This window comes from Streptomyces sp. NPDC007205 (assembly GCF_040634095.1).
In the GTDB taxonomy this organism is placed as follows: domain Bacteria; phylum Actinomycetota; class Actinomycetes; order Streptomycetales; family Streptomycetaceae; genus Streptomyces.
In genome coordinates this window covers 225162-338048 of the sequence record NZ_JBEYEW010000001.1, presented here as the reverse complement: position 1 = coordinate 338048, position 112887 = coordinate 225162, and the positions used below count along the sequence as shown (strand labels likewise).

Here is a 112887-nt window from a genome sequence, read left to right as displayed (position 1 = left end):
AACTTCGTGGCGCTGCCCCGGGTGCGCTCGGAGTCGCCCGCCTTCGACCTGCACCATCCGGAGGTCGAGCAGCCGGCCGGGGAGGAGGAGGTCCGGTGAAGGCGGAGGCGATGCTGTTCGGCGGGGTCGCGCTGTTCTTCGGCGGGTCCGCCGCGCTGTACGGGGTGTGGTCGGGAGAGGAAGCGGGGACGGTCGCGCTGGTCGTCGCCTGCGGGATGGCCGGACTGGTCGCGTTCTTCTGCCTGATCCAGTACCGGCGCCGGGGGACGCGGGCGCAGGACCGCACCGAGGCGGAGGTGGCGGACGCGGCCGGGCCGGTGGCGTTCTTCCCCGACGAGAGCCCGTGGCCGATCGTCACCGCGCTCGGTTTCGCGCTGACGGCGACCGGCGTGGTCTTCGGGCTGTGGCTGTTCCTCATCGGTCTGGGCGTTCTGGCGCGCGGCGTACTCGGGATGGTGTTCCAGTACGCGCACCGGTGAGCGGCCTGCGCGGGGCTCCCGGCTGGAAGGTCTCCACGGGCTCGTGGTCGGTGTCGTAACCGCCGGTGACGCTCTGCCGGATCTCGCCCGTGGGGACGCCCTCGGCCAGCCGCTCGTTCTCGGCCGCCGTCAGGGCCCGGCACAGCCACCGGGTCACCAGGAAGGCGAGGACCGGTGCCACGATCAGGGCGACGCGCAGCACCCAGGTGATGGCGTTGACGGAGATCCGGAACGTCTGGGCGATGACGTCGTTGCCGCCGGCCAGCAGCAGCACGCCGTAGAACACCGTGCCCGCCACGCCGAGCCCGGTGCGGACGGGCCGTTCGCGGGGCCGGTCGCACAGGTGCCGTTCGGCCCACCACTCGCCGGTCAGCCGCTGTTCCACGAACGGATAGGCGTACAGCACGGCGAACAGCAGGCCCGGCAGGACCACCGCGGGGAGCAGGACGTTCCACATGAGGGTGTGTCCCGCGACGTTCGTCTCCCAGGGCGGGACCAGCCGCAGCGCGCCCTCCAGGAAGCCGACGTACCAGTCGGGCTGGGAGGCTGTGGAGACCTGGTCGGGGCGGTAGGGGCCGTAGTTCCAGACCGGGTTGACCTGCGCGATGCCCGCAAGCAGCACCAGCACGCCGGCGACGATGACGGCCAGGCCGCCGGAAGTGCCGGTGAACTGCGGGACGAACGGCTTGCCGACGGCGTTGCGCTGGGTGTGCCGCGGGCCGCGCCACTGCGTGTGCTTGAGATGGACCACCAGCATCAGGTGTACGCCGACCAGGGCGAGGAGGGCACCCGGGAGCAGCAGGACGTGCAACGGATACAGGCGGGTGATGATGTCGTGGGACGGGTACTGGCCGCCGAAGGCGAAGAAGGCCACGTACGTGCCGACGACCGGGAGCGAGAGCATGATGCCCTGGGCGATGCGCAGTCCGGTGCCGGAGAGCAGGTCGTCGGGGAGCGAGTAGCCGGCGAAGCCCTCGGCGAGCGAGACCACGAACAGGGTCAGCCCGATCACCCAGTTCAGCTCGCGGGGCCGGCGGAAGGCGCCGGTGAAGAAGATCCGCAGCATGTGGACGCCGATCGCGGCCACGAAGACCAGCGCGGCCCAGTGGTGGGTCTGTCGCATCAGCAGTCCGCCGCGTACGTCGAAGCTGATGTGCAGGGTGGAGTCGAAGGCGGCCGACATGCGCACCCCGCGCAGCGGCACATAGCGGCCCGCGTAGACGACCTCGCGCATCTCCGGCTGGAAGAACAGGGTCAGCCAGACCCCGGTCACGATCAGCACCAGCAGGCTGTACAGCGCGAGTTCGCCGAGCAGGAACGACCAGTGCTCCGGGAACGCCTTGCGCAGCAGCGAGCCGCCCTCGTAGACGGGCAGCCTGGCGTCCGCGGCGTCCACGAGCCGCTCGGCGCGGCGCCCCGCACGGCTCATGCGGTCTCCGGCTCCGCCGCCGCCCGGGCCACCTCGGCCTCGATCTCGGGGCGCGGCCGGCCGGTCTCCTTCGCGTACTCCCTCACCGCGGTCTGCGCGTCGCGGGCCAGGTCCCGCCAGGCACGCAGCGCGGTCTCGTAGGTGCCGGACTGGGCGCCGGTCATCCCCCGTTCGGCCGGCGGACCGTAGGCCTCCCGCAGCTCCTCGACCGTGGCGTGGGCCGCGTCGGCCGCGCGCTGCTTCTGCACGAGTTCCTCGAAGGTGTGTGCCACACCAATCGACCCTAGGCACCGCATCCGGGATACGCCTCTCCACACTGCCCAAACCCACCCGTGTGGCGGTCAGCCACCGACCACGGGGCCGACCGCGGCAGCCGGCCCCGGATGCAGGAGGCCGACTGCGGCAGCCGACCGCGGGCGCGCAGGAGGCTGACCGCGGCGGCCGGCCGCCGGCGCACGAGCCCCACAGTGACGGTCAACCGCCGGGGCACAAGGTCCGCCCCCGGAGCACAAGGCCCGCAGTGACGGTCAACCGCCGGGGCGCGAGCTCCGCTGTGACGGTCAACCGCCGGAGAACGAGTCCCGCTGTGACGGTCAGCCACGGGCAATCGACTGCGGCAGTCAGCGTCCGCGGGCTACGAGGCCCACCGCAGCAGTCAGCCCCCAGGCTTACGAGACCCACCGCGGCAGGCAGCCTCCAGCTTGGGAGACCCTCCGCAGCAGTCGGCCCCCGGGGCCACGAGACCCACTGGAGGCACCCGCTGAGCACGGGGCCACCGCCGCAGACACCCCGCCGAGCCACGAGAGCCACCGCAGGCACCCCGCCGAGCCACGAGAGCCGCCTCAGGCACCCCGCCGAGCCACGAGAGCCGCCGTGGGAGTCCCCGGCCCCGGGCCACCGCGTCGGACGAGGCCGTCAGCCGCCCGATACCAGGTCGGCCCAGACCTGTTTGCCGCCGCTGACCGGGACGGTGCCCCAGGCTTCCGATACCGCCTCGACCAGCATGATGCCCCGGCCGCCGGTGGCCTCCCAGCCGATGCTGGCGGGCTTGACGGGGCTGCGCGGGGAGGAGTCGGCGACGGCGAGCCGCAGCCGGTGGTTGACCAGGCTCAGGTCGAGGCGGACCTGCCCGCCGGTGTGCACGAGGGCGTTGGTGACGAGTTCGGAGACCACCAGCAGGGCCGCGTCGAGGGTGTCCTGCGGGACGTCCCAGGCACGCAGCGTGCGCCGGGTGAAGCGGCGGGCGTGCCGCACCGCCTCCGGCACCCGCCACACCGTCCAGCTCTCGCGCAGCGGACGCACGGCCATGCCGTCGTAGCGCATCAGCAGCAGGGCGACGTCGTCGTCGCGGTGCGCGCCGGTGAGCAGCGCGTCGGCGACCAGGCCGAGGTGGGCCGGGTCGGCGGCGGACAGCTCGCGGGCGAGCCGGTCCATGCCGACGTCGATGTCCTCGTCCGGTGACTCCACCAGGCCGTCCGTGGTGAGCGCGATCACCGTGCCGGGCTGCAGCCGCAGCGGTGTCATCGGGAACTCGGCCTGGGCGAGCACACCGAGCGGCGGGCCGCCCTCGGCCCGGACGATCTCAGCGGTGCCGTCCGGGTGGCGCAGCACCGGATGGACGTGGCCGGCCCGCACGCACCAGGCGGTGCCCTGCTCCACGTCGACGTCGACGTACGCGCAGGTGGCGAACAGGTCGGTCTCCATGTCCAGGAGGAGCCGGTTGGCGTGGGCCACGACCACGTCCGGGGAGTGCCCCTCGGCGGCGTAGGCGCGCAGCGCGGTGCGCATCTGGCCCATCAGGGTGGCGGCGCCCGCGTTGTGCCCCTGGACGTCACCGATGACGAGGGCCACGTGGTTGTCGGCGAGCGGGATCACGTCGTACCAGTCGCCGCCGACCTCCAGCCCGGCCGTGGTGGGCAGGTACCGGGCGACGGCGACCGCGCCGGGCAGCCGGGGCAGGCGGCGCGGCAGCAGGGTGCGCTGGAGCATGCCGACGAGTTCGTGCTCGGCGTCGAAGGCGTGGGCGCGCAGCAGCGCCTGCCCGGTGAGGCCGGCGCAGGCGGTGAGCAGGGCGCGTTCGTCGGGGCCGAAGTCGCGCGGGCGGTCCCAGCCGATCAGGCAGGCGCCGGCCATACGGCCGCCGGCGGGCAGCGGCAGCACCGCGAGGCCCCCGGGGCCGACCTCGGCGAGGGCGGGTTCCAGCTCGGTGCCGGCCGGCCAGATCCGGGCGCGGCCCTCGCGCAGCGCGGCGGCCAGGGTGGGCATGGCGCGCACCGGCGCGTCGGGCCACTCGGTGCGCCACTCACTGCGCCACACCTCGGGCCAGGCCTCGGGCTGGGGCGGGTCCAGGACGGTGACGACGAGCCGGTCGTTCTCCAGTTCCGCGAGCGCGATCCGGTCGGCCTGCAGCGGCCCGCGCAGGGCGGCGACGACGGCGTTGCCGACGTCCTTGACGGTGCCGGTGGTGGCGAGCGCGGCTGCCAGGCGCTGCACCCGCGCCACGTCGGTGACGTCGGAGCGCAGGGTGGAGGCGTCGGCGACGGTGCCGACGAGCCGGGCCGAGCGGCCCTCGCCGGCCGGCTCCAGCCGGCCGCGCAGCCGCAGCCACCTCGGCGCGCCGGACGGCTGGAGGATGCGGAACTCCAGCTCGCGCTCGCCGATGGACATGTGGTCCGCCTCGACCACCGACATCAGCGCGGGCAGATCCTCGGGCACGGTGCGCCCGAGCAGGGTCTCCACCCGGCCGTCGAAGGCGTCCCGGGCAAGCCCGAACAGGCGCAGGATCTCGTCGCCGACCTGGACCCGGCCGCTCTCCATGACCAGGCTGAACGCGTCCGGCGGCAGCTCGCCCCGGTCACCGGCGGGCGGGGCCGGGACGGGCACGGCGACGGCGCGGGCGATCAGCTCCAGGCAGGCGCGGTCGTCGGTGCCGAAGCCGCCGGGGTGCTCGCTGACGGCCAGCAGACAGCCGCCGCCCGCCGGGCCGAGCGGCAGGGCGGCCAGGGAGAAGTCCGGGGACGGGGTGCGCCGTGCCTCGGGGCAGCCGGCCAGTTGCTCGGGGCTGAGCCAGAGCGGGCGTCCGGTGCGGTGGGCGTCGGCGACCGGGGAACCGCCGTCGGCCGGGTAGGCGTCGCGCAGGCCGTACAGGGTGCGGGGCAGGCCCGCCGACTCGGCGAGGAGCACCTCGGACGGGTCGTCGCCGGCTACGTACACGCCGGCGAAGGACGCCCCGGCGAACACCAGCGCCTGTTCCAGGACCCGGCGGAGCCGGTCGGGCGTGTCGGGGGCCGTGGTGAGCGCCTCCAGGGCGGCTTCGGCACGCTCCGGCGCCGTTCGCGTTCCGCTGATCGCAGCGCCCTCACTCACCACGTTCGCCATTACAGCGCGTACGGGCCTTCCGCGCAGCCCCTGTGGACACTCCGGGTGCTCCGGCGCGTCCCCGTTCCGTTCGAAAGCCACCGAACGCATCTTGACCCATGAGTTCCGCACGGTGTCCTTGTGACAGACGTGACTGTCCGCGCCCGTCCGGCTCCTGCGAGTGTCTTTTCCGGTCACACGACGAGGGGCGGGAGGCGCATGGACAAGCGGTACGAGGTGTACGCGCTCGCCGACGGGCACTTCTACGACACGCCCGACCGGCTCCCGGGGGCCGACGGGGCGCCGGCGGCGCTGTACGCGACGGCGCGTCGCACCGTCCCGGAGGGCTGGCACGCGGCCCGCTCGGGCGACTGGCTGACGCTGACCCCGCTCGACACCGACGGCGCGCCGCTTCCGTCGCCGGCACAGGGCTGGAAGATCCACTCCTCGGCGACCGCCGCGAACGCGGAACGCATTGCGGACATCGTGTGGGACTACTGCGTGCCGCGCCGCATCCCGTTCAAGTTCGTGCCCGGACCGCATCTGCTGCACCTGCGCAACGCCAAGTACGCGGGCCGCGACACCAGCGGCAAGTTCGTCACCGTCTACCCGGCGGACGAGGACCAGTTGCAGCGGGTGCTGCGCGACCTCGGCACGCTGCTGGACGGCTTCGAGGGGCCGTACATCCTCACCGACCTGCGCTGGCACGACGGCCCGCTCTACGTCCGCTACGGCGCCTTCGCCCGCCGGTACGTCGTCGACGAGCGCGGCTCGCTGGTCCCGGCGGTGACCGACGGCACGGGGACGCTGGTACCGGACCGGCGGGCGCCGTCCTTCCAGGTGCCCGAGTGGGTGAGCCTCCCGGAGTTCCTGCGGCCGCACCTGGAGGCGCGCAACACCACGACGGTCGGCGATCTGCCGTACCGCATCGAGAAGGCGCTGCACTTCTCCAACGGCGGCGGTGTGTACGCCGGCACCGACACCCGGAACGGGCGCCGGGTGGTGCTGAAGGAGGCCCGGCCGCACGCGGGCCTGGCCGCGGACGGCGCGGACGCGGTGGCCCGGCTGGAGCGGGAAAAGGCGGCTCTGGAACGGGTCGCCGGCACCGGTGTGGTGCCCGAGGTCCGGGACTGGTTCACGCTGGGCGAGCATCGGTTCCTGGTCATGGACCACCTGGCGGGCCGCCCGCTGAACTCCTTCTTCGCCGAACGGCATCCGCTGCTCACCGCGGATCCCGCCCCGGCGAAGGTCGCCGCGTACACGGCGTGGGCGCTGCGGATCAACGCGGCGGTGGAGCGGGCGGTGGCGGCGGTGCACGCGCGCGGGCTGGTCTTCAACGACCTGCACGTGTTCAACATCATGGTGTCCGAGGACGAACAGGCCGAGGGCGAACAGGCCGAGGACGAACACTCCGTGCGTCTCATCGACTTCGAGGCCGCCGCCCCCGCGGAGGCGAACGCCCGGCAGACCGTCGCCCACCCCGGTTTCTTCGCCCCGCCGGACCGCCGCGGCACCGACGTCGACCGCTATGCGCTGGCCTGTCTGCGGCTCGCCCTGTTCCTTCCGGTGACCACGTTGTTCGTGGTGGACCGGGGCAAGGCCGCGCATCTCGCCGAGGTGATCGCCGAGCAGTTCCCGGACGTGCCGCGCGCCTTCCTGGACGAGGCGGTCGCCGAGATCACCCGGGACACGGCGGGCGGGCACCGCAGCCGGCCGGCCCCGCCGGTGGTGCCCGGCGACTGGCCCTACAGCCGGGACTCGATGGTGAAGGCGATCCTCGCCTCCGCCACCCCGGAACGCGACGACCGGCTCTTCCCTGGTGACATCGCCCAGTTCTCGGACGGCGGCGGCCTGGGCCTCGCGCACGGCGCGGCCGGGGTGCTGCACGCCCTCCAGGCGTCCGGGGCCGGCCGCTACGACGAGGGCGAGCGCTGGCTGCTGGCCCACACCGCCCCGCCGCCGCCCGGCACCCCGCTCGGCCTGTACGACGGCCTCGCGGGCGTCGCCCTGGTACTCGACCAACTCGGCCACCGAGAACGGGCGTTGGAGCTGGTCGACGGCATCCTGCGGGAGAACTGGCGCAGTCTCGCCTCCGACCTGCACGGCGGACTCGCCGGGCTCGGCCTGGTCCTCGGCCGGCTCGCGGAGACGACCGGCGAGCCGGGGCTGCGGCAACACGCCGCCGAGGCCGCCGACATCCTCGTACACCGGCTCGCCGAACCGCTCCCGGACACCCCGCGCCGACGCGCCGGGCTGCTGCGCGGCGCGACCGGGCCCGCGCTGTTCCTTCTGCGCCGGTACGAGCAGACCGGCGAGGACCGCTTCCTGACCGCGGCGGCCGAGGCGCTCCGCCGCGACCTGGACTGCTGTGTGACCCAGGAGGCGGGCGGCGGCCTGGAGGTGGACGAGGGCTGGCGGACGCTGCCCTACCTCGGCGACGGCAGCGCGGGGATCGGACTGGTCCTCGACGACTACCTGGCGCACGCGGACAGCGTGGAGTTCGAGCGCGCCCGCACCGGCATCCTGACCGCCGCGACCTCCCGTTTCTACGCCCAGCCCGGTCTCTTCCAGGGCCGCGCCGGAATGATCCTGCACCTCGCCCGCAGCACCGCGCCGGGCGCCGGCCGAGACCGGCTGGAGCAGCAGATCGCCGGGCTCGGCTGGTTCGCGATGGAGTACCAGGGCCAACTGGCCTTCCCCGGGCACCAGATGATGCGGCTGTCCATGGACCTCGCCACCGGCACGGCAGGCTGCCTGCTCGCGCTCGCCGCGGCCCGCGACGACGCCCGCACCGCGCGCCTGCCCTTCCTCCCGCCGCCACCGGCGGCCCCCACACGCGGCCCCGCACCGACGGAGCCGTGACGCACAACCCCCGTCCCCAACAAGGAAAGGACAACCACCATGGCACTGCTCGACCTGCAGACCCTCGAGTCCGACGAGTTCACCCACGGCGGCGCGAGCACCGCGAGCCTGCTCTCCTGCGTCTCCGCGGCGAGCGTTCTGCTCTGTCTCTGACCGGACCGGTGAGTCCACGGCTCCGGACGGCGCCGTCCCCTGTGGGCGGGGCTGTCCGGAGTCGTCCCGTTCCCGTCCGACCCCAGTGAGGCCGCCAGCCGATGAACTCCAGCCCCGACAGCGCCACTTCGGTGGCCGGCCGGACCTTGTCGCGCGCGGTGCTGCGGCAGGGCGGTGCCCGCTGTGCCGCGCTGTGCGCGGTGAGTACGGCGGCCACGGCGGCCGGCCTGCTGCTGCCCGCCCTGCTGGGCCACACCCTGGACCTGCTGCTGGCCCGCGCTCCGGCCGCCCCCTGGGTCGTCGGCTGCACCGGGCTCGTTCTGCTGCTCGCCCTGCTGGACGGCTGCGCGGGCGTGCTCGCCGGCACCGTCGACGCGCAGGCCACCGCATGGCTGCGCCGGCATCTCACCGGGCACGTGCTGGCGCTGGGCCCGCGTGCGGCGGCCCGGTTCGGCGCCGGGGATCTGGTGGCGCGGCTGGTCGGCAACGCGGCGCAGGCCGGGACGGCGCCGGGTGCGCTGGCCGCCCTGCTCGCCGCGCTCGCCGGACCCGTCGGGGGCGTGGTGGCGCTCGCTCTCATCGACCCCTGCCTGGCGGCCGTGTGCCTCGTCGGGGCGCCGGTCCTGGCCCTGCTGCTGCGCGCCTTCACCCGGGACACCTCGGCGTGCGTGGCCGACTACCAGCGGGTGCAGGGCCGGATCGCCGGCGCGCTCGCGGAGGCGGTCGGCGGTTTCCGTACGATCCGGGCCGCGGGCGTCGAGGACCGCGAGACCGCCCGGATCCTCGCCCCACTGCCCGAACTGTCGCGTGCCGGGCACCGCATGTGGCGGGTGCAGGGGCGGGCCGCCGCGCGGGCCGTCACCGTGGCACCGCTGCTGAACCTGGGCGTGCTGGCCGTGGCGGGGCTGCTGCTGGCCCGGCACCGCCTGTCGGTGGGCGAGGTGCTGGCCGCCTCCCGGTACGCGGTGCTCGTCACGGGCGTCGGCGCGCTGGTCGGGCAGCTGGCCGCACTCGCGCGGGCCCGCGCGGCGACCGGCCGGCTCGCCGAGGTACGCGCCGAGCCCGCGCCCGGACACGGCACACGCCGCCTGCCGCCGGGCAACGGCCGGCTGGAGCTGCGGGCGGTCACCGCGCTGCGGGGCGGCCGGACCGTCCTGGACGGCATCGACCTGACCGTCCCGGGCGGCACGACCCTGGCGGTCGTCGGCCGTTCCGGCGCCGGCAAGTCCCTGCTGGCACAGGTCGCCGGCCGGCTCACCGACCCCGACGCGGGTGAGGTCCTCCTCGACGGCGTGCCGCTGCGCGACCTCGCCCACGCCGAGCTGCGCCGCGCCGTCGCCTACGCCTTCGAGCGCCCCGCCCTGCCGGGTACGACCATCGAGGACACCATCGCCTTCGGGCTCACGCCCGCGACACCCGCCGCCGTCCGCGCCGCCGCCCGGCGTGCCCACGCCGACGACTTCGTACGGCGCCTCCCCGCCGGCTACGCCACCCGCACCGCCGACGCGCCCCGCTCCGGCGGCGAGTCCCAACGTCTCGGGCTGGCCCGCGCCTTCGCCCACGGCGGCCGGCTGCTGATTCTCGACGACGCCCTGTCCAGCCTGGACACGGTCACGGAACACCACATCAGCCGGACCCTGCTGGCCCCCGACCCGTCCCGCACCCGCCTGCTGATCGCCCACCGCGCGACGACCGCGGACCGCGCGGACCGGGTCGCCTGGCTCGCCGCCGGTCGCGTCAGGGCGGTCGGAACCCACCGGGAGCTGTGGCGGGAGGCGGAGTACCGGGCGGTGTTCAGCGGGGACGGGGAGGGGGAGGGCGCGCCGGGGGCGGAGCCCCCCGCGGGGTCCGGGAGCGGGAGCGACGCCGAGAGCCGGACCGGGACGGAGGGGCACTGACGGCGGCGGGGACGCACCGGGATCCGGCAGATCCGCCGGACGGGGACCGGAAGTTGACGAGCATGCCGGACCAGGACCGGTGACCGGCACACACCACACCGGGAGCGGAAGTTGGGGAGCAAGGGCGGGGAACGGGAGCCGGCGGGGATGCCGGGCGGGAAACGCCGGTCCCGCACGGCCGGCCGGTCCGGCACCGTGGCCTCGGGACGGGTTCCCGGGCACCCGGCGCCCGCCCGTGCCCGAGCGGGCCGGTTTGTGCGGGAGCGGTGGCGGGTGCTGGTCCGGCTCGGCGCGTGGTCCGTGCTGGAGGCGGGACAGACCTTCCTCGTCGGATACGCGCTCGCGCGGGCCCTGGACACCGGGTTCCTCGCCGGGAACGCCCGGACCGGGTTGCTGTGGCTGGGCGCCGCGGGACTCGCGGTGTGCGCCGGGGCGTACGGGACCGGACGGGTCTACGGCGTGGTCGCCGAGCTGGTGGAGCCGGCCCGGGACCGGCTGGTGACGGCGGTGGTCGCGCGCGGCGTGCGGGAGGCGGACACGGGTGCGCTGTCCGGGCTCACCCAGCAGGTGGAGATCGCCCGGGACACGCTCGCCGGTGTGGTGATGGTGACCCGTTCCTTCCTGTTCACCGCCGCCGGCGCCCTGATCGGTCTGTTCTCCCTGGCCCCGCTGCTCCTCACGGTCGTCCTGCCGCCGCTGCTCGCCGGGGTGGCCCTGTTCGCCGCGACACTCGGACCACTGGCCCGCCGCCAGGAGGCGTTCCTCGCCGCCGACGAGGCACTGGCCCAGGATCTGGGCGCGCTGTTCCCGGCACTGCGGGACGTCACCGCGGCCGGTGCCGAGAAGCGCGTCGCCGACGCCGTCGGGGAACGCACCGACGCGGAACTGCGGGCCGCCCGCTCCCTGGCCCGCTGGAGCGTGGCCCGCGTGGCCGCCCTGGCGGTCGGCGGCGAACTGCCGGCGGTCCTGCTCCTGGTCACCGCGCCCTGGCTGCTCGGCCACGGCGTCACCCCGGGCGCCCTGGTCGGCGCGCTCGCCTACGTCACCCAGTCCCTCCTGCCCGCCCTCAACAACCTCGTCCACGGCCTCGGCACCGGCGGCTCCCGCCTGACGGTCGTACTGCGCAGACTGACCCGGGACTCTCAACTGCGGGAGGCACCACCAGCCCGGGAGCGCGAGGAACCGAGCGACCGGCCACAGCAGGCCGGCACCCGCCACACGACCGCATCCCCCCTCGCCACACGCGCACACAACACCGAAGGGAAAGCGGCGGGACGACCCCAGCCCCCGCCCGCCCTCTCCCTCACCTCCGTCACCTTTGCCTACGGGCCGGCCGGCCAACCCGTCCTGAACGACTTCGACCTCACGCTCCCGGAAGGCAGCCACCTGGCCGTCGTAGGCCCGAGCGGTATCGGCAAGTCGACGCTCACCGCTCTCGTCGCCGGCCTGCTCACCCCACAGCACGGCACCATCCGGGTATACGACCACCCCGTTCCCGCGCGGCAGGCAACCGTGCTCATCCCCCAGGAGGCTTACGTCCACACCGGCACCCTGGCCGAAAACCTCAGCCTCTTGCGCAACGGCCCCGTGCCGGAGGCCGAACTTCTGGCCGCGGCCGACGCGGTGGGACTCACTCCGCTGCTGAGCACACTGGGCGGCCCCGGTGCCACGGTCGTCCCCGCGGAGCTGTCCGCAGGGGAGCGGCAGCTGATCGCGCTGACCCGCGCCTACCTCTGCCCCGCCCCGCTGGCCCTGCTGGACGAGGCGACCTGCCATCTCGACCCGGAGGCGGAAGCGCGGGCCGAACGGGCCTTCGCGGCGCGTCCGGGCGGCACGCTGATCGTCGTCGCCCACCGGATCAGTTCCGCCCGCCGCGCGGAGCGGATCCTCGTCATGGACGGCGCGCGCACCGACTGCGGCACCCACGGCGAACTCCTGCGCAGCTCGGACCTGTACCGGGACCTGGCCGGCGGCTGGACGACGCAGCCGGCGCCGCTGCCCGGCTAGTCACACCCGCCCGCACGCTCACCCCGCGCCCTCACACCCACCCCTCCCCCTGCGATATGCGAATCGCGTCGATCCGGTTGCGGGCGCCGGTCTTACGCGTGATCGACGCCATGTAGTTGCGGACCGTGCCGAGGGACAGATGCAGGCTGCCGGCGATCTCCGCGATGGAGGCGCCCGCAGCCGCGAGGGAGAGCACGCTCAGCTCGCGTCTGGTCAGCGGCATCTGCGCCGCCTTGAGGAAGCCGAAGCCCAGCGAGGCATCGACGAAACGTTCCCTCTTGGCGACGGACCGGATGGCACCCACCAGCCGGTCCGGTGAACCCGCCTTGTCGACGAAGCCGAGCGCACCCGCCTCGGCGGCCCGCTTCAGCAGCCCCGGCCGGCTGGCCTGGGCCAGCACCACGAGCGCCGGCGGTCTGCCGCCGATGCCGGGCGGGCACAGCTCGCCCAGCGGCGGCATCCCCTGGCCGTCCGCGCCGTCGAGGTCCGCCGCGCACACGTCCGGGCATAAGGACCGCACTCGGGCGGCGGCACCCTGCCACGGCGTGTCGTCCACGACCAGCCCCGGCTCCCGGCGCAGCCACTCCGCCAGGACCGATCGCACCAGACACACGTCGTGCACCAGAAGCACCCGGATCACTGCCCGCCCCCTCGACTGTTCGTCGTACGTGTGTTCTCGTCGCCGCCGTGCCGTGGCCACGGCACGGGACAGCGCGTGCCCATTCTTGGGTGCCGTTACCGTTTGCGGTCGCGTAGATCCGGCCATCGGGGTGCGCGGGGGCGCACGCGAGGCGCCCGTACGCCGCCCGCGCTTCCGTCGCAGGGGCATGGAGACGGGCGGAGCGGGTATCCGGAGGCATCCACCGCTACGGGGCCACGGCCCGCGGCCGGGGTGTTCGCCGTGCGCGGGGCGCCCCGGCGGGGGAATCTTGACCCCAGGATGCGCGGCGCGGCCGTACGAGGAGGTGGTCGGCGTGTCCGACGGGCCGGGCCCGCGACCGGCAGCGGCGGCCGACGGGACGCCGGCCGCCCAGCCGGTGCTGTCGCTGGCGCTTGTGTCGATGATGCACGAGGTGCGCGCGCACTCCGGCGCGGTCTACCTGCTCAGGCCCGACGAGCCGGTCCTCGGGATGGCGGTGATGGCGGGCATGCCCCGCGCCTTCGCGGCACCCTGGCAGCGGGTCGGGCTGAGCGCGCCGATCCCGGTCGCCGACGCCGCGCGCGAGCGGCGGCTGGTGTGGGTGGGCGGCGAGGAGGAGATGGCCCGCCGCTATCCGCGGATCGCGGTGGTGCTGCCGTACCCGTTCGCGCTGGCCGCGCTGCCCGTGGCGACGGAGCACCGGTTGTACGGCGCGGTGTTCTTGACCTGGCCGGGTGCGCACACGCCGGAGCTGTCCGACCGGGAGCGGGACCAGCTGCGGGCGGCCTGCGACCGGCTGGCGCTGCGGCTGGAGCAGGCCGCGCAGGACGACCGGCCGCTCCAGCGCGAGGTCGATGTGATGGCGGAGCCGGTCGCGGGCGTGGCCGACACGCTGGGCTCCGTGGAGGCGGCGCGGATGGTCTCCCGGCTGCCGTACGGGCTGGTGTCGCTGGACCTGCACGGCCGGATCGGGTTCGTCAACCCGGCCGCCGCCGAGCTGCTCGGCAGACCGGCCGGGGAACTGCTCGGCACGCTGCCCTGGGTGTCGGTGCCCTGGCTCAACGACCCGATGTACGAGGACCGTTACCGAGGGGCGCTGCTCAGCCAGCAGGTGACGTCGTTCGTGGCGCTGCGTCCGCCGGGCGAGTGGCTGTCGTTCCGGATGTACCCGAGCACGAGCGGGCTGAGCGTGCGGATCAGCCGGGCCCGGGCGGTGGCGGACATGGCTCGGGGTGCGCCGCGGGCGGGCGCGTCCCCGTCCCGGCTGGTGACGATCTCCCAGGTGCTGAGCCTCGCGGGCGCGCTGACCGAGGCGGTCGGGGTGGAGGACGTGGTGCAGCTGGTGTGGGACGAGGTGGCGCCGGCGGTCGGCAGCCAGGCGCTGGTGATCCTGGGCTCGCAGGGCGGGCGGCTGCACGTGCTCGGGCATCGCGGGTACGGCGACCCGCACACCGTGGAGCGGTTCCACGGGCTGCCGCTGGCCGAGCGGACCCCGGGCACCCAGGCGCTGAGCAGCGGGGTGCCCGCGTTCTTCGACTCCCGGGAGCAGCTGGAGCGGCTGTATCCGCGCCGGCACGAGACCCAGGACGGCTTCGCGGCCTGGGCGTATCTGCCGCTGATCGCTTCCGGTCGGCCGGTGGGCACGTGTGTGCTGGCGTACGCCGAGCCGCATGTCTTCCCGGCCGACGAGCGGGCCGTACTGACGTCGCTGGGCGGGCTGATCGCGCAGGCGCTGGAGCGGGCCCTGCTCTACGACGTCAAGCACCGGCTCGCGCACGGGCTCCAGCAGGCCCTGCTGCCGCACTCGCTGGCACCGCCGCCCGGCATCGAGGCGGCCGCCCGCTATGTGCCGGCCACCCACGGCATGGAGATCGGCGGCGACTTCTACGACCTGGTGCCGACGCTGCCGCTGGCGGCGGCGGTGATCGGGGACGTGCAGGGGCACAACGTGACCGCGGCGGGCCTGATGGGGCAGATCCGCACCGGGGTCCGGGCGTACACCACGGTCGGACAGGCGCCGCACGAGGTGATGAGCAGCACCAACCGGCTGCTGATCGACCTGGGCAGCGAGCTGTTCGCCAGTTGTCTGTATCTGCGGCTGGACCCGGCGCGCGGGCGGGCGGTGATGGCCCGGGCGGGGCATCCGCCGCCGCTGCTGAGACGTCCGGACGGGCGGGTGCGGGTGCTGGACCTGGCCGGCGGCCCGCTGCTCGGGATCGACGCGGCCGCGGTGTATCCGACGACCGAGGTGTCCCTCGCGCCCGGCTCCGTGCTCGTGCTGTACACCGACGGTCTGGTGGAGGCGCCCGGCCTCGACATCGAGGACGCGCTGGTCGACCTGGGCGGGCTGCTGTCGGAGATCGGCGACCAGCCGCTGGAGCAGCTGGCGGACGAGGTCGTCCGGCACAGTGCGGCGGCGCGGGAGCGGGCCGACGACGTGGCGGTGCTCCTGCTGCGGGCCCGCGAGGACGCCTGACCGATCGGACGGGAAAGGTCCGGCCCTCCCGCCGGAGGGCCGGACCACCCCCGCCGACCGGAACCGCGGGTGAGGCCGGCCGGGGGCTGAGTGCCGTTCGGCTCAGCGGCTGCTGGTCAGCGACGACCCGTCGTTCGCCGTGCCGGCGCCGGACTGGTCGTTCCCGCTGCCGGACTGGTCACCGGCGCCTGCGCCGTTCCCGGACTGGTTCCCGGTGCCTGCGCCGTTCCCGGACTGGTCACCGGAGCCGTTCCCGGACTGGTCACCGGCCGAGGCGGACGGATCAGCGGAGCCACCGGACTGGTCACCGGCACCGGACTGGTCACCCGCCGAGGCCGACGGGGCGGCGGAACCGGACTGGTCGCCCGCGCCATTACCGTTGTTGTCGGCGCCGCCGTTGCCCGCGTTGCCGCCGTTGCCCGCGTTGCCGCCGTTCCCGCCGTTCCCGAGGGTCGCGCCGGTCGCCTGCAGGGCTGCGGTGACCGGCTGGAAGAAGGTCTCGCCGCCGTTGGTGCAGTCGCCGCTGCCGCCGGAGGTGAGGCCGACGGCGCTGCCGTCCTGGGTGAACAGGGAGCCGCCGCTGTCGCCGGCCTCGGCGCAGACGTTGGTCTGGATGAGGCCGTTGACGGTGTCGGTGCCGCCCGGGTTCGTCTCGCTCTGGAAGTTCACGGTGGCGTCGAGCCCGGTGACCTGGCCGTTGTGCAGTCCGGTGGTGGAGCCCATCCGGAACACGGTCTCGCCGACGGTGGCGTCGGCGGCCTGGGTGATCTGCACGGTCTGCCCGTTGCCGGCGTTGACCTCGCTGGGCGCCTGGGTGTTGGGGTCGTTGTACTTGACGAGCGAGAAGTCGTTGCCGGGGAACTTGGCCTGGTCGACGGTAGCGATCGGCTGGCCGTTCTGGGAGTCGGACCAGTCCTTGGCGGCGACTCCGCAGTGACCGGCCGTCAGAAAGGCGGGGCTGCCGTCGGAGGCGGTGACATTGAAGCCGAGGGAGCAGCGCACGCCGCCCTGCTGGGTCTGGGAGAAGATGGCGTCGCCGCCCGAGACGAAGGTCTTGAAGGTGCCGGCGGACTTCTTCAGGGTGGCCATGCCGGAGCCGAGGCTCTGGACGGTGGACTGCAGTCTGTTCCAGCGGGCGCCGGTGACGGTGGAGTCGGCGGTGACCAGGATCTTGTCGGTGCGCGGGTCCACGGCCCAGGAAGTGCCGGGGATCGTCGCCTTGGTCTTCAGCGTCCCGGCGGCCGCCTTGAGGGCGCGGGTGCTGTTCTTCACCTGGCGGACGACCGCGCCGGCCTTCTTCGCCTGCGCCATCGTGTTGTTGTCGCCGCCGACCACGTTGACGACGAGTTGCTGCTTGCCGCTGTCGAAGTACGACCCGGCGAAGGCGTCACCCAGGGACTTCTGGAGCTGGGCGGCGAGGTTCGAGGCCTGTGTGGCCTTCAGCGTCTTCACGGTGCCGGTGGTGCCCGACGCCTGGTTCTTGTCCTGCGACGCGTTGGCGTTCGGCAGCAGGAGGGCCGCTGCTCCGAGCGCCGCGACACCGCCCACCGCTATCGCGGCCTTGCGCTTGGGCATTCGCTTGTGACTCAAACTTCTCGACCTCCGGGGACGGGGGGCTGCCGCTGACGGGCAGTTCGTTTCGTGGCGCCTGGATGGCCGTAGGTACGCACCGGCTGCGCGGTGTGTTCAATTCCGTTTCCCAACGGCCGTACGGGGCGGGCGAATCGGCCATGCTGCGCGTGTCGCGGGAGGCCGCCGGGAACAATCCCCCATATGACGATGACCCCCGCCGAAGCCGACAGGATCCTCTCCGCCCACTTCGCCCCCTGGGTGCTCGATCTCGGGCTGACCGTCGAGACGGTGGGCGAGGACCGGGCCGTGCTGCTACTGCCCTGGTCGGAGCGGCTGGCCCGGGAGGGCGGCGGGCTGTCGGGGCAGGCGCTGATGGCCGCTGCGGACACGGCGACGGTGATCGCGGTGTCCGCCGCGCGGGGCGGCTTCGTGCCGATGACGACGGTTCAGCAGTCGACGTCGTTCCAGCGCGCCGTGACCGGTTCCGATGTCCGGATCGAAGCGGTCCTGACGAAGCTGGGCCGCCGGATGGCATTCGCGGACATCACGCTGAGCGACGCGGGTTCGGGCACGCTCGCGGCACGAGCGAGCACGGTGTACGCGATTCTGGGCTGACACGTTGCGCTACTGATCAGTAACGGTCCGTTCCGAGCACGAAGTGGAATCCCTCCTTCAGGGAATCTACACATTGAATACTCAACCAAGTCACCGACGGCCGGAGATCTGCACATCCCCGCGCGCCTGGACACTCCTTTGGCGAGGAGTGCCGGATTCGCCGCCCGGCGGGCAAGGGGGCGGACGCACCGATGCGGTGCCGCATGTGAAGGAGTCGCCGACATGACGTGCGCACGCCTGCACGGATGAACCCCTTCGGACATCAAGTGCGCAGGTGAGAGCCCTGGTTGATTGGAAGCGCGCCCGGCGTGCGTGCTTTGATCCATCGCACCGCGGGGTCGCGGCGGGCTTCCGGAGACGGGGGCCCGGCGCCCGCGGCCGCGGCCGTCCGTCTGTCCCCAGAGGGGGCCGCTCTCCCCCTTGTGAAATATCCATCAGGAAGGGAAGTTCCACCATGAACTCCACCCCCCAGGTTGAGACCGTCGAGATCTCGGACGCCGAGCTGGACAACGTCTCCGGCGGTCTGTCCGTGAACGCCCTCAACACCGTGACCGGTGCCGTGAACGGCGTCGCCCCGGTTTCCGGCGTTGTCGACACCGCCATCGGCACCGTCGAGGGCGTCACCGGCCTGAACGTGCAGCCGGTCACCAACCTGGTCGCCGGTCTCTGATCGCGCCCTGTCGCAACGGAAGTCCCGGAGTCGTTCCTCGGCTCCGGGGCTCTCGGATGCCCTGAAACACCAGCGTCTCTCCCACAGGTGAGGGAAGTTCCGTGCAGTTCCGCCAACAGGCCCTCGCCAAGCTCCAGTCGCCCGAAGAGCTGGACCTTCCGGTACGGCTGGCCCGCCCGCAGGGCTGGCTCGCCCTCGGTGTCACCGTCGTCGTCATGGCAGTGGCCTCCGTCTGGGCCGTGACCGGTTCGGTCGCCTCCACCGTCGGCGCACCGGCCATCCTCACGCACGGGCAGGGCAGTTATCTGCTGCAGAGCCCGGTGTCCGGCCAGGTGACGGCCGTCCTCGCCCAGCAGGGCGAGCGGCTGCCCGCGAACGCGCCCGTCCTCAAGGTCCGTACGCCCCGGGGCGATTCCGTGGTCCGCACGGTCGCCGCGGGCCGCGTCACCGCGCTCGCCGCCACCATCGGCCAGATCATCCAGACCGGCACCAATGTCGCCGCGGTGGAGAAGGTCGCCCACGCCTCCGACCCTCTGTACGCGACCGTGTACGTCCCCGCCGAGAGCGCCGCCGCCATCCCGGCGCACGCCGCCGTCGACCTCACCGTCTCCTCGGTGCCGGCCCAGACGTACGGCGTGCTGCGCGGCCATGTGAAGTCCGTGGACCGCGCCGCGCAGTCCGCCCAGTCGATCTCCGCGTTCCTCGGCGACAGCCAGCTCGGCGAGCAGTTCACCCGCAAGGGCCGCCCGGTGGCCGTCCTGGTCGCGCTCGACAAGTCGACGGCCACCAGAAGCGGTTACCGCTGGTCGACGACCGACGGGCCGCCGTTCCGGCTCGACTCCATGACGCTCGCCTCCGGTTCGATCAAGCTGGCCGACCAGCATCCCGTCGATTGGCTCCTCCCGTGACCGCCCCACCGGAAACCCGCAGTCGCAGACGCGCCGCCCCGGCCAAGCGGCGGCCGGTCCCCAAGCCCAGCGGCGGCACGGTCCGTACCCCCACCGTGCTCCAGATGGAGGCCGTCGAGTGCGGCGCCGCCTCCCTCGCGATGGTCCTCGGCCACTACGGCCGGCACATCCCGCTGGAGGAACTGCGCATCGCCTGCGGTGTCTCCCGTGACGGCTCGCGCGCCTCCAACCTGCTGAAGGCCGCCCGCGGTTACGGCCTGACGGCCAAGGGCATGCAGATGGACCTGGCCGCCCTCGCCGAGGTACGGGCACCGGCCATCCTTTTCTGGGAGTTCAACCACTACGTCGTCTTCGACGGCATGGGCCGCCGCTTCGGCCGGCGCGGCGTGTACATCAACGACCCCGCCAAGGGCCGCCGGTTCGTGCCCATGGAGGAGTTCGACGGCAGCTTCACCGGTGTCGTACTGGTGATGGAGCCGGGCGAGGGCTTCACCAGGGGCGGCCGCAAGCCCGGGGTGCTCGGCGCGATGCCGGCCCGGCTGCGCGGCACCGCCGGCACCCTGCCCGCCGCCGTCCTGGCCAGCCTGCTGCTGGTCGCGGTCGGCGCCGCCGTACCCGCGCTCGGCCGCACCTACATCGACACGTTCCTCATCGGCGGCCGGACCTCCCTGCTGGGCGTGCTGTTCGCGTCGATGGCGACCTGTGTCCTGCTCACCCTGGTGCTGACCTGGCTCCAGCAGGCCAATCTGCTGCACGGCCGGATCATCTCCTCGACCCTCTCCAGCGCCCGCTTCCTGCGCCATCTGCTGCGGCTGCCGGTGACGTTCTTCGCCCAGCGCTCCCCCGCCGACCTAGTGCAGCGGCTGCAGTCCAACGACCAGGTCGCCGAGACCCTGGCCCGTGACCTCGCGGCGGCCGGCGTCGACGCGATCGTGGTCGTGCTGTACGCGGTGCTGCTCTACACCTACGACCCGCAGCTGACCTTCGTCGGCATCGGCGTGGCCCTGCTGAACGTGGTCGCCATGCGGTTGGTCGTACGGCTGCGCGCGACCCGTACGGCGAAGCTGCGCGCGGACACGGCACGGCTGACCAACACCTCGTACACCGGCCTTCAGCTGATCGAGACGATGAAGGCGACCGGCGGTGAGGACGGCTACTTCCGCAAGTGGGCCGGGCAGCACGCCGCCACGCTGGAGGAACAGCAGCGGCTCGGTGTGCCGAGCGCCTGGCTCGGCGTGGTCGCGCCGACGCTCGCCACGTTCAACAGCGCGCTGATCCTGTGGATCGGCGGCCTGCGCGCCGTCGAGGGGCACATCTCGGTGGGTCTGCTGGTCGCCTTCCAGGCGCTGGTGACCCGCTTCACCGCGCCGCTGACCCGGCTCAACGGTGTGGCGGGCCGCATCCAGGACTTCGCGGCCGACGTGGCCCGGCTGAAGGACGTGGAGAACTTCCAGGCCGACCCGCTCTACGCCCGCCCCGGCGGCGCCGACTCCACGCGCCGGCTGCACGGGCACGTCGAGCTGGAGAACGTCACCTTCGGCTACAGCCCGCTGGACAAGCCGCTGTTGAGCGGATTCGACCTGACCGTGGGCCCGGGGCAGCAGGTGGCGCTGGTCGGCGGCTCCGGCAGCGGCAAGTCGACGGTGTCCCGGCTGATCTCGGGCCTGTACACCCCGTGGGACGGCGTGATCCGTGTCGACGGCCGCCGGCTGGAGGACATCCCGCGCGGCGCGCTGGCCGCCTCCGTCTCGTTCGTCGACCAGGACGTGTTCCTCTTCGAGGGCTCGGTCCGCGACAACGTCGCCCTGTGGGACCCGTCAATCCCGGACGAGGCCGTGGTGGAGGCACTGAGGGACGCGGCCCTGTACGACGTGGTGATGCGCCGGCCCGGCGGCATCCACAGCAAGGTCGAGCAGGACGGCCACAACTTCTCCGGCGGCCAGCGCCAGCGGCTCGAGATCGCACGGGCCCTGGTCCGCCGGCCGAGCATCCTCGTCCTGGACGAGGTGACCAGCGCGCTGGACGCGGAGACCGAGTTGGTCGTGATGGACAACCTGCGCCGGCGCGGCTGTGCCTGTGTGGTGATCGCGCACCGGCTGAGCACCGTCCGCGACAGCGACGAGATCGTCGTGCTCCAGCACGGCACGGTCGTCGAGCGCGGGCGGCACGAGGAGCTGGTGGCGCGCGGTGGCGCGTACGCCGCGCTGGTCAGGGAGCGATGAGATGACGACCGTTCAGGAGGGACACGAAGGCGACCTCGTGCTCGGTGCGCTGGGGTCCCTGGGCACCCGCATCGACTCCGCCGGTCTCAACCGCCTGGACCTCGAAGGCCCGCAGGTGCTGTGGCTGGTCGCGGCCGGCGCCCTGGATTTGTTCGCGGTGGACGCCGTCCAGCAGGGCCACTGGCACCACCTGGGCCGGCTGGAGGCGGGCACGCTGCTGCTCGGCCCGGTGGCCGGGCCCCAGCACACCCTGGTGGCCCGCCCGGTCCGGGACTGCGTGCTGCACCGGATCAACCTGCGCGAGCTGTACCAGCCGGCGAACACCCAGACCTGGTCGTACGACGAGTACGGCAACCCGCAGTACGTGCCGCCCGCCACCAGCCCGCTGGAGTACGCGGTCGCGCTCGGCGTCGGCCGCGGCCTGTCCGTACTCTTCCAGGCGCCGATGGCGGAGGACCGGGCCCAGGCGCCCACCGACGACGACGTGTTCTGGATGCAGGTGCCGCCGGGCAGCGTCCAGTACGGCTCGCTGTACGGCGCGGAGGCCGCCGCCGACCTGCTGATGGACCCGGCGCTGTGGCAGTCCATGGTGGACCAGCAGTACCGGCTGCTGACCGCGCTGGACAGGTGGATCGAGCAGCTTGAGCGCACCCATGAGACCCGTACGGCCGCCGGGATCAAGGCCGGTGAGGCGGTGCGCGCCGAGGCCGACCAGACGCTGCTGGCGTCCATCGGCAAGCGCTCGGCCCGCCGGACCACGGCCGCCGACGCCGACGCCGGGTACGCCGCCTGCAAGCTGGTCGCCGAGGCGGCCGGGATCAGGCTCGCGGAGCCCGCGCAGAGCGGCACCGAGAGCGAACGCCTCGACCCGGTCGAACGGGTGGCGCTCGCCTCCCGGGTGCGCACCCGGGCCGTACGGCTGCACGGGCGCTGGTGGCGGGAGAACGTGGGCCCGCTGGTCGGGCACCGGGCGCTGTCCGGGGCGCCGGTCGCGCTGCTGTGGCGGCGCGGCGGCTATGTGGCCGTCCATCCGGGCACCGGCCGCGAGACGCCGATCGAGAAGGCGAACGCCGATGAGTTCGAGCCGCGCGCGGTGATGTTCTACCGGCCGCTGCCCGACAAGGCGCCCTCCCCGTTCGGTCTGCTGCGGTTCAGCCTGCGCGGCACCCGGGGTGATCTGCTCGGCCTGCTGCTGGCGGGCCTGGTGACGGTGGCGATCGGCGCGCTGGTGCCGATCGCGACCGGCAAGGTGCTCGGCGAGTACGTGCCGCGCGCCCAGGAGGGCCTGATCGTCCAGGTGTGCCTGGCCGTGATGGTGAGCGGTGTGGTGGCGGCGGCGTTCACGCTGCTGGAGAACCTGTCCATCCTGCGCCTGGAGGGCCGGATCGAGGCCGCGCTGCAGCCGGCCGTCTGGGACCGGCTGCTGCGGCTGCCCACCCGGTTCTTCACCCAGCGCTCCACCGGTGAACTCGCCAGTGCCGCCATGGGCATCAGCGCGATGCGCCGGCTGCTGGCGGGTGTCGGTCCGGTGGTCGCGCAGTCGGTGACCGTCGGCGCGATGAATCTTGGCCTGTTGTTCTGGTACAGCCCGTCGATGGCCCTGGCGGCGATCGGCATGCTCGTCGTCATCGCGGCCGTGTTCCTGGGGCTCGGTCTGTGGCAGGTGCGCTGGCAGCGGAAGCTGGTGGTGCTCGGCAACAAGCTGAACAACCAGGCCTTCCAGACCCTGCGGGGGCTGCCCAAGCTGCGGGTGGCGGCGGCCGAGAACTATGCGTACGCGGCCTGGGCGCGGGAGTTCGCGCGCAGCCGGGAGCTGCAGCAGAAGGTCGGCCGGATCAAGAACCTCACCACGGTGCTCGGCGGGATCTATCTGCCGGTGTGCACGCTGCTGATGTTCATGCTGCTGGCGGGCCCGGCCAAGGGCGCGATGTCGGCGGCCGACTTCCTCACCTTCAACACCTCGGTGACGATGGTGCTGACCTCGGTCACCCAGCTGACCGGCTCGTTCGTGTCGGCGGTGGCCGCGCTGCCGCTCTTCGAGGAGATCAGGCCGGTCTTCGAGGCGACTCCCGAGGTGCGCACGTCCAGCACCCGGCCGGGCCCGCTGTCCGGCGCGATCGAGGCCCGCCGGCTCTCCTTCCGGTACGCCGACGACGGCCCGCTCGTCCTGGACGACGTGTCCTTCGCCGTCCGGCCGGGCGAGTTCGTGGCGGTCGTCGGACCGAGTGGCTGCGGCAAGTCCACCCTGCTCCGGCTGCTGATCGGCTTCGACAAGCCGGTCTCCGGCAGTGTCCTGTACGACGGCCAGGACCTCGCGGCGCTCGACCAGTCGGCGGTCCGCCGCCAGTGCGGGGTGGTGCTCCAGCACGCGCAGCCGTTCACCGGCTCCATCCTGGACGTCATCTGCGGCACCGAGCCGTACACGCCGGAGGAGGCGATGGCGGCGGCGCAGCTGGCGGGTCTCGCGGAGGACATCGAGCGGATGCCGATGGGCCTGCACACCATCGTGGCCGGCAACGGGGCGATCTCCGGCGGTCAGCGGCAGCGTCTGATGATCGCCCAGGCCCTGATCCGGCGCCCGCGCATCCTGTTCTTCGACGAGGCCACCAGTGCCCTGGACAACGACACCCAGCGCATCGTCATCGACAGCACCCGCAAGCTGAACGCCACCCGGGTCGTCATCGCGCACCGGCTGTCGACGGTCCTGGACGCCGACCGGGTGATCGTGATGGAGGACGGCAAGGTGGTCCAGCAGGGGACCCCGGCCGAGCTGCTCGCCGACACCACGGGCCGGCTGCACGAGCTGGTGCGCCGCCAGATGGCCTAACCGGGCTCCTTCTCGTCCTCCGGTCGGTCGTGGTGGTGCGGCATCCAGTGGTGCTCGCAGAACCAGCGGCCGAACAGGGCACCGCCGTAGATGACGAAGCCGACGCCGATGAGCCAGGACTCCACCACGAGCACGGTGCCGACGGGGCCGTAGCTGAGCGCGTTGGTGACGATGAGCGGGGTGAAGACGAGGTAGGAGAAGGCCCGCAGGCCGGCCAGGCCGACGACGGTGGCGAGCGCGCCCGGCAGCAGCGAGCGCCAGTGGATCTGGCCGCCCAGCAGGAAGCGCTGCCCCCACCAGAAGAACAGCACGCCGCTCGCGGCGGACAGGGCGATCCGCTGGCCCCCGTGCAGCGAGCTCTTCGTCGCCACCTCCTGGTAGAGGTAGGCGGTGAGCACCACCAGCCAGGTCGCCTGCCGCCAGACCCGGTGCCAGGGGCCGGAGGCCAGGCCCCAGATCCGTTCGTAGGCGTTCTGCACGCTGCCGCCGAAGGACACCCCGAAGACGGCCAGCAGGACACCGCCCAAGACGCTGGTCGTGCCGATGACCTTGCGCGGCGGGCTGATGACGTCGGTGATCACATGGGCGGACCGGCCGGACAGGCCCATTCCGTCGGTGAGCCACGAGGCGAAACCGCCCCGCACCAGGGGATCGGCGGCGGCGACCACGATGAGCAGCGGTGCCAGCGTCACCAGCGCCAGGGTGGCGAAGCCCATGGCCCGGTGCATCAGTTCCAGCTCGCGGCCGTGTTCGAGCAGGGCTCCGGCCCTGAGCCACTCCCAAGCGCGGTGCAGGCCGCGCCGCAACCGCCTCACGGCTCCTCCCGTGCTCGCCGCCCACACGCCCTCCTGTGCCGATTCATCCACCCCGGCGCGCTCCGGGCAACTCACGACACGGCCCGGGAGAGGGCTGTTTACGCGCCGTGTTCACCGGAGAATCGGAACCCGTGCGTACTCCTGCCGAGGTGCCCTCCCCGGAACCGGCCATGCCAGGCGTCCGGCGGCGCCCGCTGATCCTGAGCGCGAGCATGGGGGCCGGTCACGACACCGTGGCCACCGAACTGGCGCGCCGGGCCGCGGCGTGCGGGCACGAGCCGCAGGTGGCGGACGTCCTGGGGCTGCTGCCGTACGGCCTGGGCGGCGGGCTGCGCCGCTCGTACCAGGCGTCGGTGCGCCACTTCCCCTGGGTGTACGCCGGTGTCTACGGCGCGTTCCTGCGGGGCGGCACGGGGCCGCGTCCGAGCGGGGTACCCCTCGCCCGGCTCGCCGGTGACCGGCTGACGGAGCTCGTACGGCGGCTGGACGCCGACGTGGTGGTGTCGGTCTTCCACCTGGCCGCGCAGCTCACCGGTCATCTCCGGGCCCGGGGCCGGCTGCGGGTGCCGAGCGCCGTCTTCCTGGTCGACTTCGCCGTGCACCGGCAGTGGCTGCATCCCGGCAACGACCAGTACCTGTGCCTCACGGACGGGGCGGCGGCCGAGGTGCGCCGGGCCCTGGGCAGGCCCGTCGTGACCACCGGTCCGGCGGTCGCACCGCAGTTCCGTGCGCCGGCGCCCGGTGCTGCCGGGTGGCGGGAGCGCTTCGCCGGGCAGGCGCCAGGCCGGCCACCGGTCCTGCTGTCCGCCGGCGCCTGGGGCGCGGCGTCCCGGGCGGACGCCACCGCCCGGCTGCTGGCGGGGGCCGGGTATCTGCCGGTGGTGCTGTGCGGGCGCAACGCAGGGCTGCGGGAGCGGGTCGCCCGGGTACCCGGGGTGCTGGTCCTGGACTGGGTCGACGACATGCCCGGGCTGCTGTCCGCCGCGTACGCCCTGCTGGACAACGCGGCGGGCCAGACCGCCGTACAGGGCCTGGCCGCCGGGCTGCCGGTGATCGGGTACCGGCCGCTGCCCGGCCACGGTGTGGACGGGGTCCGCCGGATGGCCGACCTCGGCGTGTCGGAACTGGCCCCGGACGGTCCGGCGCTGCTGACGGCCCTGCGCAGGCTTACGGACGGCAGCCCGGAGCGGGCGGAACGGGTGGCGCGGGGACGGGCGCTGTTCCGGGGTGATCCGATGGCGTACGTGACCGGCCTGTGACACCGTGACGCGAGGTCCCGACCACCCCGCGGACGCCACAGACCGACGGCGCCCACCGCCTCGCCCTCACGGTCGCAGTACCGCACTGCCGGCGAACCGAGCACGCCCCGACCGCGAACGTACCGACCGTACGGCGCGCGCCGCAGGCCGACGGTGTCGGCGTCCGGCGCTCCGGCCGCGCGGTGTCGGTTCACGTCCGCGCCGGGGCGTCCACCGGCGGCCTGCTCTGCCGGTCGTGTGCGCGACGTCGGCGTGACGGGCGCCCGGCCGTCATCGGCAGGCCGGCGGCAGGGCCGCGACGGTGGCGGCAGTGACCGGGCGGTGGTCGCGGAGCGGGCCGACCGTCAGTCCTGCCTCTCGGCAGCCCTCCACGAGGGCGGGCAGGGCGCCGAGGGCCGAGCGCCAGCAGCCGGGGGCCGCGAGCCGGTCGGAGTCGTGCAGCAGGACCGTTCCGCCGCCGCGCAGATCCGCCGCGACCTGGGCCCGCACGGACGCCGGGGTGGCGTCGGCCGTCCAGTCCCTGCCCCACGCCGACCACAGCACCGGCCGCAGCCCGGCCCTGCGGGCGGCCAGCCAGCGTCCGGAGGTGAGGATCCCGTAGGGCGGCCGGTACCACTGCGGCCGGTGGCCGTACACGTCGTGCACCGCGCGGACGGTCCGGGCGACCTGCGCGGCGTCCCGGGCGGGGGCGGGCCGCCAGGGACGGTCGTGCGTCCAGCCGTGCACCGCCAGTTCGTGTCCGCGCCGGGCGGTCTCCCGGGCCAGTGCGGGATGGCGCACCACGTTCTCGCCGAGCACGAAGAACGTCGCCCGCACACCGAGGTCGTCCAGGGTGTCGAGAAAGTGCGGTGTGGACTCCGGGTCCGGGCCGTCGTCGAAGGTCAGCGCGACATGCCCGCGGCGGCCGGTGCCGGACAGCCCGGGGAACAGCAGCAGCCGCACGCCCGGAAGCCAGGTGGCCGCCGGTCCGATGTGCGCGGCCGCGACCCCGACCGGGAGCAGGAGCGCCGCCTTCCGCCATGACCGGCCGGACATCAGTGACATCGCCGAACTGCCTTCCTGGTTGTGGTGCCCCGCCGTCTCACGGCGGTGTCCTAACGGTGTGCTCGATTCGTGCGACGTGTCCTGCGGTCCCGGTGGTCCCGCTCGTGCGTGTCCCACTCCTCTCCCTCGGCCGCGGTGCCGGCGAGCCCGAGGCTGCCCGCCCCGATCAGCCCTATGCCGATCACTTCCGGAATCACCCGCAGCCCGAGATGGATGACCTCGTCGAACAGCACCCAGCCGAGGACGACGCTGGTGATCGCGTCGCCGAGGGTGAGGGCGGGCTGGGACGCCGTCAGGGAACCGGCGCCCAGCGCGCTCTGCAGCAGCAGGAAGGCGACGAGCCCGACGGCTCCGGTGGCGTACAGCGCCCAGTGCCCGAACATCGCGCCCGGCCCGTGTCCCAGCCGCCCGACGGCCTCCTTCAGCAGCGCCGCGGTGGTCGCGAAGGACACGGCCGAGGCCAGGCCGAGCAGCGCCGCCCGGGCGGCACCGCTCGTCGGACGGGCGGCCGCCACCAGCACCACCACGGCACCGAGCGCCCCGCCACCGCCCACCAGCCAGGACGCGGGCGATGCCGTGGGCCGGCCGGCGGACGGCGACGCGGCCACGAGGAAGAGGGCCAGCCCGACGGCGAGGGCCGCGAACGCCAGCCAGGTCCGGTGGTCCGGCGCGCGCCGGAAGACGACACTGCCCACGACCAGGGTGAACAGCAGCTCGGCGGCGAGCAGGGGCTGGACGAGGGACAGGCTGCCCGTGGCCAGCGCCCCGCCCTGCAGCACGCTGGACAGCGCCAGCAGCCCGGTGCCCGCCAGCCAGTTGGGGCGCCGCAGCAGATGGGTGAGCCGGCGCAGGGCGGCCCGCGCCCCGGTGCCCTCGTCGGATTCCTGCACGGCGGCCCGACGCTGCAGCACCGAGGCGGACGCGTTGGAGAGCGCCGCGAGCAGGGCGAGCAGCACGGTGACGGCAATCATGGCCGCTCATCCGAAGCGGCCGGCGAGCCGCCGGTAGAGCCCGGGTGCGACGCCGCGCACCCGGGCGGGGAAACCCAGCCAGCCGGGGACGTACACCTCGTCCTTGCCGTGCAGGACGGCACTCCAGACGGCGTCCGCCACCCGTTCGGGTGGCACCGGACGCGGCCATGTCCTGGTGTACGGGGCACCCCGCCGCTCGAAGAAGGGGGTGTCGACCACGCCGGGGATCACATGGGTGACGCCCACCCCGGTACGGCGCAGCTCGTGGCGCAGGGCGTCGGCGAAGGCGGCCAGGGCGGCCTTCGCGGCGGAGTACACGGCCTCGCCCCGCACGCCGAAGCTGCCCGCGACCGATCCGATGAGCACGATGCGCCCCGTGCCGGCCGCGACCATGTGGGGCAGCAGGGCACGCACGAGGTGCAGCGTGGCCAGCAGGTCGACGCCGACGACCTCGTCGATGCGGGCGTGGGGCATCTCGGTGAAGTCGCCGGCCCATCCCACACCGGCGCCGGCCACCAGCAGGTCGAGCCGGCCCGTGTGCTCCAGGACGAGATCGGTGAGCAGGCGGTCGGCGCCCGGCCGGGTGAGGTCCGCCGGCAGGGCCAGGGCGTCGACCTGGGCGGCCACCTGCTCCAGACGTGTGGCGTCGCGTCCGTTCAGCACCAGCCGCCAGCCGCCCTCGGCGGCGAGCCGGCGGGCGACGACGGCGCCGATGCCCGAGGAGGCGCCCGTCACCAGGGCGGTGCGGTGCCGGCCGGCCTGATCCCCGGATCCGAGGACGGCACCCGCCTCGGAGACGGAGGTCGTGACCGGCCCGGTGCGGTTCGACGGTCCTGCGGGGGGCGGGGCATGGGACATGGTGACGACCTCACTGCGACGTGTGTACACGGGCTCGCGAGCTCCGGGGCCGAACCCTCGCGGTGTATCCAGGGCGCCACACACTGAAACACCGCGCACGGCGGAACCCCGCCGAACGCCTGCGGCAGGCGGAACGGAGACGGCCGAAATCGCCAGGTGGTGCCGTTCCGACGACGGCCGGCACCATCGTCGCTCCGGACTCCCTGGCGGGACGCTTGAGACGGCACGGGCGGGTAACCCGTGGTGGATCAAGACGTCGGCGACGACGGGAGGAGAGGCCATGCCCACGGGGAACGGTGGAAACGGCGGGAACGGGGAGAGCGAGCACGAGGACCGGCCCGAGACGGCGCTCGAGGAGGTCCTCCGGGAGGTCGAGGAGGCCGAGAAGCGCGACGAGGCCAAGGCCTCGGGCGGTGCGGCCGGGGACGCCATCACCCCGAACACCGGAGCGCAGGAGCAGGCGCAAGGGGAGTGAACCGGCGGGCGGGCCGGCGGCTGACCGGTGCATTCCGGAAGGACCCGATGCGTTCCGGAGGGACCCCGATGCCTTCCCGGGGCGGGGGTACCCGAGCCCCATGACCAGCCACCCGCGAGGACCCCAGTTGCCCCCGCCCCGAGGCCCTCTGTCCGCCGCGATCGCCGCGTACCTGCGCGGTGCGGGCCCCCTCCCCCACCCCGAGGAGGCCGAGGCGGCGGCTCCCTACGGTGACGACCCGCAGCTCGCCCTGTACCTCTGCTACGAGCTGCACTACCGGGGCTTCGCCGGGGTCGGCCCGGAGCTCGAGTGGGACCCGGACCTGTTGCGCGTGCGCGCCGCGCTGGAGCGGCGCTTCCTGTCCGCGCTGCGCGCCGACACACCGGGCCACGACAGCCTCGACGACGCGCTCGGCGCGCTCCTGGTCGAACCGGCCGAAGGGACCGGGGTCACCCATTTCCTGTGCGCGGAGGGCGAGTTGTGGCACCTGCGCGAGTACGCCGCCCAGCGCTCCCTGTACCACCTGAAGGAGGCCGACCCGCACGCCTGGGTGCTGCCCCGGCTGTGGGGCCGGGCCAAGGCGGCGATGGCGGCGGTGGAGTTCGACGAGTTCGGCGGCGGCCGGGCCGACCGGGTGCACGCGCGCCTGTTCGCCGCGCTGATGACGGACCTGGGTCTGGACACCGGTTACGGCCGCTATCTGGACGCGGCCCGCGCGGAGATGCTCGCCGTCGTCAACCTGATGTCCCTGTTCGGTCTGCACCGGGGGCTGCGCGCCGCGCTGGTGGGCCACTTCGCCGAGGTGGAGATCACCTCCTCACCGGGTTCCCGCCGGCTCGCCGAGGCCATGCGCCGCACCGGCGCCGGAGCCGCCGCGGAGTTCTTCTACGACGAGCACGTCGAGGCGGACGCGGTGCACGAACAGGTCGTACGCCATGACGTGATCGGCGGACTGCTCGCCGAAGAGCCGGAACTCGCGGCGGACGTCGCCTTCGGGATCGACGCCACCGAGTACCTGGAGGACCGCCTGGCCCGGCGGCTGCTCGCCGACTGGCGCGCCGGGCGCTCCTCACTGCGGACGCCCCTGACGCCACAACTGGCCCATACATCCTGAATGCCGGGGTACCCGCGTGGTGTGATCACTTTGGTGCTCCCGGGCGTGTACGCCCCACAGGACGACACCGAGTTGCTGGCCGAGGCCCTCCGCGACGAGGCTCCGCCGCCCGGTGCGCACGTGCTCGACGTCGGCACCGGCAGCGGGGCGCTGGCCCTGGAGGCGGCCCGGCAGGGCGCCGAGGTGACCGCGGTGGACGTGTCCCGGCTGGCGGTGTGGACGGCGCGGGTGAACGCGCGGCTGGCCGGGCTGCCGGTACGGATCCGGCACGGCAACCTCTTCGCACCGGTCCGGGGCCGCACGTACGACCTGATTCTCGCGAACCCTCCCTACGTTCCGGCACCCGACTCCGGTCACGGCCGGCGCGGCAGGTCCCGGGCCTGGGACGGGGGCCAGGACGGGCGACTGCTGCTGGACCGCATCTGCCGGGACGCACCCGCGCTGCTGCGCCCCGGAGGCGTGCTGCTGACCGTGCACTCCTCGCTGAGCGATCCCTACCGCACGCTGGAACTGCTGCGCGCCGCGGGCCTGAAGGCCACGGTGATCCGGCGCCGCTGGATCGCCTTCGGGCCGGTGCTGCGCTCCCGGGAGGACTGGCTGCGCGGGCGCGGCCTCATTCCCCCGGACGAGGACAGGGAGGAGCTGGTGGTCGTCCGTGCCGAACGAACGCGCTGACCGGGCCCGTCGGATCACCGTGCAGCGGCGGGGGCCGCTGTTGGTGGAGGGACCGGTCGAGATCGAGCTGGAGGACGGCACGACGGTCTCCTCGGACCGTTTCCGTGTCGCTCTGTGTACCTGTCGGCGCAGTCGCCGCTACCCGTGGTGCGACACGAGTCACCGGCGCAGGGCCAAGGACACCGACTGAAACCGCTCGTTTTTCGCCGCTCCCCGGGAAAGGCCCCCCACGGGCCCGCCCGGGGAGCGGCTGTGTGCCCGGAGACCGGCGGGCGGCCCCACTCCGCCCGTCGGTTCCGGTGCGAGATCGCAGGTACCCCGCTCCAGGGGCCGCACTCCCCAGTTGCGGACCTGATCCGGTGTGTGCGGGGACACGTGCGATCCCGGTCCTTAGAAGGCGAAGACGCCGTCGCCGATGGCGTCACGCTCACAGGAGTTGCCGAAGGTGCGCTCGTACGAGACGCGTTTGCCCTGCCAGACACCCTGGACGGTGACGACGACCGGGTTGTACAGCTTGTTGCACCACACTTCGCCGGCCTTCAGGGCGTTGAAGTCGCCGCCGGTGCCGCGCAGTTCTGCGCAGGCCTGGGCGGCGGCCGGGTGGGTGCCGGAGGCCGCGGGGGCGCACGTCAGGGTGACGGCGCGCTCCGGGGTGGCCGTGGCCACGTCGCTGCCGTGGCCGGTGGTGAGGACCAGCGCCGAGGGGGCGTAGAGCGACGACGGGGCGGCGCCTGGTGCAGCGACGGCGGCCCCGGTCAGGGGTCCGCAAACGGCGGCGGCCGTAAGGCCGAGGGCCGCTGCCCAGCGCGCGGTGTTCCGCATTGTGTGCATCCTTCCGCTCGAAATGACGAGGTGCCGGCCCGGACCCGGTCGGGCACCGGGGCGGCGTGCGCCACTCTGCCGAGTCCGCCGTCGAAACTCACATCGAACGCATGGGTTTCGGTAACCTTTCGTGTTGAAGTAGTGGCGTGAAGTCACGGAATCCGCACAGCGTGACCCTGGAACTGGGCGGGTCCGGCCCTTCAGGGCCCCTCGGATGGCCGAAAATCAGCGCTTCGTTAATCGTCCTGAAACATTCCGGCTCCGCCCGCGCCGAACCCCTTCGTGACGCCTTGTGTTCATGAAATGATCACCGTGATCGGTGGCGGCGCGAGCAGCCACACACCGACCCGCGGTCGGCAGCCGGTCCCTACGGCGAGGGCCACACGGGCAACGCACCCGGCGAGCCCTGGGCGTGCCGCGACAGCGTCGCCGGCCGCGCCGGCGGGCCCCCTGTACCCGCGACCGACACGGAGCCGGGGCTCGCCGAGGTCATGTCCGCCGCCCAGCGCTGGCCGGCGGAGCGGTCGCGGACCTTGACGACGAGGTCGGCGCCGGCGTTCGGGGCGGAGGTCGCGAGCGCGAGGGTCCGGTCCCAGCGGGGCAGCAACTCGCCCTGCGCGGTGAGGTCGTAGCGCACGTCGTCGCTCCGCGGGGAGCCGGCGTCGGCGCAGGTGCCGAGGATCACCACGCCGGCGTCGGCGTGCGAGTCCAGGCACAGTCCCGAGTCGGCCGCGCTGCGCAGCAACCCGTCGGCGTCGTACGTCCACTGCTGGGTGAGGGCCGAGGAGCAGACGGCGAGGCCCGTGCTCGCCCCGGCCTTCGCTGCGCCCTCGATGCCCAGGCACAGCCCGGCGGCGGCGTTGCGCAGCCGGGTGGGGCGGCCGGCTGCGGGCAGCCCCGCGGGGGCGGAGGACGGCGGGGACTGGCCCGTGGCGGTGCCGGGGGCGGCGCTGGGTCTGTCCTTTTTCTTTGGGTGGTGGTGGTTGCGCGGGGGGGTGTGGGGGCGGTGGTCGTGGGTGTGGGGGCCGGCGGGCCGCCGGGCGCCCCTCCCTCATGTCTTCTACTGGTTGCCGGGGTCGAGCGGGTCCTCGGGCGTGGTGGGGTCCGTCGGCGGCTGGGTCGTCGGCGGCTCGGTCGTGGGCTGCGTGGGCGGCGGGGTCGTCGGCGGCTCGGTCGGCTTGTGCGAGTGCTTCGGCTTCGGCGAGTGCGACGGTTTGGGCGCCTTGCTGGTCGGCGGCTGCGACGGCGTGCTGGACGGCGACTGGGAGGGCGTCGGCGGCACGGTCGGCTGGATCGCCGCGCCCTGCGTGGTGTTCAGGTCGAACTTGGTGACGCCGTCCATCGCCTCGAAGGTGTAGGCGGCCCAGATCTTCGCCGGGAAGCCGCCGCCGTTGATACGGGCGGGGCGGCCCAGTTTGTCGAGCGCGCCGGTCGCGCCGGTCAGCGGCACCTGCGCGTGGGTCTTGGAGTCCTCGCCGAACAGGCCGACCGAGGTGACCAGGCCGGGCGTGTAGCCGGTGAACCAGGCCGACTTGTTCTTGTCGGACGTGCCCGTCTTGCCGGCGACCTGCTGGCCGTCACGCGCCGAGTTGCCTGCCACCGAGTCACTGGCCGTACCGTCGTCGACCACGCCGGTGAGTACGGAGGTGACCGTGTCGGCGGCCTCTTCGGGGATCACCTGGTCGCCGATCGGGTCCGGGAGGTCGACGGTGCGGTCCTTGTGGTCGGCCGACTTGATGATCGCCGGGGTGACCTTCTTGCCGTGGTTGTCGAGGGTCGCGTAGATGCCGGCCATCTCCAGCGGGCTCGCGCCCATGGAGCCCAGGGTCTGCGCGGGCACCGCCTCCATGCCCTGGGTGTCCATACCGAGCTTGCCGGCGACGTCCATCACCTTGCCCATGCCCACGTCGACGCCCATCTGCGCGAAGACGGAGTTGACGGACTGGTTCATGGCCTTCTGGACGGTGATGGGGCCGTAGTCGGCGTGGTCCTCGTTCGGCGGGCCGAAGCCGACCCTGCTGCCGTGGTCCACGACCTGGCGGCCGCTGGTGCCGTCGTAGATCGTGCTCGCCGTGATGGGCTGGCCGTCCTGCGTCCGGGCGCCCTCGGCCAGCGCGGCGGCCAGGATCACCGGCTTGAAGGTGGAGGCGGGCTGGTAGTCGGTGCGGGTCGCGTTGTTGCGGTAGTGCTTGAAGTAGTCCGCGCCGCCGTACATGGCGAGGACCTTGCCCGTCTTCGGGTCGACGGACACGGCACCGGGCTGGACGTCGGCGTCGACGGAGCGCTTCTCCGGGTTCAGCCGGCCGGTCAGCTGGTCCTTGACGGCCTGCTCCAGCTGGTGCTGCTTCTTCTTGTCGATGTTGAGCGTGATGGTCCAGCCGCCCTTTTTCACCAGCGCCTCGGCGTCACCGATGGTGGCGGCCTGGCCCTGGGCGACCAGCCGCTTCTCCAGCGCCGCGTTGGCCGCGTCCACCAGGTAGCCGGTCTGTCCCTTCATGCCGGGCGCCGCCTTGGGCGCCTTCGGTTCCGGGAAGTGCATGGCCTGGCGCTTGCCCGCGTCCAGCCAGTGCTGCTTGACCATGTTGTCCAGGACGTAGTTCCAGCGGGCCTTCGCCAGCCGCTTGCCGGTGTCGCTCGCGAGGGCCCAGTCGTACTGGTTCGGCGCCTGGAGCAGCGCGGCGAGGTAGGCGCCCTCCTGCACCGAGAGCTCCTTGGCGTCCTTGTGGTAGTACGCCTGTGCCGCGGCCTGGATGCCGTAGGCGCCGCGGCCGTAGTAGCTGGTGTTGATGTAGCCCGCGAGAATGTAGTCCTTGGACTTCTGGCGGTCCAGCTTCAGCGAGATGACCAGTTCCTTCAGCTTGCGCGAGACGGTCTGGTTCTGGTCCAGGTAGTAGTTCTTGACGTACTGCTGGGTGATCGTCGAACCGCCCTGCGTGCCGCGCCCCATGACGGTGTTGAGCACACCGCGGGCGGTGCCCCTCAGATCGACGCCGGAGTCGTGGTAGAAGCTCTTGTTCTCGGCCGCGACGAAGGTGCGCTGGACGTCCTTGGGGACTTCGGCGAGGTCGACGCTCTCACGGTTGAGCTGGCCGGTGCGGGCGAGCATCGTGCCGTCGCTGTACTTGTAGATGTTGCTCTGCAACTGGGCGGCGGCGTTGCCCTTCGGTATGTCCACGTACATGTACAGCCCGATGAAGGCCGCGATCACCAGCAGACAGAGCCCGAAGAACGTGCCGAGCACCTTCTTCCAGGTGAAGAGCCGGCGTATGCGGCCCTTGGGTGGCTTGCCGCCGGCCGGGGCGGCCGCCATGGGCGCGGAGGGGCGGCGCTTGGGCGCCGCGCGGCGGCTGCCACGCTGTCGCGCTCGTCTCTCTTCCGCTCGTCCCATGGGTCCCTACGCTCGCTTCCGTCTCGGGGTCAGCTCCGAAAGCTAACACTCGTCTATATGACAAAGGGCGTCTGATCCGTTCTTTTACGGACGTGAGAATGAGCACCTGCCCCGTGGGAACCGACGGTTCTGCAGTCCCCAGGGTTGCTTCCCAGGCTAAAAGTGATATCACTTAGCTAGAAGAAAGCTAGGCCTGCCGGCGCAGGCCTCCTGAGAAACGGGGACCACCATGTCCGCAGCCGACCCGGCCGTCACCGCCGAGGTACCCGAGATGCCCGCGCCGCGGGTACGGGAGTTCACCGCCCACAGCATCGGCGGCGGGCTCGCCCTGCTGCTCGGCCTGCTCGGGCTCGGCGCCGCCGCCGCGCTGATAGCCACCGCCTCGGCCGTCTCCGCCTCCGGCGCCAAGGCCGGGCTCATCGTCGTGGGGATCGCCGTCTTCCTCGCCGCGGTCATCTCGCTGCGCGGGCTGAACACCGTCGCGCCCGGCGAGGCCCGGGTCGTCCAGCTCTTCGGGCGGTACCGGGGCACGATCCGGCAGGACGGCCTGCGCTGGGTGAACCCCTTCACCTCGCGGACCCGGATCTCCACCCGGGTGCGCAACCACGAGACGGCCGTAATGAAGGTCAACGACGCCTACGGCAACCCGATCGAGCTGGCCGCGGTCGTCGTCTGGAAGGTCCAGGACACCGCCCAGGCCACCTTCGAGGTGGACGACTTCGCCGAGTTCGTGGCCACGCAGACCGAGACGGCCGTACGGCACATCGCGATCGAGTACCCCTACGACGCCCATGACGAGGACGGCCTGTCGCTGCGCGGCAACGCCGAGGAGATCACCGAGAAGCTGGCCGTGGAGCTGCAAGTGCGCGTGGAGGCGGCCGGAGTCGAGATCATCGAGTCCCGCTTCACGCATCTCGCGTACGCTCCCGAGATCGCCTCGGCGATGCTCCAGCGGCAGCAGGCGGGCGCGGTCGTGGCCGCACGGCGCCAGATCGTCGACGGGGCGGTCGGCATGGTCGAGGCGGCACTCGGCCGGATCGCCGAGGCGGGCATCGTGGAACTGGACGAGGAGCGGAAGGCGGCGATGGTGTCCAACCTGATGGTGGTGCTGTGCGGGGACCGGGCCCCGCAACCGGTCCTCAACACCGGGACCCTCTACCAGTGACGGACCCTTCGCAGGCTCCGAAGCGACAGCCGCAGCAGCGCAAGCAGGTGCTGCTGCGGCTGGACCCGTCGGTCTACGAGGCGCTGGCCCGCTGGGCCGGTGACGAGCTGCGGTCGGCCAACGCGCAGATCGAGTTCCTCCTCAGGAAGGCGCTGGCGGAGGCGGGACGGCTGCCGAAGGACACCGGCCCGCTGCCGCGCAGGGGCAGGCCGCCTGTGTCGTAACCGTGACAATGGGCCGCCACCTGCACTGCCGTACCGCACGCCATGATCCCTGCACTCGGTGTATACATGCGGGGTATACACCGTGTGTAGAGTGCTCTGCATGTCCATCGGTCACACCCTTCTAGGACTCCTGGAGTCCGGCCCGCGGCACGGTTACGACCTCAAGCGGGCCTTCGACGAGAAGTTCGGTCACGACCGGCCGCTGCACTACGGCCAGGTCTACTCCACGATGTCCCGGCTGCTGAAGCACGGCCTCGTGGAAGTCGACGGGATCGAGGCGGGTGACGGCCCCGAGCGGAAGCGGTACGCCATCACCGACGCGGGCATCACCGACGTCGACCGGTGGCTCGGCACGCCCGAGAAGCCCGAGGAGTACCTGCAGTCGACCCTGTACACCAAGGTCGTCCTCGCCCTCCTCACCCACCGCGACGCCTCCCTCATCCTCGACACCCAGCGCTCCGAGCACCTGCGCAGCATGCGGATCCTGACCGACCGCAAGCGCAAGGGCGACCTCGCGGACCAGCTGATCTGCGACCACGCGCTGTTCCATCTGGAGGCCGACCTGCGCTGGCTGGAACTGACCGCGGCCCGCCTGGACAAGCTCCGTGAGGCGGTGGCCCGATGACTCCTCCCCCCGGCTCCCTGCTCGCCGCCGAGAACCTGCGCAAGGCCTACGGCCCGACGGTCGCGCTCGACGGCGCCGAGTTCTCCATCCACGCCGGCGAGGTCGTCGCCGTGATGGGCCCCTCCGGCTCCGGCAAGTCGACGCTGCTGCACTGCCTCGCCGGCATCGTGCCGCCCGACTCCGGGTCCATCACCTACGACGGCCGGGAACTGACCGGCATGAGCGACACCGAACGCAGTGCCCTGCGGCGCGGCGAGTTCGGGTTCGTCTTCCAGTTCGGCCAGCTCGTCCCGGAGTTGACCTGCGTGGAGAACGTGGCACTGCCGCTGCGCCTGAACGGCACCTCCCGCAAGGAGGCCGAGCGGGCCGCGCTCACCTGGATGGAACGGCTGGAGGTGGACGACCTCAAGGGCAAGCGGCCCGGCGAGGTCTCCGGCGGCCAGGGGCAGCGCGTCGCGGTGGCGCGGGCGCTGGTGACCGGACCCCGGATGATCTTCGCCGACGAGCCGACCGGCGCCCTCGACTCCCTCAACGGCGAGCGCGTGATGGAGCTGCTGACCGACGCGGCCCGCTCCACCAACGCGGCCGTCGTCCTGGTCACGCACGAGGCCCGGGTGGCCGCCTACTCCGACCGCGAGATCGTCGTACGCGACGGCAAGTCCCGGGACATGGAGCGGGCGATATGAACGCCGGGCAATGGTCGCGGGATCTCGGCATGGGGGTGCGGTTCGCGTTCACCGGCGGGCGCGAGGGCTGGGTCCGGGTACTGCTGACGGCGGTCGGCGTCGGCCTCGGCGTGGCGCTGCTGCTGCTGACGACCGCGATCCCGAACGCGCTGGCCGTACGGGACCAGCGCAACGACGCCCGCATGGACTACACCTACGGCCCGAACCGGCCAAAGGCCGCGAACACCCTGTTGATCTCCGACACCGACACGACCTACCGCGGCAGCGACGTCCGTGGCCGGCTGGTGGAGCCCGAGGGGCCGCGGGCACCGCTCGCACCAGGTCTGTCGACGTACCCGGCGCCGGGCGGGATGGTCGTCTCCCCCGCGCTGAAGGACCTCCTCGGCTCAGACGCCGGGAAGCTGCTGCGCGAGCGGCTGCCGTACCGGATCGTCGGCACGATCGGCGAGTCCGGGCTCATCGGCTCGCACGATCTCGTCTACTACGCCGGGGCGAAGGACCTGGCCCCGCGCATCGACGGCTGGCGGACGGCCCGCATCACCCGCTTCGGTCCGCCGCAGGAGGTCACGCCCGACAAGACGGACCCGGTCCTGCTGCTGCTGATGCTGGTCGTCTTCGTGGTGCTGCTGACGCCGGTCGCCGTGTTCATCGCCACGGCCGTACGGTTCGGCGGCGAGCGGCGCGACCGCAGGCTGGCCGCGCTGCGGCTGGTGGGCGCCGACAGCCGGATGACCCGGCGGATCGCGGCGGGTGAGGCACTCGCCGGCTCCCTGGTCGGACTGGTCTTCGGCACCGTCTTCTTCCTGCTCGGCCGTCAGCTCGCGGGCTCCGTCGAGATCGTGGGCATCAGCGTGTTCCCCAGCTACCTCGACCCCTCCCCGGCGCTGGCCGCCCTGGTCGCGGTCGCCGTCCCGGCGGCGGCGGTGCTGGTCACGCTGTTCGCGCTGCGCGGGGTGGTCATCGAGCCGCTGGGCGTGGTCCGCGCGGCCAGGCCCCGGCGCCGCCGGCTGTGGTGGCGGCTGCTGCTGCCGCTGGGCGGACTGGCGTGCCTCGCGCCGATGATCGGCCAGGTCCGCCACGGCGAGTTCAACCGGTACCTGGTGATCGGCGGCGTCCTGCTGCTGCTCATCGGCCTGACCGCGCTGCTGCCGTGGGCCGTCGAGGCGGCGGTGGCCCGGCTCGGGCGCGGCGGAGTGGCCTGGCAACTGGCGGTGCGACGGCTGCAGTTGAGCAGCGGTTCGGCAGCCCGCATGGTGAACGGCATCGCGGTCGCGGTGGCCGGGGCGATCGCGCTGCAGATGCTGTTCGCGGGCGTCCAGGGCGACTTCACCAAGTCCACCGGGCAGGACACCGACCGGGTGCAGATGCAGGTCAACCTGGAGCAGGGGCTGCCCTTCCTGCCGGTCACCGAGAAGTTCGCCACGACCAAGGGCGTGCGCAAGGCCACCGCGCTGGGCAGCACCGAGCTCAGCGACCGGCGCTTCCGCTCCAGCGAGGGCCCGAAGAACTCCGTCGGCCTCACCGTCGGCACCTGCGCCGCGCTGCGCGAGGTGGCCGACCTGCCGGACTGCCACGACGGGGACGTCTTCACGGCGACCGGCGGGGAACGGGACGCCGACGTGACGAAGCTCGTCCGTCCGGGCCGTACCCTCCATGCCAACACGAGCGACGGCCTGCGCGACGGCCACGACGTCGTGTGGACCGTGCCGAGCGGGCTGAAGCGGGCCCGAGCGATCACCAGCCCGAACGGGATCAAGGAGAGCGGCGTGCTGATGACACCGGCCGCCGTGTCCGGCCGGCTGAGCAGCGCGCTGACCGGGGCGATGTACCTCTCGCTCGACGAGTCGGTGCCGGACGTGCACGACTACGTCCGCAACACGGCGGCGCGGATCGACCCGTTGGCGGACACGATGGTGTACTCGGCCACCGACCGGTCGGCCCAGTTCACCTCGATCCGCACCGGAACGTTCGCCGGCGCCGTCTGTGTGCTCGCGCTGATCGGTGTCAGCCTGCTGGTCTCCCAGCTGGAGCAGTTGCGCGAGCGCAGGAAGCTGCTGTCGGCGCTGGTCGCCTTCGGCACCCGGCGGCGCACCCTGGGCATGTCGGTGCTCTGGCAGACGGCGATCCCGATCGCCCTGGGCCTGCTGCTCGCCCTGGCCATGGGGCTGACGCTGGGCGCGGTGCTGCTGAAGATGGTGGGCACGACGGTGGGCGTGGACTGGCCGAGCGTGCTGTCGATGACCGGCGCGGGTGCGGCGGTGGTCCTCACGGTCACTCTGCTGAGCCTGCCGCCGCTGGTGCGGTTGATGCGGCCGGAGGGGTTGCGGACGGAGTAGCGCGGAGAAGAGGGGTGCAGAGCTGAAACCGCCTCCCCGGAACACCTAGTCCAGCACCCGTACCGGCAACGCACCAAGCGCCTCGCGCAACGCCGCGGCCAGCTCCTCGTACTCCGCGGAGCGCGCCGCTCCCGCTCGCATCGCCAGGGCGACCCGGCGGCTGGGGGCGGGCTCGGCGAAGTACCCGGTGAGGAGCTGGCTGCTCCGGGTGGTCTCCAGCCTCAGCGCCGTACGCGGCAGCAGTGTGCAGCCGAGGCCGCCGGCCACCAGCTGGACCAGCGTGGACAGCCCGGCGGCCGTCGTGGTCACCGGCGCGTCCTCGCGGCCCGCCTCCCGGCAGATGTCGAGGGCCTGGTCGCGCAGGCAGTGGCCCTCGTCCAGGAGCAGCAGGTTCAGCTCCTTCAGCGCCTCGCGCGGGATGCCCTCACGGCCGCCGAGCCAGTGGTCGAGCGGGGTGACGAGCACGAAGTCCTCGTCGAACAGAGGGAGTTCGACGACTCCTGGCACACCGAGCGGGACCGCCAGCAACAGCAGGTCCAGACGGCCGGAGCCCAGGCCGTCGATCAGGCTGGCCGTCTGCTCCTCGTGGACCTGGAGATCGAGGTGCGGGTAGCGGTCGTGGACGAGCCGCAGCACCGTCGGCAGCAGATACGGCGCGACCGTGGGGATCACCCCGAGGCGCAGCACTCCGGTGAAGGGCGCCCGGACCGCCTCGGCCTCCTCCAGCAGCACCCCGACCGCGTCCAGCACCGCCTTCGCCCGTCCGGCAAGACGCTCACCGGCGGGCGAGAGCAGCACCTTGCGCGTCGTACGCTCGAGGAGGGTCACACCCAGTGTCTCCTCCAGCGCCGAGACCGCCCCGGACAGGGCGGGCTGGCTCATCCCGATGGCGGCCGCCGCGTCCCTGAAGTGCAGATGCTCGGCGACGGCGGCGAAGGCACGCAGCTGTGCGAGGCTCGGCTGTCTCCGCTTTCCATTACTCATGGTCACTGATAACCACCTCCGATCAACCTGACCGAGTGTAGCTATTTCCCTAATCAATGCACCCTGTGCCAACATCGAAAAAGTCCAACCCCATGGGAAAGATCCTCAAAAGGGGTCTTTCTTCGCTGCAAGGAGAGCGTGTGCTCACTGTCGGTGACAAGTTCCCCGAGTTCGAACTGACCGCCTGCGTCTCGCTGGAGAAGGGCAAGGAGTTCGAGCAGATCCACCACAAGTCCTACGAGGGCAAGTGGCTGGTCGTGTTCGCCTGGCCGAAGGACTTCACCTTCGTCTGCCCGACCGAGATCGCCGCGTTCGGGAAGCTGAACGACGAGTTCGCCGACCGCGACGCCCAGATCCTCGGCTTCTCCGGTGACTCCGAGTTCGTCCACCACGCCTGGCGCAAGGACCACCCGGACCTGACCGACCTGCCGTTCCCGATGATGGCCGACTCCAAGCACGAGCTGATGCGCGAGCTGGGCATCGAGGGCGAGGACGGCTTCGCGCAGCGCGCCGTCTTCGTCGTCGACCCGAACCGCGAGATCCAGTTCACCATGGTCACCGCCGGTTCCGTGGGCCGTAACCCCAAGGAGGTCCTGCGGGTCCTGGACGCCCTGCAGACCGACGAGCTGTGCCCGTGCAACTGGAGCAAGGGCGAGGACACCCTGGACCCGGTCGCGCTGCTGGCTGGTGAGTGACCCATGTCGCTCGACTCGCTGAAGTCCCGCGTCCCGGACTACGCCAAGGACCTGAAGCTCAACCTGGGCTCGGTCATCGGCAACTCCGACCTGCCCACGCAGCAGCTGTGGGGCACGGTGCTGGCGACCGCCATCGCCTCCCGGTCCCCGATCGTGCTGCGTGAGCTGGAGCCGGAGGCGAAGGCGAACCTCACGCCGGAGGCGTACACGGCCGCCAAGTCGGCCGCCGCCATCATGGCGATGAACAACGTCTTCTACCGGACGCGTCACCTGCTGTCGGACCACGAGTACGGCACCCTGCGCGCGGGTCTGCGGATGAACGTCATCGGCAACCCGGGCGTGGAGAAGGCCGACTTCGAGCTGTGGTCGTTCGCGGTCTCCGCGATCAACGGCTGCGGCCTGTGCCTTGACTCGCACGAGCAGGTGCTGCGCAAGGCGGGCGTCGAGCGCGAGGTCGTCCAGGAGGCGTTCAAGATCGCCTCGGTGATCCAGGCGGTCGGCGTCACCCTCGACGCCGAGGCCGTGCTGGCCGAGTAAGCGGTTCTGTGAAGACCCCGCTCACCCTTGGTGGGCGGGGTCTTCGGCGTTCTCCGCCATGAGCTCGTCCTCGGCCGGGGCGGCGGCCTTCCGCTGCTGCAGGTCCTCCGAGTACTGCCGCAGATACCCCACGACCGTGTTCGTCACCGCCACCAGCGGTACGGCCACCACCGCGCCGCCGATGCCGGCCACCATGCCGCCGGCCGCGACCGTGAGGACGACCGCCAGCGGGTGGACGCGGACCGCGCGGCCGAGGATGAACGGCTGCAGGACGTGGCCCTCGATCTGCTGTACCGCGAGGACGACCACGAGCGTCATGACAGCCGCGAAGACACCCTGGGTGACCAGCGCCACGATCACCGCGAGCGCGCCGGAGGCGACCGCGCCGACCAGCGGGATGAAGGAGAACAGGAAGATGAAGACGGCCAGCGGGACGGCCATCGGCACGTTCAGGAAGTAGATGCCGATGCCGATGAAGATGGCGTCGATCAGGGCGACCAGGACCGTGCCGCGAACGTAGGCGGTCAGGGTGCTCCAGGCGCGCGGGCCGGCACCGGCCACGCCCGGGCGGGCCGCGGCGGGCACCAGCCTCAGGAACCACTCCCAGATGCGCTTGCCGTCGTAGAGCAGGAACAGCGTCGAGAAGAACACCAGGAGAATGCTGGTGAGGGTCTCGATGATGACCTGAACGCCCTCCAGGCCCGCCGACGTTATCTGGTCGGCGTTGGCGCCGATCGCCTCGCGGAGGTTCTTCGCGATCTGGTTGATCTGCTTGTCGGTGACGTGGAAGGGGCTCTTCAGCAGCCAGTCGCGCAGGTCGTCGATGCCGGACTGGATCTGGGTGGAGAGCGTGTCGATGTTCTCCATGACCTGCCAGGTCACGAACCAGCCCATCAGCCCGATGACGACGAACCCGCTGATCGCGGTGAGCGCGGTGGCCGGGCCGCGCGGCACTCCGCGACGGGTGAGCCGGGCGACCGTCGGCTGCAGCAGCGCGGTGACGAGCAGCGCGATGACGAAGGCGAACACCACCAGCTGGACGGCGCTGATGACACGCATCAGGACCCAGACGGTGCCGGCGAGGACCAGGAGCCGCCAGCCGGCCTCGGCCGCCACCCGTACGCCCCAGGGCACGGCCTCGGCGGGGTCTGGGCGGGGGCCGCCGGCCGGCGGTGCGGGCCGGCGGACGGGGAGCGGGGTCTCGGCGGCGGCCGCGGCGGGAGGTTCGGACGCGGCGAGCGGCTCGCCGTCCTGCTCCACTTCCGCACGGCGCTCGTCCAGGCGCTCGCTCATCTCGGTGAGACCGGCGCCCAGCCGGCCGAGCCACCCTGGCACTCGCGACATGTTCCGTCCTCTTCCCCCGCGTCCCCGCGTGCTCGCCACCTCTCCTCCCCCTGGAGGCATGCCGATACGACCGTACAGGGCGAAAGCCCCTCACCTGAGGACGGGGAGGGGCTGCGCGAGGTCGAGCGGGGCCGGCCGGGTCAGTACCAGTGGTTGGCCGACCAGAACGACCAGGCCTGGCAGGGGCTGCCGTACCGGCTGTTCATGTAGTTGAGGCCCCACTTGATCTGGGTGGCCGGGTTGGTCTGCCAGTCGGCACCGGCGGAGGAGTACTTACCGGCGGGCAGGGCCTGGAAGAGGCCGTAGGCACCGGAGGAGGCGTTGACCGCCTGGTAGTTCCAGCTGGACTCGTGGTCCACGATGTTGCTGAAGCACTGGAACTGGTCGCCCGCCACCATCTGACGCGCCATCGCCTGGATCTGCGCGACGGAGTAGCTGCTCTGGACGGGGAAGCTGGAGGAGTCCCGGGCGCTGTCGCGGCTGGCCGCCTTCTTGGCCTCGGCACGCTCCTTGGCCTGCTTGGCCGCCTGCTCGGCCGCGGCCTTCTTGGCGATCGCGGTCTCGGCGGCTGCCTTGCGGGCCGCCTCCTCGGCGTCCTTCTTGGCGCTCGTGTCCGCGGCGATGGCCTGGGCGTCGGCCTGCTGCGTCAGGGACGCGGACTGCACCTGGGCCTGCTGGCCCGCGGGTATGTCCGCGAGGAGCGTGGTGTCGGCTGCCGTCGCCTCGGCGTCGTTGTTGTTCTGCTGCGCGACGCTGCCCGAGGCAACTCCGACGACGCTTCCGACGGCGGTGACCGCGGTGGCCGAGGCCACTGCGAATCCCCGGACCGAAATCCGGCTCACACGGTTTCCTTCCAGCATCGCCCGCTTCGGTGACCCTGGCGGACGCAATCGTGCCCCTGACACTGGCCTCCCAACTGCGGGGTCACGGGAGGCACGGGCCCGGTGGGCAACTCCCTGTCGGGGAGCGCCGCGTGGTGCGCGGGCGGCATACGGCGAACTCTATGGAGTTGGTGGTGCTTCTGTGGTGCTGCACCGCTGGGGGTGCAGGTGTGCCGTATGCGGGGCCTGACAGGACTGAGACTCTGCCGTAACCGGACGCCGGGTGGCAATTCTGCGTTGAGTGTGAAAGCTCACATCCCGTTTACCCCTGGGGATTTTCGGAAAGCTCTACACGCCAAGGCGCCGCCCGGCTAGGCTCTGATGCCTTTGGCCGGACGACGCCAATTACCGTGCGGTCTGGGTCAGATGTGGCCGTCCTCCAGCATTTCGGTCACAAGCGCAGCAATCTGGGACCTCTCAGACCGCGTCAGCGTGACGTGCGCGAAGAGCGGGTGTCCCTTCAGCTTCTCCACGACGGCGACCACACCGTCGTAGCGACCGACGCGCAGATTGTCCCGCTGTGCCACGTCATGGGTGAGAACCACCCGTGAGTTCGCGCCGATTCGGGACAGGACGGTGAGAAGGACGTTCCGTTCGAGCGACTGCGCCTCGTCGACGATCACGAACGCGTCGTGCAGCGAGCGGCCGCGGATGTGGGTGAGCGGGAGCACCTCCAGCATCCCGCGCGCGGTGACCTCCTCGATGACCTCCCGGCTGGTGACCGCGGACAGCGTGTCGAAGACGGCCTGCGCCCACGGGCTCATCTTCTCCGCCTCGGAGCCCGGCAGATAGCCCAGTTCCTGGCCGCCGACCGCGTACAGCGGCCGGAAGACCATCACCTTCTGGTGCTGACGGCGCTCCAGGACCGCCTCCAGACCCGCGCACAGCGCCAGCGCCGACTTGCCGGTGCCGGCCCGGCCGCCCATCGAGACGATCCCGACGTCCGGGTCGAGCAGCAGATCGAGCGCGATGCGCTGCTCGGCGCTGCGGCCCTTGATGCCGAACGCCTCCCGGTCGCCGCGCACCAGGCGGACGTTGCCCTCGGCGGTGACGCGGCCGAGCGCCTTGCCGCGCTCGGACTGGATGGTCAGGCCGGTGTGCACGGGGAAGCCGGAGACCTCCGGGACATACACATGTCCCTCCTCGAAGAGGATGTCCACCTGTTCGCCGGGCAGCGTCAGTTCGGACATGCCGGTCCAGCCGGAGTTCTCCGTGATGGCGAGTTCGGCCCGGTACTCCTCGGCGAGCAGCCCGACGGAGGATGCCTTGATCCTCAGGGGCAGGTCCTTCGACACGACCGTGACGTCGTACCCCTCGGCCTGCAGATTGCGGGCCACCGCCAGGATGCGGGAGTCGTTGTCCCCCAGGCGGTAGCCGGTGGGCAGCACGCTGGGGTCCGAGTGGTTGAGCTCGACACGGACGGTCCCGCCCAGCTCCCCGATCGGGATGGGGGCGTCGAGGCGACCGTTCTTCACCCGGTAGTCGTCCAGCAGGCGCAGGGCCTGGCGGGCGAAGTAGCCGAGTTCCGGATGGTGCCGCTTGGCCTCCAGTTCCGTGACCACCACGATGGGGAGCACGACCTCGTGCTCGTCGAAGCGGGTCAGGGCGTTCGGGTCGGCCAGCAGGACGCTGGTGTCGAGAACATAGGTGCGCCGGTCTGGCTTGTGGCGCTTTGTGCTGGTCACCACGGAAGGACGTACCCCCTCGGATGAGGTCGGGGAGCGACGAGGCTGAGCTGGACCGGTGTCTGGCCCCCGCGAACGGCGGGCCGTGAACCGGCCCTCCGCGGCTGCTTCCGTGCAGTGACCGCACGATCGGGCTGGTGCAAAGGGCCTCCCGGGCGGACGGCCCCGAGCCGCCCGCTGAGATCCGACACCCGTGGTTCGGGTGTCGACCTGTCTGCCTTATGCCCTCGAACATGCGCCGCCATGCAAAAGCGGCCATCGGCGTGCTGGTGAACTCCTTGTTAAGTCGACCGGAACCGGGGTATACGAATGCCCCGCTGCCGTGGCGGTCAGCGGGGCGTCCGGTCTGCCTCAGCCGCCGTAACGGCGGTGACGTGCGGCGTAGTCGCGCAGGGCGCGCAGGAAGTCGACCTTGCGGAAGGCGGGCCAGAAGACATCGCAGAAGTAGTACTCGGAGTGCGCGGTCTGCCACAGCATGAATCCGGACAGCCGCTGTTCGCCGCTGGTGCGGATGACGAGGTCCGGGTCGGGCTGGGCACCGGTGTAGAGGTGACGGCCGATCATGTCGATGTCGACGGACTCGGCGAGGTCCTCCATCGTCACGCCCTTGTCCCGGGCGTCGAGGAGCATGGAGCGCACGGCGTCGGCGATCTCCTGCCGCCCGCCGTACCCGATCGCGACATTGACGAGTATGCCGTCGATGGGGGCGGTGGCCTCCTCGGCCTCCTTCAGGGTGCGCTGCATCCCGGCCGGCAGCAGGTCCATCGTGCCGACGTGGTGCACGCGCCAGCGGCCGTCGGCGGCGAGGGTACGGACGACGTCCTCGATGATGCCGAGCAGGGGGCCGAGTTCGTCCTGGGGCCGGTCGAAGTTGTCCGTGGACAGCAGCCACAGGGTGACGACCTTGACATCGGTCTCGGTGCACCAGCCGAGGAACTCCTCGATCTTCTCGGCACCGGCCCGGTGGCCGTGGACGGTGGTGGAGCCGGACGCCTTCGCCCAGCGGCGATTGCCGTCCATGATGACGCCGATGTGCTTGGGCACCTGATCGTGGTCCAGGTGGCCCTCCACCCGGCGTGCGTAGAGCCTGACGAGCAGGCTGCGCAGGTTGTCGCGCAGGTTCACGTGGCCCTCCGGGGGTTTGGCGTGGGGGTTCGGTGCGTACGGTTGCCCGAGCCGTTGAGCCTACCCCCGCCGGGGGCTTGGTTCTGGCCCGGGTTTGGGGACGGGGGCTGGTGCGGGTGCGACCTCGTCGTCACCTGCGGGCCCGCCGCGGCCGGTCGCGCCCACGCGGCGGAGCCCTCGTGTCGAGCACGGTCCCGCGCCTCTGAGGTAGGGACGCTCCTCGCATGCCGAGGGGTTCCCGGAGTTCCCGACGAAAGACCCACCGTCTGCCGGGCACGAAAAACGGGCCGGTCCGTGGGGGGGAGACGGACCGGCCCGAGGGGGGGTTTCCACCATAACCCTTCGTGAGGGATCGCGGGTGCATCGGCGAGCCACAACTACTCTCCGAAGTCACCCGGCGACGCCCAGCTGGGCACGGAACGATGGATTCAGGGGGGTCCCATGGCCGGTTCACGGCGGAATCCCAGGAAAAACCGACCGCACGCGAAATGATTCGGAGGGATTCCGTAAGGTTTGCGCCATCTTGGGGTGGGTGGGCAGGTTGCGCCCGGGGTCCCTCCGACGGGCTACCCGGTCAGCGAATCCTGACTTGACGGTTCCGCTACGGGGCGCGGGGAAGGTCACTCGGTTTCACGGCACCGCGCAGCCCCCTCCACTGCGCGGCTCCGCCCGCGCAGCTTTGCTTGCGCGAATAACCTTGGTCTGAACTTACGTGACCGGTGGGGCAGATGTGAACCGGAGCCGATAACAATGTGGAAACTGCCTCAGCGGGTCGGCTTGCGGACGTCGAAGAGGTGCCGGGAGCTGTGCGCCACGAAGGGGCCCTCCTGCCGGATCCGCGCATGCAGTGCGCGCAGTTGAGGCTCGTAGGCCTCCACCGTGAAGCCCGGGACCATCCACACCACCTTGCGCAGGAAATGGACAACGGCGGCGACGTCGTGGAACTCCATCCGCAGCCGTTCCGCCCGCAGCCCCGCCACCTCCAGCCCGGCCGCCCCGGCGTCGGCCCGCTCACGCTCGGGGTCCCGGCCGGCCCGCACCTCCTCCGGCTGCGGCCCGAGGAAGTACTCGACCAGCTCGAAGACGCTGGCCGGACCGACATGCTGGGCGAAGTACGTGCCGCCGGGCCGCAGCACCCGGGCGATCTCGTCCCAGTGCGGGCGCACCGGATGCCGGCTGAGCACCAGGTCGAACGCCTCGTCGGCGAACGGCAGCGGTGCCTCGTCCGGGGCGGCGACGACCACCACACCCCGCGGCCGCAGCAGGGCGGTGGCCTTGGCCACGTTCGGCGGCCAGCCCTCCGTCGCGGCGGCCAGCAGCGGCCGGGCCGGGGCTGCGGTGGCGAGGGCGAAGTCCAGCACCTCACCGCCGCCGGTCTGGATGGCCAGCACGGCCTCGGCCCCGGCCAGCCGCTCCCCCGCCGACACGGCATACCCCCACGAGGGCCGCTCCTCGCTCGCCCGCCCCTCGAACCAGGAGAAGTCCCACCCCTCGGTCGGCACGGTGACGCCCTCGGCCACGAGGTCTTCGAAGGAAGGGTTCACTGACATGGCCGCCATGATCGCAGGGTGTTGTCGGCGCGGCCTGCTGATTTCCGCCAGGAGGCCGCGCGGCACGCCGGCCACATGGACCAAGCCGGGAGGCGGGGCGGACAGGGGTGGGGGGCGGTTGGGTGGGGTGGGGTGGACAGGGCGTACGCCGCTTGGGCGGTCGGTGTCGCGAGTACGCCGGCGTCCCGCAGGCGCCGGGCCTCGTGTGCGGCCGGGCCGTCCGGTGCCCGCTCCGGTGTGTACCGCACCGCCCACAGCCACATGAGCAGCCCGCCGAACCGGGCGACCGGTCGCAACGTCCTCTCCCAGCACCGCGCCGACGGGCCTGCTGCCAGCCCGCAGCTCTTCCCGGGCCGGCTCGAAGGGCAGCTGCCAGGGCGCGGGGATCGACGTCATGGGGTCGCCTCCGGGCGCGCGGCGGGGTGCAGGACCAACAGAATGTGCTCGTCCTCCCCGTGCCGGACGGTGCCCGCGCGCTCGAAGCCGTGTCTCTCCAGCAGCCGGACGGAGGCGGTGTTGCCGCCGAACGGATCGGCGTACAACGGCCGGACACGCTCCAGTCGCAGGAACAGGCCGAGTGCGCGGCTGCCGACGCCCCTCGCCCAGTACGGCCGCCCCAGCCAGTACCCGACGTACCGCCGCCCGTCCTCCTGCGTCCAGGAGACGACGCTCCCGGCGACCTCCCCGCCCACGGTGACCGTCCGCACGAGACAGTCGGGATCACGCAGCACGCGCTCCCGCCAGTGCCGCAGAAAGGCGTCCCGGGGCCGGGGTGTGAACCTCGACCGCCGGACCGCTTCCGGGTCGTGCTCATAGGCGAGGAAGACGAACAGGTCGTCGTCCGTGACACCCCGCAGGCTCACTTCGCCGTGCTGCTCGTCGCGCTCGTCGGTCATGCAGGGCAGTGTGGCAGCCGCCACTGACAACGCCCCGCCACCTGCGGTTACGGCACCAGCGGCCGGACCTCCTCGGCGGCGAACCGCACGAACCCCTCCGGGTCGGGTTCGTCCCCGGTCGGCTGCAGCACGACGGTGTCGGCACCGGCCTCGGCGAGCCGTCGTACGGCCGCGGCGACGGCACCCGCGTCCCCCGCGACACCCACGCCCGGCTCCGACTCCAGCCCCTCGGCGGCGAGTTCGGCCCGCAGCCGGGCGTCGGCGCCGGGCCCTGTGGCGGCCAGCAGATAGACGACGACCTTGTGCGGCCCGCCGCGCCCCGCGTCCCGCTGCCCCTCCTCGATGAGCCGCCGGGCCTGGCGTACGCCGTCCGGGGAGGTGGAGGCGGTGAGGAGCGTACCGTCGGCCTTGGCGCCGGAGAGACGGAGCGTGCGTGGCCCGGTGGCGCCGGCGAAGACCGGCACGGCGCGCTCCGGCGGCCAGTCGAGGCCGACGCCGTCGAGGGAGACGTACCGCCCCCGCACAGTGAGCCGCTTCCCCGTCAACAGCTCGCGCAAGGCGTCGAGATGCTCGCCGAGGAGGGTGAGCGGCGAGGCGGCCCGTGCCCCGACCTGCCCCATCCAGTCCTGCACACCGTGCCCGACGACGACGGTCGCGCGGCCGGGGAACATCCGGTGCAGCGACGCGGTCTCCATCGCGGTCACGGCGACGTTCCTGAGGGGCACGGGCAGCAGTCCCACACCCACACGCACGCGCTCCGTCCACGCGAGCGCCGCCGCGGCCGTCGAGATCCCGCCCTCCAGGAAACAGTCCTCCCACAACCACAGTTCTTCGAGCCCCACGCCGTCCGCGACACGGGCGACGGCCCGCAGCCGCTCGGGCGGAAGCTGGGGGCGGAACACGACACCGAGTCCTGTCATGGGCCTCTTCCTAGTGGGAGGCGGTCGCCCGGGCAACTCCTTTAATTTCTGGGCGCCTTCCGCCTGCAGGCGTTGCCGGCAGCGCTGTGGGTACCGTCACTGCGGAGGTGGCCTTCGGATGGCACGGTGGCGGGACGGACGGGGTCGGCTGGTCGTGCAGGGGAGCGGTGACGACGCCGCGGTCTCCGTTCCCCTGGAAATCGCGACCTCCTACCGGGCCCGTACCAGGGGGTTGTTGGGCCGCGACTCGGTAAAGGGGGCCATGCTGCTCTCCCCCGCCGGCGGAGTGCACACCTTCCGCATGCGGATCCCCATCGACGTCGCCTACCTCGACCGCACCCTCACCGTCATCGCCGTCCGGACAATGAAGCCGGGCCGCCTGGGCCTGCCTCGGCTGCGGTCGCGGCATGTACTGGAGGCGGAGGCGGGGGCAATGGCGGGGTGGGGAATGAAGACAGGAGTTCGGGTCGCCGTCGAGGCCGAGTAGCCCTACCCGGAGCTTCGCGTACAGCAATGTGATCGCGGCAACGACCGTCGGAACCATCGGCCCCTTCTGCCTGTCCGCACGCCTACCCGACGATCTCCCAGTCGATAGCGCCGTCGAGGACCCTCGGCACGTATGCCACCGTCCCCACCGTGATCGGGCGGCCCGTCTCCAGTGCTTCGACCACGGAGGTGCACATGGCCCGCACGCTCGGTCACACCACAGCGCAGGGGTCGACCAGGTCCGGTTCGATCCTGCGGACAGCCCCGTGCGTCGGTCCTTGCCGGTGGTCGACGATCAAGTCGTGTCCGGAGTCCGTCGTGGATGCGAAAGGGACTCACCGAATGTGGCAGGTGGTTGAGCCGGTACGAGTCCCAGGTCCTCTGTTGAGCAGACAGTTGTTCCGTCACCGATGATGTCGAGTTCGCGCCCATCCTCGACGGTGAACCAGTAGGTTTCGTTCTCCTCCTCCTCGTCGAAGCTCCACGCAACCTTTCGTTGCATGTCCCGCTGGCCAGCGCCCATCTCTTTGGCGGTGTTCGGGGCATAGCCGCCCGGCAGAAGAAACCCGGCGTGCAACCTTGCCGGAGAGCATCTGGCTGGCCACTGAACAGGCAAGCCCGCACACCTGGTTGGGCGCACGTAAACTGGCAGTCGAGATCGCCAGGTCATCACAACGGGGGTTCGTGACTCATGGCATGGGACGAATGGGAGCAGCTGAAAAGCCGGGCTGCTGACAAGCAATCGGCGCGTCTGCAACTGAACAGTGCAGCCGACACCGCTGGCGGCACGGGCTGTGCTGACCTCGTCGTCCATCAGGACGACCTCGGCGCCGTCGGCCACGAGGCCTTCCAGCTCCACGCTCGCCTTCACGATCAGGTCGACATCGCGGGAGCGGGAGCTGACGACCACGGCGCGGGCACGACGATGCAGGCCGCGGCTGCGCTGAAGAGTCACCATTTCGCGATGGGGGCGGGTCTCGAGACGACCGTTTCCGTCTGGACCTCTCAGGTCAAAGCGGTGCTGCAGGCGTTCGCCCACATATCGAATCACCTTGACTACTCGAAGAAGCTGCACGCACATGATGACGAAACCATCGCCGCTGAGGTGCGCGGCCGGGATGGGTCCGCGGTCTCCGTATCCGTTCTGAACAGCTACTTCGAGTGACGGGGGGCGGGGGCGTGAACTACCGCGATCTGCTGGACGTGGACCTGGGCAAACTCGGCACCGCCGTGGGCACCTGGGAACAGGCGGTGAAACACCTTGAGACGCTGTCCCAGGATGCCCATGACGGGCTGAAGGCCAAGGCCGACACCGCCCGTTGGGCCGGGGTCAACGCCACCGTGACCCGTGAGTTCGTGGACAAGACGGCCAAGGAGTGCGCCGACCTGCACAGTGAGGCCAAGAGCATCTGGAGCGTCCTGGACGACGCCCATCAGGAACTCGTCGGCCTGCAACGCAGGGCGGAGAACCTGGAAGGGGAAGCGCGGCAGAAGGGCTACCTGGTCGTCCCTGATGAGAACGGCACCGTGAAGGTCATGCCCGCCATGTGCACCGTCGACGGAAAGGAAGAGGGGGAGAAGTCCAAAGAGCTGATGCAGTGGTACGCCGACACCCTGGCCGACCTCGTCCGCCACGCTGCGGAGATCGACGCCGCCGTCGTCCGGGCACTCAGCCGCAGCCACGGCAACGACCCCTACAACGCCGGCCACGCCACGTACACCTCCCTCGACGAGGACATGTTGCCGCGGGCCCAGAAGCTCGCGGCACTCGGTGATGACGCCAAACCACAGCAGAGAGCAGAACTGCGACGGCTCTGGGAATCGCTGAGTCCCCAGGCGCGTGCCGAACTGTGGTCCCAGCACAAGGACGACCTGATGTCCGCCGGAATCCTCGGTGTCACGGTCAAGCAGATATCCCCCGACGACGGCTCCGGCCCGTACGACGTCGAAGACCCGACCGCGCACGACTACTGGATCCTGGCGGAAGCGACAGGCATTTCGAACGCGGGCGACTTCATCGGCCACACCGACGCCGCCCACAACATGGACCACTACCTCCGGGGCACCGGGACACCTCTCGACCTCGACGTGGACAGGATGATGCACGACGACGCCGCACTGCGTAACGCGGCCAAGACATCCATCACGGAGAACCAGGACCACTGGCGGCAAGAGGCCCTGGACGCCTACCGGAAGTCCGGCGGTAAGCCCGTGGCGATTCCGGTGGAATCCGCCGGTACCGGATACACGCACACCGATCGCAACTGGTATCTGGCGGTCGGCAGCGCCCAAACGAACACCACCGGTGTGGTCACCGTGGTTCCGGGAGCCGACGGCAAGCCGAAGATCAGCCTCGACTACCAGGTGAACGTCTGGGACCGCTACAACTGGGACCCCGGAAAGGCCACCCCGATCGGACCGACGACCGTGACCGATGCGGACATGGCTCGTCTGCACAGGACGGGACTGGCGAAGGAGTACGACATGAGAGGCAGTGGGACGGTGCGGCACTACGACTTGGGCACCGGGTCGGGTTCGCTGCCTGCCCCCGCCGATCCCGGACGGGACGGGACGCGCACGGACATCGGGCGCAACGGAGACGCCCGATGAGGAACACGCCCTCTCGCCCGATCTGCTCCGCGCGCCGACGCCGAGCGGTCCTCGGCGCCCTGTGTGCGGCCCTGGCCTGCTCGCTGGTTGCCTGTTCATCGTCTGCCGCACCAAGGTCACCGGCACCTGAGGGGTCCGAAGGCGGACGCCGCATCCCGTACTGGGTCGAAGGCAAGACCCCCGCGCAGGTCGCGAAACTCATGAATGTGACGCTTCCAGCGCGGGCCGCCGATCTCAGAGCCGCATACCAGCGAGGGTTCCAGGACGACGGCGTACTGCTCGCCTTCACGCTGCCCAACGCCGACACCAAGGCATTCATTCGAAAGCTGCGTCCCGAGAGCCCCCTGCTGCATCGGAACACCCCTGTTACCTCGGGAAGGGAACAGTCGCCGACCACCCCCTTCGCCCACCTGGGCCTGAAGGAGCCGGAGACGCTCGCCGATGTCACTGAAGGCCCGGTGTGCACCGTCTGTGACGGAAACTTGAACTGGCTGAACATCGCTGTGCATCCCATCAACGCTCAGCGCAACCAGGTGTACCTCAGCGGCGCCGTTTAGTCCTCAGGCCTGGGTCCGGGGGAACGACACCTCCACCCGGCGGTTCTTCCTTCGGCCCTCCTCCGTGGAGTTGTCGGCGATCGGGTACTGCTCGCCATAGCCGCGGACCTCGAAGGTGACGTCCGGGTCGTTCAGGTCCTGGTCCAGGACGGCCTGTACGGCGTTGGCGCGCTGCCTGGACAGGACGTCGCCGTGGGCGGAGGAACCGAGGTTGTCGGTGAAACCGAAGACGCGGACCTGGGTCGCGTTCTGCTTCTTGATCTCCTCGGCGATGGTGGCGATCCGGGCCTTCGCCTCGTCGCCGAGCTTGGCGCTGTCCTTGCCGAAGAGGACTTCGGCCTGGAGCGCGAAGGTGACGTCGGCGTTGGTGTCCTCGCGGCGCTCGTCCCCGCTCTGGTCTTCGACGACCGACTTGATGTCCAGCACCTTGGGCGCGGCGAGGGTGGCGCCCTCGGGCAGCTTGAGGTCGGGGTCGGTGGGGTCGATTTTGACGGGCGCGGTGGCGGAGGGTGCGGTGTCCGGGGGCTGACTCGGGTCCGTGTCGCCGGCGTGGGCGGGGGTGGCGGTGGCAGTGAGGAGAAGGGTGGCGGTAAGGGCGAAGGTGGCGGTGAGGCGGGGGGTGGTCACTTTGGCCTCACCCGGGGATCTTGATGGTGGCGCTGGAAAGAGTGGGCAGCTGAAGGGTCACCTCAGCGGTGTCCTCGGGTGGTGAGGGGAACTGCATGAAGACCGGCAGTGACTGGCCGCCTTTGAGCGTGCCCAGGCCGGTTGTGGTGAGCGGGCGGCCTTCCGTGTCGCGCAGTACGTAGTAGCGCTTCTTCCCCTTCGAGTCGACGAGGGTGGCTCCACCCAGGGACGGGCCGTTCTTGGTGATCTCGGTTTCATTGCCGCTGAGGGCAGCCGGGATGAGTAGATCCTTCGCACCGTCGTTCTTCAGGGTGCCGTTCACCGTGACGAAGCCACCAGAGTCCCGTTGCGCGGAGCTGACCTGGAGAAGCAGGCCGTCCGAACCCTTCAGTTCGGCCAGCGGCTGTTCCGACTGGCCCTCCTGCGCGCTCGGGCCGGAGCCGCTTGTCCGGGAAGCGGAGGCTGAACTCTCCGGCTTCTTGTCGTCGCCGCCACCTCCACCGCAACCGGCCACACCCACGGCCAGACCAGCCGCAACGGTCAATGCGACCATCCCCCTGCGGGTCTTCGCAGTGAACCGAATGCTCATCGCTCCGCTTCCTTCGTCATTGATCGTTCGCTGGTGAGTTGACCAGGTGGACGTCGAAGAGGTCTTCAGGCTTCGGGAGTCCTGTGGTGTCGTCCGGCTTCAGGTGCCAGACCTTGTCGTGCTTGCAGGTGAGTTCAGGCAGCTCATCGCCCTTGGCACCCTTATCGGGGAGCTTGAACCAGCAGAGGCGTTGGACCTCGGCGATGGCAGAAGCCGTGGACTTGTAGTTCTCACTGCCGGGTACGACAGATCGGCCGACGTTCTTCTTCGTCTGCACGTCGACCCGGTACAGCAACCCCGGCGGAGGGCAGTGGTTCAGCGAGGCGTAGTTCTGTGCGGCGAGTTCGACGGCCCGTCGACATGGGTCGTCGAGCGGCACCCTGCCCTCGAAGACGTTCTCCCACTTCGTAGGGTCGCGCAGCACCTTGACCCACTGATCCGTGAGTTGTTCACGCTCGTCCTGGGCCGCCGCGAGCGCTGCCGCGTCCGCCGCTGTCTGAGCCCCGCTCCGGTTCACCGCTGCCTGTCCGACGGCGAGGTAGGCCAGCGCAAGAAAGAGCAGGCCTGCCACCACCGTGAGGTAGATGGGGAAGGCCTGCCCCGCGTCGCGATATGGAGGACTCAGCCGCCGGTGACCTCGCTGATCTTGTTCCTGATCGCGTCGAAGATCGTCTGACCGATACTCGTCCCGGTGATCGCCAGCACGATCGCCACCACCACCGCGATGATGCCCAGGTACTCCACCGCTGTCTGGCCCTTGTCGCTGCGGGCGGCACGGGCCTGCAGATACGCGACGGTGGTGTTGAACCAGTTGCTCATGGTGGTCCCCTCCGGGTTCGCCTCCGATTCGGAGAACGTATGCCGGGTGCCGGCCCCCGTCAGAGGGCCCCAGGACCCAACCCCGGACCCATTCACGGCCCTTGTCGCTCCCCCGCGCCCCCACCTCAGACCACCCCCAGCCACTTCGCGGCGGCCTGCGAGCGGGTGGTGGTCTGGAGTTTGGCGAAGATGCGGTTGATGTGGTTCTTGACCGTCTTCTCGGAGATGAAGCAGGCGGCGGCGATCTGCTGGTTGGTCATGCCGGACGCGATGAGGTCCATGATCTCCGCCTCCCTCGTACTCAGCCGGAAACGTGAACGGAATGACTCTGCCACAGGTGATTGCAGTTGCGAAAGCGCTCGGCCCCAGTTTTCCCCTGAAGTGTCCGGCACTTGAGCCTCCGTGTGTGCAGATGCACTCCCCCGCAGGTCCGTCAGCAACGCCCTCGCCGCCCCGGGGGTCACATGCGGCCGGCCCTCACTGACATCCCGCACCGCCCGCACCAACTGCTCCGTCGTGAACTCGCCGTGCACCAGGTATCCCCCCGCCCCCAGCCGCAACGCCTCCCGCACGGTCTCCGTCTCGTGGCTGTAGGTGAGCATCATGACCGGCGCCAGTCGCACCAGGTGCGGCAATGCCGAGATTCCGTCGACCCGGGGCATGCGGACGTCGAGGAGGATCACGTCGGGGCGGTGTCGCAGGGCAGCCTCGTAGGCCTCGCGGCCGTCCGCGGCTTCCGCCACCACCGTGGTGTCCTCGCGCCCCGAGAGCAGGGCCGTCAGGCCCGCCCGGACCACGGGATTGTCGTCGGCCACCACCAGCCGCAACGGGGGAGGCGGCGGCGCGGGGGGCTCCGGCCAGGGGGGACTGTGCTGCATGGTCTGCCTCCTCTCAGGGGGTCCGGGGGGACGGACCGGGCTGGTGCGGGACCGGTAGGGGGAGTTCCACGCGTACCTCCGTGCCCCGTTCGTGGCCGCCTCGGCCGATACGGATCCGGGCGCCCGTCTGCGCGGCGCGTTCCACCATGCCGAGCACGCCGAAGTGGCCGCGGTCACGGAGTTGTCCGAGCGTCGTGCCGGGCGGCAGGCCCCGGCCGTCGTCGTGGATCGTGAGGCGCAGCACGGTGCCGTACACCGCCGCGTGGATGTCGACGCGGGTCGCGCCCGCGTGACGGTGGGCGTTCTCCAGCGCTTCCGTGGCGATGGAGAGGAGGTTGCGGGCCACGGGCGCGGGCAACGAGGGAAGGGTGGGCGGCGCAGGCAGCGTGGGATCCGCGTCCGGGGCCTTGGGCCAGGAGCAGATGACTCGGAGGCCCGTGCGCTGCGCGAAGTTCCGGGCCGCGCAGGACAGTTCGGTCCATAAGGCCGTCTCCCCCGGCATGTCCGGGCGCTCTCGTCGTAGGTCCGTCAGCAGTGCCCTCGACTCGGCCGCCGCCCTGCGTGCCGAGCGGGAGACCAGTTCCGCCTGTTCCCTGATGCGGGCCGGGTCGGGGGCCTCGGCGGAGGCCGTCGCCGCCAGGCCGTCCGCCGCGAGGGCGACGCCGTAGAGGGTCTTGGCCACGGAGTCGTGCATCTCGCGGGCCAGCCGGGCGCGTTCCGCGCTCACCGCCTCCGCCGCCGCCAGGCGGGCCTGGACCGTCGTCAGGGCCTGGGTCGCCGCACCGAAGCGGAGCGTCAGGTTGCGCAGGGTCGAGCCCATGGCGCCGGCGATGACGCACAGGCCGGGCAGGAGCAACGCCTCGGCGACCGGTGCGTGGTGGTCGGCCTTCAGGGTGGCGTGCACCAGGAGCAGGATCAGGGACTGGAGGGAGGCGAAGAACGCCGCGCCGCGCCAGCTGTAGACCAGGCCTGCCAGGAGCGGGGTGCAGACGCTGACGTAGGCCAGGGTGGTGTCCGGGCCGGCCGAGATCAGGAGGAGGGAGCCGAAGAGGGTGTCGGCGGCCAGGAGGCTCGGGTGGCGCAGGAGGAGGGGGCCGAAGCGTTCCCAGTCGCGGAAGAGGACGTAGGACACCATGAAGGTGACGACCACGGCCGCGCCGACCAGGCGGACGCCCAGGCCGGGGGCCGCGTTGAGCAGCGCGGCGGGGGCAGCCAGGGCGATCATGGCAAGGCGGAAGCCGAAGACCTGTCGGCACATCGCCTGCAGCGCGCTGACCTGGATCTTCTCCGAGGGTTCGGTGGTGGCAGCGACGGGATGCGGGGTCCCGGTGGTCGGCGTCCGGCGCCGTGGGAACCAGACCCCGATCCCCTTCAGCCGGCTCAGGCAGCCCTCGAAAGCCGAACTCCCCCCGCGCCCCGTCCACCCGGTCACCGTCACGTCCGCCTCACTTCCCCGTGAGGGAGCCGAAGTCCACTCCGGAGCCGAGGACCAGGCCCGCGCCCAGCAGGAGCATGGTGGCCGGGACCATGAACGTGGTGATCATCAGCGTGGCCTTGGGCACCGCGCGGGCGGCCTTGCGCCGGGCGTTCTGCGCGTCGGTGCGGCGCATGTCCTTGGCCAGGGAGACCAACGTGTCCACGATGGGCGCGCCCAGCTCCTCCCCCTGCTGCAGTGCCGTCACGAACATCGCCACCTGTTCCGAGTCGTTGCGCCGCCTCAGTTCCGCGAAGGCCTGGCGGCGGCTCATGCCGAGGTCCATCTGTCGGAGCGTGATGCGCAGTTCGTCCGCCCAGGGGCCCTCGTAGCGGGAGGCCACCCGGTCCAGGGCCTGGCGGAAGCCGAGCCCCGCGCTGACGACCACCGCCAGTACGTCCAGGAAGTCCGGCAGGGTGCGCTCGATGACGTCCTTGCGGACCCGGATCGCCGACCAGATGCCGACCTCGGTCCAGAACGCCCCGAACAGGAGCAGGAGGACGGCTATGAACCACTGGCCGCGCAGCAGGAAGACCAGGAAGCCGACGGCTCCCAGCGCGCCGTAGACCGCGCGGCGGGCCGCGTAGCGGTCGATGGTCAGGCCTCCCGGGTTGCCGGCGAGGTCGATCTTGCGGCGGTACCTGGCGACCAGGCGCGGGCCCATCAGGCGCAGCACGGCGGGGGCGTAGCGCATGCCCATCCGGTCGATGACCGAGCCCACCGCGCCGGTGCGGGTGGCGCCGACCTCCAGGGCCACCGCCAGGTCGCCGGGGAGTTTCGCGTCCGCGCGGTACATGCGGATGCCCGCGAAGGCGCCCCAGACCCCGAGCCCCAGCAGCAGGGCGAGCAGGAATCCCACCATCAGGCCGGTCCTCCCCTCACACGTCGATCCGGCTCAGGCGCCGGATGAGGACGAACCCGACCGCGTACATCGCGAAGGCGATGAGCACACAGGCCTGGCCGACCGGTGAGCCGGTCATACGGGCCAGCGCGCCGTCCTTCACGCCGTTCATCAGGAACAGCGCGCCTACGCCCAGGACGGGGACGGCGTACGACGTCATCGTCACCTGACTCAGCTGGGTGCGGATCTCGCGCCGGGTCTCCTTGCGTTCCTCCAGGGTCTCGGTGAGGTTCCGCAGGGCGGACACGACCTGGCCGCCGGCGCGGTTCGAGAGGACCAAGGTGGTGACCAGGACGACCAGCTCGCGGGACGGCAGGCGGTCGGCCAGCTCGCCCAGCGCGTCGTCGAGGGACTGGCCGATGGCCAGCTGGTCGGCCACCTTGCCCAGTTCCTCGCCGGCCGGGGCCTCCAGTTCCTCCGCCGCCATGCCGATCGCGGTGCGCAGGGCCAGGCCCGCCTGGGTGGCGTTGGCCAGGATGCGGGCCAGTTCGGGGAGTTGACTGATGAAGCGCTCGATGCGTTTCTGGCGCTGCCAGTTGAGGAACTGGACCGCCGCCCAGACGCCGAGCAGACCGGCGAGCGGGCCGAAGAAGGGCGCCAGGGTGGCCTGGCCGATCAGCCACAGCGCGGCGACCGTGGCGAGCATGTAGACGAAGAACTCGCCCGGGGTGACGTCCAGTCCGGTCGCCGTCAGGCGCAGCTCCAGCCAGCGGCCGAAGCGGGTACGGCGCAGCCGCCGGTCGAGGTCGCGGAAGCGTCGTCTGCGGCCGGTCGCCGGGATGGGGCCGGTGTGCGTGAGCCGGTCCACGAGGGCGGCGCGCTGGGCCCGGCCCGAGGCGTAGGCGTGCACGCCGGCCACCGCCAGGACGCAGGCCAGCAGCGCCACGCCGGTGGTGAGCTGGACGAGGGTGTGGAGTTCCATGGGAGCCTACCTGGCTTCTCGGGTGGCGAGCTGGTCCGCGGAGTGGGCGACTCCGAAGGCCTGCGGGAGGGGCTGGCTCGCCATGTAGAGGCGGTCGGCGGTACGGCGGGGCAGCGGGAAGTACTGGAAGCTGCCGTACACGCGGCCGTCGGGGGTCATGGGCCGGGCGTCGAACCGGGCCACGGTCGCGAGCCGGTACGGCTCCCCGCCGTGGCTGTCGAGGAGCGCGATCTCGGTGATCCGGCGGGCGCCGTCGGCGAACCGGGTGAGCTGGACGATGACGTCGACCGCGCTGTTGATCTGGTCGTGCAGCGCCACGAAGGGGACCTCGACGTCGGACATGGAGGCGAGGGTCTGCAGCCGGGTCAGGGCGTCCTCGGCGCTGTTGGCGTGCACGGTGGCCAGGGAGCCGTCGTGGCCCGTCGACATCGCCTGGAGCATGTCGAGGGACTCGCCGCCGCGGACCTCACCGACCACGATCCGGTCCGGGCGCATCCGCAGCGAGTTGCGGACCAGGTCGCGGATGGTGACCTTGCCCTTGCCCTCGACGTTCGGCGGCCGGGACTCCAGCCGGACCACGTGCGTCTGCTGCAGCTGGAGTTCGGCGGAGTCCTCGATGGTGATGATGCGCTCGTGCGGCGGGATCAGCCCGGAGAGGGCGTTGAGCAGGGTCGTCTTCCCGGTGCCCGTGGCGCCTGACACGATGATGTTGAACTTCGCCTGCACCAGCCCCGCCAGCAGGTACACCATGTGCTCGTCCAGCGAGCCGAAGGAGATCAGCTCCTGGAGGGTGAAGGAGCGCGGGAAGCGGCGGATGGTGAGGATCGGGCCGGTCAGCGACAGCGGCGGGATGATGACGTTGACGCGCTCGCCGGAGGGCAGGCGGGCGTCCACCATCGGGTTCGACTCGTCGACCCTGCGGTTCACCGTGGAGACGATCCGCTCGATGGTCTGCATCAGCTGGTCCGAGGAGACGAACCGCAAGGGCAACTGCTCGACGCGCCCGCCCCGCTCGACGAAGATCGCGTCGGGGCCGTTCACCATGATCTCGGTGATCGACGCGTCCTCCAGCAACGGCTCCAGGATGCCGAGGCCCAGTGCCTCGTCCACCACCCGGCGGATCAGCTGCGAGCGCTCGGCCGTCGACAGCACCGGGCCCTCACGGCTGATGATGTGCCCGAGCACCCGCTCCAGCCGGGCCCGGCGCTCGGCGGCGGCCAGCGCGCTCATCTCCGCGAGGTCGATCTCCTCCAGCAGCTTGGCCCGGTAGGAGGCGACGAGATGCCCGTCCTCGCCCCGGCTGCCGTGCTCCTCCGGGGTGCTGATGCGTGCCCGCAGGCTCATGTCGGCGACTCCTCGCTTAGTGGTCGAGCGGCATGGTGGCGGACTTGACGGCGGGGTCGAAGTGCCAGCCAGGGACGATCTGGGGGATCTTCACGGTTGCGGTGACGGTGACCGAGCCGTCCCCTTCGCCGGGCCCGCCGCACGTCACCGTGAGGGAGCCGCTGACGGCCTCGGAGCACGCCCGCTGAGGGTCCTGTCGTAGTGACGCCGCCCGCGCCCCCGCCCTGGCCGCCGTACTGGCCTGCTCGGCGGCGTAGGCGATCGCCCCGATCTGGATGCCCGCCATGGCCACGATCAGAAGGATCGGGATGAACCCCAGGTACTCGATGGCCACTTGGCCCGTGTCCCGTCGTCCGCGCCGGTACGGCATCTCAGTCCTTCACCTCCTCGACGGCGCCGGCGTGGCCGTGCACGGTGACGGGGAAGGCGATCAGGCCGGGAAAAAGGACCGGCACCTTGAGGTACACGTCCGCTGTCACATAGCCGGTCCCCCCGCACGACCGCACGTCGGCACCCCCTTGCCACGCCCCCGACAGATGCTTCAGCGCCGCCTGCCGGCACACCCCGTACCGCTCCTCCCGCGACGCCGCCGTCCCCGCCCGCACCCCCTCGTCCGCAGCGTTCCCGGCCAGCGTGAAGGTGTACCCCACCAGCACGGCCTGCCACACGAGCACCAGGGTCAGAATGATCAGCGGCGTCATGCCCAGGAACTCGATGCTGACCTGCCCCCGGTCCCCACTCGGCCTTCTCCTTCTCATGGGGTTCATGGAGCTCATGGAGCGCTCACTCCTTCCGCCGCCGGAATCCGGCCGGGCCCCGCCCGCTTCCGCGGTGTGCCCCCTCGGCCGCCTTCACCAGTCCCAGCTCCCCCGCGAGCGCCCACAGCGCCTGTTTCACCGTGCTCCTGCTGTCCAGCTCGTGCAGCCGCCCCGCGTCCACCACGCCCTGCAGTTCCTTGAAGTTGGCGGGGACGGCGGTACGCGCCAGAGCGGTCCCGGTGATGCGCTGGACCAGCGCCGGCTGGATCTCCGTGCTGCGCGTGTGCCGGTTGACGACCACCGTGGTCTCCTCGGCCTTGCGGATCTGCAGCCGGTCCCACATCCGTACGGTCCGCTTGGCGGCGCGTACGGAGATCACGTCCGGGGTGGTCACCAGCAGCGCGGTGTCGGCCATCTCCACCGCCGCCGCACCCGCACCGCTCAACTGCGCGCCGCAGTCCACCACGACCACCTCGTAGCGGGAGCGCAGCGCGCTGACGATCTGGCGGGCGGCGCGGTCGGTGACCTCCTCGCCGCGTTCGCCCTCGGCGGGGGCGAGGAGCAGGGCGAGCCCGGTGTCGTGGCGGAAGACGGCGTCGGCGAGGACGCGGGGCGAGATGTCGGTGATGGCGGCGAGGTCGACCACGGACCGGCGGAACTGGATGTCCAGGTAGGAGGCGATGTCACCGGCCTGGAGGTCCAGGTCGACCAGGGCCGTCGCCCGGCCGGAGGCCTGCGCGGCGAGGGCCAGCTGGACGGCCGCGAGCGTCGCTCCCACGCCGCCCTTGGCGCCGCTGACCGTGACGGCCGTACCGCCGACTCCGCCGAGGACGTCCGCGCTGTGCCCGAGATGGCGGCGCACCCCCGTCGACCACTGGGCGACGGCCTGGATCCGGCTGGCGAGTTCCTCGTACGACAGCGGGAGCGCGACCAGGCCGCGGGCGCCGGAGTCCATCGCGGCGGAGAACAGGCCGGGGCTCGTGTCGGTGGTGACGAGGATGACGCCGACGGCGGGGAAGCGGAGCGCGACCTCGCGGATCAGCTCCAGGGCCGGGACCGGGCCGATCCGCTCGTGGACGACGACGACCTCGGGCAGTTCGTCCACGGACTCGGCGGCGAGCCGGGCGAGGGCGTCCGCCAGCTGGGTGGAGTCGGTCACCGGTGGCTGTGGCTCGGCGTCGGGGAGCTGGCTGAGCAGGGTGGTGAGGGAGCGGACGGCATCCGGGTCCGCACCGGCCGGGAGGATCCTGGTGGGCATGCGGGCCGCCTCTCACTTGTCCGTCGCGAGTTCGTAGGTGCGGTCCTTGTCCGGGACGCTGGTCTCGCTGCCGGGGGCCACCAGCGCGAGCCGGACGCGCTGGGCGAAGGACTCGGCGTAGGTGAGGCGCTGGGCGTCGAGGGTGGACAGCGCGAAGGTGATGGGGACGGCCTGGGTGGGCTGTTGCTGGTTCTTGCCGCTGTCGGGGTCGAGCGCGGTGATCCGGCCGACGTCGAGGACGCGCGCGTTGGTCACAATGATCTTCGACTGGTCGGGGTCGGCGTCCTTCTTCCCCGCGAACGTGGCATAGACGTTGACCCGCGCCCCCGGGGTGATCTTCCCGGCCACGCCGGTCGCGGCGTCGATCATGATGGCGACCTCCTGCTGTCCGGGCTGGAGGGCGGGCTGGTCGACGATCATGTCGGTCTGGAGCAGGGAGCCCGCGCGCAGGGTGGTGACGGCGATCTTGCCCTGGATCTGCCGCAGATCCGTGACCGCGTTGCCGGACAGCCACCGCTTCGGCATCCTGGTCTGCTCGAACTGGCCGGCGTCCAGGGCGGTGTACGGCTTCACGTCGGACCGGACCCGATAGGCCGTGACCTCGGGCCCGACCTTGGAATTCACGTCGTTGACGACGGAGAGCACGCCGGCGAACGCGCCGAGAGCGCACAGGACCGACAGGATCAGGAGTATCACGCCGCGGCGCTGACGGGAGTTCATGAACCGTGCAACCTCATTGGGGGAATCGGTCGAGCGGGGTACGGACGTGCCGGGCTGGTCAGGCGGGCGTGCGCTGTTCCAGGGCGCGGGGCGCGGCGGGTTCGTGGGCGGGCGGGGTGGCGGAGCAGAAGATGCAGCGGTCACCGATGACGTCGAGGCCGCACCAGTGGCAGCCTGCCTGCCGTACCGACGTGACGAGTTGATACAGAACGGACAGATCGGCGAGGTAGCTGCAGAACTCGGTGATCCGGGCCGTCCCCCACCACGCCGTGGACTCGGCGGGCAGCGCAACCTCACGCAGTCCGTGCACGCTCCACTGCCCGGCGAGTCCGGCGACCCAGTCGCCCTGCGCCTGCTGCCCCTTGGCGACGAGCATCCAGGTGTTGAACTCGGGCCCCTTGAGGGTGACGCCGGGTCCGACCTTGACGAGCTGCGGCTCCGGATGGGCGAGCACGGCGAACTGACTGCCGGGCACCCAGGACTTGGCGTGCGCCTTCAGCCCGACCGGGACCCGGTCCAGCTTGGCGACGGAGCCGAGTACGGCCCCGGCGTGGAGGTAGTGGGTGAGCAGCCGCCCGGCGGAGGCGAGCACACCCGGGCTCAGATCGCAGGAGGCGAGCTGGCGCAACTGCCGGGCGAGCACAGCGACTCCCAGCGGGGGCAGTTCGGGCCGGAAGAGGGCGATGCGATCGCTCTCCAGCAGCGAGCGCAGGGTGTGCAGGCGTCGTACGACGGGCTCGGGAGCGGCGGCCGAGCAGAGGACGACGACATAGCCGTACTGCTCGGTCAGGGCGTGGAGTTCGGCGAGCGCCTGCTCCAGCGGCCGCTGGTCGATGCCGCTGAGCACGACGGCCGGCATGGTCCGTTCGTCCTGCGCCGGCAGCGCCATGTCAGCACTGGTCACGGCAATGGCAGTTGGCACGCGCAGCTCCCCGCTCTTCACACCCGCCGGCCCACCGGGGTGACTCCCGTGCGCCAGGACGACTTCACTGCGTGACTACTTGAGCACTGTATCCACGGCCGGATGGCCGGAGAACAGCGTTTGTGAAGCTCGCGCGGAACTCTCCGGTCACAACTCCCGCCAAATCCGGACAGCTTGAGCGGATGCCCGGAAACAGTTTTGGTCTGAACCTCTTGACACCCAGATTGGTCTGGACCAACTTGTAGCCCAACGGTGGCCACCGTCCCTCTTCCCTCCCCGCGAACTCCCTCTCCTGCTTCGCACTCCCCACCGGAGGCTCCAGTGGACCATGCACCAGGCATACCCAGACCCCGCGGACGCCGAATCACCCTGTGGTCCGCGGCCACCGCCCTCGCCCTCTCGGTCGCCGGCCTCACCGCAGCCGCCGGCCCGGCCTCCGCGGCGGACGTCAACAACGTCAGGAACGCGGGCTTCGAGTCGGGCCTGACCAACTGGACCTGTACGGCCGGCAGCGGCACGACGGTCTCCTCCCCGGCACACGGCGGGTCGGCCGCGCTGAAGGCGACGCCGGCCGGCCAGGACAACGCCCAGTGCACCCAGACGGTCGCGGTCAGGCCCAACTCGACCTATGCGCTGAGCGCATGGGTGCAGGGCGGCTACTCCTACCTGGGCGTGACGGGCACGGGCACGACGGACGTGTCCACGTGGACGCCGGACACGTCCGCCTGGAAACAGCTGTCCACGACCTTCACCACGGGCGCGTCGACGACGTCGGTCACGATCTACACCCACGGCTGGTACGGCCAGGCGGCGTACTACGCCGACGACATCTCGGTCTACGGCCCCGACGGCGGCGGAGGCGGCGACCCGGCCCCGACGGTCCCGGCGGCTCCCACCGGCCTGACGGTCTCGTCCACGACCTCCTCGTCGGTGTCGTTGTCCTGGGCCGGGGTTTCGGGCGCGACGGGCTACAACGTCTACCGGGCCGGCACGAAGGTGACGGCGGTGACGGGAACGTCGGCGACGCTGACGGGTCTGACGCCCTCGACCTCGTACTCCGTCCAGGTGACGGCGACGAACGCGGCGGGCGAGTCGGCGAAGTCGGCGCCGGTGACGGCCACGACGACCTCCGGCGGTGGTGGTGCCGGTGGCTCCCTGCCCAAGCACGCGGTGACGGGCTACTGGCAGAACTTCAACAACGGCGCGAAGGTCCAGAGGCTGTCGGACGTCCCGTCGTCGTACGACATCATCGCCGTGGCCTTCGCGGACGCGACCTCGACGCCGGGTGCCGTGACCTTCAACCTGGACTCGTCCGGCCTGGGCGGCTACACCGCCGACCAGTTCAAGGCGGACGTCAAGGCCAAGCAGGCGGCCGGCAAGAAGGTCATCGTCTCGATCGGCGGCCAGAACGGCACGGTGTCGGTGAGCGACTCCGCATCGGCGGCGAACTTCGTGAACTCGGTCTACTCGCTGATGCAGACGTACGGCTTCGACGGCGTGGACATCGACCTGGAGAACGGCCTCAACGCGACCTACATGACCCAGGCACTGCGTGCGCTGTCGTCGAAAGCGGGCTCCTCCCTGATCATCACGATGGCACCGCAGACGATCGACATGCAGTCGACATCGAACGCCTACTTCCAGACGGCCCTGAACATCAAGGACATCCTCACGGTCGTCAACATGCAGTACTACAACAGCGGTTCCATGCTCGGCTGCGACGGCAAGGTCTACAGCCAGGGTTCGGTCGACTTCCTCACGGCCCTGGCCTGCATCCAGCTCCAGGGCGGCCTCGCCCCGTCCCAGGTGGGCCTGGGCCTTCCGGCCTCCACGAGCGCGGCGGGCAGCGGATACGTGTCCCCGGCGGTGGTCGACAACGCCCTGGACTGCCTGACGGTGGGCACCAACTGCGGCACCTTCAAGCCGTCCAAGACCTACCCCGACCTGCGGGGCGCGATGACCTGGTCGACGAACTGGGACGCGTCGGCGGGGAACGCGTGGTCCAGTGCGGTGGGGGCGCATGTGCATGCGCTGCCGTGACGTGGGTTTCGCTTAGCTGTGGCGCCCGGGCCCTTGGGGCCCGGGCGTTGTCGCGCTCAAGAGGAGCGGGAGCGCTCTTGGCTCACCTCGCGGAGGCACGGCAATGGCCCGGAAGCGAGCGGCCCAACGGCCACGTGCTCACCCGTCGCCGAACAACTCCGCCGCGTCCGCAGCGTGTACGGCTCGCTGGGCCCAGACCTCCAGCTGACCGAGGTCCGTGCAGGACTGGACCCGCTCACGTACCGCATCGGGCACGGGCACCTTCCGCCATTCGAGGATCTGCAGGACCATCTCGGCCTTGGCCTGAGCCCGGCCCTGCTCCAGGCCCTGCTCCAGGCCTTGTTCTCGGCCTTCCTCGCGTACCTGTTCGGCGAGGGGGTGTCGCCAGAAGTACTGGATCGCCGTCATCAGATCCCTCCACATCTGCTTCGCCTGGGGGTCGGCCAGGCAGGAGCCGACAAATTGCACGAAGACTGCGGCACTGTCGGGGTCGATGGTCCGCAGGGCGGTGGCCAGGGATTCCAGTATGGCCGGAGCCTGCGGTCCACGCCCGTGTGTCATGGCCGAGAGCACCGCAAGGGGGACGTCCCGTTCGGCCTGCCGCTCGTCCGCGATGATCGGTACGTTGTCGGGGCCGAGAACGAGGGGCCGTACCGTCAGCGAGTGCCAGTCCCGGAAGCCGAAGCGGATGGGACGCGAGGCCCACTGGGCCGTCTTGCTGCTCTGGGTAATGACGATGAGCACCGGTTCGCAGCGGTACTTCTCGTACAGGTAGGAGAGGTAGTACGGCCAGCTGCCCCGCTTGCGCTCGTCCACCTTCCCACAGCCGAGCCCGACAGCCCCTGGCTGACCGTTCCCTTCCGGTGACGAGCACCGAAGCTGCCGGAGAGCGCCGGACCCCTATGCGGACTGTTCGCGTGCGCTGTCTTCACCCGCGGAGCCGTCCGCACCGGGCCCGGCGGGCTCTTCCTCGAAGTACGCGTCGAGTACCGCGTCCAGCTGCTCGTCCCACTCCGTGAAGCGGTTCCTGGCCGTCGCCTCGATCTCGATCGGGTACCAGCGGCGGTCCGGGGTGTGAACCGTGATCGTGAAACGCTTGCCGAAGCGGGGGGACTCCGTCTCGACCGCGGCGATCTCGTCCCAGCGGAACTCGCAGGACTCCTCGTCCAGGCGGAGGCGGACGCCCTTGTGGTCGGCCACGATCTTCGCGCGGCGGTCGGCGGCCTCGAAGACGGGGCCGTCCGCCGGGCCTTCGTCACCCGCGGGCTCCGCGGCTTGCCCGGTCGTCCCGCTCGCCTTGGAGACCTCAGGCCCTGTCGGCTCTGCCGATGCCTCCGCGTCCTCCGGCTCCGGCTCGTCGGACTTCGCCGGTGCCGGGGCCGTGAGGCCGGGGATGAACGCCGGGTCGAAACCGGCGCCCGTCACGGGCTCGACCTTCAACGGCTCGCCCTTGGACGGCTTGCTGCTCGCTCCTATGCGCTGCTCCACGGCGGCAGTATGGACGACTTCCCTGTGCCGGAACCAGTCAGCCCGCTCATCCCCGGGTTCACTCACGTCACACTCACACTCACACGAACACACTCACCGCCGCCGCCACCGCGAACCCCGCCACCGACAGCACCGATTCCAGGACGGTCCACGTCCGCAGTGTGTCGCGTTCGCTGATGCCGAAGTACTTGGCCACCATCCAGAAGCCACCGTCGTTGACGTGCGAGGCGAAGATCGAGCCTGCGGAAATGGCCATGATGACCAGGGCCACGAAGGCCTGGGAGTGGCGGCCCTCCGAGAGCAGGGGCGCCACGATGCCCGCCGTCGTCACGATCGCGACCGTCGCCGAGCCCTGGGCCACCCGCAGGACCAGGGAGATCAGGTACGACAGCACGATCACCGGCAGGCCCACGCCGTGGAAGGTGTCCGACAGCGCCTGCGCCACCCCGCTCGCCTTCAGTACGGCACCGAAGACGCCGCCCGCACCGACCACCAGCAGGATGTTGCCGACCGGCCTCAGGGACGAAGTCGACACCGTCTCCAGGGACTTGCGGGACCAGCCCCGGCGGATTCCCAGGAGGTAGTAGGCGAGGAGGAGGGCCAGGGTCAGGGCCACGAACGGGTTGCCGAAGAACTCCAGGACCGAGCGGGCGGGGGACGGGTCCAGGGCGATCGAGGAGAAGGTGGCCGCGAGGATGAGGAGCAGAGGGGTGCCGATGACGGCCAGGACCGTGGCGAGCGGTACCGGCTTCTCTCCGGGTTCCACGCCCTGGGCGCGCTGCTCGGCCACGACCGCCCGCTTCGCCTCCTCCGCCGCCTCCACCATGTCCTGCGGTACGGCGACGAAGATCCGTTTTCCGATCCAGGCGGAGAACGCCCAGGCGGCCAGCACGGCCGGGATGCCGCAGACGACGCCCATGAGGATGATCCAGCCGAGCTGGACGTGGAGGAGGCCCGCGGCGGCGACCGGGCCGGGGTGCGGGGGCAGGAAGGCGTGGGTCATGGAGAGTCCGGCGAGCAGCGGGAGGCAGTAGAGGAGGATCGACCTGCCGCCGCGTTTCGCCGCCGCGTGGACGAGCGGCGCCAGGACGAAGATGCCCACGTCGAAGAAGACCGGGATGCCGAAGATCAGGCCGGTCAGGCCCATGGCCAGAGGGGCGCGGCGTTCGCCGAAGAGCCCCAGCAGGCGGGCCGCCAGCGCCTCCGCGCCTCCGCTGACCTCCAGGATCGCGCCGAGCATCGTGCCGAGGCCGATGATGATCGCGACATGGCCGAGGATGCCGCCCATGCCGGACTCGATGGTGGAGACGGCGTCGGAGCGCTGGACGGTGCCGAAGAGTTCGGTGACCGAGAGGCCGGCCGACAGGCCCACGGCCATGGAGACGGCGAGGAGCGCCACGAAGGGCTGGAGCCGGACCTTGATGATCAGGAAGAGGAGGAGGGCTATGCCCAGGGCGGCGACGGCGAGGAGGCCGGGGGTGCCGTCGAGGAGGAGGAGCAGGCCTCCGGTGTGGGGTGGCGGGGCGGTGGGAGCGGTGGGGGCGGTTGCGGCGAGCAGGGCGGGAGGGAAGGACATACGGGGGTCCTCTTCTTAAATGCATCGTGCTTTCCGGCAGGGGGAATCGCGGTACGGCGGGCCGGGGTTGGGGGCCGCCGTACCGTCGACGGACGTGCGGGAGGTGAGGGGCCGTCAGGGGCTCAGCCGAGTACGGCGAGCGCGTCGATCTCGATGAGGAGGCCGGCCGGGAGACCGACGTAGACGGTGGTCCGGGCGGCGGGCGGCTGGGTGAGGCCCTGCTCCTCGAAGTAGGTGTCGTAGATGTCGTTCATCTCGGCGAAGTGGTCCACATCCGTCAGGTAGACGCGGATCATCATCACGTCGTCCCAGCTCGCGCCGCCCTCTTCGAGGATCGCCTTGACGTTGGCGAGGGTCTGCAGGGTCTGCTCGCGCAAGGAGGGGCCGGCCGGGGCCGGGGGCTTGCCGTCCGCGGCGGGCAGGAAGCCGACCTGGCCGGCGACCTGGAGGATGTTGCCCTTCTTCACGCCGTGCGAGAACTTGGCGGGCGGGGTGGTGTGCGTCTTCGGGGTGAGGGCGAGCTTTTCCGTCTGGTCCGTCATTCGGGGTCCTTTACTGGCGTTCGTCCGGAGTACTCGCCGCTGATCGCTTCCGCGGTACGGCGGACCTGCGGGAGCAGGGTGAGGAGTTCCTCGGCGGTGACGACGACGTTCGGCGCGGACACCGACATGGCGGCGACCACCCGGCCGTCGGCGCCGCGGATCGGGGCGGCGACGCAGTTGATGGACTCCTCGTGACCGCCGAGGTCGGTGGCCCAGCCCTGTTCGCGCACCGTGGCCAGCTCCTTGAGGAAGGCCTCGGCGTTCGGGGTCGAACGGGCCGTGTAGAGGGGGTAGTCGAGCTTGTCCGCGAGGGCGCGGCGCTCGGGCTCGGGGAGGTCGGCGAGGAGGAGTTTCGCGACGGCCGCGACCGTGAGGGCGACGGGCTTGCCGATCCGCGAGTACATGCGGACGGGGTAGCGGCTGTCCACCTTGTCGATGTAGAGGACCTCGTTCTCCTCGTAGACGGCGAGGTGCACGGTGTGGCCGCAGGTATCGTTCAGCCGGACGAGGTGGGGGTGGGCGATCTCGCGGACGTCGAGGTTCTCCATCGCCTCCTGGGCGAGGGCGAAGAGGCGGGTGCCGAGGCGGTAGCGCTGGTCGGACTGGCGGTAGACCAGGCCGTGCTCGTGCAGGGTGCGCAGAAGGCGGAGTGCCGTGGATTTGTGCACGCCCAGGCGGTCGGCGACCTGGCCGAGGTCGGCGGGGCCCTCTGCGAGCAGGGGCAGGATGCTCAGGGCGCGGTCGACGGTCTGACTCATGGGGTGTTCGCCTCCTCCTTGCCCCACTCGGCCTGCGTCCAGCCGGGGGCGAGTCGAAGTCTCCCCCATGCGGTGTCGTCCAGGGCGGTCAGGCGGTCGGCGTGGTCCCGGGCGGGAGGGGCGGCCAGGTCGGCGGGGGTGGTGAGGGTCGCGGCGGCGAAGAGGTGGCCGTACCGCAGCCGCGTCTTGAGGGGCAGGCCGCGGAGGGTGCCGGAGAGGAAACCCGCGGCGAAGGCATCGCCCGCGCCGACGTGGGCGACGACGTCCACCTTCGGTGCGGGGACGAACGTCGCCGTGCCGTCGGCGTCCTCCGTGCCGTCGCTGCCCTTCTCGAAGGCGGTCGCTCCGCCCTTGCCCTGCTTGACGACGACGATCGCCGGTTCGGGCAGCGCTCCCACAACGGCTCGTCCACCGTGCAGCCTCCAGGCGTCGCGTGCCTCGTCGTCGCCCAGCAACACGATGTCCGCGCGCCGCGCCAGTTCCAGCAGCGTGTTCGGTCCGTCAGGGGTGTGGCGCCACAGCGCGGGCCGGTAGTTGACGTCGAAGGAGACCAGGGGACGACCGGGGCGGGGTGCCGTCAGCGCGTACATCAGCTCCAGGCACTCGGCGGAGAGTGCCGCCGTGATCCCGGACAGGTGCAGCACACGGCCGGACCACGCCGCCGCCAGGTCCACGTGGGCCACGGACATCGCCGACGCCGCCGAACCGGCCCGGTAGTACGCCACCTCGTGCGCGCCGGTGCCGCGGTCTCCGGCCGTGCGGAAGTACACCCCCGTGGGCCGGAACGGGTCCCGGTCGACGGACGAGACGTCGACGCCGTACCCCGCGACGCGCTCCACCAGATGGTCGCCGAAGCCGTCCGCGCCGACCCGGCCGACCCAGCGGGCGGTGTGGCCTGCGGCGGCCAGCACGCAGGCCACGTTGGACTCGGCGCCGCCGATCGCGCGGTCGAAGGAGGGCACGTCCGCGAGGCGGCCCGGCCGGCTGGGCAGGAAGGTGACCATGGACTCGCCGAGCGCCGCTACGTCCACGGTCTCCACAACGCCCACGCGGTCGTGCGCAACGGACGAGAGGTAAGCAGCGTCGTTGATGATGACTCCTGTCCGATGACCGGGTAGCTGCTCCGTTGACCCGGTGTCGGCGAGATGCTAGACACCAATTGGCACTACATGCAATGGCTGTTGCAGAGAATGCAACGGCCGAGAGAGGGGCTCCATGAGCACCGAAGCGCTCGCCCGCCTGGCCGAGGACCGCGTCGACCACCGCTTCAAGGGCCTCCCGCCGGACACCGACGGCCTCACCGTCGGCGAGCTGGCCGCCCAGCGCCGCAACCTCTTCACGGGCGGCTTCCCCACCCCCGTCCTCGTCCTCTCCGCCGAGCGGCTCGCGCACAACCTGGCGCTCATGCAGACGTACACCGCCCGGCACGGCCTCGCCTTCGCCCCGCACGGCAAGACCTCCATGGCCCCTCAGCTCTTCCACCGCCAGATCGAGCACGGCGCCTGGGGCATCACACTCGCGATGCCCCATCAGGTCCGCGTCGCCCGGGAGTTCGGCATCCAGCGGGTCTTTCTCGCCAATGAGCTGGTGGACGCCCCGGCGCTCCGGTGGATCGCCGCGGAACTCGCCGCCGACCCCGGCTTCCGGTTCGTCTGCTACGTCGACTCCGTGCGCGGCGTCGAGCTGATGGACACCGCCCTGCGCGGCCACGGCGCCACCCGCCCCGTGGACGTCGTGGTCGAGCTGGGTGCGGGCGACGGGGCCCGGACCGGTGTGCGCACGGAGGCGGAGGCGCAGGCCGTCGCCGCCGCGGTGGCCCGGACCGGGACGCTGCGGCTCGTGGGCGTGGCGGGGTACGAGGGCGAGGTGCCGCGCGCGGACCCGGAACGGGTGCGGTCGTATCTGCGGCGGCTGGTGACGCTCGCCGTCGAGCTCGACAAGGGCGGACGGTTCGGGAAGGCCGAGGAGATCATCGTCAGCGCGGGCGGCAGCGCCTGGTTCGACGCGGTGTCCGACGTCCTCGCCGAGCTCCCCGAGCTGTCCGCGCCCGTGCTGAAGCTGCTGCGCTCGGGGGCGTACGTCTCGCACGACGACGGGCACTACCGCAGGATCACCCCCTTCACCCGGGTGCCCGAGGAGGGCGCCCTGGAGCCCGCCTTCCGGCTGTGGGCGCAGGTCGTCTCCCGGCCCACCCCCGAGCAGGCCTTCGCCAACGCGGGCAAGCGCGACGCCGCCCACGACCTGGACCTGCCCACCGCGCAGGTGGTACGCCGGAACGGTGTCGAGCGCCCGGCCACCGGCATCGCCGTGACCGGCCTGTCCGACCAGCACACCTGGCTGCGCACGGAACCGGGCGCGGACGTGGAGGTGGGCGACTGGGTCGGCCTCGGTCTGTCCCACCCGTGCACGTCCTTCGACAAGTGGCAGCTGATCCCGGTGGCCGAGGCGGACGGGACGGTCGTCGACTACGTCCGTACGTTCTTCTAGGAGCCGGTGAAGAGGAGGCGGGACATGGAGGACCTGGTCATCCGGGACGCCGACGTCGTCGACGGCAGCGGCGACGCGTCGTACCGGGCCGATGTGGTGATCGACGGCGGCCGGATCGTCTCGATCGTCAAGGAGGCCGCCGCGGCAGGCTGCCAGCGCCCGCGCGCGATGCGGGAGCTGGACGCGGAGGGCCTGGTCCTCTCCCCCGGCTTCATCGACATGCACGCCCACTCCGACCTCGCCCTGCTGCGCGACCCCGACCACAGCGCGAAGGCGGCGCAGGGGGTGACGCTGGAGGTCATCGGCCAGGACGGGCTGTCGTACGCGCCGGTGGACGACCGCACCCTGGAGGAGGTGCGGCGGGCGATCACCGGGTGGAACGGATACGGCGACGACATCGACTTCGGCTGGCGGTCGGTGGGTGAGTACCTCGACCGCCTCGACCGCGGAATCGACGGCCGCGGGATCGCCGTCAACGCGGCCTACCTCATCCCCCAGGGCACCGTCCGTGCCCTCGTCGTCGGCTGGGAGGACCGCGCGGCCACCCCCGAAGAGCTGGGCCGGATGCGGCAGTTGGTCGCGGAGTCAATGGAGCAGGGCGCGGTCGGGCTGTCGTCCGGGCTCACCTACACCCCCGGCGGGTACGCCCCGGACTCCGAACTCACCGAACTGTGCCGGGTGGTGGCGTCGTACGGCGGCTACTACTGCCCGCACCACCGCTCCTACGGCGCCAGCGCCCCGGAGGCCTACGCCGAGATGATCGCCCTCGCCCGGGAGGCCGACTGTCCGCTCCACCTGGCCCACGCCACGATGAACTTCGGCGTGAACGAGGGCCGAGCGCCGGAGCTGCTGGCCCTGCTGGACCGGGCGCTGGACGCGGGCGCGGACATCACCCTCGACACCTACCCCTACACGCCCGGCTGCACCACCCTGGCCGCGCTGCTGCCGAGCTGGGCGAGCGAGGGCGGCCCGGGACAGATCCTGGCGCGCCTCACCGACCCGGCGACGGCCGCGCGGATCCGGCACGACCTGGAGGTGACCGGCTCGGACGGCTGCCACGGGGTGCCCGTGGAGTGGGAGACGATCGAGATCTCCGGGGTCACCGAGCCCGCGTTCGGGGACCTCGTGGGCCGTACCGTCCGGGAGGCGGCCCGCGTGCGCGGCGAGGCCCCCTGGGACACCGCCCGCCGCCTCCTGATCCAGGACCGGCTCGGTACGACGATCCTCCAGCACGTCGGCCACGAGGAGAACGTCCGCACGATCATGCGGCACCGCACACACACGGGCGGTTCCGACGGCATCCTGCACGGCGACAAACCGCACCCGCGCGCCTACGGCACCTTCCCGCGGTATCTCGGCCACTACGTACGGGAGTTGGGGATCCTCTCGCTGGAGGAGTGCGTCGCCCACCTCACGTCCCGGCCCGCGGCCCGGCTGCGACTGCCGGACCGGGGGCTGGTGCGCGAGGGGTACCGGGCCGACCTGGTGCTGTTCGACCCGGAGACGGTGGCGCCCGGCGCGACCTTCGCCGCGCCGCGCACCCTTCCCACGGGTATCCCGCACGTCCTCGTCGACGGCCGGTTCGTCATCGAGGACGGGAAGCGGACGGACGTGCTCGCGGGCCGGTCCGTCCGCCGTACGCCGGTGTGAGCGCCCTTACGGCTTCGGCAGGGTGCAGCCGGCCGCGCCGAGGTCGAGCTTGTTGCCGGTGGTGAAGCAGGCCGGGATGTTGTACGTCTCCTCGGCGTAGTTGATGCCCTGGCGGACGGTGACGTTGCCGCTCTCGTCGACCTCGCAGGGGTTGTTCTCGGTGCAGCGCTCGCCGTCCTCGTTGCCGGTGTTGTTGACGGCGACGACCTTGCCGGTGGCGGTGTCGATCACCGGGGAGCCCGAGGTGCCGCCGATGGTGTTGCAGGAGGAGGTGTAACGGACCGAGTCCTTCCAGGTCCAGTCGCCCTCCTTCAGCCGGTACACGAACCCGTCGACGTTGCAGCTGTAGGTGCGCTTCCAGTAGCCGGAGACCACCTTGATGGCGGTGCCGGCGGTGGGGTGCGTGTCCTGCACCGTGAGCGGGGAGATGCCGTAGGAGTTCTTGATCGCCGCGTACGTCGTGGTGGTGCGGTAGATCGTGACGTCCGTGTCCGTCATGGTCGAGTAGACGACCTGGTTGGCACGGAGGGTGGCGACCTTGCTGCCGCTGGCGTTGAGCAGGCCGAAGCTACGGCTGGAGGACTGGCCGGTGATGACCTCCCCGGGCCCGGGGAAGCCGGTCTCCAGGCAGTGGCCGTTGGTCAGCACGAGCGCCGGGTCGGTGTCGGCGGAGTTGGGGAAGCGGATGACGGAGCCGGAGCAGTTGCTGAGCGAGACGGTGCCGGCGAAGTTGACGGTGACCGCAGGGGGTTTGGCGGTGTGCGGGGCGGCGACCGCGGGGGCGGCGCCCAGCCCGGCCAGGGCCACGGAGGAGAGTGCGGCAAGGAGAGGCTTGTTCATGTGGGGGTCCCCTCGGACGACTTGGGCGACCGGACATCTTCCGGCCGCCCTTCATTTGTCATGCGCATTCTCAATGCTGGGAGGGGTGTGAACAAGGAGCGGCGTCAGGTCATAGGGGTTTCCCTGTACCTCCCGACCTATGCAACTCCGCTATTTCTCAGGGGGTTTCGTGACAACAGCCCCGAACAGGGCGAGACCCCTGAGGGTTCGGCAGGCCGCGCACGGCGACCGCCGGCTCGCCGAGCGTCCGGGCGCTGTGGATCTGCGAAGCCGACGGCATCCGTCCCGCCGGAGAGGGATGCCCGGTCATGCAGGCAACTCTCGCATGCGGGCCCGCCCTACCACCCAGCGGCAGACCGAGTGCCCTGCCCGAAAGCCGGGTTGACGCACCACCGACGCCCGACGGTCAGCGGGGGTGTTTCGTCGTGCCGCGACCGTGGCCCCGGCCGCCCGGCAGGACGGACGTGGAGGCGGTCGGGCCGGCTGTCGTTGCGGTGGGCGTGGAGGTGGAGGTGGGTGGAGCGGTGAGGGGAGCGGTGGGTGCGGCGGTCGTGGTGGTGGTCGGGGTGGCGGTCGACCGGGACGCGTGGACGGCCGGGGAGGCTGTCGAGCCGGGTGGCGCGGCCGAGGGGGAGCCGGTGGCGGCCGTCGCGGCGGTCGGGGCCGGGGAGCCGTTGTCCGTGCGGGGGCTCGCGGTGGCCGAGTCACCGACGGCGACCCGCCGGCCGTCGGCCGGCCGGGACCCGTCCGGGGCCGCGGCATCCGAGCCGCCCGCCACAGCGGCGATCACCGCGACCGCTCCGGCCACGCCCAGCACCCCGACGACGGCCGCCACCCGCCGGCGGCCGCCCGTGCGCCGCCCGGCACGCCGCCGCGCGGCCCGCCCCTCACCCGGCCGGACCGGCTCACCCGGCTCGGTCGGCCCGGTCGGCCCGGTCGGCTCGGTCAGCGGAGGCAGCTCGCGTGTCTCGTCGTAGGCGCTCTGCCAGCCGTGCGCCGCCGCAGGGTCGGCGTACTCCTCGTACGCCGGCGCCGGGGCCTGCCAGAGGTACACGCTCGGTGCCGGAGGCGACGGCTGTGCGGAGGTCGCGTCCGGCCGCTCCCGGTGCTCACCGCCCGGGTCCTGCGCGCCGTACACCCCCGCCTGGTGCTCCCGTTCGGTGGACATGACAGCGGATTGTAGGGACGCAAGTGACTCCTGAGACAGCCTTCGGCGATATCCGGGCAAACCTCCGGTCTCACGTGGTGGAAAACACGGCCCACGAGGCATTACCGGGCCGTAAGCTCACGGCATGCAGGTGATCCAGTCGACCAAGCTCGCCAACGTCTGTTACGAGATCCGGGGCCCGGTTCTCGAGGAGGCCATGCGGCTCGAGGCGGCAGGGCACCGCATTCTCAAGCTCAACACCGGCAACCCGGCCGCCTTCGGCTTCGAGTGCCCGCCGGAGATCCTCGAGGACATCCTCCGCAACGTCTCCAGCGCGCACGGCTACGGCGACGCCAAGGGCCTGCTGGCCGCCCGCCGCGCGGTCGTCATGCACAACCAGACCCTCGGCATCGAGACGGACGTCGAGCACGTCTTCATCGGCAACGGCGTCTCCGAGCTGATCGTGATGGCCATGCAGGGGCTTCTCGACGACGGCGACGAGGTCCTCGTACCGGCCCCGGACTACCCCCTGTGGACGGCGGCCGTCTCCCTCTCCGGCGGCACGGCGGTGCACTACCGCTGCGACGAGCAGTCCGACTGGATGCCCGACCTCGCCGACGTCGAACGCAAGATCACCGACCGCACCAAGGCGATCGTGATCATCAACCCCAACAATCCGACGGGGGCCGTGTACGACGAGGCGATGCTCAAGGGGCTCACCGACATCGCCCGCCGGCACAACCTGCTGGTGTGCTCCGACGAGATCTACGACAAGATCCTCTACGACGGCGCCACCCACACCCCGACCGCCAAGGTCGCCCCCGACCTGCTCACCCTCACGTTCAACGGCATGTCGAAGGCGTACCGGGTGGCCGGCTACCGGGTCGGCTGGATGTCGGTCTCCGGCCCGCGCGCCCACGCCGACTCCTACCTCGAGGGTCTGACGATCCTGGCGAACATGCGCCTGTGCGCGAACATGCCGGGACAGCACGGGGTGGTCGCCGCGCTCAGCGGACGCCAGTCGATCAACGACCTGGTGCTGCCGGGCGGGCGGCTGAAGGAGCAGGTGGACACCGCCTACGAGCTGCTGACGCAGATCCCGGGCGTGAGCTGCGTACGGCCCAAGGGTGCGCTGTATCTCTTCCCGCGCCTCGACCCCCAGGTCTTCAAGATCAGGGACGACCGGCGGATGGTCCTGGACCTGCTGCGCCAGGAGAAGATCATGGTCGTCCAGGGCACGGGCTTCAACTGGCCGGAGCCGGACCACTTCCGTGTGGTGACCCTGCCGACGGTCGGCGATCTCCGGGACGCGATCACCCGGATCGGGAACTTCCTGGACGGGTACAGCCAGCCGTAGCGGAACGAGCTCCACCGACTCCTTTCCGTGACCCGACTCAACTTTAGACGAAATCCAAGCTAGGATGGCTTCCTGTCAGAGCACAGGAGGCCATCACCCATGTACGAACCGATCCGCACCAAGTCGGTCCACAGCACGATGGCCGGCACCCCCTCCGACTTCCCCCACCGGTCACGCGAGGAGGAGCTGGACATCCAGCTCGCCGGGCACCTGGCGGCCCTGCTCGCCGTGACCGACGAACTGTGCGGGCTGACCCCGTCGGCCGACCTGGAGACCTCCGCCGAGCGGCTCGCCGAACAGGTGGCCCGGCTCCGGGGAGGACGCGCCCCGCTGCGGGCGACGCCGTCCGCCACCGGCGACCCCGCAGCGCTGCACCGGCGCGCGCACGCTCTCGCCGGGCGGGCACTCGTGGTGGCCGCCTCGCGTGCGGACACGGCGGCGGCGATCCTCGCGGCCGAGCGGATGGACGCGCACGCCGACGCACTGCCGGAGCCGAAGGAACTGAGCACCACCGCCTGACCCCACCGGGGTCCCACGATCGGCCCCGGTCCGCGTGCACCCGCAGCGACGCGCGGACCGGGCGCCACACACCGCGTTGGCTTCGGCCGGGTGCGCATCGCCGTAGGGCCTCGTGTCGTCTTGCGGCTGCCTGGCACAGCAACGGAAGCCGCAGCAACGGAAGCCGGGGCCCCGCACGCCTTTGTGCGGGGCCCCGGTGGGTGGTCACCACGGCCGGCCGTGACGATCGCTGGTCAGGGCATCCAGACCGGCCGTGGAGTCTCGGGCGGGACTAGCCCAGGCGCTCCACCAGTGCGCGGTACTGGTCCCACAGCTCCTTCGGGGTGTGGTCGCCGAAGGTGTTGAGGTGCTCGGGGACCAGGGCGGCCTCCTCGCGCCAGACCTCCTTGTCGACCGTGAGCAGGAAGTCCAGGTCGGACTCGGACAGTTCGAGGCCCTTGGTGTCCAGCGCACCCTTGGCCGGCAGCACGCCGATCGGGGTCTCGACGCCCTCGGCCTTGCCGTCCAGGCGCTCCACGATCCACTTCAGGACACGGGAGTTCTCGCCGAAGCCCGGCCAGACGAACTTGCCCTCGTCGTTCTTGCGGAACCAGTTGACGTAGTAGATCTTCGGCAGCTTGGACTGGTCCTTGCCCTTGGCGACGTCGACCCAGTGGCCCATGTAGTCGCCCATGTTGTAGCCGCAGAACGGCAGCATCGCGAACGGGTCGCGGCGCAGCTCACCGACCTTGCCCTCGGCGGCGGCGGTCTTCTCGGAGGCCACGTTCGCGCCGAGGAAGACACCGTGGTTCCAGTCGAAGGACTCCGTCACCAGCGGCACCGCGCTGGCGCGCCGGCCGCCGAAGAGGATCGCCGAGATCGGCACGCCCTTCGGGTCCTCCCACTCCGGCGCGATGATCGGGCACTGGGACGCGGGGACCGTGAAGCGGGCGTTGGGATGTGCGGCCGGGGTCTCGGACGCCGGCGTCCAGTCGTTGCCCTTCCAGTCGGTCAGGTGGGCCGGGGCCTGCTCGGTCATGCCCTCCCACCACACGTCACCGTCGTCGGTGAGCGCGACGTTGGTGAAGACCGCGTTGCCCCACAGGGTCTTCATCGCGTTGGCGTTGGTGTGCTCACCGGTGCCGGGCGCGACGCCGAAGAAGCCGGCCTCGGGGTTGATCGCGTACAGGCGGCCGTCCTCGCCGAAGCGCATCCAGGCGATGTCGTCGCCGATGGTCTCCACGGTCCAGCCGGAGATGGTGGGCTCCAGCATGGCGAGGTTGGTCTTGCCGCACGCGGAGGGGAAGGCCGCCGCCACGTACTTGGACTCGCCCTGCGGCGGGGTGAGCTTGAGGATCAGCATGTGCTCGGCCAGCCAGCCCTCGTCACGGGCCATGACGGAGGCGATGCGCAGGGCGTAGCACTTCTTGCCGAGGAGGGCGTTGCCACCGTAGCCGGAGCCGTAGGACCAGATCTCGCGGTCCTCGGGGAAGTGGGAGATGTACTTGGTGGAGTTGCACGGCCACGGCACGTCCTCCTGGCCCTCCTCCAGCGGGGCGCCGAGGGTGTGCACCGCCTTCACGAAGAAGCCCTCGTCGCCCAGCTCGTCCAGGACCGGCTGCCCCATGCGCGTCATCGTGCGCATGGAGACGGCGACGTAGGCGGAGTCGGTGATCTCCACGCCGATCGCGGACAGCGGGGAGCCCAGCGGGCCCATGCAGAACGGGACGACGTACATGGTGCGGCCCCGCATGGAGCCGCGGAACAGGCCCTTCTCGCCGCTGAAGATCTCCCGCATCTCGGCGGGGGCCTTCCAGTGGTTGGTCGGGCCGGCGTCCTCCTCCTTCTCGGAGCAGATGAAGGTCCGGTCCTCGACCCGGGCGACGTCGGTCGGGTCGGAGGCGGCGTAGTAGGAGTTGGGGCGCTTGATCGGGTCGAGCTTCTTGAAGGTGCCCTTGGCCACCAGCTCTGCACACAGCCGGTCGTACTCGGCCTCGGAGCCGTCACACCAGACCACGCTGTCCGGCTGCGTCAGTTCGGCGATCTCGTCGACCCACGAGATCAGTTCCTGGTGGTTGCTGGGAACGGTGGAAGCCGAGTTGTCGCGCGCCACGGTTGCTCCTAAGTGAGGGATTCATACCCTTGTGAGGGGATTTTTTCCTTGTTGCCCCGTGGGGGCTGCGACCCGGATGCTTCGCGGTTGCTCATCCGGTGCCGACCGCACTCATTTGATCGTATCCGACACGAGTGCCCATATGTCCAGCGGGCCTCACAGGTGAGCGAAGTGACGAAGCCCACGGTTTCCAGGCCTGTTTGCGTTCCCTTTACGTCCAGGTATGCGTCACCTGAAGGTCTTTTTGCGTTCGATCGACCAAGACCCGCGCTGATACCCGACTAACGGCGCCGTAGGTACCATGCCTCGCATGACTGCGTCCGCCCCCGACGCGCCCACGGAGACGCCGGCCAGCGGCCGCGGTTCCGTCGCGCTCTCCTTGCCGCACCCGGTCAAGCCCAGGCTCCGCGGCTGGCTGCACCTCGGCATGTTCCCGGCCGTACTCATCGCGGGCCTCGTGCTCACCGCCCTCGCCGACTCCACCAGAGGCCGCATCGCCTGCGGGATCTACGTCCTGACGGCCTGCCTGCTCTTCGGCGTCAGCGCGCTGTACCACCGGGGCAACTGGAGCCCCCGGATGGACGGCGTCCTGCGCCGCCTGGACCACGCCAACATCTTCCTGATCATCGCGGGCACCTACACCCCGCTGACGATGCTGCTGCTGCCCGGCGCCAAGGGGCAGTGGCTGCTGTGGGGGATCTGGGCCGCCGCCGCGGCCGGCATCGTCTTCCGCGTCTTCTGGGTCGGCGCCCCGCGCTGGCTCTACACGCCCTGCTACATCGCGATGGGCTGGGCGGCCGTCTTCTTCCTGCCCGACTTCATGCGCACCGGCGGCATAGCGGTGCTGGTCCTGGTGATCGTCGGCGGCCTGCTCTACAGCGCCGGCGGCGTGATCTACGGCATGAAGCGCCCGAACCCGTCCCCGCGCTGGTTCGGCTTCCACGAGGTCTTCCACTCCTTCACGCTCGCCGCGTTCGTCGTCCACTACGTCGGCATCTCGCTGGTGGCCTACCAGCACGCGTAGCCCTCACCCCCCTTCCCTTCCCTTCCGGCCACGGCTCACCAGCCGTGGCCGTTTTCGTGCGCCTGACACCAGATCGCCATAGACGGTTACATGATTTTGATAGTTACTGTCATTTAATGGTTACGCGGCCTGCCGCTGCCGGACACCCCCGTCGCGGATGCCTGACAATGTCCCGCATGACGGCCGCACGCACCCCCAGCACCTCCCCCGCCGACCGGCCCCGCCTCAGCCTGCGGGAACGCAAGAAGATCAAGACCCGGGAGGCGATCCGCGCGGCGACCTACTCACTGATCGGAGAGCAGGGCTACGACGCCACGACGATCGACCAGATCGCCGAGCGGGCCGAGGTGTCGCCGTCGACCGTGTTCCGGTACTTCCCGACCAAGGAGGACATCGTCCTCACGGACGAGTACGACCCGCTCATCCTGGAGGAGATCCGGGCGCGGCCCGCCGGCGAACCCTGGTTCGAGACCATGCGGTACGTCCTGCACCGGGCCGTCGAGTTCGGCATGACGAACGACCTCGCGGTCTCCCGGCTGCGGACCCACCTCATGGTGCAGGTCCCGGCGGTGCGCTCACGGATGATGGAGAGCATGTCGGCCACCGGCCGGATGCTCTGCCAGGCCATCGGCGAGCGCACGGGCCGCGACCCGGAGAGCCTGGAGGTCCGGGTCTACGCCATGTCCCTGATCGGCGGCCTGATGGAGACGTCGATGTACTGGGCGGAGAACGACCACCGGGACGACTTCGCAGCCCTGGTCGACCGCACCCTGGACGTCATGGAGCACGGCCTCCCGAACGAAAACCGCTGAGGTCCCGGCGGCCTCCCGTGCGATCCTGACGGAGTGAACGGACCCGAGATCCACGTCGAAGTCGCCCCCGCGCTGCACCTGTTCGTGCCGGCCGCCCGACGGGCCGGCGCCACGCCGCTCGGCACCGACGGCGTCTCGACGCTCGGCCATGTCATCGAGTCCCTCGGCGTCCCGCTGACCGAGGTCGGCGCACTGGTCGTGGACGGCCGCGAGGTGCCCGTCTCGCACATCCCGGCGGCGGGCGAGACCGTGTCCGTCCGTCCCGTCACCCGCCCCCAGCAGGTCCCCGGCGCCCCGCTCCGCTTCCTCCTCGACGTCCACCTCGGCACCCTGGCCCGCCGGCTGCGCCTGCTCGGCGTGGACACGGCGTACGAGTCGACGGACATCGGCGACCCGGCGCTGGCCGCGCGCTCGGCGGCCGAGAAGCGGGTGATGCTGAGCCGCGACCGGGGCCTGCTGCGCCGCCGTGAACTGTGGGCCGGGGCCTTCGTCTACAGCACCCGCCCCGACGACCAGCTGCACGACGTCCTGGACCGCTTCGCCCCCGACCTGAACCCGTGGACGCGCTGCACCGCCTGCAACGGCCTGCTGAAGCAGGCCACGAAGGCCGAGGTCGCCCACCAGCTCAAGCACGGCACGCAACGCTCGTACGACGTCTTCGCCCAGTGCACGGCATGCGGCCGCGCCTACTGGAAGGGCGCCCACCACGACCAGCTGAAGGCGGTCGTGGAGCGGGCGTTGAGCATGCGTACCCAGGCCGATTGAGTACCCGCGCCGATCTGCCGGGACCGGGCGGCGCGGTCGGATGGGGCCATGAACACCACGACCCCGCAGCCGGTGACGCTCACCCCGCAGCAGAAGGACCGCTTCATCACCGGCTGGGCCGTCGCCGGGCTCCTCGCGCTCCTGCCGATCGTCGTCCTGTCCTGGGTGGTCGTGCTCTCCGGTGAGCGCGGCACCATGTGCCTGATGTACGGCGAACAGTGCTCGGCCATCCCCGGCTCGGCCCCGTACGGCGCCTTCTGGCTGGCGCTCTCCGCCGGTCTCGCGGCACTGGTGTGGCCCAGAGCCCGGCGGACCTGCGCCAGGCTCTGGGCCGTGTTCCTGCAGTGGAGTGCTCAGCTCACGCTGGGCGCGATGATCCTCAGCGGCGCGTGACGTCCCCCTTCCCGCACGCCACCCCGTCCCGGTTGCGGTCCAGGCCCAGCGGGTCGTCGCCGCCGTTGACCTTCAGCCGGCCGTAGTGGTTCCGCTTGAGCCAGGTGCAGCGCGCCGCCGCCGACTTCTTCACCTCGGGCGGGAAGACCGTCGGCACACAGACGTTGACCGAGCCGTAGTGCCGGTCGCAGCCGGAGAGCGTCGGGCTGACCGCTTGCGAGGTGCGCTTCGGGCCCGGCCCGGACTCCTTGCCGGACAGGGCGTCGGCGAAGGCGTGGACGTGCGGGGCGGCGGTGGTGGAGCTGAGGGCCGCCGGGCCCGTCAGGTGCACCCACCTGGCCACCGAGGGAACCCCGTTGGCGTCGACGGCGAAGAGCATGTACCAGCCGGGCGGGGCGATGTTCGGGTTGTTCGTCACGTTCAGGTCGACGTTGTTGCCGTCCACGCTCAGCGGCAGGTCGACGAAACGCTGGTTCGGGTCGGAGGAGTGGGTGACCGCGGCCGGGCGGACCAACTCGGCCTTGGCGATGGGGTGGTCGACGGTGATCCGCTGGGTGTCGCCGTACTTCCACTCCTGGCTGATCACCGAGGTGATCGTCGGACGCGTGCCCTTGTAGAGATAGGGCGGGGTGTAGATGGACACGTTGTGGTTCCAGGTGCCGTTGCCCGGGTTGTCGCCGGTGGCCATCACGCGGCCGTCGGGCAGCAGGAACGCCGAGGAGTGGTAGCCACGGGACTGGGGGTCCGCGTTGACGGGGTCGAAGGTGTTCGTGCCGGGGTCGTAGATCGACGACTCGTACACCGGGTTGGCCCGGTTGTGCAGGGCGCCGCCGGTCTCCAGCACCTTGCCGTCGGGCAGCAGGACCGCGGAGACGTACATCTTGCCCTGGTTGCCGGTCTCGGCGACCTTGCCGCCGCCGAGGTCGACCGTGCCCTGCGGGACCGGCGGACCGGCGACGTACGACGGGTTGGCCTGCTTGAGGTCGATCACGTCGGTGAGGCGGTTCGCGTCGGGGTTGGAGTCGATGTTGCCGCCGCCGATGGTGAGGACCCGCTGATCCTGCGCCGGGGGCAGCAGCACGGACGCCGACTGGTCGCGCTCGTCCTTGTTCTGGAGCCCCGGGATCTGCGTGATCGTGTTGGCGTCGTAGTCGTAGATCGCCGAGCCGGTGCCGGGGATGTTGTTGCCGAAGACATGGCTGCCCGTGTAGAAGAGGCGGCCGTCCTGCATCAGCACCATCGCCGGGTACAGGCCCCAGAAGGACCAGGTCTGGTTGACCTTCCAGGCCGGCAGCCACTGCTGGTCCTTGTCCGACCAGCGGTCGGCGGTCACCGACCCCGTGGAGTCCTCGCGCAGCCCGCCGAACGTGATGACGTCACCGTTGCCCAGCTCGGTCGCCGACGGGTACCAGTGGCCGTCGTTGAGGTCGTTCGTCTTGGTGTAGGTCTCGGTGCCGGGGTCGAAGATGTACGAGTCCTTGAACCCCTCGTAGCCGTGCCCGCCCGCGACCGGATACGCCTTGTTGCCGCTCAGCACCAGCACCCGGCCGTCCTGCAGCTGCACATGCCCGGCGCAGAACATGTCCTTCGGTGTGGGGACGACCTTGTAGGTGCCCGTCGCCGGGTCGTACACCGCGGAGGTGAACGTGCCCGCGTTGAAGGCGGCCTCGCTGTTGCCCGAGCCGGCGATCAGCAGCACCTTGCCGTTGTTGAGGACGACCGAGTGCATGGAGCGGACCGGGTTCTGCGTCGGCAGCACCGACCAGCTGCCGTTGGCGCACTGGTCGCTCGTGCCGGTGCACCGGGCAGGCGGGAGCGGGTCGGGGACCTGCTCCATGGTGTAGTCGTCGGTGGTCGCCGAGCCGGTGCCGTAGACGGAGACGCCCCAGGTGATGCGGTCGGTGCCGGCCGGTACCTCGGGGGTGCGGACCGTGGCCTGGGTCCAGCTCGACGCCATGTCGAGGGTTTTGACGTCGGTCCAGTACTGCCAGCCGGTCGTGCTGTCGTGCCGGAAGAGGGTGACGTTCGCGTCCGGGGTCGTGGTCTTGTACCAGAGCCCCAGGTCGTACTGCTTGCCGACGCTCACGGCGGGCGCGCAGTCGGTGGACTCCAGGAACATCGCCTTGCGGTCGCCGTCGACCCGGCGGGTCAGGGTGACCTTCATGGCCTTCGCACCGGAGTGCGCGTCGGACGTGGTCTCGTAGGTGAAGTCGTTGTCGCCCCAGCCCGCCTTCTCCCAGCAGTACGGCATGTCACCGGTGCCGGCCGCCTCGAAGCCGGGGTTCTTGATCAGGTTTGCGGCCTCGGCGCTCTGCGGCGAGGTGAGGAGCAGACCGGCGGTCAGGGCGCCCACCCCGACCAGCGCTGTTCGTCTGCGGTAACGGCTCACACGGCTCTCCTTGCGGTGGTACGGCTGTGCTATCGGGCGGACGCCGGGGCACGGCGGCGTCGCGGGAGATAGACCAGCGCTTCGGTGCCGACGAAGCGCAGGACGAAGGTCAGCACCAGCGCCAGCGCGGTGGCCGGCAGGGCGCCCATGCCGAACCGGCCGACGAGGAGTGCGATCAGCGGGATGCGCAGCACCAGGTCGGCGTTGGCGAGGAGCGCGAACCGGCCGAGCCGGTCCCACCAGCGGCGGTGTGCGCGCCGGTCGCGGAACAGCAGGTGCTCGATGAGCAGGAAGTTCCAGGCGACGCCGGACTGGTTGGCGAGGATCTCGGCGGGCAGGTAGTGCATGCCGAGGGCGGTGAGGGCGTAGAGGCCCACCAGGTTCGGTACGAAGCCGCTCGCTCCGATCAGCCCGAAGCCGATCATGCGGGCGGCCGGGGACGCGGTGCGCAGGCCGGCCAGGTGGCGCAGGAAGCGGAAGCCCTCCCGCGCGGTGGACTTGGACTCGCCGGCGAACCGGTCCTGGAAGACGAACGGCACCTCGGCGACCCGGCGGGGGCGGCCGCGGACGGCCAGTTCGAGCAGGATCTTGTAGCCGAGGGGCTTCAGCTCGTCGGCGGTGACGGCGCTGCGCCGGATGGCGAAGAACCCGCTCATCGGGTCACTGATGCCGTGCAGCCGGCGCGGGAAGAGGGCCTTGGTGAGCCAGGTGGCGCCGCGCGAGACGGCCACCCGGTAGCCGCCGGCGAGCCCGGCCCGGCTGCCGCCCTCGGTGTACCGGGAGGCGACGACGAGCCCGGCGTTCGCCCGCTCGCCGGTGGCGATCAGCTCCGGTACGAGGGACGGCGGATGCTGGCAGTCGCCGTCCATGACGACGATCCACTCCGAGGTCGCCGCCCTCAGCCCCTCGACCACCGCCCCGCCGAGCCCGCCGACGGGCTGCGCGCGGTGCAGTACGGCCACCGGGAACGGGCAGTCCTGGGCGGCCTCGCGGATCACCTCGGGGGTGTCGTCGGTGGAGTCGTCCACGAAGACCACCTCGCAGGGCAGCCGCGCGGGCACCGACTCGGTGATCTGCCGCAGCAGCTGCCGGATGTTCGCGGACTCGTTGAAGGTCGGTACGACGATGGTGACGGCGCCGGGTTCGGGGACTTCTACGGCGTCGAGGCCGGGTACCGGGGCGGTGTACTCGCTCATCGGGCGGCCCCCGTGGCCGCGGCCTGGATCCGCCGGATCTCGATGCGGTCCTCGCCGCTGCCGAAGGTGGCGACCGGCGTGGAGTGCTGGATGGCGGCCCTGACGTTCGGCAGGTCCTTGGCGTCGCGGCGGACGGTCGGCGAGGCGACGACGTAGTCGAGGTCCCGCCAGCCGTGCGGCAGGGTCCTGGTGACGGCGGGGTCGAGGTCGGCCTTGTAGAACCAGATGGCGCCGAGCCCGGGCCGGTAGCCGGCGTGCACGAGGTCCAGCCAGAGGGCGTCGTCGACGAGGACCCGGGTGTCCTCCGGGTCCGCCACCTTCGTGCCGAGCCAGTGGGAGGCCTGCCGGTAGGGCCGGTTGGCGTCGGCTGTGACGGCGGTGCGGTCGCCGTCGTACCAGTGCGGTACGACGTAGGCACCGGCGGCGAGGGCGAGGACGGCGGCGAGCGCGTACCGGCCGCCGGTGACGTATCGGCGCTCGCTGTCCTTGCGCCACCTGCTGATGACCGCCCGGGCGACGGAGGCGGTGCCGCCGGCGAGGACCAGGGCGAGGAAGGGCAGCGCGCCGATGATGTACATGGCGGGCAGATAGCCGCCCGGCCGCAGGGCGACGGCGGCAAGGACGGCGACCGTGAGGGCCGGTCCGGCGAGCGCGCGGGCGGTGACCGACCAGCGCCAGGTGAGCAGCAGGAGCAGGGCTCCGGCGAGGCCGCCGAGGGGCAGGACGCGGTCGTAGTACAGCCAGGAGTGCAGAACGCCGTACGAGCCGGAGCCCGCGTCGAGGATGAATCCCGAGCCCGGCCTGGACATCTGGTACGTGATGCCGTCCCAGAGGGAGACGTGTCCGGCACCGGGCAGCAACTCGCCCTTGAGCAGGGCGAACAGCGGGTAGGAGAAACCGGTCAGGGTGCAGGCGGTGACGGCTCCGGTGAGGGCGAACTTGCGGGTGTCGCGGTGGCTGTGCCGCCACATGGTGACGAGCAGGGCGGGCAGGACGACGAGCATCGTCTCCTTGGTGAGGACGCCCGCGGCGGCGGCGAGGCCCGCGCCGAAGTGGTGCCAGAGGTGGCGGCTGGGCGAGGCGGCGAGGCAGAACGCCAGCAGCAGCCACATCACGGCGATGTTGTCGAGGAAGATCTCCCGGCTGAGGACGACCGCGAGCGGGGAGAGCCCGAACAGGGCCATGCCGAGTCCGGCGGCCCAGCGGGGCAGCGAGAGCCGGCGCCCGAGGACGTAGACGAGGACTGTGCCGGCGCCGCTGACCAGCAGCATGACGAGCCGCATGGTGCCGACGGTCATCGAGCCGGGGCTCACTGCCGAAGGGAGCCAGCTGAGCAGGGCTATCTGGAGCCAGCCGAGCGGTGGATGGTCGTACCAGTAGGTGTAGTGGGCCAGGCCCCGGCCCTGCTGGACGGCCCAGGCCTGGGCGAGGTAGGTGCCCTCGTCGTCGCTGAGGGTCGGATAGGCGGCGATGTTCCAGCCCTGGACGACGAGGACCGCCGTGAGCAGGACACCGCACAGGAGCAGGTCGGGGCGGGAGGAGCGGAGCCGTGACGGCGGCTGCGTTCGACCGGTCGAACGGGCTGTGGGCGCAGGTGTGTGCTGCGCGGGGACCTTCGCTGCGGTCACCGCGGGAAGTGTGGAGGTCACGCAGGAATGTCCTCTCGGGTGGACTCGGCCGCGGTGAGGTGCGCGCCGACGTGCGTGGTCAACTCCCAGTCGGTACGTCCGCGTTGCTCGCGCCAGACGGCGCGGATCGCGGCACCGGCGAGGAGGACCTGATAGAAGGGGCCGCCCACGATGAGCTTCACATAGTGGATGAAGCGGACCTTCAGGTCGTACTGCTTGCCGAAGTCGTGCAGCCCGACCACCTCGAAGACGACGGTGACGGCGGCGGTGACCAGCGGCAGGAAGGTGAGGAAGGCGACGCCGACGGGCACGTCGAGGAAGAGCGCGACGGCCGCGTTGACCGGGATGACCACGCCGGAGAAGGCCTGCAGGAACGGCGTCATCAGGGTGTACCGGGCGAGCAGCCGCTGCCCGAACCCGGGCAGTTGCTTCCAGTCCTTCTTCCGGTACACCTGCAGGAAACCCTGGTTCCACCGAGTGCGCTGCTTGAGCAGCGACATCAGCGAGCCGGGGGTCTCCTCACGGGTGACCATGTCGGAGTCGTAGGCGACGACGACCTTCTTGCCGACGCTGGACAGCCGGACGCCCAGGTCGCAGTCCTCGGCGAGGCAGTGGGGGTCCCAGCCGTCCGCTTCCCTGAGGACGCCGGTCCGGACGAACACGGTGTTCCCGCCGAGCGGGATGAACCCCTTCTGCGCGTGCAGATGCAGCCGGGAGCGGAACCAGAAGAAGTACTCCAGGCAGTTGCGCAGGCTGTACCAGCTGGAGTGGAAGTTGATGAGCTGGACGCCGCCCTGGACGACGTCCGCCCGGGTGGTGCGGAAGGCGTGGTCGACGTGGGCGAGCAGCTCCGGATGGACCTGGTCCTCGGCGTCGAAGACCCCGACGACCTCGCCGCGGCAGTGCGGCAGCGCCGTGTTCATGGCCTTCGGCTTGTTCTTCTTCTCGTGGGTGTCGACGACGACCCGGACCCGCTGGTCGCGGGCTGCGGCCTTCTCGGCCACCTCGGTGGTCTCCGGATCGTCGTGCCCGACGATCACGATGATCTCGAAGTCGGTGTGTGTGGATTCCAGCAGCCGCTGGATGGTGCGGTCCAGCACCGCCTGCTCGTGCCGGGCGGGCAACAGCAGCGAGAACGACAGGCTTTCGCCACCGTCCGGTCTGCCGAACCGGGTGGAGGCCAGCACCTCGGGCGTGCGCCACGCGTGCAACTGCCACCACAGGGTGAAGGCCGCCATCCAGAACAGGGCCAGTGAGACGGCGCCGATGAAGACAGACGTGAGCAAAAAGATCCCCCCAGATCCCCGATACCCCCTGTGCACGCGACGGGGCGTCACACCCGTCGCGTCGCTGTGGAGAGACTAGGGGGGAAGTGTGAAGCGCGGGAACCGTTCCGATAAATAGCCTGTTTCGGAAAGGGGTGCGATTACCGGATGTATCCGAACACCCGCTCACATCAGGACAGTTCACCCCAGGGCGTTTCCCGTGCGCTCGCGCAGCTCAGGGGCTGTTCCGGACTGTTCTGGGACTGTTCTGGGACTGCTCGGGGGCTGTTCAGCGGCGGGTGAGCGCGGCCCGCAGCCGCTCCGGGTCGGTCGTCGGCGCGTCGCAGGTGAAGTGGCGGCAGACGTACGCCGCCGGTGCACCGGCCACGAGCGGACGGTCGGCGAGGAGCGGGAACTCGTCACTCTCCGCGACGCCGACGGCGACCACGGCGCCCGGCGCGGTCCCCAGAAGTGCCGTACGGTGCAGGGCGGTTGTCCGCTCGTCCGCGAGGTCGGGCCCGACGACGGCGACCTCCTTCGGCCCGTCGAGGAGGGCCTCGGCGACGGCGAGTCCCCAGCCGATGAACCGGGGCACCCGCGGTCCGAGGGTCTTCACGACCCCCAACGCACGTTCGGCGGCGGCCCGGTGGGCCTCGGATCCGGTGTGGGCGGCATAGCCCAGCAGGGCACCGGCCGCGGCGGTCCAGCCGGACGGGGCGGCGTTGTCGGTGGGGTCCTGCGGCCGGCGGATGAGCCGCTCGGCATCGGAGGCGGTGTCGTAGAGCGCACCGGTCTCCGGGTCGGTGAAGCGGGCGAGCACATGGTCGAGGAGCAGCCCGGCGAAGTCGAGCCAGACGCCCTCGCCCGTCACGGACGCGAGCGCGAGGAAGCCCTCGGCGACATCGCCGTAGTCCTCCAGCACCCCGGCGTTGCTGCCGACACGCCCGTCCTTGCTGGTCCGGGCGAGGCGGGCGTGGTCGTCGAGGTGGACGCGGACGAGGAGGTCGGCGGCTCCGAGGGCGGCCTCGATCAGGTCGGGCCGGTCGAAGTAGGCGCCGGTCTCGGCGAGTGCGGCGACGGCGAGGCCGTTCCAGGCGGCGACGACCTTGTCGTCCCGGCCGGGTGCGGGGCGCTGGGCGCGCTTGTGGAGCAGGCGTTCCTTGATGGAGGCGATCTTCTGGGCGTCGGAGAGGACGTCTTCCTGGGGGAGCTGGAGGACGGACTGCCCGTGCTCGAAGGTCCCTTCCTCGGTCACCCCGAAGTACCGGGCGGCGAGTTCGCCGTCCGCGTCCCCGAGGAGTGCCCGCAGCTGCTCGGGCGTCCACACGTAGTACGCGCCCTCGACATGCCGTCCGCTGCCGTCGTCGCTGTCGGCGTCGAGCGCGGAGGCGAACCCGCCCTGTTCCGTGCGCAGTTCACGCACGAGGAAGTCGGCGGTCTCCAGGGCGACGCGCCGGGCGAGGTCCGAGCCGGTGGCCCGCCACAGGTGCGCGTACACCCGGCACAGCAAGGCGTTGTCGTACAGCATCTTCTCGAAGTGCGGCACGACCCAGTCGCGGTCGACGGAGTAGCGGGCGAACCCGCCGCCGAGCTGGTCGTAGACACCGCCGCGGGCCATGCGCTCGCAGGTGTCCTGGGCCATCTGCAGCGCGCCCTCGGCGCCCGTGCGCGCGTGGTGCCGCAGCAGGAACTCCAGCACCATGGACGGCGGGAACTTCGGTGCCCCGCCGAATCCGCCGCGCTGCGGGTCGTACTCGCGGGTCAGCCCCAGCAGGGCCTGGGCGAGTTCCCCTTCGCCGGGCGGCTGCGGGGCCTGCTGGACGATCTCCCGCTGGGCGAGGTCACGGACGATCTTCCCGGCGACCTCGGAGACCTCGTCACGCCGGGTGTCCCAGGCCTGCCGGACCCCCTCCAGCACCTGCCGGAAGGAGGGCATCCCGTGCCGCGGCGCGGGCGGGAAGTACGTCCCGAAGTAGAACGGCTCGGCGTCCGGGGTGAGGAACACCGTCATGGGCCAGCCGCCCTGCCCGGTGGCGGCCTGTACGGCTTCCATGTAGACCGCGTCGACGTCGGGGCGTTCCTCGCGGTCGACCTTGATGTTGATGAAGTGCTCGTTGAGGTAGTCGGCGGTGGCCTGGTCCTCGAAGGACTCGTGAGCCATGACATGACACCAGTGACAGCTGCTGTATCCGACGCTCAGCAGCACGGGTTTGCCGGTCCTGCGGGCCTCGTCGAAGGCCTGGACCGACCAGGGCCACCAGTCGACGGGGTTGTCGGCGTGCTGGAGCAGATACGGGGACGTCTCATGGGCCAGTCGGTTCACCGTTCCACTCTCCCACGGGCTCGGGCACCGCGTAGAAACGCATGGACACCGGGCGCGCCCCGTCCGGGGCCTCCTCGCGCGGGTGGCCGTACCGCCCGAGCAGGGCGTGGTACTCCCGCATGAAGTCGAGCAGTTCGTCCCTGGTCATCCAGGTGCCGTGGCGCTGGATCTGGGCCCAGCCCCCGGGGCCGCGGTACTCCTGGTGGGCGCGGCGGTAGAGGGCGGTGTCGAACTCGATCTTGAGGTGCGCGAGCTGGGCGGCGGCCGCGTACTCGTCGGGGGTCATCGTGGCGGGGTCGGGGGTGGTGTGGCTGAAGGGCAGGCTCCGCCACCAGCGCTCCCGGCCGCCGGACTTCTCCGGGATCTCCTCGATGAGCCGCTGCTCGGCGAGTTTGCGCAGGTGGTAGCTGGTGGTACCGGAGCTTTCGCCGAGTTCGCGGGCGAGGACGGTGGAGTTCGCCTCGCCGTGCCGGCCGAGGTACTCCAGGATCCGGCGGCGCAGGGGGTTGCCGAGGGACTTGTACAGAGCGGTGCGCTCCAGGCTGGTCATCTCGGGCATGCCGTCGGTCATCCGGCCACGGTAACCCTGAGAACCCTGAGAAGCCCCTGAGGTATGCCGACTTTTCTTTGCAGAATTTTCTCTGCGGTCTACGGTGGAGGCAGTCGGAGTCATGACGGTGAGGGGGAGCGTGAGGACGTGAGCGTACGGAAGAAGTGGCCCTGGGTTCTGCTGGGAGCGGCGGCGGTCCTGCTGATGCCATGGATGGTGGTGCTGGCCCGGACCCTGCCGGGCAGCACCCAGGTGGACAACTGGCCGCTGGCCTGGATCGGACTCGACGTCCTCATGGCGACGGGCTGCGCGGCAACGGCCTTGCTCGGCCTGCGCGGCGACGCCAGGGCCCGCCTGACGGCCTCGGCGACGGCGTCGGTGGCGGTGCTGGACGCCTGGTTCGACATAACGACGGCGGGCACGGGCACCTCGCTGACCGAGGCACTGCTGTGCGCGGTGGCGGAGGGAGCGCTGGCGGGGGCGTGTGTCCGCCTCGCGCTGAGTAAGGGGCGGGGGCCGGTGGACACCCGCTGAGGTGCCCGAGCATGCCCCGGGACGCGATCAGCCGATGAGCGTGCCCAGCGCCCGCACAGGGCTGATCCGTATCACCACGCGCGTCACCTCAGGCGGCAGTTCCCGATACTCCCGGCCGGCCCCAGGGCCCTCGTACTCCTCGCCAGCCGGACAGCCGGCTCACGGCCGACGTCCTCGGTGACCGTCGCCGTGCCCCGCATCTCGACGTACCGCAGGGGGTCCGCCGGGTCGTACACGGTCAGGCTCACCCGCGCGTCCCGGCGGACGTTCCGCTCCTTGCGCCGGCCCGCGGCCGTCGACACGAGCAGGCCGTCCCCCTCCCGCCCCACCCAGACGACCGAGGTCTGCGGGCTCCCGTCCGCGTTGACGGTGGCCAGGACCGCCGGGACCGGATCGTCCAGCAGCTTGCGCACGGCATCGTTCAAGGTGACTGTCACACCCCGGAACCCAGGTCGGCCGGCGGCTGCCTGTCGATCGGATTACCTCAGCCCGACCGCCTTCCCCAACGCCGAACGGCACACGCTCACAAGGACGTTGCCGCACTTCCCCAACTCCCCACCGACCACCCCCCTCCCGCTTCCGCCCCCGCCGAAGGACACTCATACGCAAGGACGGTACGGCCGGAGGGGGACGGGACATGCGGGACGGGCATCGGGCGGAGGCCGAGCGACTGCTATTGCGGGCGGTCGAGGAGGAGGTCCGGCGCTCGGGCGGGCGGATCGACGGGCAGGTGCTGCTGTCCCGGGCGCGCGGTGCGCTGGACACGATGGCGGGGGCGGCCGGCGAGGAGTACGACACCTACACCCGCGCCCTGGACGAGGCCGGGGCGCACCGGCTCACCTTCGGGCAGCGGTACGCCCGCCAGGGCGCCGGAACGGCCTTACTGGTGGCGGCCGTTGCCGCGGTGGCCGCCACCGTGGCCGACCTGTCGCTCGGCACCGGTACCGGCACGGCCGTCGGGGCGGGCGTCACCGCGGGCGTGGTCGGGGCCGCCGCCTCCGTGGTGAAGGCGGCCGGGGCCCATGTGCCCGCCGCACACCACCAAGCGGGCGCCGCCGGACAGCCGGGCGGACCCGAGCAGCTGCGACTGCAGTGGCTGACCGCGCTGGAGGTGCGCGGCATCCGCCCGTTCCTCGACCAGCAGCGGGTGATCAGCGCCTCCACGGGGCCGAAGAAGACCGGCGGCCCCACGCTGCGCGGCGCGGACAAGAGTGCCGCGGCCCGCCGGCGCACGGTGCTGGAGCAGTCCTTCGGTCAACTCCCGGACCCGGCCGGCCCGTTCGCGGGACGCCGGGCGGAGCTGGCGCGGATCCGGCAGTGGGCGCAGGCGGCCAGGGCGGCCACGGAGACCCGGCCGACCGTGGTCGTGCTGCACGGCGAGCCCGGCTCCGGCCGGACCACGCTCGCGGTCCGCGCGGCGCACGACCTGCGGGACCACTTCCGCGGCGCGGTGGTCGTGGACCTGCGCGGCGGCACGCGCGAGGAGGCGCCACTCGCGACCCGGGACGCCCTGCTGCATCTGCTCAACCGGCTCGGCGCACCCCGCGAGCAGCTGCTGTTCCGGGAACGCTCCTCCCCCGACCAGCAGGTCAAGCGGCTCGGCGAGCTGTACCACCAGCAGCTGACCGGGCTGCCGGTGACGATCGTGCTGGACGACGCCTCGGACCCGGAGCAGGTGCGGGCACTGCTGCCCGAGCGCTCCGACAGCCTGGTCCTGGTCACCGCCCGTACCGCCCTCGACCACCCCGCCGACCTGCCGGCCTGGGTGCACCACCTGCCGGTCGAGGCACTGGACGCGGCCGGTGCCGAGGAACTGCTCGGCGCGGCGGCCGAGGGCGCGTCGGGTCCGTACGACGCCGAGTCCGCCGAGCGGATCCAGGCACTGTGCGCGGGGCTGCCGCTGGCGCTCAGGATCGCGGGCTCCGCGCTCGGCCCCCGCTCGCCCCGGCAGCTGGCCGCGGACCTGGGCGCCTACGGCCCGGTGGAACCGGTGCAGCGGGCCCTGTGGCTGCGCTACACCGACCAGCCCGAGCCGGCGCGCCGGCTGCTGCGCAGGCTCGCGCTCGCGGGCCGGGCGTCGCTGGGCGCCGCGGCGGCCGCCGCCCTGCTCGCCACGGACGAGGCGGAGGCCACACGCCACCTCACCGCCCTCGCCGGGGCCGGCCTCATCGACCATGTGCGCGGCAGCCGCTACCGGCTGCACGACCTGGTGCGCGCCTTCGCCCAGGCGCGGCTGCTGGACGAGGAGGACCCGGCCGAGCGCACCGCGGCACAGGAACGGCTGATCGTGAACTACGCCGAGCTGGCCGACTCGGTGCTGCGCCTGGTCGACGGGAACATGTCGACGCGCGCCCACCAGTTCGGCCCGCACGGGTTCACCTCGCTGGACGAGGCGCTGCGCTGGCTGGACGACGAGTCCAGCTTCATCACCGCGGCCCTGCGGCACGCGGAGGGCGTGGACCAGTCGGCGGTGCTGAACCTTCTGGGCGCGCTGTGCGACTACTGCCTGCTGCGCGGCGACCTGTACCGGCTCGGCGAGATCAGCGAGCTGACGCAGACCGTGGACCAGGGGCTGCTGGTGCGCTCGGTGCAGTGGCGTACCGGTATCGCGGCCCGGCAGCTGGGCGAGCTGGACAAGGCGCGCGCCACGCTGACCTCGGTGGTGGACCTGTACCGGGAGGCGCACCACGACGCCGGTGCGGCCCGCGCCCTGTGCTCCCTCGGGATCACCCTGCACCACCAGGGCAACCTCACCGAGGCCGCCGCCAGGCTGCAAGAAGCACTGGACCTGCAGGCGGCGCCGGAGCTGGCGACGGACCGGGCCTGGACCATGCACGCCCTGGCCGCCGTCCAGCGCGACCGGGCCCGGCTGGCCGAGGCGCTGGAACTGCTCACCCGTTCCCTGGTCCTGCACCGCGAGGGCGGCTCGCTGCACGGCGAGGCCTGGGCGCACTTCCAGCTCGGCCAGCTGGCCCTGCGGCTGGGCAACGCACCGCGCGCGGAGACCGAGCTGCGGGCCGCCCTGGAGCGGTACGGCCGCACGCGCGACGCACGCGGCGAGGCCTGGGCGCTGACCCAGCTGGCCCGGGCGCGCCTGGTGGCCGGCGACGCCTCTCCGGCCGTGGAGGGCCTCAGGCAGGCCGCCGCCCGGCACCGGGAGAACGAGGACGCGCGCGGAGAGGCGTGGACGCTGTACTACCTGGGCCAGGCGCTGGAGGAGACCGGCGAGCTGGATCCGGCGGTCCGCGACCTGGAGCGGTCCCGGACGATGTTCTCCCGGATGCGGGACGTCTACGGCCTCGCCTGCGCCCGGCACCACTCGGCCCGGGTCACCCGCGACCAGCGGGCCGCGCAGACCGGCTCGCTGCGCAACTCCGGCTTCGCCCGGCAGCTCCTCGTCGACGCCCGCACCGACTTCCAGCGCATCGGCGTCGCCCACGGCGAGGCATGGACCTGCCTGGAGCTGGCGGTGGTCGACGCGGGCAACGCCCGTACACAGGCGGCGCTGGCCCTGTGCGACGAGGCGCTGGACCTGTTCGCCTCCTACGGCGACCGGCGCGGCGAGGACTGGGCCCGCTTCCTGCGCTGCACCCTGCTGCCGTACGCGGCGCCGGGCGGGGTGGAGGTGGGCACGGCGGTCGCCCAGGAGGAGCTGGCCCAGCTGACCCGCACCGACCACGCCCTGCGGGACGAGAAGCTCGCCGACTACGTCTCGGCGTACGCCCTGCTGCTGGAACGCGGGACCAGCCTGGAGGACGGCTGGCAGGCCTGGCGGCTGCGCATGACTCCGGACCGCCACGCCCGGGAGGTGATGGGGGTGGCGGTACCGGCGTGGCGCTGACGCTCGGGGTCAGCCCCGCTGTGCCGCGGAGTCGGCCTTCGCCGCCTGCTCCGCCGCCGGGTCCGGGGCTTCCTTGAAGTCGACCTTCCGCATGTGCTTGCTCATCGACTTCATCAGGCCCCACACCGCCAGGGCCATCACCGCGAAGACGATGAAGCCGAGGACACCGGGGGTGACCTTGTTCTGGTCGACCTCCTTGGCGAGGGGGACGAGGTGCGTCACTGCCAGGCTCACGCTTGCGCTCATGTCAGGCATTGTCGCGGATGCCCGCGAAGAGGTCGTCCTCGGGGAGGGACGTATCGACGAGAGACTTCGCCAGCTCGTACTCCTCCGTCGGCCAGACCTCCTTCTGCAGCTCCATCGGCACCTTGAACCAGCCGCCGTCGGGGTCGATCTGGGTGGCGTGCGCGATCAGCGCCTTGTCGCGGATCTCGAAGAAGTCCGCACACGGAATGTGCGTGGTCAGCGTGCGCTCGGTGCGCTCGAACTCCTTCCAGCGCTTGAGCCACTCCCCGTACGGCGACTCCAGGCCACGGTCGAGCAGGGCGTTGTGGAGGGCCTCGGTGCGGGGGCGGTTGAAGCCCTGGTTGTAGTACAGCTTGAGCGGCTGGTAGGCGGGGCCGTACTCGGCCTCCGGGTACTTCTCGCTGTCCGCCGCGCCCTCGAACGCCACCATGGAGATCTTGTGGGTCATGATGTGGTCGGGGTGCGGATAACCGCCGTTCTCGTCGTAGGTGGTGATCACCTGCGGGCGGAAGGCGCGGATCTGCCTCACCAGCTCGCCGGCCGCCTTGTCGACGTCCTCCAGGGCGAAGCAGCCCTCGGGCAGCGGCGGCAGCGGGTCGCCCTCGGGCAGTCCCGAGTCGACGAAGCCGAGCCACTCCTGCTTGATGCCGAGGATCTCGCGGGCCTCGTCCATCTCCTTCTTGCGTACCTCGTGGATGTGCTCCTCGATGTACGTGTCGCCCTGCAGCTTGGGATTGAGGATGGACCCGCGCTCTCCGCCGGTGCAGGTCACCACCAGCACGTCCACCCCCTCGGACACGTACTTCGCCATGGTGGCCGCGCCCTTGCTCGACTCGTCGTCGGGGTGCGCGTGAACGGCCATCAGTCGCAACTGGTCAGTCAAGACTCAATCCTCGGTAAGTCGGCGCCCCGTGTCTTCGGCGCGATCGCAGGCTTCTATAGTGACCGAATCGGGGGGCGAATAATTCCGGGTTCGGTTCCTGCCGAGAGGACGATCATGAGTACGGCGAGCGCACGGCTGCCCGAGGGCCGCTACGGCCGTTCCTCGGACGAGCGTGCCGACCGCAAGCTCAGGGTCGCCGGTGCGGTGCTCGGCGCGGTGCTGCTCGCACTGGTCGGTTACTTCGCCTACCACTACGTCGTCCAGACCAGGATCAGCGCCCAGGTGATCGCCTTCGACGCCACGGACAACGCCGTCAAGGTGCATCTGGAGGTCCACAAGGACTCCGGCACCTCGGGCTACTGCACCCTGCGCTCCCAGTCGGCGGACGGCGCCGAGGTCGGCCGGGCCGACTTCCGCTTCACCGGGCCGGTGAAGCGCATCGACAGGGTCGTGACGCTGCGTACGACGGCGAAGGGCACGACGGCCGAGCTGCTCGGCTGCCACACCGGCTGACGGCCACCGGACACCCCAGCCGTCACCCGGAATACGCACGCTCTGACCTGCGTTGATGCAATTCTGATGGCTTATGTCCTCCCCCTTCCGGCCTTGAATTGTTAGGCTCGTGGTTTCGCCCATCCAAGAGGGAACATGCTTCGGGGTAGGGCGATGCTTTGTATTCCCAGTACCGACGAGGAGCACCCTGTGACCCAGACCAGCGAGAACGTCACCTGGCTGACCCAGGAGGCGTACAACAAGCTCAAGGACGAGCTTGAGTACCTTACTGGTCCTGCGCGCACGGAGATCGCCGCCAAGATCGCGGCCGCGCGCGAGGAGGGCGACCTGCGCGAGAACGGCGGGTACCACGCGGCCAAGGAGGAGCAGGGCAAGCAGGAGCTGCGCGTGCGGCAGCTGACCCAGCTTCTCGAGAAAGCCAAGGTGGGCGAGGCTCCGGTCTCCGCCGACGGTGCCGTCGCGCCCGGCATGGTCGTCACGATCGCCTTCGACGGTGACGAGGACGACACACTGACGTTCCTGCTCGCCTCCCGCGAGTACGCGAGCGCGGAGATCGAGACGTACTCGCCGCAGTCCCCGCTCGGCACCGGCGTCATCGGCCACAAGGTCGGCGAGGACGCGGAGTACGAGCTGCCGAACGGCAAGAAGGCTTCGGTGAAGATCCTGAAGGCCGAGCCGTACCCGGGCTGACCCACCCCCGACAGGACCTCGAAGCCCCCGGTGTCCGCCGGATCCCGCCGGACACCGGGGGCTTCCCCGTGCCCGCACGCGTCAGGCGGTGGCCGAGCGGTACCTGCCGGGCACGCACGCTCAGGCCGAACGCTCGGCGTCAGCCGATGACCGTGTAGCCGGCGTCCCGCAGGGCCCGGCCGACCTCGGTGCAGTGCGCCGGACCCTTCGTCTCCAGATGCAGCTCGACCTCCGCCTCCGTGAGTCCGAGCCGGGGGTCGGTGCGTACGTGACTCACGTCGAGGACGTTGGCGTCGACCGCCGACAACACCCCGAGAAGCGTGGCAAGAGCGCCCGGCCGGTCGGTCAGCCGGAGCCGGACGGCCAGGTAGCGGCCCTGCGCGGCCATCCCGTGGCGCAGCACACGTTGCAACAGCACCGGGTCCACGTTCCCGCCGGAGAGCACCGCGACGACCGGGCCCTCGAAGGCGTCCGGCGCCGCCAGCAGCGCCGCGACCGGGCTCGCCCCGGCCGGCTCCACGACCAGCTTGGCCCGCTCCAGGCACAGCAGCAGCGCGGCCGACAACTGGTCCTCGCTGACCGTGCGCACCTCGTCGACCAGGTCCGCGATGATCCCGAACGGCACCAGACCCGGCCGCCCCACCTTGATGCCGTCGGCCATCGTCACCGGGTTCTCCACCGCGACCGGGTGCCCTGCGGCCAGCGAGAGCGGATAGGCCGCCGCGCCCTCCGCCTGCACACCGACGATCCTGACGTCCGGCCGTATCGCCTTCACCGCGACCGCGATCCCGGCCGCGAGTCCGCCGCCGCCGACACCGACGACGATCGTGCGCACCTCCGGGCACTGCTCCAGGATCTCCAAGCCGACCGTGCCCTGACCTGCGATGATGTCCGGGTGGTCGAAGGGGTGGAGGAACACCGCGCCCGTGTCGGCCGCGTACTCCTCGGCAGCGGCCAGCGTCTCGTCGACCACGTGACCGTGCAGGCGCACCTCGGCGCCGTAGTCCCGGGTCGCACTGACCTTCGGCAGCGGGGCGCCCTTCGGCATGAACACCGTGGAGTGCACACCGAGCAGTGAGGAGGCCAGCGCCACGCCCTGCGCGTGGTTCCCGGCGCTCGCGGCCACCACGCCGGCCGCCCGCTCCTCCGGCAGCAGCCCGGCGATCCGCACATAGGCGCCGCGCAGCTTGAACGAGCCGGTGCGCTGGAGGTTCTCGCACTTCAGGTGCACCGGCGCCCCGACCAGCTGGGACAGGTGCCGGCTGCCTTCCATCGCGGTCACCCGTGCTACGCCCGAGAGCATCTTCTGGGCGCCGCGCACATCGTCGAGGGTGACGGAACGCAAGGTGCCATCCGTGCGGTAGCTCATGACTCCAGCATCGCAGTTCACGCTCGTACACGACTTGGGTGACCAAGCTCCGAGACCGGTTTGTGCAGGGCCGGTACGGCTTGACGCCGGGCCGCGTACCCTGTCCCCCAACCCAGCAGCCCTTCATGAAGCGAGCCTCCGGCCATGCCCACAACACCTGAATTGTCGATGGACATGACGACCGTCGGTGACACCGGTCTCCTCGACACCCTCCAGCACGAGGTGGCGGTGTTCGCCCGCCGTGCCGAACAGACGCGGCTCGGCGGTGTCGGGCAGGTGCGCAACTCCATGGACCGCGCGGCGTATCTCCTGCTCAACCGCCTCGACAAGGAAGGCCCGATGGGCGTCAAGGCGCTCGCCGCGAGCATGGGCATCGACTCCTCCACGGTCACCCGGCAGGTGGCTCCGCTGGTCGACACCGGGCTCGTCAAGCGCACCTCGCACCCGGAGGACGGGCGTGCGGTGGTGCTCCAGCTGTCCCCGCGCGGGGTCACCCGGCTCGACGAGGTGCGCTCCTCCAGGCGTCAGCTGATGGCAGACCTGACACACGACTGGGCACCGGAGGAGCGCGAGCAGTTCTGCACGCTCCTGACCCGCTTCAACACCGCGCTCTCCGCGCGGATGACGGTGCAGGGGCCCGGACCGGTGGAAGAGTCGCCGGCGTCCTGACCGCCGCGGTCCGCGACACCGGGCCACCGGGCCCCCGCCGGCACCGGTCGGTTCCGGAGTCTTGACCCGGGGCCGCCGCCGGTCTCATATGAGACCGGGTCGTGTGTCGTACGCGGTTCACCTGTCCCGTACCGGGCAGTGGGGCCCCTCTGGGGGGAGGCGCGGTGCGTGATCGGCAGGGGTCCCGAGGTGCCCGCCGGGCCCGGGAGTTCGAGGCGTTCGTCGCGGGCGCGGCCGGACGTCTGCTGCATGCCGCCACCCTGCTCACGGCGGAGTCGCCGCACGCCAACCCGCGCGCGCGGCGCCTTCTGACGCGCACGCTCGCCCACACCTACGCGCGCTGGGACCGGCTGCACGGGGAGGACCCGTACGACTGCGCCCGCCAGTACCTCGCCACCCGGTTCGCGCGCGCGACCTGGCACCGGTACGGCGCCCTCGGCCGCGCCCGCCCCGATCCGCGTGGTCCGCTCGCCGCGCTCACCGAGCAGGAGCGGCTGATCCTCGTACTGCGCCTCTACGAAGGCGTCGCCGAAGAACAGGCAGCGGCCCTGCTGGGGCTCCCCAAGGAGCGCGTCCACACCATCTGCGACCGCGCGACCGCCACCCTGCTCCATCCGTCCCGCCCTGCGGGCCCTCCCCAGGGCCCGCACACGGCGGGCCGGAAGGTGGTGCCGTCATGAGGGGCTACGGCCCGGTGATCCCGGCGCCGCGGCGCGAGGGGAGGGCGTGGTGAACCGGGCCGAACGGGAGGCCGCCGCGCGGCGGATCATGGAGCAGGTCCCGGTGCCGGTGCCGCCGGATCTGTGTGCGGACGCGGTACAGCGCGGCGAGCGCCTGCTGCGGCGCAGGCTGCTCGTGCGGCGGGTGCTGTGGCTGCTGGCGTGTGCCGCGGCCGTCGCGTTCAGCGTGTGGGCGGCCCGTGTGCACCCGTGGGCGGAGCCGCCCTCCCAGACGACTCCGCCGATCACGGGCTGGTGAGCCGACCGGTCCACGACGCCAGGACCTGCCGCAGGCATACGGACCGGCGGCCGCGCGCGACATCGGTCTGCTTCCGTCGGCGGGCCCCGTCCCGTGAACCGGCCTCGGACGGTTGTCGTCTCGGCTAGCCCAAGGCCTGCTGCAGGTCGGCCAGCAGGTCGTCGATGTTTTCGATGCCCACGGACAGGCGTACCAGGTCGGCGGGCACCTCCAGTGCGGAACCGGCCGCGGAGGCGTGCGTCATCCGGCCGGGGTGCTCGATCAGGGACTCGACGCCGCCGAGCGACTCGCCGAGGGTGAACACCTTGGCCCGGTTGCAGACCGCGACCGCGGCCTCCTCGCCGCCCTCGACGCGGAAGGACACCATGCCGCCGAACGCCCGCATCTGCTTCGCGGCGACCTCGTGGCCGGGGTGCTCGGGCAGGCCCGGGTAGAGCACGCTGGTCACGCGCGCGTGCCGGGTCAGCATGTCGGCGATCTTCGTGGCGTTCTCGCTGTGCCGGTCCATCCGCACCGCGAGGGTCTTGGTGCCGCGCAGCACCAGCCAGGAGTCGAAGGGACCGGCGACGGCGCCCATCGCGTTCTGGTGGTAGGCCAGCTCCTCGCCGAGCCCCTGGTCGGAGACGATCAGCGCACCGCCGACCACGTCCGAGTGGCCGCCCATGTACTTGGTGAGGGAGTGGACGACGACGTCCGCGCCGAGCGCCAGCGGCTGCTGGAGGTAGGGCGTGGCGAAGGTGTTGTCGACGACGAGCTTCGCGCCCGCGTCGTGCGCGACCTGAGCGAGAGCGGCGATGTCGGTGATGCCGAGCAGCGGGTTGGAGGGGGTCTCCACCCAGACGGCCTTGGTCTTCGGGGTGATCGCGGCCCGTACGGCGGCCGGGTCGCTGGTGTCGGCGACGGACCACTCCACACCCCAGCGCGTGGCGACCTTGGCGAAGAGCCGGAACGTGCCGCCGTAGGCGTCGTTCGGGATCACCACGTGATCACCGGGGGTGAGCAGCGTGCGCAGCAGGGTGTCCTCGGCCGCAAGGCCGGACGCGAAGGCGAGGCCGCGACGGCCGCCTTCCAGCGCGGCGAGGTTCTCCTCCAGGGCGGTACGGGTGGGGTTGGCGCTGCGGCTGTACTCGTAGCCGCCGCGCAGTCCGCCGACGCCGTCCTGCTTGTAGGTCGAGACCTGGTAGATGGGCGGGACCACCGCGCCGGTGAGGGGATCCGCGGTGTTGCCCGCGTGGATCGCGAGGGTCTCGAAGTGCTCACTGATGTGCCTGTCGCTCATGTCCACCGAGCGTAGTGCGCTCGGCCGGATGCTGAGGCCCGCGAAGCTCGGCCATCGCGGAACCGAGGGATTTCCCCGCATCACCCCGGCAGCGGGTCCTGTCATGAGCAGGACCTGAGTTTTCCACAGCTCGGCGGCGGGGTTGGCCAAGTGTCGGCGGCGTCTGGTTCGCTTGAGGCATGTCGATTCTCTGGCTGCTGATGGCGCTGCTCATGCTGAGCTTCGTGCTGCTCCCGCTCATGCGGCGCAGGCGCGGGGTGATCGAGCAGGTTCCTCCGGGGCACCCGGACGCCGCCGACCCGGCGGCCTACGGCTTCGTGCTTCAGGAGGAGCTGGACGTGCGCATGCCCGGACCGGACCAGGACCTGCTGGACGTCCTGGAGTTGGTGCAGCGCACGCAGGACTATCGTGCGGCCTCCCAGCTGCTGGCCGGCACCGGGGCCGAGGAGGAGCAGCGCTGGCAGCGGGTGCAGGCGTTCGCGGGCGCCGCCGCGCTGGAGCTGCAGCAGCGGCCCGGCGGGGTGCACGAGACGCCGGGCGGCCAGTGGCTGCGGGTGTGGCGGGCCGAGCAGCCCAAGGACGCGGGCGGCGCCGCCGTCTACGCGGAGTTCCTGGTGCAGCAGGCCTGGCGGACGTCGACGCCGGGCACGCACGACTTCCGGATCATCATGGAGGAGGCCCGGGACGCGTGCGGGCAGGCGGCCCTGCTCGCCCCCGGCGACCCGGTGCCGTACATCATCGAGCTGTCCATCGCCCGCGGACTCGCCTATGCGCAGGCCGAGTCCGACCAGCTGTGGCTGAAGATCCTCGACCGCGCCCCGCATCACATGGGCGCGCATCTGGCCGCGCTGCACTACTGGTGCGAGAAGTGGCACGGCTCGCGCGAGCAGGCGTACTCCTTCGCCGAGGCCGCCGCGGCCCGCGCCCCGCAGGGCTCGCTGCTCGCCGCGCTGCCCCTGTTCGCGGTCTTCGAGCACCTCCCCGAGGTGAACCTGGTGGCGGGGTTCTACCGGAGCGAGGTCGTCACCAAGGCGATGCACGGGGCGCTGCACGCGGTGCACTCGGCCCGCCCCGACGACCCGATGCTCGCGCACGTCCGGCATCTGCTGATCTTCTTCCTGGTCCGGGCCGAGCGCTGGCAGGAGGCCATGCACCAGCTGATACACGTCGACGGGCACATCGGCGCGCTGCCCTGGACGCTGTCCGCCGACCCGGCCGCCGAGTTCGCCGTGTACCGCGCCCTGGCAGTGGCCGGTTACGAGGCCAACGGCGGCAGCCCTGCCACCCTGCCCGGCTGAGCCGCCGGCCGCGGGCCCCCGCCCGGCTCCGTATCCGGTGCGGGCCGGTCTTGGCCGGCAGCCGCAGGGCCGGTAGACCGTCGGGATGCACGACGACGGTGTTCTTTCCATGTGCCGTGGGCATTTCCGGAGGGGCGTCGTCCGGGTGGGCACCGACAGAAGGCTGATCATGGGGCAGACAGGTGGTCGGGGCCGGCTGGGACAGCCCGCTCACCGGGCCCGGATCGGAAGCGTATCGGAAGCGCGAAACCGGCTCCCACACCTCCCATGTCGGGCAAGGTGACTCTCGCCACGCCGTTGGAACGAGCCAGACCCCGGCTGTCCGCCGGGAGTTGCGAGGGCCCATGAACCACACCTATGAGCCGCCGAGTCTGATACCCGCCCCGGGTCAGGAACGGACGTACGCGCTAGTCATCGCCGGTCTCCCCCTTCTGCTGATCCTGCTGATGGCGGTCTTGCCGCTGCTGGTTCCGGGTGGCGGAAACGCATCCGGGGCCACCTCGGCGGACGGCCAGGGCGGCTACAACTACGCCCCACCGCCGAGGGATCCGCCGGCGCCGGACACCTCCACGGCGTACGGCACGGACCCGTCGACGCCCGTCGGCGGCGGCGACAGCACGGACCTGTCCCCGACCCCGCTGGACGGTGAGAGCACGCCGAGCACGGACGGCACCGACGGAACGGACGGCACGGGCAGCGCGGACAGCACCACCGGTCCCGGCAAGACCGTCAACGACTTCTTCGACGCCATCAACCGCCGCGACTTCAAGACCGCCTGGGCACTGGGCGGCAAGAACCTCGACATGGGCTACGAATCCTTCGTCGCGGGCTTCGACACCACCGAGCACGACGACGTCGTCGTCGAGTCCGTCGACGGGGACACGGTCTCGGTGAACCTGAACGCCCAGCAGACCGACGGCACGCAGAAGTCGTACACCGGTCAGTACACCGTGGTCGACGGGGTCATCACCCACGCCTCGATGACCTCGGCCGGCTGAAGAGAGCGGAGAAGAGAGCCATGGCGAGTGCATTCCTTTCCGTTCCCGCTCCGCCGCCGGGGTCCGGCGGGCCGGTCCCGGGCCGCCCGTCCGCGGACGCCACCAGCGACGCCACGCGGCTGCTGTGCGCGGGCACCTATCTGGATCCGGTGTACCGCGCCACCGTCATCCGCGAGCTGCTGTCCCACCGGTTCCGGGTGGTGGCGCCGTCGTACGGGTACGACGCGGTTCCCGTGCTCGCGCACGCCCTGGCGGCGCGCCGGCTGCACCGGGCCCGGGTGGCCGTCCTCGTCGCGGGCCTGCTCATCACCTACCTCCTCGCGGCCGCCGGTGTCCTGGACGGGTTCACCGGAACGCTGGTGATGGCGTGGCTGCTGTGGGTCACCGCGTTTCTGCGCCGTGTCGTCACCCTCCAGCTGCTGACCTCCCGGCTGGGGCACCGCACCGGTGCCGCGCGCCGGGCGGGCGGGTTCGACGGCTCGTATCCCAGACATCCCCAGCTGACGAGCGAACTCGTGACCAAGATCAACCGCGAGCAGACCTCGGACGGCAGTCTGATCTGCTACGGCGGCTACAAGCCGTTCGTCGGCGCGGGCCAGCAGGTGCGGCGCTGGTCCACCGCCGAGCTGCTGATCGGCGCACCCGTCACCATGTTCGAGGGCCGGCACGGGCCGGTCCTGCCCGGGGCGACCGGCGCCCATGGCCACGCGACCGGCGAGGAGCCGAAACGGAAGGACATCATCCCCTTCACCGTCGAGGACCTCTCCGCCTATGTCTCCGCCCGTATGACCTCGGGACTGCGCGACCACGCCAGCCGGCTGGCGCGGATCGAGGGGCTCGCCGTCGAGCAGAGCACGTTCACCACGGCCGTGACGACTCTCCCCGGCGCGTGGTCGACGATCCCGGAGCAGACCGACGGGCGCTGGCAGGACACCTACGGCTCGGGGCGCGCGTACCTGTGCGTCCGGGTGGGCTCGTGGAACCAGGAGCTGGTCACCACGGCGTTCGTGGGCTTCGACCTCAAGGGGAACACCCTGCACACCGAGTTCTACTCGTATGTGCTGGGGCCGATCCAGGCCAGTTTCCACCTGGTGGACCGGCTGCCCGCGGCGCTGGACGCCGGGACCCTGCTCAGGGTCGGCTGGCACACCCTGCGGGCCGCGCCCCAGGCGGCGCTGCGGCCCGTCCTCTCCCGGGCCCGATCGGCGCTGTCCGGTCTGCTGCCGTGGGCCAGGAACACCGTCCTGCTGCCGCAGCCGGCCGACACCAGTGAGTTCGGGCTCGGTCGCTACGCGGACACCCTGGTGAACCGCGGGGCGCTCACCAGCATCCGGGAGATGGCGACCAGCGACGACTTCCACGTCTTCTTCCAGGAGACGGACACGATCAAGTACACCCAGATCGTGGAGCGCCAACTCCTCCATGTCATCCGTGAGTTCCTGCAGGAGCACAACGTGGACCTCGCGGAGCACGAGGCCCGCCAGACGAACATCCTCAACGCCTACGGGAACAACAACAACTTCGTGAACGGCGACAACAACAGCACCAACTCGGGTACGCAGAACCACTATGGCGCCTCCGACGGCGGCCGGGGGACGGGATCGGCATGACGGACAGCACCACGGGCGCGGGCCCGGGCTCCGGCAACAGCAGCCACTACGGGAGCGGGAACACCTTCGGCAGCGGCAACAGCTTCGTCACCGGCAACGGCAACAGCACCAACTCGGGCACGCAGAACTTCTACGGCGGCGGCCACCAGCCGTCCGGGGGCGACGACCGTCCCGGCCCGTCCCAGGACCGCAGTCGCAACGTCTTCGTCGTCCACGGGCGCGACGAGGAGGTCCGGACGAAGATGTTCGGCCTGCTGCGCAAGCTCGATCTGCGTCCGCTGGAATGGGAGGACCTGGTCAGGGCCACCGGCAAGACGGCGCCTTTCCTCGGCGAGGTCGTCGCGAAGGCTCCCGAGCAGGCGCAGGCGGCCCTCGTGCTGCTCACCCCGGACGACATCGTCCAGCTGCACCCGGAGCTGCGGGGTGCGAACGAGCCGCCGTACGAGACCGAGCCGACCGGCCAGCCCCGGCCGAACGTGCTGATCGAACTGGGCATGGTCCTGATGGCCTACCCGGAGCGCACGCTGATGGTGGAGGTCGGTGAGCTGCGCACGATCGCCGACATCGCGGGCCGGAACGTCATCCGGTTCGACGGCTCGGAGGCCGCCCTGAGCAAGATCGTGCAGCGGTTGAAGATCGCCGGCTGCACGGTCGACGACACCGGCTCCGAATGGCGCCAGACCTGGCCGTACAGCCGTCTGTCGGCGTACGGACGGACCGGACGGCAGCTGCCGCCGGTCCGCTGAGCCGCGGTACGGGCGCAGTGGCCGCTCGGTCACGCTCCGGGGGAGGGCCCGTACCGCCCCTGCGGGCGCCCGGTGTCAGACATGGCGCCGGGCGCCCGCCGCCAGGCCGGCCAGGAAGGCGCCGGTCTCCGGCAGGTCGATCCGCCTCAGCTCGCCGGGGCGGATCACCACGTGCAGCTCGCGGCAGACCGGCCGCTCCCACGAGTGCACCACGAACGACAGCAGGATCAGCCGCAGCAGACTGTCCTCGTCGAGGTCGTGCAGCCGGGCGAGCCCCGCACCGGTCAGCGGCATGGTGACGCGTTCCAGCTGGCCGTGCCGGTGGACGGCGTCCCACAGCCGGTCCAGGCCGAGCCACAGCTCCTGGACCCCGGAGGAGGCGACGCAGTCGTTGCCCATCCGGCTGTAGGCGACGGCGAAGACCAGCTGCGGGCGGCTGCCGAGCACGGCGACGGTCCCGACCGGGTACCGGGCGCGCTTGCCGCGCGGCTTGTCCCGCACGCTCTCCCACGCCACCGGAGCCACCCCGTCCAGCGCCGCGGCCAGCTCCGCGTCCAGCCGGTGTGCGTCTCCCGCGTAGCGGCGGGCGAGCAGCTGCCCCTGGGCGCTGTCGTCGTTGATGACGACACCGTCGTCCACCAGGGTGTCGAAGGTGTCGGTGAACCCCACCACCAGATGGCCGGGCTGCTCGAAGAGGTCGCCCTCCTCCACCACCACGGTCATGTGCGGACGGTTGAACTCCTGCCGTACGGCGGCCTGCGGACGCGCCCGGGCCAGCCCCCAGGCCAGGCACAGGGCCACCGAACCGGCCAGCACCAGACCGGGCCGGGACACGACGCGCGGAAACAGCTGGCCGGCGAACTGTACGACGGCCGACACCCCGCCGAAGGCCGCCAGCACGTTACCCAGGAACACCCGCCGCCCACGCCAGGACCGCGGCAGCCGGAATCGCGCGGGGCGCAGCAGCGACCGGGCGGGACGGGACGGCGACGGGTCCGGGACGGTCGATCGCATGCGTCACTCCGAGTCATCTTGGTAGGCTGAAAGCCCTGTTGACGGGCCGTCATGCGGCTGAGGGGGCGAGGCGCGTGCAGAGCCGCACACCGTCTGTACGCGTACACGTTCTGGGCCCCGTCCGGCTGGAAGTGGACGACGTTCCGGTCCGCCTGACCCCGCTGACCGCGCGGCTGCTGCTGCGCCTGGTCGCCGCCGACGGCGAGGCCGTGACCGCCCGCCGGCTGTACCGGGACGTCTGGCAGCAGACCGTGGAACTGCCGCACCAGGGCCTGCGCAACCGCAACGAGGTGCAGAAACGGATCCTGGAGCTGCGGCGCGCGTTCGACCGCGCGGGACCGGGCACGGGCGACCGGATCGTACGGACCGGACGGCTGCCGACCGCACACGGCGCCGAGAGCACCTACCAGCTGGACCTTTCGGTCGAGGAGTTGGACAGCACGCAGTTCACGCGTCTGGTGGGCGACGCGCTGCACGCGGCACCGGCCTCGGCCGTCCGGCTGCTCGCGGACGCCCTGCGGCTCTGGCACGGCCGGCCGCTGGCCGAGGTGGCGGACGAGGAGTTTTCGAGCGTGCCGGTGCGACGGCTGACCCAGCTCAGGGAGACCGCGCTGCGGGAACTGGTCGCCGGACACACCGCGCTGGGCCGCTACGACCTCGCCCTGCCGGTGGCCGAACAGACGACCCGGGAACGGCCGGACGACCCCGAGGCCGCCGCGGTCCTCGCCCGGCTGAACGCCCGGCTGCGCGAGCGGCACGGCGACGAACTGCTGCGCCACACCCTGCGCGGGCTGCGGGTGGATGTCGTGGTGCTGCGCGGCGACCTGTTCGAGCAGCAGGACGCCAACCTGGTCGTGGGATTCTGCGACACCTTCGACACCTTCCCCGACGACGTGGTGATCAGCCGGGAGAGTGTGCAGGGGCAGTTGGTCGACCGGCTCTTCGAGGGCCGGTACCGGCTGCTCGACGACCGGCTGCGCCGGGGCCTGAAGGAGTTCACCCCGCTGGCCACGGAGAGCGTCCAGGCGAAGCGGCGCGGACGGCGCACCCGCTTTCCGATCGGCACGGCGGTCGCGGTCCCGGCCGGCAGGCGCAAGGTCTTCGCCCTCGCCTACTCCCGGCTGGGCAACGACCTGCGGGCCCGGTCCGCCCCGGCGGACCTGCGGCTGAGCCTGGAGCGCCTGTGGCCGGCGGTCGCCCGGCACGGCCTGTTCAAACCGGTGGCGATCCCGCTGATCGGCGCGGGCCTGTCCCGCATCGTGGAGCTCGACCGCACGCAGCTGCTGTTGCTGATCGTCGAGACCTTCACCCGGAGCCTGAGCCA

102 protein-coding genes and 2 pseudogenes (2 of these 104 running past the window's edge) are annotated in these 112887 nt (G+C 71.5%); 49 read left to right on the top strand and 55 right to left on the bottom strand.

Features of this window, described 5'->3' with window-relative positions; all coding sequences use genetic code 11:
• Both ctaD and ABZ624_RS01535 read left to right on the top strand, forming a co-directional pair.
• Positions 1 to 99: the final stretch of a cytochrome c oxidase subunit I gene (gene ctaD / locus ABZ624_RS01540; RefSeq protein ID WP_360081546.1), read on the top strand. 1584 nt of this gene lie to the left of the window's left edge; 99 of the gene's 1683 nt are visible here — the last part of the coding sequence; the start codon falls outside the window, past its left edge; it ends in the stop codon at positions 97 to 99.
• Entirely contained in the window at positions 96 to 479 is a 384-nt protein-coding gene (locus ABZ624_RS01535; protein WP_360081545.1) for a cytochrome c oxidase subunit 4, read from the top strand. Before ctaD ends, ABZ624_RS01535 begins: the two co-directional genes overlap by 4 nt.
• On the opposite strand, the gene ABZ624_RS01530 is transcribed toward ABZ624_RS01535, so the two are convergent.
• From ABZ624_RS01530 to ABZ624_RS01520, 3 genes are all read right to left on the bottom strand, one after another.
• A complete protein-coding gene (locus ABZ624_RS01530) occupies positions 415 to 1908 on the bottom strand; it encodes a cytochrome bc complex cytochrome b subunit (protein ID WP_360081544.1) in 1494 nt (497 codons plus the stop codon). The two genes, ABZ624_RS01535 and ABZ624_RS01530, sit on opposite strands and share 65 nt — an antisense overlap.
• Positions 1905 to 2180 (bottom strand): hypothetical protein, encoded by a 276-nt coding sequence (locus ABZ624_RS01525; RefSeq protein ID WP_360081543.1) that lies wholly within the window; start codon positions 2178 to 2180, stop codon positions 1905 to 1907. Before ABZ624_RS01525 ends, ABZ624_RS01530 begins: the two co-directional genes overlap by 4 nt.
• 643 nt (positions 2181 to 2823) lie before the next feature.
• Positions 2824 to 5286 (bottom strand): SpoIIE family protein phosphatase, encoded by a 2463-nt coding sequence (locus ABZ624_RS01520; protein ID WP_360082143.1) that lies wholly within the window; start codon positions 5284 to 5286, stop codon positions 2824 to 2826.
• A 198-nt stretch (positions 5287 to 5484) separates the two neighbouring features.
• Here ABZ624_RS01520 and lanKC point away from each other — a divergent pair, with 198 nt between their 5' ends.
• The 4 genes from lanKC (at position 5485) to ABZ624_RS01500 (ending at position 12185) form a co-directional block, all read left to right on the top strand.
• The gene (gene lanKC, locus ABZ624_RS01515) at positions 5485 to 8127 is read left to right on the top strand and encodes a class III lanthionine synthetase LanKC (protein ID WP_360081542.1); all 2643 of its coding nucleotides are present in this window, start codon (positions 5485 to 5487) and stop codon (positions 8125 to 8127) included.
• A gap of 39 nt (positions 8128 to 8166) precedes the next feature.
• Positions 8167 to 8280: a SapB/AmfS family lanthipeptide gene (locus ABZ624_RS01510; RefSeq protein WP_360081541.1), complete on the top strand. Its 114-nt coding sequence runs from the start codon at positions 8167 to 8169 to the stop codon at positions 8278 to 8280.
• 101 nt (positions 8281 to 8381) lie between these two features.
• Positions 8382 to 10178, top strand: coding sequence for an ABC transporter ATP-binding protein (locus ABZ624_RS01505; protein ID WP_360081540.1), 1797 nt, complete (start codon positions 8382 to 8384; stop codon positions 10176 to 10178).
• Positions 10179 to 10433: 255 nt separating this feature from the next.
• A complete protein-coding gene (locus ABZ624_RS01500; protein WP_360081539.1) occupies positions 10434 to 12185 on the top strand; it encodes an ABC transporter ATP-binding protein in 1752 nt (583 codons plus the stop codon).
• A gap of 31 nt (positions 12186 to 12216) precedes the next feature.
• Here the strand turns inward: ABZ624_RS01500 and ABZ624_RS01495 are convergent, their stop codons facing one another.
• Complete coding sequence (locus ABZ624_RS01495; RefSeq protein WP_360081538.1) at positions 12217 to 12825, bottom strand: response regulator transcription factor; 609 nt, start codon at positions 12823 to 12825, stop codon at positions 12217 to 12219.
• Between the two features lie 334 nt (positions 12826 to 13159).
• Between ABZ624_RS01495 and ABZ624_RS01490 the strand changes: the two genes are divergently transcribed.
• Positions 13160 to 15301: a SpoIIE family protein phosphatase gene (locus tag ABZ624_RS01490; RefSeq protein WP_360081537.1), complete on the top strand. Its 2142-nt coding sequence runs from the start codon at positions 13160 to 13162 to the stop codon at positions 15299 to 15301.
• A gap of 102 nt (positions 15302 to 15403) precedes the next feature.
• Here ABZ624_RS01490 and ABZ624_RS01485 read toward each other — a convergent pair whose 3' ends face one another.
• The gene (locus ABZ624_RS01485; protein WP_360082141.1) at positions 15404 to 16876 is read right to left on the bottom strand and encodes a S1 family peptidase; all 1473 of its coding nucleotides are present in this window, start codon (positions 16874 to 16876) and stop codon (positions 15404 to 15406) included.
• A 198-nt stretch (positions 16877 to 17074) separates the two neighbouring features.
• On the opposite strand from ABZ624_RS01485, the gene ABZ624_RS01480 reads away from it, so the two are divergent.
• From ABZ624_RS01480 to ABZ624_RS01460, 5 genes are all read left to right on the top strand, one after another.
• Positions 17075 to 17488, top strand: coding sequence for a PaaI family thioesterase (locus tag ABZ624_RS01480; RefSeq protein WP_360081536.1), 414 nt, complete (start codon positions 17075 to 17077; stop codon positions 17486 to 17488).
• A gap of 454 nt (positions 17489 to 17942) precedes the next feature.
• Positions 17943 to 18158 carry a type A2 lantipeptide gene (locus ABZ624_RS01475; protein ID WP_360081535.1) on the top strand — a complete coding sequence of 72 codons (216 nt, stop codon included), beginning with the start codon at positions 17943 to 17945 and terminating at the stop codon, positions 18156 to 18158.
• A gap of 101 nt (positions 18159 to 18259) precedes the next feature.
• Positions 18260 to 19066 carry an HlyD family efflux transporter periplasmic adaptor subunit gene (locus ABZ624_RS01470; protein WP_360081534.1) on the top strand — a complete coding sequence of 269 codons (807 nt, stop codon included), beginning with the start codon at positions 18260 to 18262 and terminating at the stop codon, positions 19064 to 19066.
• Positions 19063 to 21288 carry an NHLP family bacteriocin export ABC transporter peptidase/permease/ATPase subunit gene (locus ABZ624_RS01465; RefSeq protein WP_360081533.1) on the top strand — a complete coding sequence of 742 codons (2226 nt, stop codon included), beginning with the start codon at positions 19063 to 19065 and terminating at the stop codon, positions 21286 to 21288. Before ABZ624_RS01470 ends, ABZ624_RS01465 begins: the two co-directional genes overlap by 4 nt.
• A gap of 1 nt (position 21289) precedes the next feature.
• Positions 21290 to 24115 carry an NHLP bacteriocin export ABC transporter permease/ATPase subunit gene (locus tag ABZ624_RS01460; RefSeq protein ID WP_360081532.1) on the top strand — a complete coding sequence of 942 codons (2826 nt, stop codon included), beginning with the start codon at positions 21290 to 21292 and terminating at the stop codon, positions 24113 to 24115.
• On the opposite strand, the gene ABZ624_RS01455 is transcribed toward ABZ624_RS01460, so the two are convergent.
• Positions 24112 to 24930, bottom strand: a complete 819-nt coding sequence (locus ABZ624_RS01455) for a ribonuclease BN (protein WP_360081531.1) — start codon at positions 24928 to 24930, stop codon at positions 24112 to 24114. The two genes, ABZ624_RS01460 and ABZ624_RS01455, sit on opposite strands and share 4 nt — an antisense overlap.
• Positions 24931 to 25100: 170 nt before the next feature.
• On the opposite strand from ABZ624_RS01455, the gene ABZ624_RS01450 reads away from it, so the two are divergent.
• Positions 25101 to 26189: a galactosyldiacylglycerol synthase gene (locus ABZ624_RS01450; protein WP_360082139.1), complete on the top strand. Its 1089-nt coding sequence runs from the start codon at positions 25101 to 25103 to the stop codon at positions 26187 to 26189.
• 270 nt (positions 26190 to 26459) lie between these two features.
• Here ABZ624_RS01450 and ABZ624_RS01445 read toward each other — a convergent pair whose 3' ends face one another.
• The 3 genes from ABZ624_RS01445 to ABZ624_RS01435 are packed head-to-tail and all read right to left on the bottom strand — an operon-like array spanning position 26460 to position 29062.
• Positions 26460 to 27233 carry a polysaccharide deacetylase family protein gene (locus ABZ624_RS01445; protein ID WP_360081530.1) on the bottom strand — a complete coding sequence of 258 codons (774 nt, stop codon included), beginning with the start codon at positions 27231 to 27233 and terminating at the stop codon, positions 26460 to 26462.
• Positions 27234 to 27283: 50 nt separating this feature from the next.
• Positions 27284 to 28204 carry a DMT family transporter gene (locus tag ABZ624_RS01440; RefSeq protein ID WP_360081529.1) on the bottom strand — a complete coding sequence of 307 codons (921 nt, stop codon included), beginning with the start codon at positions 28202 to 28204 and terminating at the stop codon, positions 27284 to 27286.
• A 6-nt stretch (positions 28205 to 28210) separates the two neighbouring features.
• Complete coding sequence (locus tag ABZ624_RS01435; RefSeq protein ID WP_360081528.1) at positions 28211 to 29062, bottom strand: SDR family NAD(P)-dependent oxidoreductase; 852 nt, start codon at positions 29060 to 29062, stop codon at positions 28211 to 28213.
• 280 nt (positions 29063 to 29342) lie between these two features.
• Between ABZ624_RS01435 and ABZ624_RS01430 the strand changes: the two genes are divergently transcribed.
• The 4 genes from ABZ624_RS01430 (at position 29343) to ABZ624_RS01415 (ending at position 31516) form a co-directional block, all read left to right on the top strand.
• Positions 29343 to 29537 carry a hypothetical protein gene (locus ABZ624_RS01430; protein ID WP_360081527.1) on the top strand — a complete coding sequence of 65 codons (195 nt, stop codon included), beginning with the start codon at positions 29343 to 29345 and terminating at the stop codon, positions 29535 to 29537.
• A 100-nt stretch (positions 29538 to 29637) separates the two neighbouring features.
• Positions 29638 to 30651: an iron-containing redox enzyme family protein gene (locus ABZ624_RS01425; protein WP_360081526.1), complete on the top strand. Its 1014-nt coding sequence runs from the start codon at positions 29638 to 29640 to the stop codon at positions 30649 to 30651.
• Complete coding sequence (locus ABZ624_RS01420; RefSeq protein ID WP_360081525.1) at positions 30652 to 31326, top strand: HemK2/MTQ2 family protein methyltransferase; 675 nt, start codon at positions 30652 to 30654, stop codon at positions 31324 to 31326.
• Positions 31307 to 31516 (top strand): CDGSH iron-sulfur domain-containing protein, encoded by a 210-nt coding sequence (locus ABZ624_RS01415; protein ID WP_360081524.1) that lies wholly within the window; start codon positions 31307 to 31309, stop codon positions 31514 to 31516. Before ABZ624_RS01420 ends, ABZ624_RS01415 begins: the two co-directional genes overlap by 20 nt.
• Positions 31517 to 31716: 200 nt before the next feature.
• Here the strand turns inward: ABZ624_RS01415 and ABZ624_RS01410 are convergent, their stop codons facing one another.
• The 3 genes and pseudogenes from ABZ624_RS01410 to ABZ624_RS01400 form a co-directional block, all read right to left on the bottom strand.
• Positions 31717 to 32148 carry a subtilase-type protease inhibitor gene (locus tag ABZ624_RS01410; protein WP_351241013.1) on the bottom strand — a complete coding sequence of 144 codons (432 nt, stop codon included), beginning with the start codon at positions 32146 to 32148 and terminating at the stop codon, positions 31717 to 31719.
• 367 nt (positions 32149 to 32515) lie between these two features.
• Positions 32516 to 33049: pseudogene (locus tag ABZ624_RS01405) on the bottom strand (RICIN domain-containing protein); the annotation flags it as partial.
• 159 nt (positions 33050 to 33208) lie between these two features.
• Positions 33209 to 35536 (bottom strand): transglycosylase domain-containing protein, encoded by a 2328-nt coding sequence (locus ABZ624_RS01400; RefSeq protein ID WP_360081523.1) that lies wholly within the window; start codon positions 35534 to 35536, stop codon positions 33209 to 33211.
• Positions 35537 to 35765: 229 nt separating this feature from the next.
• Between ABZ624_RS01400 and ABZ624_RS01395 the strand changes: the two genes are divergently transcribed.
• From ABZ624_RS01395 to ABZ624_RS01375, 5 genes are all read left to right on the top strand, one after another.
• Positions 35766 to 36701: an SPFH domain-containing protein gene (locus ABZ624_RS01395; protein WP_360081522.1), complete on the top strand. Its 936-nt coding sequence runs from the start codon at positions 35766 to 35768 to the stop codon at positions 36699 to 36701.
• The gene (locus ABZ624_RS01390) at positions 36698 to 36925 is read left to right on the top strand and encodes a hypothetical protein (RefSeq protein ID WP_360081521.1); all 228 of its coding nucleotides are present in this window, start codon (positions 36698 to 36700) and stop codon (positions 36923 to 36925) included. Before ABZ624_RS01395 ends, ABZ624_RS01390 begins: the two co-directional genes overlap by 4 nt.
• A gap of 100 nt (positions 36926 to 37025) precedes the next feature.
• Positions 37026 to 37550 (top strand): PadR family transcriptional regulator, encoded by a 525-nt coding sequence (locus ABZ624_RS01385; RefSeq protein ID WP_360081520.1) that lies wholly within the window; start codon positions 37026 to 37028, stop codon positions 37548 to 37550.
• Positions 37547 to 38236 carry an ABC transporter ATP-binding protein gene (locus tag ABZ624_RS01380; protein ID WP_360081519.1) on the top strand — a complete coding sequence of 230 codons (690 nt, stop codon included), beginning with the start codon at positions 37547 to 37549 and terminating at the stop codon, positions 38234 to 38236. The genes ABZ624_RS01385 and ABZ624_RS01380 overlap by 4 nt, the downstream gene beginning before the upstream one ends.
• The gene (locus tag ABZ624_RS01375) at positions 38233 to 40572 is read left to right on the top strand and encodes an FtsX-like permease family protein (RefSeq protein WP_360081518.1); all 2340 of its coding nucleotides are present in this window, start codon (positions 38233 to 38235) and stop codon (positions 40570 to 40572) included. The genes ABZ624_RS01380 and ABZ624_RS01375 overlap by 4 nt, the downstream gene beginning before the upstream one ends.
• A 45-nt stretch (positions 40573 to 40617) precedes the next feature.
• Here the strand turns inward: ABZ624_RS01375 and ABZ624_RS01370 are convergent, their stop codons facing one another.
• Positions 40618 to 41556 (bottom strand): LysR substrate-binding domain-containing protein, encoded by a 939-nt coding sequence (locus ABZ624_RS01370; protein ID WP_360081517.1) that lies wholly within the window; start codon positions 41554 to 41556, stop codon positions 40618 to 40620.
• Between the two features lie 140 nt (positions 41557 to 41696).
• Here ABZ624_RS01370 and ABZ624_RS01365 point away from each other — a divergent pair, with 140 nt between their 5' ends.
• Both ABZ624_RS01365 and ABZ624_RS01360 read left to right on the top strand, forming a co-directional pair.
• On the top strand, positions 41697 to 42251 hold the full coding sequence (locus ABZ624_RS01365; RefSeq protein ID WP_360081516.1) for a peroxiredoxin: 555 nt from the start codon (positions 41697 to 41699) through the stop codon (positions 42249 to 42251).
• A 3-nt stretch (positions 42252 to 42254) separates the two neighbouring features.
• Positions 42255 to 42788, top strand: coding sequence for an alkyl hydroperoxide reductase (locus tag ABZ624_RS01360; RefSeq protein WP_360081515.1), 534 nt, complete (start codon positions 42255 to 42257; stop codon positions 42786 to 42788).
• 21 nt (positions 42789 to 42809) lie between these two features.
• On the opposite strand, the gene ABZ624_RS01355 is transcribed toward ABZ624_RS01360, so the two are convergent.
• The 7 genes from ABZ624_RS01355 to ABZ624_RS01325 form a co-directional block, all read right to left on the bottom strand.
• Positions 42810 to 44132 (bottom strand): AI-2E family transporter, encoded by a 1323-nt coding sequence (locus tag ABZ624_RS01355; RefSeq protein WP_360081514.1) that lies wholly within the window; start codon positions 44130 to 44132, stop codon positions 42810 to 42812.
• A gap of 140 nt (positions 44133 to 44272) precedes the next feature.
• A complete protein-coding gene (locus ABZ624_RS01350) occupies positions 44273 to 44974 on the bottom strand; it encodes a lytic transglycosylase domain-containing protein (protein ID WP_351238563.1) in 702 nt (233 codons plus the stop codon).
• A gap of 401 nt (positions 44975 to 45375) precedes the next feature.
• Positions 45376 to 46701 (bottom strand): PhoH family protein, encoded by a 1326-nt coding sequence (locus ABZ624_RS01345; protein ID WP_360081513.1) that lies wholly within the window; start codon positions 46699 to 46701, stop codon positions 45376 to 45378.
• Positions 46702 to 47049: 348 nt separating this feature from the next.
• Positions 47050 to 47823 carry an isoprenyl transferase gene (locus ABZ624_RS01340; RefSeq protein ID WP_360081512.1) on the bottom strand — a complete coding sequence of 258 codons (774 nt, stop codon included), beginning with the start codon at positions 47821 to 47823 and terminating at the stop codon, positions 47050 to 47052.
• A 764-nt stretch (positions 47824 to 48587) separates the two neighbouring features.
• Positions 48588 to 49373, bottom strand: a complete 786-nt coding sequence (locus tag ABZ624_RS01335) for a methyltransferase domain-containing protein (RefSeq protein ID WP_360081511.1) — start codon at positions 49371 to 49373, stop codon at positions 48588 to 48590.
• A 392-nt stretch (positions 49374 to 49765) separates the two neighbouring features.
• A complete protein-coding gene (locus ABZ624_RS01330; RefSeq protein ID WP_360081510.1) occupies positions 49766 to 50269 on the bottom strand; it encodes a GNAT family protein in 504 nt (167 codons plus the stop codon).
• A 47-nt stretch (positions 50270 to 50316) separates the two neighbouring features.
• Entirely contained in the window at positions 50317 to 51189 is an 873-nt protein-coding gene (locus ABZ624_RS01325) for an LLM class flavin-dependent oxidoreductase (protein ID WP_360081509.1), read from the bottom strand.
• A gap of 118 nt (positions 51190 to 51307) precedes the next feature.
• Between ABZ624_RS01325 and ABZ624_RS01320 the strand changes: the two genes are divergently transcribed.
• The 4 genes from ABZ624_RS01320 to ABZ624_RS01305 all read left to right on the top strand — a co-directional run bounded on the left by ABZ624_RS01320 (position 51308) and on the right by ABZ624_RS01305 (position 54842).
• Positions 51308 to 51676: a DUF192 domain-containing protein gene (locus tag ABZ624_RS01320; protein WP_360081508.1), complete on the top strand. Its 369-nt coding sequence runs from the start codon at positions 51308 to 51310 to the stop codon at positions 51674 to 51676.
• Between the two features lie 690 nt (positions 51677 to 52366).
• Positions 52367 to 52840, top strand: a complete 474-nt coding sequence (locus ABZ624_RS01315; protein WP_360081507.1) for a hypothetical protein — start codon at positions 52367 to 52369, stop codon at positions 52838 to 52840.
• A gap of 14 nt (positions 52841 to 52854) precedes the next feature.
• Positions 52855 to 54285, top strand: coding sequence for a hypothetical protein (locus ABZ624_RS01310; RefSeq protein WP_360081506.1), 1431 nt, complete (start codon positions 52855 to 52857; stop codon positions 54283 to 54285).
• A gap of 200 nt (positions 54286 to 54485) precedes the next feature.
• Positions 54486 to 54842: a hypothetical protein gene (locus ABZ624_RS01305; RefSeq protein ID WP_360081505.1), complete on the top strand. Its 357-nt coding sequence runs from the start codon at positions 54486 to 54488 to the stop codon at positions 54840 to 54842.
• A 3-nt stretch (positions 54843 to 54845) separates the two neighbouring features.
• On the opposite strand, the gene ABZ624_RS01300 is transcribed toward ABZ624_RS01305, so the two are convergent.
• The 14 genes from ABZ624_RS01300 to ABZ624_RS01235 form a co-directional block, all read right to left on the bottom strand.
• On the bottom strand, positions 54846 to 55469 hold the full coding sequence (locus ABZ624_RS01300) for an OmpA family protein (RefSeq protein ID WP_360081504.1): 624 nt from the start codon (positions 55467 to 55469) through the stop codon (positions 54846 to 54848).
• A gap of 7 nt (positions 55470 to 55476) precedes the next feature.
• Positions 55477 to 56058 (bottom strand): hypothetical protein, encoded by a 582-nt coding sequence (locus ABZ624_RS01295; protein WP_360081503.1) that lies wholly within the window; start codon positions 56056 to 56058, stop codon positions 55477 to 55479.
• A gap of 16 nt (positions 56059 to 56074) precedes the next feature.
• Complete coding sequence (locus tag ABZ624_RS01290) at positions 56075 to 56683, bottom strand: pilus assembly protein TadG-related protein (RefSeq protein WP_360082137.1); 609 nt, start codon at positions 56681 to 56683, stop codon at positions 56075 to 56077.
• The gene (locus ABZ624_RS01285) at positions 56680 to 56877 is read right to left on the bottom strand and encodes a hypothetical protein (protein WP_360081502.1); all 198 of its coding nucleotides are present in this window, start codon (positions 56875 to 56877) and stop codon (positions 56680 to 56682) included. The genes ABZ624_RS01290 and ABZ624_RS01285 overlap by 4 nt, the downstream gene beginning before the upstream one ends.
• 125 nt (positions 56878 to 57002) lie before the next feature.
• Positions 57003 to 57755, bottom strand: a complete 753-nt coding sequence (locus ABZ624_RS01280) for a response regulator transcription factor (RefSeq protein ID WP_360081501.1) — start codon at positions 57753 to 57755, stop codon at positions 57003 to 57005.
• A 13-nt stretch (positions 57756 to 57768) separates the two neighbouring features.
• Positions 57769 to 59013 carry a histidine kinase gene (locus ABZ624_RS01275; RefSeq protein ID WP_360082135.1) on the bottom strand — a complete coding sequence of 415 codons (1245 nt, stop codon included), beginning with the start codon at positions 59011 to 59013 and terminating at the stop codon, positions 57769 to 57771.
• Between the two features lie 187 nt (positions 59014 to 59200).
• Positions 59201 to 60088 (bottom strand): DUF5936 domain-containing protein, encoded by an 888-nt coding sequence (locus ABZ624_RS01270; RefSeq protein ID WP_360082133.1) that lies wholly within the window; start codon positions 60086 to 60088, stop codon positions 59201 to 59203.
• Positions 60089 to 60107: 19 nt separating this feature from the next.
• On the bottom strand, positions 60108 to 61052 hold the full coding sequence (locus ABZ624_RS01265) for a type II secretion system F family protein (RefSeq protein WP_360081500.1): 945 nt from the start codon (positions 61050 to 61052) through the stop codon (positions 60108 to 60110).
• Positions 61053 to 61058: 6 nt separating this feature from the next.
• Positions 61059 to 62396, bottom strand: coding sequence for a CpaF family protein (locus tag ABZ624_RS01260; RefSeq protein ID WP_360081499.1), 1338 nt, complete (start codon positions 62394 to 62396; stop codon positions 61059 to 61061).
• A gap of 16 nt (positions 62397 to 62412) precedes the next feature.
• Positions 62413 to 62766, bottom strand: coding sequence for a TadE/TadG family type IV pilus assembly protein (locus ABZ624_RS01255; protein ID WP_360081498.1), 354 nt, complete (start codon positions 62764 to 62766; stop codon positions 62413 to 62415).
• A 1-nt stretch (position 62767) separates the two neighbouring features.
• Positions 62768 to 63163 (bottom strand): TadE family protein, encoded by a 396-nt coding sequence (locus tag ABZ624_RS01250; protein WP_360082131.1) that lies wholly within the window; start codon positions 63161 to 63163, stop codon positions 62768 to 62770.
• Positions 63164 to 63179: 16 nt separating this feature from the next.
• Positions 63180 to 64412, bottom strand: a complete 1233-nt coding sequence (locus ABZ624_RS01245) for a P-loop NTPase (RefSeq protein WP_360081497.1) — start codon at positions 64410 to 64412, stop codon at positions 63180 to 63182.
• A 12-nt stretch (positions 64413 to 64424) separates the two neighbouring features.
• Positions 64425 to 65132 (bottom strand): Flp pilus assembly protein CpaB, encoded by a 708-nt coding sequence (gene cpaB / locus ABZ624_RS01240; RefSeq protein WP_360081496.1) that lies wholly within the window; start codon positions 65130 to 65132, stop codon positions 64425 to 64427.
• A gap of 58 nt (positions 65133 to 65190) precedes the next feature.
• The gene (locus ABZ624_RS01235) at positions 65191 to 66021 is read right to left on the bottom strand and encodes a hypothetical protein (RefSeq protein WP_360082129.1); all 831 of its coding nucleotides are present in this window, start codon (positions 66019 to 66021) and stop codon (positions 65191 to 65193) included.
• Between the two features lie 354 nt (positions 66022 to 66375).
• On the opposite strand from ABZ624_RS01235, the gene ABZ624_RS01230 reads away from it, so the two are divergent.
• The gene (locus ABZ624_RS01230; protein ID WP_360081495.1) at positions 66376 to 68094 is read left to right on the top strand and encodes a glycoside hydrolase family 18 protein; all 1719 of its coding nucleotides are present in this window, start codon (positions 66376 to 66378) and stop codon (positions 68092 to 68094) included.
• A 138-nt stretch (positions 68095 to 68232) separates the two neighbouring features.
• On the opposite strand, the pseudogene ABZ624_RS01225 reads toward ABZ624_RS01230, so the two are convergent.
• From ABZ624_RS01225 to ABZ624_RS01200, 6 genes and pseudogenes are all read right to left on the bottom strand, one after another.
• Positions 68233 to 68916 (bottom strand): annotated as a pseudogene (locus ABZ624_RS01225) (hypothetical protein); the annotation flags it as partial.
• Between the two features lie 78 nt (positions 68917 to 68994).
• Positions 68995 to 69582, bottom strand: coding sequence for a hypothetical protein (locus ABZ624_RS01220; RefSeq protein ID WP_360081494.1), 588 nt, complete (start codon positions 69580 to 69582; stop codon positions 68995 to 68997).
• Between the two features lie 79 nt (positions 69583 to 69661).
• A complete protein-coding gene (locus ABZ624_RS01215) occupies positions 69662 to 71158 on the bottom strand; it encodes a gluconate:H+ symporter (RefSeq protein WP_360081493.1) in 1497 nt (498 codons plus the stop codon).
• 122 nt (positions 71159 to 71280) lie between these two features.
• The gene (locus ABZ624_RS01210; protein WP_360081492.1) at positions 71281 to 71700 is read right to left on the bottom strand and encodes a RidA family protein; all 420 of its coding nucleotides are present in this window, start codon (positions 71698 to 71700) and stop codon (positions 71281 to 71283) included.
• Positions 71697 to 72458, bottom strand: coding sequence for an IclR family transcriptional regulator (locus ABZ624_RS01205; protein ID WP_360081491.1), 762 nt, complete (start codon positions 72456 to 72458; stop codon positions 71697 to 71699). The genes ABZ624_RS01210 and ABZ624_RS01205 overlap by 4 nt, the downstream gene beginning before the upstream one ends.
• Positions 72455 to 73507: a sugar kinase gene (locus ABZ624_RS01200; RefSeq protein ID WP_360081490.1), complete on the bottom strand. Its 1053-nt coding sequence runs from the start codon at positions 73505 to 73507 to the stop codon at positions 72455 to 72457. The genes ABZ624_RS01205 and ABZ624_RS01200 overlap by 4 nt, the downstream gene beginning before the upstream one ends.
• A gap of 166 nt (positions 73508 to 73673) precedes the next feature.
• Between ABZ624_RS01200 and ABZ624_RS01195 the strand changes: the two genes are divergently transcribed.
• The gene (locus ABZ624_RS01195; RefSeq protein ID WP_360081489.1) at positions 73674 to 74945 is read left to right on the top strand and encodes an amino acid deaminase; all 1272 of its coding nucleotides are present in this window, start codon (positions 73674 to 73676) and stop codon (positions 74943 to 74945) included.
• Between the two features lie 24 nt (positions 74946 to 74969).
• A complete protein-coding gene (locus ABZ624_RS01190) occupies positions 74970 to 76595 on the top strand; it encodes a D-aminoacylase (RefSeq protein WP_360081488.1) in 1626 nt (541 codons plus the stop codon).
• A 6-nt stretch (positions 76596 to 76601) separates the two neighbouring features.
• Here ABZ624_RS01190 and ABZ624_RS01185 read toward each other — a convergent pair whose 3' ends face one another.
• Together ABZ624_RS01185 and ABZ624_RS01180 are read right to left on the bottom strand one after the other, a co-directional pair.
• Positions 76602 to 77435, bottom strand: a complete 834-nt coding sequence (locus ABZ624_RS01185) for a serine protease (RefSeq protein WP_360081487.1) — start codon at positions 77433 to 77435, stop codon at positions 76602 to 76604.
• A 406-nt stretch (positions 77436 to 77841) separates the two neighbouring features.
• Complete coding sequence (locus ABZ624_RS01180) at positions 77842 to 78603, bottom strand: hypothetical protein (RefSeq protein ID WP_360081486.1); 762 nt, start codon at positions 78601 to 78603, stop codon at positions 77842 to 77844.
• Positions 78604 to 78727: 124 nt separating this feature from the next.
• Here ABZ624_RS01180 and ABZ624_RS01175 point away from each other — a divergent pair, with 124 nt between their 5' ends.
• Together ABZ624_RS01175 and ABZ624_RS01170 are read left to right on the top strand one after the other, a co-directional pair.
• Complete coding sequence (locus ABZ624_RS01175; protein ID WP_360081485.1) at positions 78728 to 79939, top strand: pyridoxal phosphate-dependent aminotransferase; 1212 nt, start codon at positions 78728 to 78730, stop codon at positions 79937 to 79939.
• A gap of 99 nt (positions 79940 to 80038) precedes the next feature.
• Entirely contained in the window at positions 80039 to 80458 is a 420-nt protein-coding gene (locus tag ABZ624_RS01170) for a hypothetical protein (RefSeq protein WP_360081484.1), read from the top strand.
• Positions 80459 to 80729: 271 nt separating this feature from the next.
• On the opposite strand, the gene ABZ624_RS01165 is transcribed toward ABZ624_RS01170, so the two are convergent.
• Positions 80730 to 82550: a phosphoenolpyruvate carboxykinase (GTP) gene (locus ABZ624_RS01165; RefSeq protein ID WP_360081483.1), complete on the bottom strand. Its 1821-nt coding sequence runs from the start codon at positions 82548 to 82550 to the stop codon at positions 80730 to 80732.
• A 310-nt stretch (positions 82551 to 82860) separates the two neighbouring features.
• On the opposite strand from ABZ624_RS01165, the gene ABZ624_RS01160 reads away from it, so the two are divergent.
• From ABZ624_RS01160 to ABZ624_RS01145, 4 genes are all read left to right on the top strand, one after another.
• Positions 82861 to 83574, top strand: coding sequence for a hemolysin III family protein (locus ABZ624_RS01160; protein ID WP_360081482.1), 714 nt, complete (start codon positions 82861 to 82863; stop codon positions 83572 to 83574).
• Between the two features lie 167 nt (positions 83575 to 83741).
• Positions 83742 to 84386 (top strand): TetR family transcriptional regulator, encoded by a 645-nt coding sequence (locus ABZ624_RS01155; protein WP_360081481.1) that lies wholly within the window; start codon positions 83742 to 83744, stop codon positions 84384 to 84386.
• A gap of 33 nt (positions 84387 to 84419) precedes the next feature.
• Positions 84420 to 85151, top strand: coding sequence for a Mut7-C RNAse domain-containing protein (locus tag ABZ624_RS01150; protein WP_360081480.1), 732 nt, complete (start codon positions 84420 to 84422; stop codon positions 85149 to 85151).
• Positions 85152 to 85199: 48 nt separating this feature from the next.
• Positions 85200 to 85544 (top strand): hypothetical protein, encoded by a 345-nt coding sequence (locus ABZ624_RS01145; protein ID WP_360081479.1) that lies wholly within the window; start codon positions 85200 to 85202, stop codon positions 85542 to 85544.
• Here the strand turns inward: ABZ624_RS01145 and ABZ624_RS01140 are convergent.
• From ABZ624_RS01140 to ABZ624_RS01115, 6 genes are all read right to left on the bottom strand, one after another.
• Complete coding sequence (locus ABZ624_RS01140; protein WP_360081478.1) at positions 85531 to 87933, bottom strand: galactose oxidase early set domain-containing protein; 2403 nt, start codon at positions 87931 to 87933, stop codon at positions 85531 to 85533. The genes ABZ624_RS01145 and ABZ624_RS01140 overlap by 14 nt on opposite strands.
• A 29-nt stretch (positions 87934 to 87962) precedes the next feature.
• The gene (locus ABZ624_RS01135) at positions 87963 to 89129 is read right to left on the bottom strand and encodes a glycosyltransferase family 2 protein (protein ID WP_360081477.1); all 1167 of its coding nucleotides are present in this window, start codon (positions 89127 to 89129) and stop codon (positions 87963 to 87965) included.
• Positions 89126 to 90778: a glycosyltransferase family 39 protein gene (locus ABZ624_RS01130; RefSeq protein ID WP_360081476.1), complete on the bottom strand. Its 1653-nt coding sequence runs from the start codon at positions 90776 to 90778 to the stop codon at positions 89126 to 89128. The genes ABZ624_RS01135 and ABZ624_RS01130 overlap by 4 nt, the downstream gene beginning before the upstream one ends.
• Entirely contained in the window at positions 90775 to 92043 is a 1269-nt protein-coding gene (locus tag ABZ624_RS01125; protein ID WP_360081475.1) for a glycosyltransferase, read from the bottom strand. The genes ABZ624_RS01130 and ABZ624_RS01125 overlap by 4 nt, the downstream gene beginning before the upstream one ends.
• 268 nt (positions 92044 to 92311) lie before the next feature.
• Positions 92312 to 94345 (bottom strand): thioredoxin domain-containing protein, encoded by a 2034-nt coding sequence (locus tag ABZ624_RS01120; RefSeq protein WP_360081474.1) that lies wholly within the window; start codon positions 94343 to 94345, stop codon positions 92312 to 92314.
• Positions 94326 to 94916 carry a helix-turn-helix domain-containing protein gene (locus tag ABZ624_RS01115; protein ID WP_360081473.1) on the bottom strand — a complete coding sequence of 197 codons (591 nt, stop codon included), beginning with the start codon at positions 94914 to 94916 and terminating at the stop codon, positions 94326 to 94328. The genes ABZ624_RS01120 and ABZ624_RS01115 overlap by 20 nt, the downstream gene beginning before the upstream one ends.
• A 126-nt stretch (positions 94917 to 95042) precedes the next feature.
• Between ABZ624_RS01115 and ABZ624_RS01110 the strand changes: the two genes are divergently transcribed.
• Positions 95043 to 95429 carry a hypothetical protein gene (locus tag ABZ624_RS01110; protein WP_360081472.1) on the top strand — a complete coding sequence of 129 codons (387 nt, stop codon included), beginning with the start codon at positions 95043 to 95045 and terminating at the stop codon, positions 95427 to 95429.
• An 83-nt stretch (positions 95430 to 95512) separates the two neighbouring features.
• Here ABZ624_RS01110 and ABZ624_RS01105 read toward each other — a convergent pair whose 3' ends face one another.
• Positions 95513 to 95854, bottom strand: a complete 342-nt coding sequence (locus tag ABZ624_RS01105) for a PPOX class F420-dependent oxidoreductase (RefSeq protein WP_360081471.1) — start codon at positions 95852 to 95854, stop codon at positions 95513 to 95515.
• 212 nt (positions 95855 to 96066) lie between these two features.
• On the opposite strand from ABZ624_RS01105, the gene ABZ624_RS01100 reads away from it, so the two are divergent.
• Positions 96067 to 99270, top strand: coding sequence for a tetratricopeptide repeat protein (locus ABZ624_RS01100; RefSeq protein WP_360081470.1), 3204 nt, complete (start codon positions 96067 to 96069; stop codon positions 99268 to 99270).
• Positions 99271 to 99279: 9 nt separating this feature from the next.
• On the opposite strand, the gene ABZ624_RS01095 is transcribed toward ABZ624_RS01100, so the two are convergent.
• A complete protein-coding gene (locus tag ABZ624_RS01095; RefSeq protein WP_360081469.1) occupies positions 99280 to 99525 on the bottom strand; it encodes a hypothetical protein in 246 nt (81 codons plus the stop codon).
• Entirely contained in the window at positions 99518 to 100378 is an 861-nt protein-coding gene (gene mca, locus ABZ624_RS01090) for a mycothiol conjugate amidase Mca (RefSeq protein ID WP_360082127.1), read from the bottom strand. The genes ABZ624_RS01095 and mca overlap by 8 nt, the downstream gene beginning before the upstream one ends.
• 135 nt (positions 100379 to 100513) lie before the next feature.
• On the opposite strand from mca, the gene ABZ624_RS01085 reads away from it, so the two are divergent.
• Both ABZ624_RS01085 and greA read left to right on the top strand, forming a co-directional pair.
• Positions 100514 to 100912 carry a DUF4307 domain-containing protein gene (locus tag ABZ624_RS01085; RefSeq protein WP_360081468.1) on the top strand — a complete coding sequence of 133 codons (399 nt, stop codon included), beginning with the start codon at positions 100514 to 100516 and terminating at the stop codon, positions 100910 to 100912.
• 189 nt (positions 100913 to 101101) lie between these two features.
• Positions 101102 to 101602 carry a transcription elongation factor GreA gene (gene greA, locus ABZ624_RS01080; RefSeq protein WP_360081467.1) on the top strand — a complete coding sequence of 167 codons (501 nt, stop codon included), beginning with the start codon at positions 101102 to 101104 and terminating at the stop codon, positions 101600 to 101602.
• A 139-nt stretch (positions 101603 to 101741) separates the two neighbouring features.
• On the opposite strand, the gene ilvA is transcribed toward greA, so the two are convergent.
• Entirely contained in the window at positions 101742 to 102971 is a 1230-nt protein-coding gene (ilvA, locus tag ABZ624_RS01075; RefSeq protein WP_360081466.1) for a threonine ammonia-lyase, read from the bottom strand.
• Positions 102972 to 103115: 144 nt separating this feature from the next.
• On the opposite strand from ilvA, the gene ABZ624_RS01070 reads away from it, so the two are divergent.
• From ABZ624_RS01070 to ABZ624_RS01060, 3 genes are all read left to right on the top strand, one after another.
• Positions 103116 to 103640 carry a MarR family transcriptional regulator gene (locus tag ABZ624_RS01070; RefSeq protein WP_360081465.1) on the top strand — a complete coding sequence of 175 codons (525 nt, stop codon included), beginning with the start codon at positions 103116 to 103118 and terminating at the stop codon, positions 103638 to 103640.
• A gap of 164 nt (positions 103641 to 103804) precedes the next feature.
• Positions 103805 to 104320 (top strand): sigma factor-like helix-turn-helix DNA-binding protein, encoded by a 516-nt coding sequence (locus ABZ624_RS01065; protein WP_360081464.1) that lies wholly within the window; start codon positions 103805 to 103807, stop codon positions 104318 to 104320.
• A 49-nt stretch (positions 104321 to 104369) separates the two neighbouring features.
• Positions 104370 to 104618: a hypothetical protein gene (locus ABZ624_RS01060; protein ID WP_360081463.1), complete on the top strand. Its 249-nt coding sequence runs from the start codon at positions 104370 to 104372 to the stop codon at positions 104616 to 104618.
• A gap of 124 nt (positions 104619 to 104742) precedes the next feature.
• Here ABZ624_RS01060 and ABZ624_RS01055 read toward each other — a convergent pair whose 3' ends face one another.
• Positions 104743 to 105897 carry a cystathionine gamma-synthase gene (locus ABZ624_RS01055; protein WP_360081462.1) on the bottom strand — a complete coding sequence of 385 codons (1155 nt, stop codon included), beginning with the start codon at positions 105895 to 105897 and terminating at the stop codon, positions 104743 to 104745.
• A 179-nt stretch (positions 105898 to 106076) separates the two neighbouring features.
• Between ABZ624_RS01055 and ABZ624_RS01050 the strand changes: the two genes are divergently transcribed.
• The 4 genes from ABZ624_RS01050 (at position 106077) to ABZ624_RS01035 (ending at position 110549) form a co-directional block, all read left to right on the top strand.
• Positions 106077 to 107195 carry a hypothetical protein gene (locus tag ABZ624_RS01050; protein ID WP_360081461.1) on the top strand — a complete coding sequence of 373 codons (1119 nt, stop codon included), beginning with the start codon at positions 106077 to 106079 and terminating at the stop codon, positions 107193 to 107195.
• 344 nt (positions 107196 to 107539) lie between these two features.
• Entirely contained in the window at positions 107540 to 108193 is a 654-nt protein-coding gene (locus tag ABZ624_RS01045; protein WP_360081460.1) for a hypothetical protein, read from the top strand.
• A gap of 20 nt (positions 108194 to 108213) precedes the next feature.
• Positions 108214 to 109803 carry a hypothetical protein gene (locus ABZ624_RS01040; protein ID WP_360081459.1) on the top strand — a complete coding sequence of 530 codons (1590 nt, stop codon included), beginning with the start codon at positions 108214 to 108216 and terminating at the stop codon, positions 109801 to 109803.
• Entirely contained in the window at positions 109800 to 110549 is a 750-nt protein-coding gene (locus ABZ624_RS01035) for a TIR domain-containing protein (protein WP_360081458.1), read from the top strand. Before ABZ624_RS01040 ends, ABZ624_RS01035 begins: the two co-directional genes overlap by 4 nt.
• A 75-nt stretch (positions 110550 to 110624) precedes the next feature.
• Here ABZ624_RS01035 and ABZ624_RS01030 read toward each other — a convergent pair whose 3' ends face one another.
• On the bottom strand, positions 110625 to 111563 hold the full coding sequence (locus tag ABZ624_RS01030; RefSeq protein ID WP_360081457.1) for a macro domain-containing protein: 939 nt from the start codon (positions 111561 to 111563) through the stop codon (positions 110625 to 110627).
• A 131-nt stretch (positions 111564 to 111694) separates the two neighbouring features.
• Here ABZ624_RS01030 and ABZ624_RS01025 point away from each other — a divergent pair, with 131 nt between their 5' ends.
• Positions 111695 to 112887: the 5' portion of a macro domain-containing protein gene (locus ABZ624_RS01025; RefSeq protein ID WP_360081456.1), read on the top strand. Its footprint extends 139 nt past the window's final position; 1193 of the gene's 1332 nt are visible here — the first part of the coding sequence; its start codon is at positions 111695 to 111697; its stop codon lies beyond the right edge, outside the window.

What these genes read in the sequence shown, in the direction of transcription:
- ABZ624_RS01510 (WP_360081541.1), top strand. Translation starts at nt 8,167, where the DNA reads ATGGCACTGCTCGACCTGCAGACCCTCGAGTCCGACGAGTTCACCCAC.
- ABZ624_RS01030 (WP_360081457.1), bottom strand. Translation starts at nt 111,563, where the DNA reads ATGCGATCGACCGTCCCGGACCCGTCGCCGTCCCGTCCCGCCCGGTCG.
- lanKC (WP_360081542.1), top strand. Translation starts at nt 5,485, where the DNA reads ATGGACAAGCGGTACGAGGTGTACGCGCTCGCCGACGGGCACTTCTAC.
- ABZ624_RS01360 (WP_360081515.1), top strand. Translation starts at nt 42,255, where the DNA reads ATGTCGCTCGACTCGCTGAAGTCCCGCGTCCCGGACTACGCCAAGGAC.
- ABZ624_RS01070 (WP_360081465.1), top strand. Translation starts at nt 103,116, where the DNA reads ATGCCCACAACACCTGAATTGTCGATGGACATGACGACCGTCGGTGAC.
- ABZ624_RS01050 (WP_360081461.1), top strand. Translation starts at nt 106,077, where the DNA reads ATGTCGATTCTCTGGCTGCTGATGGCGCTGCTCATGCTGAGCTTCGTG.
- ABZ624_RS01250 (WP_360082131.1), bottom strand. Translation starts at nt 63,163, where the DNA reads ATGAACCCCATGAGAAGGAGAAGGCCGAGTGGGGACCGGGGGCAGGTC.
- ABZ624_RS01045 (WP_360081460.1), top strand. Translation starts at nt 107,540, where the DNA reads ATGAACCACACCTATGAGCCGCCGAGTCTGATACCCGCCCCGGGTCAG.
- ABZ624_RS01375 (WP_360081518.1), top strand. Translation starts at nt 38,233, where the DNA reads ATGAACGCCGGGCAATGGTCGCGGGATCTCGGCATGGGGGTGCGGTTC.
- ABZ624_RS01335 (WP_360081511.1), bottom strand. Translation starts at nt 49,373, where the DNA reads ATGTCAGTGAACCCTTCCTTCGAAGACCTCGTGGCCGAGGGCGTCACC.
- ABZ624_RS01180 (WP_360081486.1), bottom strand. Translation starts at nt 78,603, where the DNA reads ATGTCCACCGAACGGGAGCACCAGGCGGGGGTGTACGGCGCGCAGGAC.
- ABZ624_RS01260 (WP_360081499.1), bottom strand. Translation starts at nt 62,396, where the DNA reads ATGAGCCTGCGGGCACGCATCAGCACCCCGGAGGAGCACGGCAGCCGG.
- ABZ624_RS01155 (WP_360081481.1), top strand. Translation starts at nt 83,742, where the DNA reads ATGTCCCGCATGACGGCCGCACGCACCCCCAGCACCTCCCCCGCCGAC.
- ABZ624_RS01040 (WP_360081459.1), top strand. Translation starts at nt 108,214, where the DNA reads ATGGCGAGTGCATTCCTTTCCGTTCCCGCTCCGCCGCCGGGGTCCGGC.
- ABZ624_RS01385 (WP_360081520.1), top strand. Translation starts at nt 37,026, where the DNA reads ATGTCCATCGGTCACACCCTTCTAGGACTCCTGGAGTCCGGCCCGCGG.
- ABZ624_RS01135 (WP_360081477.1), bottom strand. Translation starts at nt 89,129, where the DNA reads ATGAGCGAGTACACCGCCCCGGTACCCGGCCTCGACGCCGTAGAAGTC.
- ABZ624_RS01475 (WP_360081535.1), top strand. Translation starts at nt 17,943, where the DNA reads ATGAACTCCACCCCCCAGGTTGAGACCGTCGAGATCTCGGACGCCGAG.
- ABZ624_RS01370 (WP_360081517.1), bottom strand. Translation starts at nt 41,556, where the DNA reads ATGAGTAATGGAAAGCGGAGACAGCCGAGCCTCGCACAGCTGCGTGCC.
- ABZ624_RS01160 (WP_360081482.1), top strand. Translation starts at nt 82,861, where the DNA reads ATGACTGCGTCCGCCCCCGACGCGCCCACGGAGACGCCGGCCAGCGGC.
- ABZ624_RS01430 (WP_360081527.1), top strand. Translation starts at nt 29,343, where the DNA reads ATGCCCACGGGGAACGGTGGAAACGGCGGGAACGGGGAGAGCGAGCAC.
- ABZ624_RS01400 (WP_360081523.1), bottom strand. Translation starts at nt 35,536, where the DNA reads ATGGGACGAGCGGAAGAGAGACGAGCGCGACAGCGTGGCAGCCGCCGC.
- ABZ624_RS01055 (WP_360081462.1), bottom strand. Translation starts at nt 105,897, where the DNA reads ATGAGCGACAGGCACATCAGTGAGCACTTCGAGACCCTCGCGATCCAC.
- mca (WP_360082127.1), bottom strand. Translation starts at nt 100,378, where the DNA reads ATGGCCGTTCACGCGCACCCCGACGACGAGTCGAGCAAGGGCGCGGCC.
- ABZ624_RS01460 (WP_360081532.1), top strand. Translation starts at nt 21,290, where the DNA reads ATGACGACCGTTCAGGAGGGACACGAAGGCGACCTCGTGCTCGGTGCG.
- ABZ624_RS01280 (WP_360081501.1), bottom strand. Translation starts at nt 57,755, where the DNA reads ATGCAGCACAGTCCCCCCTGGCCGGAGCCCCCCGCGCCGCCGCCTCCC.
- ABZ624_RS01450 (WP_360082139.1), top strand. Translation starts at nt 25,101, where the DNA reads ATGCCAGGCGTCCGGCGGCGCCCGCTGATCCTGAGCGCGAGCATGGGG.
- ABZ624_RS01245 (WP_360081497.1), bottom strand. Translation starts at nt 64,412, where the DNA reads ATGCCCACCAGGATCCTCCCGGCCGGTGCGGACCCGGATGCCGTCCGC.
- ABZ624_RS01215 (WP_360081493.1), bottom strand. Translation starts at nt 71,158, where the DNA reads ATGTCCTTCCCTCCCGCCCTGCTCGCCGCAACCGCCCCCACCGCTCCC.
- ABZ624_RS01480 (WP_360081536.1), top strand. Translation starts at nt 17,075, where the DNA reads ATGACGATGACCCCCGCCGAAGCCGACAGGATCCTCTCCGCCCACTTC.
- ABZ624_RS01380 (WP_360081519.1), top strand. Translation starts at nt 37,547, where the DNA reads ATGACTCCTCCCCCCGGCTCCCTGCTCGCCGCCGAGAACCTGCGCAAG.
- ABZ624_RS01435 (WP_360081528.1), bottom strand. Translation starts at nt 29,062, where the DNA reads ATGTCCCATGCCCCGCCCCCCGCAGGACCGTCGAACCGCACCGGGCCG.
- ABZ624_RS01190 (WP_360081488.1), top strand. Translation starts at nt 74,970, where the DNA reads ATGGAGGACCTGGTCATCCGGGACGCCGACGTCGTCGACGGCAGCGGC.
- ABZ624_RS01305 (WP_360081505.1), top strand. Translation starts at nt 54,486, where the DNA reads ATGAATGTGACGCTTCCAGCGCGGGCCGCCGATCTCAGAGCCGCATAC.
- ABZ624_RS01235 (WP_360082129.1), bottom strand. Translation starts at nt 66,021, where the DNA reads ATGGCGCTGCCGGCGCAGGACGAACGGACCATGCCGGCCGTCGTGCTC.
- ABZ624_RS01520 (WP_360082143.1), bottom strand. Translation starts at nt 5,286, where the DNA reads ATGGCGAACGTGGTGAGTGAGGGCGCTGCGATCAGCGGAACGCGAACG.
- ABZ624_RS01505 (WP_360081540.1), top strand. Translation starts at nt 8,382, where the DNA reads ATGAACTCCAGCCCCGACAGCGCCACTTCGGTGGCCGGCCGGACCTTG.
- ABZ624_RS01315 (WP_360081507.1), top strand. Translation starts at nt 52,367, where the DNA reads ATGGCATGGGACGAATGGGAGCAGCTGAAAAGCCGGGCTGCTGACAAG.
- ABZ624_RS01320 (WP_360081508.1), top strand. Translation starts at nt 51,308, where the DNA reads ATGGCACGGTGGCGGGACGGACGGGGTCGGCTGGTCGTGCAGGGGAGC.
- ABZ624_RS01285 (WP_360081502.1), bottom strand. Translation starts at nt 56,877, where the DNA reads ATGAGCAACTGGTTCAACACCACCGTCGCGTATCTGCAGGCCCGTGCC.
- ABZ624_RS01205 (WP_360081491.1), bottom strand. Translation starts at nt 72,458, where the DNA reads ATGAGTCAGACCGTCGACCGCGCCCTGAGCATCCTGCCCCTGCTCGCA.
- ABZ624_RS01355 (WP_360081514.1), bottom strand. Translation starts at nt 44,132, where the DNA reads ATGTCGCGAGTGCCAGGGTGGCTCGGCCGGCTGGGCGCCGGTCTCACC.
- ABZ624_RS01175 (WP_360081485.1), top strand. Translation starts at nt 78,728, where the DNA reads ATGCAGGTGATCCAGTCGACCAAGCTCGCCAACGTCTGTTACGAGATC.
- ABZ624_RS01170 (WP_360081484.1), top strand. Translation starts at nt 80,039, where the DNA reads ATGTACGAACCGATCCGCACCAAGTCGGTCCACAGCACGATGGCCGGC.
- ABZ624_RS01395 (WP_360081522.1), top strand. Translation starts at nt 35,766, where the DNA reads ATGTCCGCAGCCGACCCGGCCGTCACCGCCGAGGTACCCGAGATGCCC.
- ABZ624_RS01410 (WP_351241013.1), bottom strand. Translation starts at nt 32,148, where the DNA reads ATGCGGAACACCGCGCGCTGGGCAGCGGCCCTCGGCCTTACGGCCGCC.
- ABZ624_RS01420 (WP_360081525.1), top strand. Translation starts at nt 30,652, where the DNA reads ATGCCGGGGTACCCGCGTGGTGTGATCACTTTGGTGCTCCCGGGCGTG.
- ABZ624_RS01440 (WP_360081529.1), bottom strand. Translation starts at nt 28,204, where the DNA reads ATGATTGCCGTCACCGTGCTGCTCGCCCTGCTCGCGGCGCTCTCCAAC.
- ABZ624_RS01445 (WP_360081530.1), bottom strand. Translation starts at nt 27,233, where the DNA reads ATGTCACTGATGTCCGGCCGGTCATGGCGGAAGGCGGCGCTCCTGCTC.
- ABZ624_RS01325 (WP_360081509.1), bottom strand. Translation starts at nt 51,189, where the DNA reads ATGACAGGACTCGGTGTCGTGTTCCGCCCCCAGCTTCCGCCCGAGCGG.
- ABZ624_RS01275 (WP_360082135.1), bottom strand. Translation starts at nt 59,013, where the DNA reads ATGTGCCGACAGGTCTTCGGCTTCCGCCTTGCCATGATCGCCCTGGCT.
- ABZ624_RS01095 (WP_360081469.1), bottom strand. Translation starts at nt 99,525, where the DNA reads ATGCCTGACATGAGCGCAAGCGTGAGCCTGGCAGTGACGCACCTCGTC.
- ABZ624_RS01145 (WP_360081479.1), top strand. Translation starts at nt 85,200, where the DNA reads ATGAACACCACGACCCCGCAGCCGGTGACGCTCACCCCGCAGCAGAAG.
- ABZ624_RS01100 (WP_360081470.1), top strand. Translation starts at nt 96,067, where the DNA reads ATGCGGGACGGGCATCGGGCGGAGGCCGAGCGACTGCTATTGCGGGCG.
- ABZ624_RS01255 (WP_360081498.1), bottom strand. Translation starts at nt 62,766, where the DNA reads ATGCCGTACCGGCGCGGACGACGGGACACGGGCCAAGTGGCCATCGAG.
- ABZ624_RS01115 (WP_360081473.1), bottom strand. Translation starts at nt 94,916, where the DNA reads ATGACCGACGGCATGCCCGAGATGACCAGCCTGGAGCGCACCGCTCTG.
- ABZ624_RS01265 (WP_360081500.1), bottom strand. Translation starts at nt 61,052, where the DNA reads ATGGAACTCCACACCCTCGTCCAGCTCACCACCGGCGTGGCGCTGCTG.
- cpaB (WP_360081496.1), bottom strand. Translation starts at nt 65,132, where the DNA reads ATGAACTCCCGTCAGCGCCGCGGCGTGATACTCCTGATCCTGTCGGTC.
- ABZ624_RS01085 (WP_360081468.1), top strand. Translation starts at nt 100,514, where the DNA reads ATGAGTACGGCGAGCGCACGGCTGCCCGAGGGCCGCTACGGCCGTTCC.
- ABZ624_RS01195 (WP_360081489.1), top strand. Translation starts at nt 73,674, where the DNA reads ATGAGCACCGAAGCGCTCGCCCGCCTGGCCGAGGACCGCGTCGACCAC.
- ABZ624_RS01485 (WP_360082141.1), bottom strand. Translation starts at nt 16,876, where the DNA reads ATGCCCAAGCGCAAGGCCGCGATAGCGGTGGGCGGTGTCGCGGCGCTC.
- ABZ624_RS01185 (WP_360081487.1), bottom strand. Translation starts at nt 77,435, where the DNA reads ATGAACAAGCCTCTCCTTGCCGCACTCTCCTCCGTGGCCCTGGCCGGG.
- ABZ624_RS01330 (WP_360081510.1), bottom strand. Translation starts at nt 50,269, where the DNA reads ATGACCGACGAGCGCGACGAGCAGCACGGCGAAGTGAGCCTGCGGGGT.
- ABZ624_RS01295 (WP_360081503.1), bottom strand. Translation starts at nt 56,058, where the DNA reads ATGAGCATTCGGTTCACTGCGAAGACCCGCAGGGGGATGGTCGCATTG.
- ABZ624_RS01530 (WP_360081544.1), bottom strand. Translation starts at nt 1,908, where the DNA reads ATGAGCCGTGCGGGGCGCCGCGCCGAGCGGCTCGTGGACGCCGCGGAC.
- ABZ624_RS01210 (WP_360081492.1), bottom strand. Translation starts at nt 71,700, where the DNA reads ATGACGGACCAGACGGAAAAGCTCGCCCTCACCCCGAAGACGCACACC.
- ABZ624_RS01425 (WP_360081526.1), top strand. Translation starts at nt 29,638, where the DNA reads ATGACCAGCCACCCGCGAGGACCCCAGTTGCCCCCGCCCCGAGGCCCT.
- ABZ624_RS01035 (WP_360081458.1), top strand. Translation starts at nt 109,800, where the DNA reads ATGACGGACAGCACCACGGGCGCGGGCCCGGGCTCCGGCAACAGCAGC.
- ilvA (WP_360081466.1), bottom strand. Translation starts at nt 102,971, where the DNA reads ATGAGCTACCGCACGGATGGCACCTTGCGTTCCGTCACCCTCGACGAT.